This is a genomic window from Pseudomonas sp. H9, assembly GCF_004353925.1.
GTDB lineage: Bacteria > Pseudomonadota > Gammaproteobacteria > Pseudomonadales > Pseudomonadaceae > Aquipseudomonas.
This window is the reverse complement of sequence record NZ_SMOK01000021.1, coordinates 1-115,343: the sequence shown is the minus strand read 5'-3', so window position 1 is coordinate 115,343 and position 115,343 is coordinate 1. Positions and strand designations below refer to the sequence as shown.

Annotated in this window: 97 protein-coding genes and 1 tRNA gene (1 of these 98 running past the window's edge); 41 read left to right on the top strand and 57 right to left on the bottom strand. The window is 59.7% G+C overall.

Annotated elements, in window-relative coordinates; translation table 11 throughout:
* The 6 genes from E1573_RS16675 to bglX form a co-directional block, all read right to left on the bottom strand.
* Positions 1–575, bottom strand: partial view of a flavin reductase family protein gene (locus tag E1573_RS16675; protein ID WP_133215651.1) — the 5' portion only. 37 nt of this gene lie to the left of the window's left edge; 575 of the gene's 612 nt are visible here — the first part of the coding sequence; it begins with the start codon at positions 573–575; the stop codon falls past the left edge of the window.
* 113 nt (positions 576–688) lie between these two features.
* Positions 689–976, bottom strand: a complete 288-nt coding sequence (locus E1573_RS16670; protein ID WP_133215649.1) for a hypothetical protein — start codon at positions 974–976, stop codon at positions 689–691.
* Between the two features lie 246 nt (positions 977–1,222).
* Positions 1,223–2,542 (bottom strand): MFS transporter, encoded by a 1,320-nt coding sequence (locus E1573_RS16665; protein ID WP_133215647.1) that lies wholly within the window; start codon positions 2,540–2,542, stop codon positions 1,223–1,225.
* Positions 2,543–2,715: 173 nt separating this feature from the next.
* Positions 2,716–4,041 carry a sigma-54 dependent transcriptional regulator gene (locus E1573_RS16660; protein ID WP_133215645.1) on the bottom strand — a complete coding sequence of 442 codons (1,326 nt, stop codon included), beginning with the start codon at positions 4,039–4,041 and terminating at the stop codon, positions 2,716–2,718.
* Positions 4,041–5,792 (bottom strand): ATP-binding protein, encoded by a 1,752-nt coding sequence (locus E1573_RS16655; protein ID WP_133215643.1) that lies wholly within the window; start codon positions 5,790–5,792, stop codon positions 4,041–4,043. The genes E1573_RS16660 and E1573_RS16655 overlap by 1 nt, the downstream gene beginning before the upstream one ends.
* A 60-nt stretch (positions 5,793–5,852) precedes the next feature.
* On the bottom strand, positions 5,853–8,144 hold the full coding sequence (gene bglX / locus E1573_RS16650; protein WP_133215641.1) for a beta-glucosidase BglX: 2,292 nt from the start codon (positions 8,142–8,144) through the stop codon (positions 5,853–5,855).
* Positions 8,145–8,328: 184 nt separating this feature from the next.
* Here bglX and E1573_RS16645 point away from each other — a divergent pair, with 184 nt between their 5' ends.
* From E1573_RS16645 to E1573_RS16630, 4 genes are all read left to right on the top strand, one after another.
* Positions 8,329–8,931, top strand: a complete 603-nt coding sequence (locus tag E1573_RS16645; RefSeq protein WP_133215639.1) for a LemA family protein — start codon at positions 8,329–8,331, stop codon at positions 8,929–8,931.
* Positions 8,931–9,671 carry a YgcG family protein gene (locus E1573_RS16640; RefSeq protein ID WP_133215637.1) on the top strand — a complete coding sequence of 247 codons (741 nt, stop codon included), beginning with the start codon at positions 8,931–8,933 and terminating at the stop codon, positions 9,669–9,671. Before E1573_RS16645 ends, E1573_RS16640 begins: the two co-directional genes overlap by 1 nt.
* A gap of 27 nt (positions 9,672–9,698) precedes the next feature.
* Positions 9,699–10,316, top strand: coding sequence for a TPM domain-containing protein (locus tag E1573_RS16635; protein ID WP_133215635.1), 618 nt, complete (start codon positions 9,699–9,701; stop codon positions 10,314–10,316).
* Positions 10,317–10,465: 149 nt separating this feature from the next.
* Positions 10,466–11,683 (top strand): SAM-dependent methyltransferase, encoded by a 1,218-nt coding sequence (locus E1573_RS16630; protein ID WP_133215633.1) that lies wholly within the window; start codon positions 10,466–10,468, stop codon positions 11,681–11,683.
* 63 nt (positions 11,684–11,746) lie between these two features.
* Here E1573_RS16630 and E1573_RS16625 read toward each other — a convergent pair whose 3' ends face one another.
* The 5 genes from E1573_RS16625 to E1573_RS16605 all read right to left on the bottom strand — a co-directional run bounded on the left by E1573_RS16625 (position 11,747) and on the right by E1573_RS16605 (position 18,001).
* Positions 11,747–12,634, bottom strand: coding sequence for a DMT family transporter (locus E1573_RS16625; protein ID WP_133215631.1), 888 nt, complete (start codon positions 12,632–12,634; stop codon positions 11,747–11,749).
* A 102-nt stretch (positions 12,635–12,736) separates the two neighbouring features.
* The gene (locus E1573_RS16620; RefSeq protein ID WP_133215629.1) at positions 12,737–15,289 is read right to left on the bottom strand and encodes a TonB-dependent receptor; all 2,553 of its coding nucleotides are present in this window, start codon (positions 15,287–15,289) and stop codon (positions 12,737–12,739) included.
* 115 nt (positions 15,290–15,404) lie between these two features.
* Positions 15,405–16,355, bottom strand: coding sequence for a FecR domain-containing protein (locus E1573_RS16615; RefSeq protein ID WP_133215627.1), 951 nt, complete (start codon positions 16,353–16,355; stop codon positions 15,405–15,407).
* Positions 16,352–16,891 (bottom strand): RNA polymerase sigma factor, encoded by a 540-nt coding sequence (locus E1573_RS16610; RefSeq protein ID WP_133215625.1) that lies wholly within the window; start codon positions 16,889–16,891, stop codon positions 16,352–16,354. The genes E1573_RS16615 and E1573_RS16610 overlap by 4 nt, the downstream gene beginning before the upstream one ends.
* Before the next feature lie 87 nt (positions 16,892–16,978).
* A complete protein-coding gene (locus E1573_RS16605; RefSeq protein ID WP_133215623.1) occupies positions 16,979–18,001 on the bottom strand; it encodes a DUF4917 family protein in 1,023 nt (340 codons plus the stop codon).
* A 111-nt stretch (positions 18,002–18,112) separates the two neighbouring features.
* Here E1573_RS16605 and E1573_RS16600 point away from each other — a divergent pair, with 111 nt between their 5' ends.
* Both E1573_RS16600 and E1573_RS16595 read left to right on the top strand, forming a co-directional pair.
* Positions 18,113–19,186 carry a glycerophosphodiester phosphodiesterase gene (locus E1573_RS16600; protein ID WP_133215621.1) on the top strand — a complete coding sequence of 358 codons (1,074 nt, stop codon included), beginning with the start codon at positions 18,113–18,115 and terminating at the stop codon, positions 19,184–19,186.
* Between the two features lie 70 nt (positions 19,187–19,256).
* Positions 19,257–19,910 carry a LysE family translocator gene (locus E1573_RS16595; protein WP_133215619.1) on the top strand — a complete coding sequence of 218 codons (654 nt, stop codon included), beginning with the start codon at positions 19,257–19,259 and terminating at the stop codon, positions 19,908–19,910.
* A gap of 39 nt (positions 19,911–19,949) precedes the next feature.
* Here the strand turns inward: E1573_RS16595 and E1573_RS16590 are convergent, their stop codons facing one another.
* The 7 genes from E1573_RS16590 to E1573_RS16560 all read right to left on the bottom strand — a co-directional run bounded on the left by E1573_RS16590 (position 19,950) and on the right by E1573_RS16560 (position 26,240).
* A complete protein-coding gene (locus tag E1573_RS16590) occupies positions 19,950–21,647 on the bottom strand; it encodes a SulP family inorganic anion transporter (RefSeq protein WP_133215617.1) in 1,698 nt (565 codons plus the stop codon).
* Between the two features lie 110 nt (positions 21,648–21,757).
* Complete coding sequence (locus tag E1573_RS16585) at positions 21,758–22,303, bottom strand: serine acetyltransferase (protein ID WP_133215615.1); 546 nt, start codon at positions 22,301–22,303, stop codon at positions 21,758–21,760.
* A 78-nt stretch (positions 22,304–22,381) separates the two neighbouring features.
* Positions 22,382–22,455: transfer RNA gene (locus E1573_RS16580), tRNA-Gly, on the bottom strand.
* 155 nt (positions 22,456–22,610) lie between these two features.
* Positions 22,611–23,495: an alpha/beta fold hydrolase gene (locus E1573_RS16575; RefSeq protein ID WP_133215613.1), complete on the bottom strand. Its 885-nt coding sequence runs from the start codon at positions 23,493–23,495 to the stop codon at positions 22,611–22,613.
* Positions 23,496–23,815: 320 nt separating this feature from the next.
* Positions 23,816–24,508 (bottom strand): pseudouridine synthase, encoded by a 693-nt coding sequence (locus tag E1573_RS16570; RefSeq protein WP_133215611.1) that lies wholly within the window; start codon positions 24,506–24,508, stop codon positions 23,816–23,818.
* Between the two features lie 27 nt (positions 24,509–24,535).
* Positions 24,536–24,757, bottom strand: a complete 222-nt coding sequence (locus E1573_RS16565) for a cysteine-rich CWC family protein (protein ID WP_133215609.1) — start codon at positions 24,755–24,757, stop codon at positions 24,536–24,538.
* Positions 24,750–26,240 (bottom strand): sensor domain-containing diguanylate cyclase, encoded by a 1,491-nt coding sequence (locus E1573_RS16560; protein ID WP_133215607.1) that lies wholly within the window; start codon positions 26,238–26,240, stop codon positions 24,750–24,752. The genes E1573_RS16565 and E1573_RS16560 overlap by 8 nt, the downstream gene beginning before the upstream one ends.
* Positions 26,241–26,456: 216 nt before the next feature.
* On the opposite strand from E1573_RS16560, the gene E1573_RS16555 reads away from it, so the two are divergent.
* Complete coding sequence (locus tag E1573_RS16555; protein ID WP_133215605.1) at positions 26,457–26,864, top strand: hypothetical protein; 408 nt, start codon at positions 26,457–26,459, stop codon at positions 26,862–26,864.
* Positions 26,865–26,869: 5 nt separating this feature from the next.
* Here the strand turns inward: E1573_RS16555 and E1573_RS16550 are convergent, their stop codons facing one another.
* A complete protein-coding gene (locus E1573_RS16550) occupies positions 26,870–27,976 on the bottom strand; it encodes an enoyl-CoA hydratase/isomerase family protein (RefSeq protein WP_133215603.1) in 1,107 nt (368 codons plus the stop codon).
* Positions 27,977–28,103: 127 nt separating this feature from the next.
* Between E1573_RS16550 and ung the strand changes: the two genes are divergently transcribed.
* On the top strand, positions 28,104–28,796 hold the full coding sequence (ung, locus tag E1573_RS16545) for a uracil-DNA glycosylase (protein ID WP_133215601.1): 693 nt from the start codon (positions 28,104–28,106) through the stop codon (positions 28,794–28,796).
* Between the two features lie 68 nt (positions 28,797–28,864).
* Here ung and E1573_RS16540 read toward each other — a convergent pair whose 3' ends face one another.
* The 5 genes from E1573_RS16540 to E1573_RS16520 form a co-directional block, all read right to left on the bottom strand.
* Positions 28,865–29,893, bottom strand: coding sequence for an AbrB family transcriptional regulator (locus E1573_RS16540; RefSeq protein WP_133215599.1), 1,029 nt, complete (start codon positions 29,891–29,893; stop codon positions 28,865–28,867).
* Positions 29,886–31,400, bottom strand: a complete 1,515-nt coding sequence (locus E1573_RS16535) for a tripartite tricarboxylate transporter permease (protein WP_133215597.1) — start codon at positions 31,398–31,400, stop codon at positions 29,886–29,888. The genes E1573_RS16540 and E1573_RS16535 overlap by 8 nt, the downstream gene beginning before the upstream one ends.
* A gap of 1 nt (position 31,401) precedes the next feature.
* Entirely contained in the window at positions 31,402–31,860 is a 459-nt protein-coding gene (locus tag E1573_RS16530; RefSeq protein WP_133215595.1) for a tripartite tricarboxylate transporter TctB family protein, read from the bottom strand.
* Between the two features lie 100 nt (positions 31,861–31,960).
* Positions 31,961–32,941 carry a tripartite tricarboxylate transporter substrate binding protein gene (locus tag E1573_RS16525; protein WP_133215593.1) on the bottom strand — a complete coding sequence of 327 codons (981 nt, stop codon included), beginning with the start codon at positions 32,939–32,941 and terminating at the stop codon, positions 31,961–31,963.
* A 34-nt stretch (positions 32,942–32,975) separates the two neighbouring features.
* The gene (locus E1573_RS16520) at positions 32,976–34,265 is read right to left on the bottom strand and encodes an OprD family porin (protein WP_133215591.1); all 1,290 of its coding nucleotides are present in this window, start codon (positions 34,263–34,265) and stop codon (positions 32,976–32,978) included.
* Between the two features lie 202 nt (positions 34,266–34,467).
* Between E1573_RS16520 and E1573_RS16515 the strand changes: the two genes are divergently transcribed.
* Together E1573_RS16515 and E1573_RS16510 are read left to right on the top strand one after the other, a co-directional pair.
* The gene (locus E1573_RS16515) at positions 34,468–35,139 is read left to right on the top strand and encodes a response regulator (RefSeq protein ID WP_133215589.1); all 672 of its coding nucleotides are present in this window, start codon (positions 34,468–34,470) and stop codon (positions 35,137–35,139) included.
* Positions 35,132–36,511: a sensor histidine kinase gene (locus tag E1573_RS16510; protein ID WP_133215587.1), complete on the top strand. Its 1,380-nt coding sequence runs from the start codon at positions 35,132–35,134 to the stop codon at positions 36,509–36,511. Before E1573_RS16515 ends, E1573_RS16510 begins: the two co-directional genes overlap by 8 nt.
* Here E1573_RS16510 and E1573_RS16505 read toward each other — a convergent pair.
* Both E1573_RS16505 and E1573_RS16500 read right to left on the bottom strand, forming a co-directional pair.
* Positions 36,508–37,317 (bottom strand): HDOD domain-containing protein, encoded by an 810-nt coding sequence (locus E1573_RS16505; RefSeq protein WP_133215585.1) that lies wholly within the window; start codon positions 37,315–37,317, stop codon positions 36,508–36,510. The two genes, E1573_RS16510 and E1573_RS16505, sit on opposite strands and share 4 nt — an antisense overlap.
* A gap of 62 nt (positions 37,318–37,379) precedes the next feature.
* Positions 37,380–38,321, bottom strand: a complete 942-nt coding sequence (locus E1573_RS16500; RefSeq protein WP_133215583.1) for a folate-binding protein YgfZ — start codon at positions 38,319–38,321, stop codon at positions 37,380–37,382.
* 165 nt (positions 38,322–38,486) lie between these two features.
* On the opposite strand from E1573_RS16500, the gene E1573_RS16495 reads away from it, so the two are divergent.
* Both E1573_RS16495 and E1573_RS16490 read left to right on the top strand, forming a co-directional pair.
* On the top strand, positions 38,487–38,741 hold the full coding sequence (locus E1573_RS16495) for a succinate dehydrogenase assembly factor 2 (protein ID WP_133215581.1): 255 nt from the start codon (positions 38,487–38,489) through the stop codon (positions 38,739–38,741).
* On the top strand, positions 38,725–39,177 hold the full coding sequence (locus E1573_RS16490) for a protein YgfX (protein ID WP_133215579.1): 453 nt from the start codon (positions 38,725–38,727) through the stop codon (positions 39,175–39,177). Before E1573_RS16495 ends, E1573_RS16490 begins: the two co-directional genes overlap by 17 nt.
* On the opposite strand, the gene nadB is transcribed toward E1573_RS16490, so the two are convergent.
* Positions 39,146–40,762 carry an L-aspartate oxidase gene (gene nadB, locus E1573_RS16485; protein ID WP_133215578.1) on the bottom strand — a complete coding sequence of 539 codons (1,617 nt, stop codon included), beginning with the start codon at positions 40,760–40,762 and terminating at the stop codon, positions 39,146–39,148. The genes E1573_RS16490 and nadB overlap by 32 nt on opposite strands.
* 433 nt (positions 40,763–41,195) lie before the next feature.
* Here nadB and rpoE point away from each other — a divergent pair, with 433 nt between their 5' ends.
* The 10 genes from rpoE (at position 41,196) to pdxJ (ending at position 51,152) form a co-directional block, all read left to right on the top strand.
* Positions 41,196–41,777: an RNA polymerase sigma factor RpoE gene (gene rpoE, locus E1573_RS16480; protein WP_010220971.1), complete on the top strand. Its 582-nt coding sequence runs from the start codon at positions 41,196–41,198 to the stop codon at positions 41,775–41,777.
* Positions 41,778–41,808: 31 nt separating this feature from the next.
* Positions 41,809–42,399: an RseA family anti-sigma factor gene (locus E1573_RS16475; RefSeq protein WP_133215576.1), complete on the top strand. Its 591-nt coding sequence runs from the start codon at positions 41,809–41,811 to the stop codon at positions 42,397–42,399.
* A 12-nt stretch (positions 42,400–42,411) separates the two neighbouring features.
* On the top strand, positions 42,412–43,377 hold the full coding sequence (locus E1573_RS16470) for a MucB/RseB C-terminal domain-containing protein (protein WP_133215574.1): 966 nt from the start codon (positions 42,412–42,414) through the stop codon (positions 43,375–43,377).
* A gap of 221 nt (positions 43,378–43,598) precedes the next feature.
* Entirely contained in the window at positions 43,599–44,981 is a 1,383-nt protein-coding gene (locus E1573_RS16465) for a DegQ family serine endoprotease (protein WP_371925177.1), read from the top strand.
* Between the two features lie 220 nt (positions 44,982–45,201).
* On the top strand, positions 45,202–47,001 hold the full coding sequence (gene lepA, locus E1573_RS16460; RefSeq protein ID WP_133215570.1) for a translation elongation factor 4: 1,800 nt from the start codon (positions 45,202–45,204) through the stop codon (positions 46,999–47,001).
* A 5-nt stretch (positions 47,002–47,006) separates the two neighbouring features.
* On the top strand, positions 47,007–47,861 hold the full coding sequence (gene lepB / locus E1573_RS16455) for a signal peptidase I (RefSeq protein ID WP_133215568.1): 855 nt from the start codon (positions 47,007–47,009) through the stop codon (positions 47,859–47,861).
* A 177-nt stretch (positions 47,862–48,038) separates the two neighbouring features.
* Positions 48,039–48,728, top strand: a complete 690-nt coding sequence (rnc, locus tag E1573_RS16450; RefSeq protein ID WP_133215566.1) for a ribonuclease III — start codon at positions 48,039–48,041, stop codon at positions 48,726–48,728.
* On the top strand, positions 48,721–49,623 hold the full coding sequence (gene era, locus E1573_RS16445; RefSeq protein WP_133215564.1) for a GTPase Era: 903 nt from the start codon (positions 48,721–48,723) through the stop codon (positions 49,621–49,623). The genes rnc and era overlap by 8 nt, the downstream gene beginning before the upstream one ends.
* A 57-nt stretch (positions 49,624–49,680) precedes the next feature.
* Positions 49,681–50,364 (top strand): DNA repair protein RecO, encoded by a 684-nt coding sequence (recO, locus tag E1573_RS16440; RefSeq protein WP_133215562.1) that lies wholly within the window; start codon positions 49,681–49,683, stop codon positions 50,362–50,364.
* A gap of 62 nt (positions 50,365–50,426) precedes the next feature.
* Positions 50,427–51,152: a pyridoxine 5'-phosphate synthase gene (gene pdxJ / locus E1573_RS16435; protein WP_371925176.1), complete on the top strand. Its 726-nt coding sequence runs from the start codon at positions 50,427–50,429 to the stop codon at positions 51,150–51,152.
* A gap of 59 nt (positions 51,153–51,211) precedes the next feature.
* On the opposite strand, the gene E1573_RS16430 is transcribed toward pdxJ, so the two are convergent.
* Positions 51,212–52,603: a heavy metal sensor histidine kinase gene (locus E1573_RS16430; protein ID WP_133215558.1), complete on the bottom strand. Its 1,392-nt coding sequence runs from the start codon at positions 52,601–52,603 to the stop codon at positions 51,212–51,214.
* The gene (locus E1573_RS16425; RefSeq protein ID WP_133215556.1) at positions 52,600–53,274 is read right to left on the bottom strand and encodes a heavy metal response regulator transcription factor; all 675 of its coding nucleotides are present in this window, start codon (positions 53,272–53,274) and stop codon (positions 52,600–52,602) included. The genes E1573_RS16430 and E1573_RS16425 overlap by 4 nt, the downstream gene beginning before the upstream one ends.
* Before the next feature lie 204 nt (positions 53,275–53,478).
* Between E1573_RS16425 and E1573_RS16420 the strand changes: the two genes are divergently transcribed.
* The 5 genes from E1573_RS16420 (at position 53,479) to E1573_RS16400 (ending at position 60,943) form a co-directional block, all read left to right on the top strand.
* Entirely contained in the window at positions 53,479–54,732 is a 1,254-nt protein-coding gene (locus E1573_RS16420; RefSeq protein WP_133215554.1) for a TolC family protein, read from the top strand.
* 63 nt (positions 54,733–54,795) lie between these two features.
* Positions 54,796–56,034, top strand: coding sequence for an efflux RND transporter periplasmic adaptor subunit (locus E1573_RS16415; RefSeq protein WP_133215552.1), 1,239 nt, complete (start codon positions 54,796–54,798; stop codon positions 56,032–56,034).
* An 18-nt stretch (positions 56,035–56,052) separates the two neighbouring features.
* Positions 56,053–59,214 (top strand): CusA/CzcA family heavy metal efflux RND transporter, encoded by a 3,162-nt coding sequence (locus E1573_RS16410; RefSeq protein WP_133215550.1) that lies wholly within the window; start codon positions 56,053–56,055, stop codon positions 59,212–59,214.
* 101 nt (positions 59,215–59,315) lie between these two features.
* Complete coding sequence (locus tag E1573_RS16405) at positions 59,316–60,638, top strand: OprD family porin (protein ID WP_133215548.1); 1,323 nt, start codon at positions 59,316–59,318, stop codon at positions 60,636–60,638.
* 98 nt (positions 60,639–60,736) lie between these two features.
* Positions 60,737–60,943 carry a hypothetical protein gene (locus E1573_RS16400; RefSeq protein ID WP_133215546.1) on the top strand — a complete coding sequence of 69 codons (207 nt, stop codon included), beginning with the start codon at positions 60,737–60,739 and terminating at the stop codon, positions 60,941–60,943.
* Positions 60,944–61,106: 163 nt separating this feature from the next.
* Here the strand turns inward: E1573_RS16400 and cmoB are convergent, their stop codons facing one another.
* The 3 genes from cmoB to E1573_RS16385 form a co-directional block, all read right to left on the bottom strand.
* Complete coding sequence (gene cmoB, locus E1573_RS16395; protein WP_133215544.1) at positions 61,107–62,063, bottom strand: tRNA 5-methoxyuridine(34)/uridine 5-oxyacetic acid(34) synthase CmoB; 957 nt, start codon at positions 62,061–62,063, stop codon at positions 61,107–61,109.
* Positions 62,060–62,803: a carboxy-S-adenosyl-L-methionine synthase CmoA gene (cmoA, locus tag E1573_RS16390; protein WP_133215542.1), complete on the bottom strand. Its 744-nt coding sequence runs from the start codon at positions 62,801–62,803 to the stop codon at positions 62,060–62,062. The genes cmoB and cmoA overlap by 4 nt, the downstream gene beginning before the upstream one ends.
* Positions 62,804–62,887: 84 nt before the next feature.
* Positions 62,888–63,286 (bottom strand): protease inhibitor I42 family protein, encoded by a 399-nt coding sequence (locus tag E1573_RS16385; protein ID WP_133215540.1) that lies wholly within the window; start codon positions 63,284–63,286, stop codon positions 62,888–62,890.
* A gap of 122 nt (positions 63,287–63,408) precedes the next feature.
* On the opposite strand from E1573_RS16385, the gene E1573_RS16380 reads away from it, so the two are divergent.
* From E1573_RS16380 to E1573_RS16370, 3 genes are all read left to right on the top strand, one after another.
* A complete protein-coding gene (locus E1573_RS16380) occupies positions 63,409–64,572 on the top strand; it encodes an alpha-xenorhabdolysin family binary toxin subunit A (RefSeq protein ID WP_133215538.1) in 1,164 nt (387 codons plus the stop codon).
* A gap of 11 nt (positions 64,573–64,583) precedes the next feature.
* The gene (locus tag E1573_RS16375) at positions 64,584–65,594 is read left to right on the top strand and encodes an alpha-xenorhabdolysin family binary toxin subunit B (protein WP_133215536.1); all 1,011 of its coding nucleotides are present in this window, start codon (positions 64,584–64,586) and stop codon (positions 65,592–65,594) included.
* A 379-nt stretch (positions 65,595–65,973) separates the two neighbouring features.
* Positions 65,974–66,669, top strand: coding sequence for a hypothetical protein (locus E1573_RS16370; protein ID WP_133215534.1), 696 nt, complete (start codon positions 65,974–65,976; stop codon positions 66,667–66,669).
* 77 nt (positions 66,670–66,746) lie between these two features.
* On the opposite strand, the gene lon is transcribed toward E1573_RS16370, so the two are convergent.
* The 4 genes from lon to E1573_RS16350 all read right to left on the bottom strand — a co-directional run bounded on the left by lon (position 66,747) and on the right by E1573_RS16350 (position 75,429).
* Complete coding sequence (gene lon / locus E1573_RS16365; RefSeq protein WP_133215532.1) at positions 66,747–69,170, bottom strand: endopeptidase La; 2,424 nt, start codon at positions 69,168–69,170, stop codon at positions 66,747–66,749.
* Positions 69,171–69,292: 122 nt separating this feature from the next.
* On the bottom strand, positions 69,293–71,701 hold the full coding sequence (locus E1573_RS16360; protein WP_133215530.1) for a glucose/quinate/shikimate family membrane-bound PQQ-dependent dehydrogenase: 2,409 nt from the start codon (positions 71,699–71,701) through the stop codon (positions 69,293–69,295).
* Between the two features lie 30 nt (positions 71,702–71,731).
* On the bottom strand, positions 71,732–73,090 hold the full coding sequence (locus tag E1573_RS16355) for a carbohydrate porin (RefSeq protein ID WP_133215528.1): 1,359 nt from the start codon (positions 73,088–73,090) through the stop codon (positions 71,732–71,734).
* A gap of 290 nt (positions 73,091–73,380) precedes the next feature.
* The gene (locus tag E1573_RS16350; RefSeq protein ID WP_133215526.1) at positions 73,381–75,429 is read right to left on the bottom strand and encodes a TonB-dependent receptor; all 2,049 of its coding nucleotides are present in this window, start codon (positions 75,427–75,429) and stop codon (positions 73,381–73,383) included.
* A gap of 179 nt (positions 75,430–75,608) precedes the next feature.
* Here E1573_RS16350 and E1573_RS16345 point away from each other — a divergent pair, with 179 nt between their 5' ends.
* Positions 75,609–75,830, top strand: a complete 222-nt coding sequence (locus E1573_RS16345; protein WP_133215524.1) for a VF530 family DNA-binding protein — start codon at positions 75,609–75,611, stop codon at positions 75,828–75,830.
* Between the two features lie 3 nt (positions 75,831–75,833).
* The gene (locus E1573_RS16340) at positions 75,834–76,487 is read left to right on the top strand and encodes a Pr6Pr family membrane protein (RefSeq protein ID WP_133215522.1); all 654 of its coding nucleotides are present in this window, start codon (positions 75,834–75,836) and stop codon (positions 76,485–76,487) included.
* A gap of 9 nt (positions 76,488–76,496) precedes the next feature.
* Here E1573_RS16340 and E1573_RS16335 read toward each other — a convergent pair whose 3' ends face one another.
* The 3 genes from E1573_RS16335 to E1573_RS16325 form a co-directional block, all read right to left on the bottom strand.
* The gene (locus tag E1573_RS16335) at positions 76,497–77,267 is read right to left on the bottom strand and encodes a siderophore-interacting protein (protein WP_133215520.1); all 771 of its coding nucleotides are present in this window, start codon (positions 77,265–77,267) and stop codon (positions 76,497–76,499) included.
* Positions 77,264–77,833 carry a PadR family transcriptional regulator gene (locus tag E1573_RS16330; protein WP_133215518.1) on the bottom strand — a complete coding sequence of 190 codons (570 nt, stop codon included), beginning with the start codon at positions 77,831–77,833 and terminating at the stop codon, positions 77,264–77,266. Before E1573_RS16330 ends, E1573_RS16335 begins: the two co-directional genes overlap by 4 nt.
* Before the next feature lie 169 nt (positions 77,834–78,002).
* Complete coding sequence (locus E1573_RS16325) at positions 78,003–81,140, bottom strand: biosynthetic peptidoglycan transglycosylase (protein ID WP_133215516.1); 3,138 nt, start codon at positions 81,138–81,140, stop codon at positions 78,003–78,005.
* A 437-nt stretch (positions 81,141–81,577) separates the two neighbouring features.
* Here E1573_RS16325 and E1573_RS16320 point away from each other — a divergent pair, with 437 nt between their 5' ends.
* Positions 81,578–82,993 carry an amino acid permease gene (locus tag E1573_RS16320; protein WP_133215514.1) on the top strand — a complete coding sequence of 472 codons (1,416 nt, stop codon included), beginning with the start codon at positions 81,578–81,580 and terminating at the stop codon, positions 82,991–82,993.
* A gap of 63 nt (positions 82,994–83,056) precedes the next feature.
* On the opposite strand, the gene E1573_RS16315 is transcribed toward E1573_RS16320, so the two are convergent.
* From E1573_RS16315 to E1573_RS16305, 3 genes are all read right to left on the bottom strand, one after another.
* Entirely contained in the window at positions 83,057–84,181 is a 1,125-nt protein-coding gene (locus tag E1573_RS16315; RefSeq protein WP_133215512.1) for an OpgC family protein, read from the bottom strand.
* Positions 84,182–84,357: 176 nt separating this feature from the next.
* Positions 84,358–85,977, bottom strand: a complete 1,620-nt coding sequence (locus tag E1573_RS16310; protein WP_133215510.1) for an FMN-binding glutamate synthase family protein — start codon at positions 85,975–85,977, stop codon at positions 84,358–84,360.
* A gap of 147 nt (positions 85,978–86,124) precedes the next feature.
* Positions 86,125–90,402: a DEAD/DEAH box helicase gene (locus E1573_RS16305; protein ID WP_133215508.1), complete on the bottom strand. Its 4,278-nt coding sequence runs from the start codon at positions 90,400–90,402 to the stop codon at positions 86,125–86,127.
* Positions 90,403–90,589: 187 nt separating this feature from the next.
* On the opposite strand from E1573_RS16305, the gene E1573_RS16300 reads away from it, so the two are divergent.
* Both E1573_RS16300 and E1573_RS16295 read left to right on the top strand, forming a co-directional pair.
* Entirely contained in the window at positions 90,590–91,003 is a 414-nt protein-coding gene (locus tag E1573_RS16300; RefSeq protein ID WP_133215506.1) for an NUDIX domain-containing protein, read from the top strand.
* Positions 91,004–91,028: 25 nt separating this feature from the next.
* Positions 91,029–91,667 (top strand): LysE family translocator, encoded by a 639-nt coding sequence (locus E1573_RS16295; RefSeq protein ID WP_133215504.1) that lies wholly within the window; start codon positions 91,029–91,031, stop codon positions 91,665–91,667.
* Positions 91,668–91,670: 3 nt separating this feature from the next.
* Here the strand turns inward: E1573_RS16295 and metR are convergent, their stop codons facing one another.
* Positions 91,671–92,588, bottom strand: coding sequence for a transcriptional regulator MetR (gene metR, locus E1573_RS16290; RefSeq protein ID WP_133215502.1), 918 nt, complete (start codon positions 92,586–92,588; stop codon positions 91,671–91,673).
* A 108-nt stretch (positions 92,589–92,696) separates the two neighbouring features.
* Here metR and metE point away from each other — a divergent pair, with 108 nt between their 5' ends.
* Together metE and E1573_RS16280 are read left to right on the top strand one after the other, a co-directional pair.
* Positions 92,697–95,009: a 5-methyltetrahydropteroyltriglutamate--homocysteine S-methyltransferase gene (metE, locus tag E1573_RS16285; protein WP_133215500.1), complete on the top strand. Its 2,313-nt coding sequence runs from the start codon at positions 92,697–92,699 to the stop codon at positions 95,007–95,009.
* A 170-nt stretch (positions 95,010–95,179) separates the two neighbouring features.
* Positions 95,180–96,172 carry an alpha/beta fold hydrolase gene (locus E1573_RS16280; protein WP_133215498.1) on the top strand — a complete coding sequence of 331 codons (993 nt, stop codon included), beginning with the start codon at positions 95,180–95,182 and terminating at the stop codon, positions 96,170–96,172.
* An 85-nt stretch (positions 96,173–96,257) separates the two neighbouring features.
* On the opposite strand, the gene E1573_RS16275 is transcribed toward E1573_RS16280, so the two are convergent.
* From E1573_RS16275 to E1573_RS16225, 11 genes are all read right to left on the bottom strand, one after another.
* Entirely contained in the window at positions 96,258–96,584 is a 327-nt protein-coding gene (locus E1573_RS16275) for a GlpM family protein (protein WP_165957344.1), read from the bottom strand.
* Between the two features lie 33 nt (positions 96,585–96,617).
* Positions 96,618–97,943, bottom strand: a complete 1,326-nt coding sequence (locus tag E1573_RS16270; protein ID WP_133215494.1) for a sigma-54 dependent transcriptional regulator — start codon at positions 97,941–97,943, stop codon at positions 96,618–96,620.
* Complete coding sequence (locus E1573_RS16265) at positions 97,940–99,847, bottom strand: ATP-binding protein (RefSeq protein WP_133215492.1); 1,908 nt, start codon at positions 99,845–99,847, stop codon at positions 97,940–97,942. The genes E1573_RS16270 and E1573_RS16265 overlap by 4 nt, the downstream gene beginning before the upstream one ends.
* 69 nt (positions 99,848–99,916) lie before the next feature.
* Positions 99,917–100,651: an amino acid ABC transporter ATP-binding protein gene (locus E1573_RS16260; RefSeq protein ID WP_133215490.1), complete on the bottom strand. Its 735-nt coding sequence runs from the start codon at positions 100,649–100,651 to the stop codon at positions 99,917–99,919.
* The gene (locus E1573_RS16255; protein ID WP_165957343.1) at positions 100,648–101,316 is read right to left on the bottom strand and encodes an amino acid ABC transporter permease; all 669 of its coding nucleotides are present in this window, start codon (positions 101,314–101,316) and stop codon (positions 100,648–100,650) included. The genes E1573_RS16260 and E1573_RS16255 overlap by 4 nt, the downstream gene beginning before the upstream one ends.
* On the bottom strand, positions 101,313–102,059 hold the full coding sequence (locus tag E1573_RS16250) for an amino acid ABC transporter permease (protein ID WP_133215486.1): 747 nt from the start codon (positions 102,057–102,059) through the stop codon (positions 101,313–101,315). The genes E1573_RS16255 and E1573_RS16250 overlap by 4 nt, the downstream gene beginning before the upstream one ends.
* Positions 102,060–102,158: 99 nt before the next feature.
* Complete coding sequence (locus tag E1573_RS16245; RefSeq protein ID WP_133215484.1) at positions 102,159–103,091, bottom strand: glutamate/aspartate ABC transporter substrate-binding protein; 933 nt, start codon at positions 103,089–103,091, stop codon at positions 102,159–102,161.
* A gap of 346 nt (positions 103,092–103,437) precedes the next feature.
* Positions 103,438–104,964: a glycerol-3-phosphate dehydrogenase gene (glpD, locus tag E1573_RS16240; protein ID WP_133215482.1), complete on the bottom strand. Its 1,527-nt coding sequence runs from the start codon at positions 104,962–104,964 to the stop codon at positions 103,438–103,440.
* 183 nt (positions 104,965–105,147) lie between these two features.
* On the bottom strand, positions 105,148–105,903 hold the full coding sequence (locus E1573_RS16235; RefSeq protein WP_133215480.1) for a DeoR/GlpR family transcriptional regulator: 756 nt from the start codon (positions 105,901–105,903) through the stop codon (positions 105,148–105,150).
* Between the two features lie 147 nt (positions 105,904–106,050).
* Positions 106,051–107,550 (bottom strand): glycerol kinase GlpK, encoded by a 1,500-nt coding sequence (gene glpK / locus E1573_RS16230; protein WP_133215478.1) that lies wholly within the window; start codon positions 107,548–107,550, stop codon positions 106,051–106,053.
* 66 nt (positions 107,551–107,616) lie between these two features.
* Positions 107,617–108,468: an MIP/aquaporin family protein gene (locus E1573_RS16225; RefSeq protein WP_133215476.1), complete on the bottom strand. Its 852-nt coding sequence runs from the start codon at positions 108,466–108,468 to the stop codon at positions 107,617–107,619.
* Positions 108,469–108,795: 327 nt separating this feature from the next.
* Here E1573_RS16225 and ybaK point away from each other — a divergent pair, with 327 nt between their 5' ends.
* Together ybaK and E1573_RS16215 are read left to right on the top strand one after the other, a co-directional pair.
* On the top strand, positions 108,796–109,266 hold the full coding sequence (ybaK, locus tag E1573_RS16220) for a Cys-tRNA(Pro) deacylase (RefSeq protein WP_133215474.1): 471 nt from the start codon (positions 108,796–108,798) through the stop codon (positions 109,264–109,266).
* 93 nt (positions 109,267–109,359) lie between these two features.
* Complete coding sequence (locus E1573_RS16215; RefSeq protein ID WP_133215472.1) at positions 109,360–110,139, top strand: PhzF family phenazine biosynthesis protein; 780 nt, start codon at positions 109,360–109,362, stop codon at positions 110,137–110,139.
* 67 nt (positions 110,140–110,206) lie between these two features.
* Here E1573_RS16215 and E1573_RS16210 read toward each other — a convergent pair whose 3' ends face one another.
* Together E1573_RS16210 and argF are read right to left on the bottom strand one after the other, a co-directional pair.
* Complete coding sequence (locus E1573_RS16210) at positions 110,207–111,316, bottom strand: ABC transporter ATP-binding protein (protein WP_133215470.1); 1,110 nt, start codon at positions 111,314–111,316, stop codon at positions 110,207–110,209.
* Complete coding sequence (gene argF / locus E1573_RS16205; protein ID WP_133215468.1) at positions 111,313–112,233, bottom strand: ornithine carbamoyltransferase; 921 nt, start codon at positions 112,231–112,233, stop codon at positions 111,313–111,315. The genes E1573_RS16210 and argF overlap by 4 nt, the downstream gene beginning before the upstream one ends.
* A gap of 366 nt (positions 112,234–112,599) precedes the next feature.
* On the opposite strand from argF, the gene E1573_RS16200 reads away from it, so the two are divergent.
* Both E1573_RS16200 and grxD read left to right on the top strand, forming a co-directional pair.
* Positions 112,600–114,708: a molybdopterin oxidoreductase family protein gene (locus E1573_RS16200; protein ID WP_133215725.1), complete on the top strand. Its 2,109-nt coding sequence runs from the start codon at positions 112,600–112,602 to the stop codon at positions 114,706–114,708.
* A gap of 92 nt (positions 114,709–114,800) precedes the next feature.
* Positions 114,801–115,136, top strand: a complete 336-nt coding sequence (gene grxD / locus E1573_RS16195) for a Grx4 family monothiol glutaredoxin (protein ID WP_045197731.1) — start codon at positions 114,801–114,803, stop codon at positions 115,134–115,136.
* Positions 115,137–115,195: 59 nt separating this feature from the next.
* Here the strand turns inward: grxD and E1573_RS16190 are convergent.
* On the bottom strand, positions 115,196–115,343 hold a 148-nt coding region (locus E1573_RS16190; protein WP_165957342.1), incomplete at its 5' end, for an integrase core domain-containing protein.

Below are 115,343 nucleotides of genomic sequence, written 5' to 3'. Positions count from 1 at the left end.
TTACCCAATTCGAAATAGTCCGCAGGCCCACCGCCGCGCAGAATCGGCTGCGCGGCAGCGGTATCGTAGATGCCGTCCTTAAGCAGATGTTCGGCAATGTGCACTGCTACCACCTCACCCAGAATCAACCAGCTCGGTACCAGTTGCTGGTCAGCACGCTGTAGCTGAATGATCTGCGTCACCTTGCATTCAAAGGACACCGGGCTTTCCTGCACACGCGGCACCGCGATGACTTTCGACGCCACTGGCGTCAGGCCGCTCAGGGCAAATTCGTCCACCTCAGGTGAGACGGCTGCGCAGCTCTGGTTCATCGCCTCAGCCAGCGGGCGGGTGGCCAGGTTCCAGGCGAACTCGCCGGTTTGCTCGATGTTGTTCAGGCTGTCTTTACGCCCGACGCTGGAGAAACCGATGATCGGCGGAATGTAGTTGAAGGCATTGAAGAAGCTGTAAGGCGCAAGGTTCAGGCGCCCGTCGCTGTCCTGGGAGGATATCCAGCCGATAGGGCGTGGGCCGACGATGGCATTGAACGGGTCGTGAGGCAGGCCGTGGCCTTTTGCGGGTTCGTAGTAGTACATCTGCGCTGGCCTTGCGGCCTTCCCTGTGAGTAAGCGCCTAGTGTGCCAAGGCTTTGCCCGGCTGAAAACGATTAAGCCCGGCCGAGGCCGGGCTGACTGCGTCGTATCAGGGATTAGCTGATGCGATGGGCCTGAGTGCGGTCGAAACCGTCTTCGGCAAATTTGGCACCGCCGGTGCGGTCGAAGCCATCTTCAGCGAATTTGGCGCCGCCAGTGCGATCGAAACCGTCTTCAGCGAATTTGGCAGCACCGGTGCGATCGAAACCATCTTCTGCATAGGTGGCTGACTGGGTTTGTACGGCACCGAAGTTGTGGCTGTTGGTGCGGTCGAAGCCGTCTTCAGCGAAAGCGTTGGCAGCCAGTACCGAGAAGGCCAGGGTCAGGATCAGTTTGCTTTTCATGGTCGTTGCTCCGGGGTTGTGAGGGGTTGCTTGTTTCTATGGGTTTGATATTACGCCGATAAAATTGATTAAAAAGCGCAAAAAATAGCGTATAAAAATCGATTTATTAGATGTATATGAATCGCGGGGCAAGCCCGCTCCCACAGGTGTTGAGAAAGCGCCTGTGGGAGCGGGCTTGCCCCGCGATAGAAATGAAAAAGGGGCGCCCATTGCTGGACGCCCCCTTGGGGTACTTCAGGCCAAGCCTCAGTCGGTAGTGATCCGCGAATGCTTGCGGGTGTCTTTCATGAACACATACACCAGCAACGAGCAGGCAATACAGGCAGTGACGTACCAGTAGAAACCGGTTTCCATGCCGATGCTCTTGAACCACAGCGCCACGTATTCAGCGGTACCGCCGAAGATCGAAACGGTCAGCGCATACGGCAAGCCAACGCCCAACGCACGGATTTCGGTTGGGAACAGCTCAGCTTTGACCACGGCGTTGATCGAGGTGTAGCCGCTGACAATGATCAGCGCCGCCATGATCAGGAAGAACGCGCCCCACCAGGTCTGGATGGTGTGCAGGGTGGTGAGGATCGGTACGGTGCACAGGGTGCCCAAAACACCGAAGGCGATCAGGATCGGACGACGGCCAATCTTGTCAGACAGGCTGCCGATGATCGGCTGCAGGCACATGAACAGGAACAGGGTCGCCGCCGAGATGGTGGTCGAATCACTGATGCTCATACCAACGGTGTTCACCAGGTACTTCTGCATGTAGGTGGTGTAGGTATAGAAGGCCAGGGTACCGCCCATGGTCAGGCCGACCACGGTCGCCAGTTCCTTGGGATGGCGCATCAGGGTGCGCATCAGGCTTTCTTTGGACTTTTCTTTCTTGGTGAAGGAAGCGGTTTCTTCCATGCCACGACGCAGGTACAAGGCGACGACTGCGCACAGCGCGCCGATCACGAACGGTACGCGCCAGCCCCAGGCATACAGCTGCTCTGTGGTCAGGGTCTGCTGAAGGATGATCAGCACGGCCAGAGCAATGAGCTGACCGGAGATCAGGGTCACGTACTGGAAGCTGGAGAAGAAGCCGCGGCGCTCCTTGGTTGCCATCTCACTGAGGTAGGTGGCCGAGGTACCGTATTCGCCACCGACCGACAGGCCTTGCATCAAGCGGGCGATAACCAGCAGCACCGGCGCGGCAACGCCGATGGTTTCATAGCCAGGGGTCAGGGCGATGACCAGCGAGCCTGCGCACATCAGCAGTACCGAGGCCATCAGCGCAGCCTTGCGGCCTTTGCGGTCGGCGTAAATACCCATCAGCCAGCCACCGATCGGGCGCATCAAAAAGCCCACGGCGAAAATGGCGGCCGTGTTCAGCAACTGTGCAGTGGTGTCACCGGCAGGGAAAAAGGCTTTGGCGAAGTACAGCGAAAATGCGGCGTAGACATACCAGTCGTACCATTCGACCATGTTGCCGATCGAACCGCTGAAAATCGACTTGAGTCGGCTTCGGGTGGTTTTTTCCGCGGCTGGCGCAATGGCCGCCCCGGCTGGCAGGGTGGTGGAGTTATCCATCGAAGGGACCTTCATAGTTGTTTTTGTGGAGCGCGCCGAAACGCAGCCTGCCAGGGCTATAGCAGGAGCTGTGCCAGGTGCTGAAGGCCCGGTTTAGAAGGGTTTCCAGAGTTGGGTGAGCGGAAATCCGCCTACCGTCGCAATGGCGATAGGCAAAAATCCGCTTATTGGGGTCAGAGAAAGTCTTCGCGTAGCAGGCCGTGGCGCTGCATTTTCTCGTTGAGTGTGCGCCGGGGTAGTTGCAGCTCTTCCATGACCGCCTTGATTTCGCCTTTGTGTCGGTTCAAAGCAGCACGTAGGCATTGGGCTTCAAACGCTTCTTGCTGGGCAGCCAGTGATTGCCCTGGCTCAACCTGAGCAGCGCCTGGTTCACCCAGGCCCATGGCGTGACGTTCTGCAGCATTGGCCAGTTCACGAACATTGCCGGGCCAGTCGTGGCTGAGCAAGCGCCCCAGGTGCGCAGCGCTGAGCTGAGGTGCACTGCGGCCGATGCGCTCGGCTGCCTGGCGGGCAAAGTGCTCGAACAGCAAGGGAATGTCTTCGCGTCGTTCACGCAATGGCGCCAGGCGTAATTCGGCGACGTTAAGGCGGTAGGCCAGGTCTTCGCGAAAACGTCCAGCGCGCGCTTCCTCCAACAGGTCGGGCTTGGTGGCGGCAATGATGCGCAGATCGACGCTGATGCTCTGGTTGGCGCCAAGGCGTTCCAGTTTCTGTTCCTGCAACACCCGTAGCAATTTGGCTTGCTGGGCCAGGGGCATGCTTTCGATTTCATCGAGGAACACTGTGCCGCCGTTGGCGTACTCAAGTTTGCCAATGCGCTTGCCCTGGGCTCCTGTGAAGGCACCGGTTTCGTGGCCGAACAATTCGGCTTCAAACAGTGTCTCGGGAATCGCAGCGCAATTGAGCGCCACAAAGGGTTTGCCCGCCCGCGGGCCGAATTCGTGCAGGCAGCGTGCAACCTGCTCCTTGCCACTGCCGGTTTCACCCCGAATCAAGACATTGACCGGTAGGCTGGCCAAGTCCAGCACTTGTCGGCGTAACTGCTGCATGCCGTGCGACATACCCAGCAGGTTCAGTTCCAGGCGCGCCTTGAGGTCGGCCTGCTCATGCAGGCGGCGGTTTTCCAGGATCAGTTGGCGTTTCTCCAGCGCGCGGCGCAGGCTAGCCAAAAGGCTCTGCGGGCTGAAGGGCTTCTCCAGAAAATCATAGGCGCCGTTACGCATGGCTTCGACCGCCATGGGTACATCGCCGTGGCCAGTCAGCAGGATCACCGGCAGGTCGGCGTCTCGCACCTGAAGTTGCTCAAGCAATTGCAGGCCGTCCATGCCGGGCATGCGCACATCACTGAGAATTATCCCGGGGAAATGCTCAGGTAACTGACTCAGGCAGTCTTCGGCACGGCTGAACAGTTGCACGCTGAAGCCAGACAGGCTCAGCCACTGCTCGACCGCAGTGCGAATGCTGGCTTCATCGTCGACGACCATTACCGAATTGAACATCAAGGCTCCAGATCACAGGGCAGGGTAAGGCTGAAACAGGCACCGCCCGGTTGATTATCGACCGAAAGGCGCCCGCCAGCCTCATGAATGATGCCATAGGAAATCGCCAGGCCCAGCCCCAGCCCTTCACCCACGGGCTTGGTGGTAAAGAAGGGGTCGAAGACATTGGCCAAGTGTTCTTCGGCGATGCCGCCACCGCTGTCGAGCACACTCAGGCGCCATTGATCGGCCTCAGCTTCGATGCGGATTTCCAGGCGCTTGTAGCTTTTTCCGGCCATGGCATCCAGCGCGTTGCGCAGCAGGTTGATCAGCACCTGCTCCAGGCGAATGGCGTCACCACGCACCCAGGCCGGGCGCGCCAGGTACAGGGACACTTTGACCTGCTCGGCGCGAATTCGCGTATCGAGCAGTTGCAACGCCTGATCGACCACCGTGGCCAGATCCAGGCGCTCGCGTAAACCGCTGGGGCTGTTGCGCGCGAAGGTTTTCAGGTGTCCGGTGAGTGCGGCCATACGCGTGAGCATCTGCTCCAGCGGCTCCAGTGCTTGAGTTGCTTCCTCGTAACGCTGGTTGTCGAGCAGCAGACGCAAGGTAGCCAATTGCATGCGCTGGGTGGTCAGCGGCTGATTGATCTCATGGGCCAGCGCTGCCGACATCTGCCCAAGGGCTGCCAGTTTAGCCGACTGCACCAGCCCTTCCTGCGCAGTGCGCAGGTCGCGGGTACGTTCCTCGACCAGACGCTTGAGTTCTTCGCGGCTGCGCTGGCGCAAGCGTGACAGGCGCACGCGCTGGCTGATGAACAACAAGGCGAAGACCAGGCTCAGCCACACAGCGGCGGCGGTAAGGGCGGCGTTGCGCCCGTCGTCGCTGACGTGCGGCTTGCGCAGCAGGTGCAAAGTCCAGCCTTCGGCTTCCAGCGGCAAGCTTTCCCACAGGTACTCAGTATTACCTTCCGGGCCCTGAACGCGCATCAAGTGGCTGTTGTCATCGAAGCGGCTGAGTACCTGATGCTGTAACGGCACCAGCTGTTGCTTGTCGTACTGGCGGGTGACCGCCAGTTCGGCTCGATCAGCAGGGGTCAAAGGCTTGAGGTGGCGGTAGCGCCAACCGTCCTGGTTGGCGATGAAAATGATGCCGCGAGCATCGCTGACCAGCAGCACATCGCTGCCCTGGCGCCACTCGCGTTCGAGTTCCGGGAACTCCAGCTTCACCACCATGGCGCCGAGAAAACGCTTGCTCTCATCCTGCACGGCGCTGGAAAGAAAATAGCCCGGCACGCCGCTGGTCACGCCAATCGCATAGAAACGTCCGCTGCCCTGGCTTTTGGTCTGTTTGAAGTAGGGGCGAAATCCGTAGTTCGACCCCACATAGGTGCTGGGCAGGCGCCAGTTGCTCGCGGCCACTGCCAGGCCGGTGTGGTCCAGCAGTTCCAGGGTCGATGAATTGGCCGCACCATTGATGCGTTCAAGCTTACGGTTCAGGGCATCTTGAACCGGCGCGCTGACGGGGCCACTGAGGGCACTGATCAGTTCCGGATCCAGGGCCAGTACAGCGGGCAGGGCACGATAGCGTTCGATCAAGGTATGCAGCGAAGTAGCGTACAGGCCCAACTGTTGATTGGCCCGCGCCGCGTCCTCGACCATCGACTGACGCTTGGCATGGTGCATGGCCCAGCCTGCGCTAAGCAATGTGCCGGCGAGAATGAAGAAGATGATCAGCCCCAGACGCAGGGCGCGAAATGAATAAGGCATGGTGCAGATCCCGGCAGAGGGGGAAGGCCTCCTGGCCTTCCCTTGACGCTTGGCAATGGTTTACAGCAGTTCGAATCGCTGCTGCTGTACCGCCTGGGAGTCCAGCCCGACCTGGACATTGAACTCACCAGGTTCGGCCGCCCACTGCAGCTGGGTATTGTAGAACTTCAGGTCGTCTTCGCTGATCTGGAAGCGCACGGTACGTTCTTCACCGGCCTTGAGCATGACCTTCTGGAAGTTCTTCAACTCTTTGACCGGGCGGCTCATCGACGCAGCGATGTCCTGTACATACAGCTGTACCACTGTTTCGCCGTCACGCTTGCCGGTGTTTTTCACCTTGATGCTGGCTTCGAGGGTCTGGCCTTTTTTCAGGGTTTTGCTCGACAGGGTCAGCGGCGACAGGCTGAATTCGCTGTAGCTCAGGCCGTAGCCGAAGGGATACAGCGGGCCGTTCGGCTCTTCGAAGTACTGCGAGGTGTAGTTGCCAGGTTTGCCGGGGGTGAACGGACGGCCGATGCTCAGGTGGTTGTAGTACATCGGAATCTGGCCGACCGAACGCGGGAAGGTAATGGCCAGCTTGCCCGACGGGTTGTAGTCGCCAAACAGCACATCAGCAATGGCATTGCCGCCTTCGGTACCACTGAACCAGGTTTCCAGAATGGCGTCTGCCTGTTCACGCTCCCAGGTCAGCGAAAGCGGGCGACCGTTCATCAGCACCAGCACCAGTGGTTTGCCGGTCGCTTTCAGGGCTTTGATCAGTTCGCGCTGGGCTGCCGGGATTTCCAGGGTGGTACGGCTCGACGACTCGTGGGACATGCCACGGGATTCGCCAACCACCGCCACGACCACATCGGACTGCTTTGCCGCCTTGACCGCCTCATCGATCAGTACGGCGGCCGGGCGTGGGTCGTCGACGATTTCCGGGGCATCGAAGTTGAGGAAGTTCAGGTAGTCGAGAATGGCTTTGTCGTGAGTGACGTTGGAGCCTTTGGCGTAAATCACCTTGGCTTTGTCACCGAGTACCTGGCGCATGCCTTCACGTACAGTGATCGATTGGTGTGGGCGGCCGGCAGCGGCCCAACTGCCCATCATGTCGATTGGCGCATCGGCCAGCGGGCCGACCAGGGCGATGGTGCCGGACTTTTTCAACGGCAGGGTTTGTTCGCGGTTTTCCAGCAGTACCAGGCTGCGGCGTGCGACGTCGCGGGCTTCGGCACGGTGCAGGCGGTTGTCGGCATAGGTGTCGGCTGGGTCATCGCTGGCCTTGCCGATACGCCGGTATGGATCGGCGAACAGGCCCATGTCGTACTTGGCACCGAGGACTTCACGCACGGCATTGTCGATATCGGCCTGGTTGATTTCGCCGGCCTTGAGCAGGCTGGCCAGCTCTTCGCCGTACAACGAGTCGTTCATGCTCAGGTCGATGCCGGCCTTGATCGCCAGCTTTGCCGCTTCACGACCATCGCGGGCGACGCCGTGGCGCACCAGCTCGGTGATCGCCCCGTGGTCGCTGACGGTCACGCCTTTGAAGCCCCAGTCTTTGCGCAGCAGGTCGTGCATCAGCCAGGTGTTGGAGGTGGCCGGGACTCCGTTGATCGAGTTCAGCGCAACCATCACGCCACCGGCACCGGCGTCAATCGCCGCGCGGTAGGGTGGCAGGTAGTCGTTGAACATCTTCGTCGGGCTCATGTCGACGGTGTTGTAGTCGCGACCGCCTTCCACCGCACCGTACAGGGCGAAGTGTTTGACGCTGGCCATCAGGCTGGTGGCTTCTGCCGGGCTCTTGCCCTGGAACGACTCGACCATGACCTTGGAGATGCGCGACACCAGGTAGGTGTCTTCACCGAAACCTTCACTGGTGCGGCCCCAGCGTGGGTCGCGGGCGATATCGACCATCGGTGCGAAGGTCATGTCGATGCCGTCGGAGGATGCCTCCAGGGCCGAAACGCGGCCGACCTTGGCGATGGCGTCCATGTCCCAGCTCGAAGCCAGGGCCAGGCTGATAGGGAAAATCGTCCTGTGGCCGTGGATCACGTCGTAGGCGAAGAACATCGGGATCTTCAGGCGGCTACGGCCTGCAGCGTCCTGCATGGGACGGTTTTCGGCGCGGGTGATCGAGTTGAAGGTGCCGCCGATTCGGCCAGCAGCGATTTCTTTGCGAATCATTTCACGGGGCATTTCCGGGCCGATGCTGATCAGGCGCAACTGGCCGATCTTCTCATCCAGGGTCATCTGGCCCATGAGGTCGGCGATGAACGCCTGTTTGGTCTTCAACGGATCAGCAGAGGTATCGGCAAAGGCCGAGTGACTGGCCAGGCTGACGACCAGGCCCAGCAAACACAGCTTGTTCATGTAGTTCTGTTCTCAAGGCCCAAGGCAGTATTCACGGTGATACTGCCCAGCCGAAGTTGGGTAAGCGGCTATTGTTGTAGTTTGCTGGGGCATCTTTTAGCCAAATGGGCGGTCACGAGCCAGCGGCGGTGACGGATTATGCCTCAAGTTCAATGATTCACGCTGATCAAGGAGAACAACTACTATGCAGGTCATCCAGTTCAAGGGCGTAAGGCTGTGGTTGGTAATGATGTTGGGCAGCCTGCTGGCCGGTTGCGGGATCAATAACATTCCTAACTACGATGAGCAGGTCAAAGCTGCCTGGGCTCAGGTGCAGAACCAGTACCAGCGCCGCGCCGACTTGATCCCCAACCTGGTGGAAACCGTCAAAGGCTATGCCAAACAGGAGCAGGAAACCCTGACCGCGGTCATTGAAGCGCGGGCCAAGGCTACGTCGATCCAGGTCGATGCCAGCACCCTGGACGACCCGCAGAAGTTGCAGCAGTTCCAGCAGGCGCAAGCGCAACTGACCGGGGCACTGAGCCGGCTGATGGTGGTGTCCGAACGCTACCCAGACTTGAAGTCCAATCAGAATTTCCTGGCCTTGCAGTCGCAACTTGAAGGCACGGAAAACCGTATTGCCGTGGCCCGTAAGGACTTTATCGCCGCCGTTCAGCGCTACAACACTGAGATTCGCACCTTCCCTGGGCGTATCTGGCACAGCCTGATGTACAGCAGCCTGCCGGTGCGGGAGAACTTCGAGGCCACGGCCGCCGATGCCGACAAAGCCCCTGAAGTGAAATTCTGATGCGGCTGTTGCAGTGGGCGCTCCTGCTGGCGTGGTTGATGGTCACGCCACTACGGGCCGAGGTGAGCTTTCCGGCGTTGACCGGCCGGGTGGTGGATAACGCCAATTTGCTGGACGCCGGTAGTCGCACGCAACTTGAACGGATGCTCACCTCCCATGAACAGGCCAGCGGCGAGCAAGTGGTGGTGGTCACGGTGAATGATCTGCAGGGCCTGCCCATCGAAGAGTTTGGTTACCAGCTGGGGCGGTATTGGGGGATTGGCCAGAAAGGCAAGGATAACGGTGCGCTGTTGATCGTTGCGCCGCAGGCGCGCAAGCTGCGCATCGAAGTCGGCTATGGCCTGGAAGAACGCCTGACCGATGCCCAGGCTTCTGTGATCATCAATGGCATCATGACGCCCGCGTTTCGCCGCGGCGAGTTCAGCCTGGGCATTGTTCAGGGCACGGCGGCCATCTTGCAGGTGCTGGGTGGTAACCCATTGGCAGAGCCTTCCCGGGCACAGAGCGGTGGGGGAGAAGAGGGCGCGCCAGCCTGGTCTGTTGGCTTGTTTGTCCTGCTGATTATCGTGGTCTTCGCTTTACAATCCATGGGGCTGGGCGGAAGCGGGCGCGGTGGCCGCGGCGGCATGGGTGGTGGTTTCGGCGGTGGCTATGGTGGTTTTGGTGGAGGCGGTGGTGGCGGTGGCTTCAGTGGCGGTGGTGGTGGCTTCGGTGGAGGAGGTTCCTCCGGTGGCTGGTAAAACACTAATCAGGGAGAGACTCAGGGCATGACATTGCTCAGTGAATATGAACAGCGGCAAGTTGCCGAGGCCATCGCTCAGGTCGAGCGGCGCACCGATGCCGAGTTGGTTACGGTGCTTGCCACCCGCGCCGACGACTACGCCTATATTCCCTTGCTGTGGGCCAGCCTGTTGGCCCTGGTAGTGCCGGGTGCGGTGTATTACCTGGGCGGTTGGTTGAGTGTTGATGGTTTGCTCATCGCTCAATGGCTAACCTTTATCGCGTTGTGTCTGCTGTTTCGCCTGCCGGTGCTGACCACCCGCTTGATTCCGCGTACCGTTCGGCACTGGCGTGCGTCGAACCTGGCCCGGCGTCAGTTTCTGGAGCAGAACCTGCATCACACGGCAGGCAGCACCGGGATACTGATTTTTGTCAGCGAGGCTGAGCGTTATGTGGAAATTCTGGTGGATGAAGGGATTTCCCGGCGTCTGGACAATCAGGTGTGGGAGAGCATCGTCCAGCGCTTTACCGAGCAAGTACGCGAAGGCCAGACCTTGCAGGGCTTTGTCACCTGCATCGAGGCCTGCGGCGAATTGCTCAGCCAGCATGTGCCCTTGACCCACGAACGCAATGAACTGCCCAACCGCTTGGTCGTTCTGGCTTGAGCGGGGCACGCTCCTCCACGTAAAATCCTCAGCCTAATTTTCAACCTCCGGTAGGAGCGGGCTTGCCCCGCGATCGCGGTGTTTCAGTGAAATCGCAATCGCGGGGCAAGCCCGCTCCTACCGTGGTCAATCCGAGGCACCCACTCCCGATGTCCGATTCCCCCACCGCCCAGGCTGCGCCGGATGCGCGTGCGCAATTTCTGAGCCTGCTCGCCACCAGCCTGCAACAAAACGCGCTGATCAAGCTGGTGCTGGCGCGCCATGTCGGTACTGAAGAAGCCTTGCAGAAGATTATCGCCAAGCCCTTGACCGTCAAAGGTCAGGCCTGCTTGTCGTTGGTTTACCGCTACCAGACCCGCGACATCACCCGCAACCTGCCTAATGAAGAGGCATTGGCATTGATTGCCGAGCTGTTGCCGGGTTCGTTCCGCAACGCTCACCTGCTGAGCCTGAGCGACGAAGCACAGCTGGAATTCAGCAAGAAGGGCAAGCCGATGTTTCACCGCAACGCTGTGCAGCAGGCGCGCGCGGCAGCAGCGGGGGAGCATGATCGGGAGAAGAAACGCTACCTGGAACTGAGCCGTCCGTTCCTGCATGACCTGGGCGTCACCGACAAGCAGCAGGCGCTGATCCCTGCCATGTCGCGCAAGTGGAAACAGATCAACAAATTCATCGAAGTGTTTTCCCATGCCCTGAATTCGGCACCATTGGCCGCCGATCAGCCGTTGCGCGTGGCCGACTTCGGCTCAGGCAAGGGCTACCTGACCTTTGCGATCCATGATTATCTGCGTAACACCCTGCAGCGTGAGGCTCAGGTCACCGGTGTGGAGTTGCGTCCGGACATGGTCGAACTGTGCAATGCGGCTGCTGCGCGCCTGGAGCATCCGGGCTTGGTGTTCGAGTGCGGCGATGTACGCAGCGTGGTGCCCAGCGCCATTGAGGTGATGATCGCCCTGCATGCCTGCGATGTCGCCACCGATTATGCAATTCACACCGGTATTCGCTGCGGTGCGGCAATCATCATGTGTTCGCCGTGCTGCCACAAACAGATTCGCCCGCAATTACACAGCCCAGGCCTGCTCAAGCCCATGCTGCAATACGGGCTGCATCTGGGGCAACAAGCCGAGATGCTCACCGACAGCTTGCGCGCCTTGTACCTGGAGGCCTGTGGCTATGAGACCAAGGTGTTCGAGTTTATCTCGCTGGAACACACCAACAAGAACAAGATGATCCTGGCGGTGAAGCGCAAGGCGCCGGGGGATTCAACAGCGCTGCTGGAGAAGATTCAGCAGCTGAAGGCATTCTATGGGGTCAACGTGCATTGCCTGGAGACCCTGTTGCGGGCCGATGGTTTGATTCCAGCTTGAAGCGTCGCGGGGCAAGCCCGCTCCCACAGAGTGTGGGAGCGGGCTTGCCCCGCGATGAGGCCATCAGGCTTTCACAGGTGCCGGGTAGACACGGGTCTTGCGTCCCAATACCACGGTGCCAATCACCCCTGCCGCAAACAGCCAGGTGATCGATTCGACCTGCTCACCAAAGAACAACGCCGAAAAGGCGATGGTGAAGAAAATCTGCAGCAGTTGGATCTGACTGACCCGCGCAATGCCACCCAAGGCCAGCCCGGCATACCAGGCAAAGAAGCCGATGAATTGCGAGAACAGCGACACATAACCAAAGGCCCACCAGGTTTGTGCGCTGACCGGTCCTTGATGTTGCAGGGCCAGATACACCACCGGGCCGATCAATAACGGGCTGGCCAGCACCAACGCCCAGCAGATTACCTGCCATCCGCCCATTTCCCGCGCCAGTCGCCCACCTTCTGCGTAACCCAACCCGCCGACGGCAATGGCGGCGAGCATCAACAAATCACCGGCCTGAATTTGCCCGGCGCCCATGATCATTGCGTACACCAGCACCAAGGCACTGCCCGCTGCGGCGCAGGCCCAGAAGGCTTTCGACGGTCGTTCATGGGACAGCCAGGCTGCGTAGAACGCCACACACAACGGTTGCAGGCCGTTAACCAAAGCGCCGTGGGAGGCCGGTACGGTTTGCATGGCCCAGGCCGAGAACACCGGAAAGCCGAGAATCACCCCAAGGGCCACCAGGCTCAGGCCTTTGATCTGTTGCCAAGTGGGCCATTTCTCACGCCGCCAGAACAGCAACAGCGCGGCAGGGATGGCTGCGAGCAGGGCGCGACCGAGGCCGTTGAGCAATGGATGCATTTCCTGCACGACGATACGGGTCATCGGCAGGGTCAGGCTGAAAATGATGACGCCCAGAAGGCCGAGGGCCATTCCGGTGTTTTCGCGGCTGGACATAGCAAAAGCCTGTGACAGATAAGTCCAGCCATTGAGCCACAGCCCGCACGGATGATCTTGTTACAGTTGGTCGCAAGTTCATCCGTACAGTTTTCTGAGGTTTCAGAAGAAGCGGGTGATGCTCACCTTGGCATTGCGCCCTTGGCTGTAGGCAAAGTCGCCGCTGAGTTCAGCGCGGTATTCATTGTTGAACAAGTTGTCGACGGTCAGGTTGACCTCAGTACCTTTGAGGTACGGCTGCTGGGGCTTCCAGTTAGCGAACAGGCCGTGGATCTGATAATCGTCGTTGGCGTAGTGATCGTAGTAACGGTCGCCCAGCCCACTGGCAGGGCCTTCGCGGTATTTGTCGCTGGGCAGGCGGTCGGTCTTGCGCACGAACTGCGCCTGCCAGCCAACTTTCGCATCCCAGCTGGGGATCTTCACGCCCAGGGTGGTGATCCATTTCGGTGCTGGAATGTCCTTGGCCCAAACATCAGGCCCCCACGGGTTGGTGTAGGCACCTTCGTGGCGGCCGCTGATCCACGAGTAGGAAGCTGAGCCGAACAGGTAGGTGGAATCGTAGAAGCTTTCGACCTCGAAGCCCTTGATGGTGACGCTCTTGATGTTGCGGTAGTTGGACATCAAGCCACCGCCGCACGCATCGGCGATGCTCTCGCCGCTGACCAACTGTTCCGGGCAGCCAATGCCGGTGGCTTTGAAAATTTCATCGTCGATCTTGTTGCGGAACAGGGTGGTGCGGATCAGCACGTTGTCCTGCTCGGTGAACACATTCGAAAGGGTTGTGATGTTACCAGCGCGCAAGGCGGTGATGCGCTCGGGGTCGAGGTTGCGGCTGCTGGCGGTGCGGCTGCCCATGCCCTGGACTTCATATTGCTCATCAAGCACTGGTGCGCGCCAGGTTTTGCTGAAGTCGGCGAAGAAGGCTGTCTGCTCGTTGGTCTTCCAGAACACCGACAGGCGTGGCGACCAGCCGCTGTAAGTCTTTTCGCTGTAGTCATGACCCATTTGCGGGTCGTTGTAGAACGGCGCGTCGTTTTCCTTGCCCTTGTTGGCAACGTGGTCGTAGCGCAGCGACGGCGTCACGGTCACCTCACCCAAGGTGATGGCGTCCTGAATGAAATAACCCTGGCTGTCGACGCTACCAGTGGGCATGAAATTCGGCTGGTAGATGCCGTTGTTGTAGAGCGGCGTTTCGTACTTGCTGCCCGGCATCCACATTTCGGTGTCGCGCTCATGGCGACGTACCTGGAAGCCAGCAGTGAATGCGTGCTCCAGAGGGCCGGTGGCAAACAGGCTGGTGTTGCGCACATCGAGCATCTGGTCGGTGTACTCGGTATCCATCTTGCGTCCGCCGGTGGACGGCTGGAAGTACGCCGTGGCCTGGCGTTCGTCGGTTTGTTCAGTGTCTGATACCGAGTACTTCACCTGCAGGTCTACCAGTGGGTTGTTGATCGGCTGGTAGTTGTAAGTGGTCGACCACGTGGTGTCGGTAACCGTACGGTGAGCCAGTTTGCGCTTGAGGGCGCTTTCGTAGCCATATTTGTCGATGTCCCTTTGTGTCGGGGGGGACGGGTAAGAGGTAGACGAGAACGGTGTCCAGCGCTCACTTTCTGACCGAGAAAAGGAAAAGCCCAAGCTGTGTTCGTCGGTCAGGTGCAGGTTGAACTTGAACAGCGCTCCCTCCAGGTCCAGGGCGCTGTTGGGTAGGCGCTGGGGGTTGATTGGGTAGTTGTTGTCCGGATCGGGCAAGGTATCGGCCAGCTTGATGTCGCCGCCGTCACGTTTGGTCAGGTAGGCAAGGGCGTCCATACGACCATCATCGGTGCGGCCAAACAGCGCCGAACTGTAGGTCTGTTGGTGGTCGTTGCTGGCATAGCCGTACTTGAGCATGGCGCCACTGTTACGGCCTTCCTGTAGCAGGTCCGGAGCGTCTTTGGTGGTCATGTTGACGCTGCCGCCAAAGCCGCCGTTACCGGTGAAAATCGAGTGCGGGCCTTTCTCGACTTCAATGCTCTTGATCAGCTCCGGCTCGATAAAGATGGTGCCCTGCTGATAACGCTCAAATCCACTTTTGGTCGCACCGTCGACAGTCATCGGTACGTCTTCGGCGTCCCCCAGGCCCCAGATGTTGATGGTCTGGCCGCCGGGCTTGACCGAGCCGCCCATGTTCACTCCAGGCAGGGTCGAGAGGATGCTGGGAATATTGCTGGGCTGGTAACGGTCGATGTCTTCCTGGGTCAGCGTCGAGCGGCCGACGGTGCTGGGGTCGATTTGATGCCTGTCGCCGATGATGCTCACGGCACTCAACTGGATACCGTTGTCGGCGGTTGGGTCACCTTCGCGCAGGCGTACCACGTAAGTGTTGCCCATCTTGACCACGGTAAAGCGGCTGTTACGCAACAGTTGCTCAATCGCCTCCTGGGCTTCGAACGCGCCATTCAGGGCCGGGGCCTGCACACTGCGCAGCAAGGCTTCGTCGAACAGCAGTTGCACCTTGGCCTGTTGGGCCAATTGGCTCAACGACGTCGCCAGCGGTTGCGCCGGCAGGTTCAGCGCGACCGGCGCAGCCTCGGTTTGCAGGCTCAGGGCCAGGCAAGCGGCCAGCAGCGATGGACGAGCAGACAAAGGTGTGAATGGACGAAACGCGCGCAACATGAAATCCCCCAGTACGGCAACAAAGGCCAAAAAGGCCTGCAATGACTACGCAGACGGGAGGAAGACGCGGTACTGCTGAAAACCCTCATATGCGAATGAAAAATATTCTCAGGTTTTATTTGCGCTCGATCCGCAAACGGCCATCGGCCAGGCTCACGGTCTTGACCGGGAGCAGGGCGGGCAGGGCATTGAGCAAGGCGTCCGGGTCATTGACATCAAGGTTGCCGGAGACCCTGAAGCGCCCCAGGGCCGGGTCGGCAAGCACGATCTCGGCGGGGCGGTAGAGTGCGATCTCATCGATCAGGCTGCTCAGCTCACGGTCGCGAAAGGTCACGTGACCACCACGCCAGTCAGCTACTTCCTGATCTTTGAGGTGCTGAGTGTTGAGGGTGCCCCGGACCGCATCGTAGACCGCGCGCTGGCCTGCTCCGAGCAGGGCCGGTGCCGGGCCTTGTTCGGAAGTTTTCAGGGCGACCTGGCCGTGTGCAACGCTCAACACCAGTTCCTGTCGGCTGCGGCGCAGGTCGAAACCGGTGCCTACTACCCTGACTCGAGCACTGCCGGCATCGACGAGCAACGGGCGTTCTTTGTCGGCGGCAACATCGATGTAGAACTGGCCTTTGTCCAGGTGAATCAGGCGGCGCTCGCCATCGAAATCCAGACGTAGTCGGGTATGGGCATTGACACTCAGTTGACTGCCATCGGGCAATTCCAGGGTCTGCGCTTGTTCACTGTTGATCGCCACGCTGTGCTGGTAGTACTGGCTGGGCAACCCCAGGTTGCCGGCCAGCAATGCACACACCAGGGCCGCAGCAGTAGCCAGAGTCGGACGCCAGTTGCGGGGTTTGCGTGCAGGTAACGGCACTACCTGGCTGAGGCTTTTAAGTGCGCCCAGATCGTCCCAAAGCTGCTCGAACTGACTGTAGGCACGGGCGTGTTCAGGCGTCTGCATCCACAGGGCAAAGTCTTTGCGCGAGGCGCGCGAAGGGTTGTTGCGGTTATGGGTAAACCAGCGGGCGGCCTGGGCGTCGACCGAGTGTTTTTCGGTATCGGGGAGGGCGGTCATTCGGGCTGCTCCATGCCGTTGTCACTGTCCAGGCGCTGCTTGCAATGCAGCAGTGCAGCGGCAATGTGTTTTTCCACCATGCTCACCGAGATGCCCATGCGCTCACCAATCTGTGCCTGCGACAAACCTTCGAAGCGGTGCAGCATAAGGGCTTCACGGCGGCGCGGCGAGAGTTCGCCAATCACGGTCTTCAATTGTTCCAGGCGTTGCTGCTGCTGGGCGTGGTGCAGTGGGTCGGCGTTGTTATCAATAACCGCGTTTTCGTCAGGTTCTGATTGTTCATCGAGAACGGTGTGGCGTACACGCTGGCGCCGCCAGTGATCGCTGAGCAGATTGCGCGCCATCTGGAACAGAAACGCTCGCGGTTGCTCCACCCGTGCCCGGTCGCGGTACCCCAGCCATTGGGTGAACACGTCCTGGGTCATATCGGCCGCATCACTGGCATTGTCCATGCGCTTGCGCAGGAAATGCAGGATATCGGCATAAAACCCGCGGCACGTTTCCTGTGCGAGCGGGTCGGGTTTGGAGCGTTGCATGCCAGCTTTCCAGGGTAGACCGCAAAAGAAAGCCGCGAATGGTATCGATAATAATTGCTGTTTACCATGACAAAAGTGTCGCGGTATTTATCTGCGCTTACGTACCGGTGGCGGAGCTGCAACCTCCAACCCAGGCGCGCCGAGGGGATGGCTACTGGCGTCGAAGAAATACAGCGGTATGCCTGGCGTGTCCGCAAAGCGCTGGGCGTAATGCTGTTTCTGGCTGATGATCGAGGCTTCGCTCAACGGCCGGATAGCAATGGCCAGGTGTGCGGGGCGCGCCTGCTTGAGCGCCTGCAACAGGTGACGATCGCTGGCGTCCAGGTGCTGACCGAACAGGCATATTCCGCCCTGATGACGTGCCAGTTCACCCAGGCACCAGCTCAGGTAGTCAGAGCTGCGGATCACCTTGAGCTTGTCGTCGCTGCTGCTTTCGTTGACGAACAGCGGTACATCCCCCGGCGTGTTAACGGCAAAACCGTCGAGCAGTTGGCTGCCGCTGGCACTGCGCTGACGGGTACTGCCATCTTGCTGCTTGAGTAGGTGCAGGCCGCCGTGCAGGTACAGCATTCGGGTGCCTGGGTTGCGTGTGTGGCGGATATCGAAGCTGCCTTCCTCATCGAACAACGCTTGGAACGCATCCGGAGTCTGGCTGGCGGCCCAGTGGCAAAGCAGGTCGTAATTGCTTGAATACACGCTCTGGTAGCTACGCAGTTCGTGGTTAATGAGCTGCAAGGTCGATGGCGGCAGTAACCGCCATGGTATGTGCACACTGCGAACGGCGTGAATCAAGGCTTCCTTGATCGCGTAGTAGCGGTTCAGCGGTGCTGACGAACTGATAGCCAGAGCGGCGTTGATACGTACTGTGGTGTTCAAGGCGCTGAGCACCGGTTCGAACAACTCGGTGCCAAAGGATTTGAACAAGGCCTGGTCAGTCTGGTTCAAGGGTTTGTGGCGCACCCGCTGCGCTTCTTCGAACAGCGAAAAATAGGTGAACGGGCGCCACAATGCTCGGCTGGCACCATTGCCAAGCAACAGGCCGCTGCACGGATGGCTGGCGATCAGGTCAGGCCAAGCGTGGAGGTTGGCGTCGAGGTCGGTGTGGGGCATGGGTTCACTGTTCCAGGTGTGGCAGTTGATCGGCGCGACTTTAGCATGCCACTGCGTTGTCATCAGTGTCGGTGACTATGCTGGTTTGGCACGGGACCAAGAGGACATGTCATGACGATGCAAGGATTTGGCAGGTTGTGTTGTTTGCTGCTGCTGCCCCTGGCCGCGTTGGCCAAGACTGAATCGGGCCGCGAGCTGGCTGCACGCCAGGGCATTCCATATCCGGCGGTGATTGCTCATCGGGGTGCCTCGTTCGATGCGCCGGAGTCCACCGCAGCGGCCTACGTGCTGGCGCGGGAGTTGGGGGTCGATTACCTCGAACTGGATCTGCAACGCAGCAAGGACGGTGTGTTAGTGGCGGTGCACGATGACAACTTGCTGCGAACCAGTGATGTGGCCGAGCGTTTTCCACAGCGCAAGAACAGCCCGGTCAGTGCCTTCACCCTGGCTGAACTCAAGTCGCTGGATGCCGGGAGCTGGTTCAATCAGGCCTACCCTGAGCGCGCGCGTTCAGGCTTCAAAGGTTTGCAGATACTGACCTTGGACGAGGTCATGGATATTGCTGAAGGGCACCCGAATAAACGTCCGGGGTTGTACATCGAAACCAAGGTGCCGACGTTGTTCCCTGGAATCGAAGCCGACTTGAAAGCGCGCCTGCACGCGCGTGGCTGGCTCGACCAGCCGGGCAGGGTGGTGTTGCAGAGCTTTGACCGCAACAGCCTGGCCTTGCTGCACAAGGAAATGCCTCAAGTGCCGAAGGTGCTGCTGTTGTGGGTTGGCAAGGGCAGTATCGAACCGGCTTCGGCACAAAGCTTTGCCGAGTCTGGCGAAACCGACAAAGCCGCGTTCTATGCCCGCCAGCAACCCCGGAGCAAAGCTGAGTTCGAACGCTGGCTGGATTACGCCAAGGCGGCGGGCGCTATTGGTACTGGTCCGTCTGCTGCACTCACCGGTGGTGGTGCACAGAGTTATGCCGATCTGGTGCAGCCGTGGATGAATCAACTGAGCCACGACAAGGGGCTGCTGGTGCATGTGTACACGGTGGATGAGGCGGTCGATGTAGATAAGGTCATGGCGGCGGGCGTCGATGGCATATTCACTAACCGCAGTGGCCGCTTGCTAGAGTATTTTTCCCGCCCTGCGCCGATGAGCGAAGCGCAGATCCTTGATGCTCAGAGCTTTTGAATAGTTGGTCTGGCGCCGGAGTCTGCCGTAGACTTCGGCCTTCGCGCTTTGGCTCAGGATCCGACCCCCAATGACTTTTTCGCTGCTGTTTGCCGTGCTGGCTTCCGGGTTCATCTACGGCATTACTCCGGGGCCGGGTGTGCTGGCGGTGTTGGGTATCGGCGCGTCTCGCGGGCGTAAGGCCGGGGCGGGTTTTTTGTGCGGGCACCTGCTGGGGGATGTGCTGTGGTGCAGCACGGCGTTGGTGGCCATTGTCGGTGCGCGGCAGATCGGCAGTTCGGTGTTCGACATTCTCGGCCTGCTCAGCGGGCTGTACCTGTTCTGGTTGGGCCTGCGGGCCCTGCGCAGCCGCCCGGGCAATGGCAATGGCGATCAGGGGCCGGTACGCAAACCGTTCTTGCACGGCATCGTCTTTGGCTTGACCAACCCCAAGGCTTACCCGGTGGCCGTGGCGACCTTTACCGCACTGATCTCCAGCCGTGCTGAAACTTTGGAATGGTCAATGTTGCCGGCGCTGATTGCCCTGAGCTTTGTTGGCGGTTTGTTGGCTTATGTGATCCTGATCGCCATTGTGGGTGCCCGCCATGTGCGCACCCTGTATACCCGGTATGAGCTGTGGATCACCCGTGCCTGTGGGGTGATGTTCATCGGCTTTGCCATCAATGCTCTTGTGCACGCGTTGCCGGGTTTGATGCCAGTGGGAGCGGGCTTGCCCCGCGATTAAAGGCTGCTGGCCATATTGCATCGCGGGGCAAGCCCGCTTCTACGGTGCCTCCTCTTTGCGCATGCGGTTACGCCAGACGCGATAGGCGCGTATGCCGGCGCGGACTGAACCGAACAGCAGCTGCTGCTCCATTTCCCGAGCCATGCCCGAGCGCACCAGCATGCGCAGAAAGCGTCCACGAGCTCGGGCAATGGCGAAGTGAATGCCGCGTGCCTTGAGGGTTTCCCGTACTTCACGCAGCGCGGCAATGCCGCTGACATCGATGGAGGTCACCGCTTCGGCGTCGAACAACACCGCCCGTGGTTCGAGTTCCCGTTGTACAGCTTCCAGCAGGCGCATCTTGAAGTAGTCAGCATTGAAGAACAGGATCGCGTCGTCGAAGCGGTATACCACCAGACCTTTGACCGTGCGCGCATCCTTGTGCCCTTCAATATCTACCTGGCCTTCAATCCCCGGTACCCAGCCCAGAACCGCATCGGTGGGCTGGTAGATGCTGTAGAGCAGGCGCAGGATGGCCAGGGTCACGGCAATGATTATGCCCGGCAACACCCCGACCCCCAGCACCCCGACCGTGGTCAGCACACACAGCCAGAACTCAAAGCGGCTGAGCTTGTAAATCTTGCCCAGGGATTTGATGTCGATCAGACCCCAGCCTGCCATCAACAGGACTGCGCCCAATGCCGCTTGAGGAATCCAGGCCATCGGTGCGGTAAAAAACAGCAAGATCATGGCGATAACCAGCGCGGCGATGATGCCCACCAGCTGACTTTTACCACCGACCATATCGTTGACGGCGGTACGTGAATCGGCACCGCTGATGGCGAAACCTTGGGAAACACCAGCGGCAATGTTGGTGACACCCAGGGCCAGGAACTCATGGTTGGCATTGATGGCATAGCCATGACGGGCAGCAAAGCTGCGCGCGGTGAGCATGGCGCTACAGAAGCTGACGGTGGCAATACCCAAGGCATCGCGCAGCAAGCTTTTCATTTCTTCCAGGTTGGTTTTCGGCCAGGCCAGTTCTGGCATCCCAGCGGGTACCGGGCCGAGGATGGCCACGCCGTAGCGGTCCAGGCCGAACACGCCGACCACCAGTGTTGCAATCACCACGGTTACCAGAGCGGAAGGCAATCGCGGGTATTTACGCGGCAGCCAGATCAGCAATGCCAGCCCGGCCAGGCCGATGCTCAGGGTCACCCAGTGAATTTCCCCGAGGCGTTCCAGCAAGTTGATCAGGCTGAGGATGAAACCATTGCCCTCAATTTTGAAGCCCAGCACTTTGCCCAGTTGCCCGGCCAACAGGCTCAGACCGATACCGTTGAGGTAGCCGATCAGAATCGGGCGCGAGAAGAAACTGGCGATAAAGCCGGCACGGGCCACCCCGGCCGCGATCAGCATCAATCCGACCAGCATGGTCACGATCACCGACAATTGCGCCAGACGCGTGGGGTCGCCCATGGCCAACGGTGCAATGGCACCGGCAACCATGGCGCAGGTTGCCGCATCGGGCCCGACCATCAACTGCCGTGAGCTGCCCACCAGGGCATAGACCATCATCGGCAAGATACAGGCATACAGCCCGTACTGCGGCGGCAGGCCAACAATCTGAGCGTAGGCAATGGCAATCGGAATCTGAATCGCGGCAACCGATAAGCCGGCCTGCAGGTCGGCATGGAACCACTCACGGCGGTAATGCAGGAGGTTGGACAGACCAGGAAGCCAGCGGGAAAGCAGCATGAACGGGTCCTTTCGAGTGTTTCGCAACCGGGCTGATGAATGCGCAATATTCTCCATTAAAGCGCATTCGCCGATCGCGGAACGGGTGTCAGGTCAACAAGTCATGCTGATCAGCCGACGGTGCAGGATTCCCGCTTATTGTAGAAGGTGCAGCCGGAAGGGATGTCTTTGGTCACCAGGGTCATTGCACCGATGATGACGTTATCGCCGATGCTCAGGCGGTCAGCGATGATGCAGCTGTTGGCCCCGAGGCTGACGTTGTCGCCAATGTTCAACGCATAGTCTTCAAGCCCGAGGGTCTTGATGCCGATGGTGCAGTTCTGGCGAATGAAGAAGTTGCGGCCGATGTTGGCGTTTCCGGTGATCACCACGCCTGGCAGATGGGCAATGCGAAAGCCCGGCCCGATGCAGGCACCGATGTCGATGTCGACGGCGTATTTCAGGTTCAGGCGCTGTTGCATCTTGCGTGCGCGTGCAGCCCAGAAGCCGCCCTTGCTGTTCAGGTACTGGGCAAGGCGGAAGGAGAACAGAAAACGCAGCTTGTTGTCCTTGCGGGCGCGTCGAACGATATTGGAGATCAGGCCGATGCGGCTGCCCTGTTTTTTCTTGTTGGAGACCTCAAGGCGCCAACATTCAAATAGCCATTCAAGTGTCATGCAAGCAAGTGCTGGAAAAGGAAGACGGCTGTCAGGGTGGTGGCGAGCGTTTCAAGAGAGTTGAAACACTTGAAAGAGTGGAGCGGGTGAAGGGAATCGAACCCTCGTTATCAGCTTGGGAAGCTGGAGTAATGCCATTATACGACACCCGCGCTCAGGGCTGACGTTGTACCAGAAGCACTCTGCGATTTGAAGCCTTGCTGCGTAAAAAACCTCGGTCGGAGGCCAGTAGCGCGAGGTCATGCATCTTCCTTCTGCCCAGGCGGGCCGTTGATGCAGGAGGCTGCGCTACCGCCAACCGGAGTGCTCAGATCGCCAGTGCATGGTGTTCCTGGGCGTACGGGTAGCGCACGCGGGATTCCCGGACGGCGGGTTTGAGGAAACTCAGCAGGGCGTCACGAGTTTCGTCGCAGGCGGCCTTGTGTTCCATGTCGAGGAAGTGGCCGGCAGCGCGAATTTCGCTGAAGTGACTATTGCGTACATGCTGATTGAATTGCCGGGCGTCATCGATGGTGGTGTATTCATCCCACTCACCGTTGATGAACAGCACCGGAATGTCGATGACCCGGGCCGAGCGCAAGGCATTGTCCAGGTCGTGCTCAAGCACCTGGTTGATGTGAAAGTGCATTTGCGCGTATTCGTGGTTGTCCAGGGTACTGACATGCCGGTAGTTGAAGCGCTTGAACAACGACGGCAAGTGCTTGCCGATGGTGTCGTTGACCAGGTTGCCGACCTGCAGTCGGTCGCAGGCACTGAGGTACTGGCAGCCGCGCTCCAGGTAGTCGCGCATCGGCTCGTTGATCACCGGTGAGAACGAACTGACCACAGCTTTTTCGATACGCCGCGGCTTGTGCGCCAGGGCCAGCAGTGTGCAGGCACCGCCCCAGGAGAACGACATGACGTGGTCGGCGGCAAAGTGATCGATCAGTTCCAGCAGGATCTGCCCTTCGGTTTCCTTGGTCAGCAACCGTTCATGACGGTTGTGCGCCTTGGACTTTCCGGCATAGGGCTGATCGTAGAGCACGACGTTGAATTGCGGATGCAGGTTGCGCACGGTCTGGGCAAACGAGGCCGTGGTGGCCAACGAGCCATTGATCAGAATGATGGTTTTCTCAGCGGCATCTGCGCGATAGAACTCCGTGTAAACCCGATACTGACCTTGTATATCAAGCACAGCAATTTCTGGCCTCATGTCGTCGACTCCTGGCGCAAAAAGGGTGTTCGCACATGCAAGAATGCGCGTTCTTTATGACAGGTAGGCATACGCCTTGAAGAAGAAGCTGAGGGCCCTTGTCGATCCTTTCACGCCGGTCGACGGGTATTGTTCTAGGTGGGCAATCTGCCGGACCCCGGTGCTTCGAGGCACTGGTAGCCAGCAAAAAGGTGTCTTGGACTACGAGCGTGACTAGCGAGTCACATGCAGACCGACGATTGGATTCAAGCAGGCAGCGCTGTAACCCGCAAGTGCCTTTGGGGAAATTGACGAATTCTTTCCGCCCAGCGGTCGTCGCCTCAGATCGCCAGAATCTCTTCGGGATAGAGCGCGCGGTACTCACCCGGGCGTAATCCCGGGTCCAGTTGTAGCGGGCCCATGCTTTCGCGGTGCAGGCGCAGCACCTTATTGTCGAAGTGACCGAACATCCGCTTGACCTGGTGGTAACGACCTTCAACGATGCTCAAGCGGGCGCTGCGCGGGCCGAGCACGTTGAGTTCGGCGGGTAGGGTGGTGAGGTCTTCGAAGGCGAAGTAGAAGCCTTGGCGAAACTTTTCGACGTAGTGCGGTTCGATGACCTGTTCGGTTTCGACGTAGTAGATTTTCGGCAGTTTGGTCTGTGGCTGGGTCAGGCGTCGAGACCACTGGCCGTCGTTGGTCAGCAACATAAGTCCGGTGGTGTTGTAGTCCAGGCGTCCGGCGATATGCAGTTCGTGCTTGTCGGTTTCTTCGATAAGGTCCAGCACGGTGCGGTGTTCGGGGTCTTGTGTGGCGCTGACACAGCCTTGGGGTTTGTGCAGCATCAGGTAGCGCGCCGGGCGCCCGGTTTGTAGCAGTTGTTCGTCGACCTCAACGCGGCTGAATTCGCGCACCTCCAGGCGAGGGTCGCTAACGTAGAGACCATCGACGCGCACGCGCCGTTGCGCCAGCAGCACGCGTACTTGCTGACGGTTGAAGCAGGGCAGGTTGCTGAGAAATCGATCGAGACGCATACAGGTTCAGGTGCAGGGTGTTGCAGTTTAACGGTCGGCGGCAGACTTTGCCGCTTCCAGTTGTTCCAGCACCTGGGCACAGGCGGGGCACAGGCAGGCCTTGTTGCGCTGTTCGGCAGGCAAGGCTTCGATGATCTGAGGATCGATAGTGACGCTGTAGCACCAGCAGGCATGGGTTGCCGTGCGCGGGTCGGCCAGGCTGCAACGGTTGCTGGCACCGCAGGCGGGACAGCATTGGGCGTCATTCATATTCGGACCTGAGCATTTCTACACACACGCGGTTGCGCCCACTTTGCTTGGCACGGTACAGGGCATGATCGGCGCGGGCGATCAGGCTGTGCAGGGTATCCTCAGGCTGCAGGGTACTCAAGCCGATACTGGTGGTCAGTTTGATCACCGTGCCGTTGAAATTGAAGTCTTGCTGCTCGGTGAGCAAGCGCAGTTTCTCTGCCACTTCGAGGGCATGTCCACCGTCGGTGTCTTTGAGCAGCACGATAAATTCTTCACCACCCCAACGGCAGATAATATCCGCCTGGCGCAGGCAGTTTTCCAGTACACGGGCGAACTGACGCAGCACTTCGTCGCCTGCCAGATGGCCATATGTATCGTTGAGTTGTTTGAAGTGGTCGAGGTCGATCAATAAAGCGACCAGTGGTTTGGGTTCGCGCTGAGCTTCATGCAGTGCCTGGGCGGCCAGCAGGTCAAAACCGCGGCGATTGGGCAGGCCGGTGAGACTGTCACGGGTGGCAAGGGTTTCGATGTTGTCCTGATGACGCTTGACCATGGCATTGAGCAGCGACAACACCACCAGGCCGATGATGGTGCAGATCGCCAGGTTCAGGTAAAGCGACTCGCGGATGTTGTCCAGGGCACCGTCTTCACGCTTGTCGACGAACAAGTACCAGTTCAGCTCCGGCACCAGGCGCACGTTGAGAAAGTGGCTGTCGCCGTCGGCGCTCAGGTACTCATAGCTGCCGCTGGCCGGGTTTGGCATTTGCTTGAGCAGTTCGCGCAAACCATGCAAGTCGCGCAGGGACTGCCCGGTACGGGCACCATGAGCACCGCCTTTGGACCCGGTCAACACCACGTTGCCTTGCGGGTCAACAAAGTACACCTGACGCTGGTAGCGCTGCTGGTAATCATCGATCAGGCGCACCACCGCTTCGACGGTGAGGCCAATACCGGTGACGCCGATGAAATTCTGCTGATAGTCGAGCACCCGGTAGTTGATGAACACCGTCAGCTTGTCCTGGTTGGCCATGTCCAGGTCGACGTTGATTTCGTAGGGTGCAGTCATCTCTTTTACCCGGTAATACCAGGTGTCGCGTGGCTCCAGGGGGTCGATTTTCTTCAGCACGCCTTTTTGTGCCTGGTAATAGTTACTGGTGGCGTTAGAAACGAAGTAGGCGGTGTAGGCACGGTACTGGGCCATGATCTCGTTGAGGTAGCGGGAAATCTGCGTCCTGTCAGTTTCCCCGGCCATTGCCCAATCACGCAGGAACGTGTCGTGCGCCATCATCGAAGAAATAAGAATCGGCCGTACCAGGTCTTTCTGGATTTCCGAGTAGACGGTGTCGGAAGTCAGCGGTAGCTCAGTGTTGACGATGCTGTCGCGAATCGAACTGCGCGAGGCGAAATAGCTCAACAGCGATGTCGCCAGAAAGCCGCTGCCCAGCAACAACAACAAGGTCAGGATCAGCGAGCGCTGCGAAAACAGGGCGGAGCGAGGCAATATGACATTCCCTTGAAATAAGCCAATGCCGTCCATTCTAGTGGTATGGCTGGAAAATAACTGGACAAATCTCAAGGGCATTGTCCTTGTTGCAAATTATTGCAGCAAGGGCACCGGATCGACACTTCGTGGTCTTAATTGTTGTCGTTTGGCCCTTGCTGATCGATGCCGACCAGCGCCGCTGGGATGGGCAGTTCCGCGGTCCGGGAGGCCGCCATGTATCGCCGACTTTTGCTTGTTGCAGTGCTGAGTTTGCTGACCACCGCCTGTGCCCCTTATGGAGGTAACGGTTACTACCGAACAGAAGTCTATACCGCCGAACGTTATGGTTACCCTGGCTATTACCGGCCTGATTATCCCTACAACCGTGGATACTACGTGGTGCCACAACCGCGTTATTACGCGCCGCCACCGCGCTATTACTCACCGCCGCGCTATCACGCGCCATCGCATCAGTACCGTCCTGCTCCCCACTATGGCCGGCCGACTCCGCACTATTACCGTGCGGCACCGGAGCGTCACTATCAGCCCTACCCGAACCATCGCAATGATCGCTACCGCCAGGGGCCTTCGCGCCACGACCGCGACCGCGACGGCAGGCAGGAGCGCAGCTGGCATCGTTGAGTCGATCAGGCCAGGTCTGCCAACGGATGGCGCCCTTCCCAGACCTTGGCAAAGTGCGCGTTGATCACCGCCGTTGGCACTTGGGCAATGTCTGCCCAGTGCCAGCGCGGTTGTTGATCTTTGTCGATCAACCGGGCGCGCACCCCTTCGCCGAATTCCGGGTGCCTGCAACAATTGAGGCTCATGGCGTATTCCATCTGGAACACCTGCGCCAACGACAGGTGTCGGGCGCGCTGGATCTGCTGCCAGACCAGATGGGCAGTCAGCGGGCAACCTTCAAGCATGGTTTTCGCGGCTTTAGCCAGTAACGGGTCGGCATGGTTGCGCCATTGTGCAATCGCGCGCCAGGCGCACACCGGGTCGGCGACATCCAGCAGTGCGTCGATCTGCTTGCGCCGTGGTAGCCACTGCGCTTCGGGCAGTTCGCCCTGGGCTCCGTGTTGTTGTGCTTTGAGCAGGCTATTGAGTTGCAGGGCGGTCTGCTCCTGCCAGTTCAATTGCAACAGGTCATCAAGCAGTTCTTCCTGTTGGCTTTCTCCCAGGAAACGGTCGGCCAGGCCTAGTTCCAGGGCGTCGGTGGCGTTGATGGGGGCGCCGGTCAAACCAAGAAACAGGCCGAGCTTGCCCGGCAAACGAGCCAGAAACCAACTGGCGCCGACATCCGGGTACAGGCCGATGCTGATTTCCGGCATGGCCATGCGCGTGCTTGGAGTAACGATACGCACATTGGCGCCTTGCAACAGGCCCATGCCACCGCCGAGCACATGCCCATGGCCCCAGCACAGCAAGGGTTTGGGGTAGGTGTGCAAGCGGTAGTCGAGGCGATATTCATCGGCGAAGAACTGCGCTGCCAGCGGCGGCACCTGGCCGGGGTGATCGCGGCAGGCCTGGGCCAGGCTGCGCACTTCGCCACCCGCACAAAACGCCTTGGGGCCGTTGCCACGCAGCAGCACACAAACAATGTCCGGGTTGTCGGCCCATTGGGCCAGTTGCTGGTCGAGCACTTCGATCATCGGTAACGACAAGGCATTGAGGGCCTTGGCGGCATCCAGGGTGGCGATGCCGATACGGGCACCATCGACGCCGGTGAGTTCTTCGCACTGTACGGCCATGGGCGACCTCATTCGTCTGATCCGGACAAGTATGGCCGTTGTCGGCGAAACTGCCGGTCGCCGGTCGGATCGATTGACAAGCAACGGCAGCTTTCCTAGTGTCGCGCCATTGTTTACGGATGGCCCCATGACTGACGACGATCGCATCAAACTTGAACCTAGCTGGAAAGAAGCGCTGCGTGCCGAATTCGACCAGCCTTACATGCAGCAACTGCGTGAATTCCTGCGCCAGGAGTACGCCGCTGGCAAAGAGATCTACCCGCCAGGCCCGTTGATTTTCAATGCGCTCAATTCCACGCCGCTGGACAAAGTAAAGGTGGTGATTCTCGGTCAGGACCCTTATCACGGCCCAGGCCAGGCCCATGGTCTGTGCTTTTCAGTGCAGCCGGGCATCCCCACGCCGCCGTCGCTGGTGAACATCTACAAAGAATTGCAGCGTGACCTGAACATCGACATTCCCAAACATGGCTACCTGCAAAGTTGGGCCGAGCAGGGCGTGTTGTTGCTCAACACCACCATGACGGTGGAGCGCGCCAATGCTGCGTCGCATGCCAAGAAAGGCTGGGAGTTTTTCACTGATCGCATTATTCAGGTGGTCAGCGAAACTCAGCCAAATACGGTATTCCTGCTGTGGGGCGCCCATGCGCAGAGCAAGCAGAAGCTGATCGACGCCACAAAGCATTTGGTGCTCAAGTCCGTGCACCCATCACCGTTGTCTGCGTATCGTGGATTCCTCGGCTGTGGGCATTTCAGCCGCACCAACAAGTTCCTCGAACAACACGGCCTGACGCCCGTGGACTGGCGCCTGCCTGCGCTGTAACGGTGGGGGAGGGCTTGCCCCGCGATTGCGGTGTGTCAGTAAAGCCACATCGCGGGGCAAGCCCGCTCCTACTTGCCAGCAGCCCAGTGCCGGAACAACGGTTCGGCCAGAAACAGCACGAACAGCAAACGCATCACCTGCAAGGCCGTCACCAGCGGTACGGACAGTTGCAGGGTCTCGGCGGTCAGGCTCATTTCAGCGATTCCCCCAGGCATCATGCCCAGGGTCAATGAGCGTAGGTCCAGTTGGGTCAGGTGGCTCAAGACCCACGCAGCCACAGCGGCGATCAGCATGCTCAAGGCCGTGGCGACCAGGGTGCGGCCCAGAAAGGACGGTGCCCGGCGAAAGAACGCCCGGTTGAAGTGACAGCCCAGCCCGCTGCCGATCAACCATTGGCCAATCTGGCTGGCACCGTCGGGAAGCGCGATGTGCAAGTCGCCACCGACGCTGGCGATAGCGGCGACCAGCAAGGGGCCGAACAACCAGGGATTGGGCTGTTTCAAACGCTGCCACAGCCAGGCCATCAGCACGCCCAATGGGCAGATCAACGCCAGCCATGCCCAACTGACGCTGCCGTTATGGGTGATCGGCACGCCGTCACCCACCAAGTATTTGAACAGCGCTGGTACACACAGTACCACCGCCAGCACCCGCAGGCTTTGGGCGGCAGCGACCTGACTGAGTACCGCTCCGTTGCGGGCGCCGAGGTTAACCATCTCGCCGGAGCCCCCCGGCATACTGGAGAAAAACGCCGTGGCGCGGTCTTCGCCGGTGCGGCGCAGCAGCCAGATGCCGACGACACTGGACACGCTGGTGATTAGCGCACCGCAGAAAATCAGGCCGAAATTGCTCGCCACTTGCTCGACCACAGCCGGGGTGAAGTGCAGGCCTATGCCAATGCCGATAATCCATTGGCCGCATTTGCGCCCTCCGGGGATTTCACTCAGTTGCCAGGGCGTCAGGCAACGGACCAGGATGATCGCGAGCAGCGAGCCGACCATCCACGGCAACGGCCAGTTGACCTGGCTGGCGAGAAACCCGCCGGCCAGGCCAACCAGCCCTGTAGCCCAGAACAGTGACGAAGGGCGATCAGACATCGGCCAGGGCGCGACGCTGAAGGGTACGTTTACGCCAGATGCGCAGCAGCGGGAAGGTCAGCATCAGTGCTGTCAGCACCCAGACTGTCATGCTGATCGGGCTGGACCAGAGAATGTCCAGGCCGCCATTGGAGATCGACAGGGCACGGCGCAGGTTTTGCTCCATCAGGCCGCCGAGAATGAAGCCCAGCAGCAACGGCGACAGCGGGAAATCAAGCTTGCGCAGGATGTAGCCGAAGATGCCAATCGCGATCATCAGGAACAGGTCGAAGGTGGTCGCGTGCACGGCATACACACCAATGGCGGTGATGATTGCAATCACCGGTACCAGTGCCCAGTTCGGCACGGCAAGGATGCGGGTGAACAGACGCACCATCGGCACGTTCAGAATGATCAGCATGACGTTGGCGATGAACAGCGAAGCGATCAAGCCCCAGACGATGTCCGGCTGCTGCTGGAACAGCAGTGGGCCAGGGGTGATGTTGTACAGGGTCAGCGCACCAATCATTACCGCAGTCGTGCCCGAACCGGGAACGCCCAGAGTCAGCATCGGCACCAGCGCACCGCAGCATGCACCGCCAATGGCGGTTTCCGGGGCTGCCAGGCCGCGCTTGTCACCTTGACCGAACTTACCGCTGGCACCGGCCAGGCGTTTTTCTGTCATGTAGGCCACCGCACTGGCCAGGGTCGCACCTGCACCGGGCAATACGCCCATGATGAAGCCCAGCACGCCGCAACGGATGTTCACCCAGAACACCGAGGCCGCTTCCTTGAGGTTGAACAGCATGCGCCCGGTGGCTTTGACCGCTTGATGGCCGTGATGGGTTTTTTCCAGCAACAGCAGAATTTCGCTGATCGAGAACAAGCCCAGCACCAGCACCACGAACTGAATACCGTCAGCCAGGTTCACGCTGTCGCCGGTAAAGCGGTAGACGCCACTGTTGGCATCAATACCGACGCACGACAGGAACAGGCCGATCAGTGCTGCGATAAAGGTTTTCAGCGGTTTGTCACCGGCCATGCCGCCGAGGCAGACAATGGCAAACACCATCAATACGAAGTATTCCGCCGGGCCGAAGGCAATTGCCCATTTGGCCAGCAAGGGCGCGAACAACACCATGCCGCAGGTGGCGATGAAGGCGCCGATGAACGAACTCCAGGCCGACAGCGACAGGGCAACACCGGCCATGCCTTTACGGGCCATTGGGTAACCATCGAGAGTGGTCATGACGGTTGCGGCTTCGCCGGGAATGTTGAGCAGGATCGAGCTGATGCGCCCGCCGTATTCACAACCGAGATACACCGCAGACAGCAGAATCAGCGCCGACTCCGGCGGCAGGCCGAGGGCGAAGGCAATCGGGATCAGCAGCGCTACACCGTTGATCGGGCCCAGGCCCGGTAGCAGGCCCACGACCGTACCGATCAGGCTGCCAACCAGGGCCGTGGCCAAATTGTATGGGCTCAGGGCAACGCCGAAACCCTGGCCGAGATAACCAAGCGTATCCATGTCAGTTCTCCAGTACGTCGAGCAGGCCCAGGGGCAGGGGCACATCCATTACACGGTCAAACAGCCAGTACAGCGCGATGCTCATCAGCGTGATGATGACTGCGCTGGGTAGCCAACGACCGTCGTAAAGCCGCGCCATGGGGATGCCGATGAGAATGCTGCTCAGGACAAAGCCCAGCGATTCGAAGGTGCTGGCAAATACCAGCAGCAGAGCCACACAAATGCCGATCTTGATCAGCGATTCGCGGTCCAGTTCAGGTTCATCGTCCTTACGCACAATCGGCGTTGGACGGATTGCCAGATACAACAGGCCGCAGGCCATCAGGCCTATCAGCAACAGCGGAAAGGCACGTGGGCCGACCGGCTCGTAGGAGAACGCAGCCTGATAGGGCCAGGCCATGACGGCCAGCGCGGCACACACCGCCAGCAGCAACAAGGCAAAAATGCGTTGCAGGATCATTGGGGAATCCTCTTTTCGCGGGGCAAGACCGCTCCCACAGCGAGACACCGTGTCTGTAGGAGCGGGCTTGCCCCGCGATGCGGTTCTAAGGGTGTGAGGCTTACTGAATCAGCCCGAATTCCTTGGCCAGGGCCTTATAGTCAGCCACCTGTTTTTTCACGTAGCCGTCCAGTTCGTCACCGGTCATGGCAAACGGGAACAGCTCGCGCTGGTCACGCAATTTGGCGAACTCTTCCGAGGTCAGCAGCTTGTCGAACGAAGCTTTCCACCAGTTGTACTCTTCGTCGGTGACTTTCGGCCCCATGTAGAAACCACGCACTACCGGCCAGACGATGTCGTAACCCTGTTCCTTGGCGGTCGGAATGTTCTTCATTTCCGGTTCGTCCAAACGGTTTTCGGCGAACACGGCCAGCAGGCGCATGTCACCGCTCTGGATATGCGGCATGGAGTCGGAGATGTCGGTACTGCCTACCTGGATATGCCCGCCGAGCAGCGCCGTGGCAATTTCGCCACCGCCTTCAAGGGCGACATAACGCAGGTCGCGTGGGTTGATGCCGGCGGCTTTGGCGATCAGTGCGGTCTGCATCCAGTCCTGGCTGCCGACAGTGCCTCCGGAGCCAATCACTACTTTGCTCGGGTCTTTTTTCAGTGCGGCAACCAGGTCGTCGAGGGTTTTGTATGGCGAATCGCTTTTCACAGCGATGGCGCCATAGCTGGTGCCGACGGCAGCCAGCCAGCGCACAGCGTTCTCATCGAAGCGGCCAAACTTGCCTTGGGCCAGGTTGAGCAGCGAACCGCTGGACCAGGCCACCAGAGTCCCGGCATCGGCCGGGCGCTGGGCGACCACGGCGTTGTAGGCCACCGCGCCGACGCCACCGGGCATGTAGGTCACGCGCATGGGTTTGTGGAGGATTTTTTCGTTGACCAGGGCGCTTTGCACCAGCTTACAGGTCAGGTCGAAACCACCACCAGGGGAGGCGGGGGCAATACATTCAGGGCGTTTGGGTTCAGCGGCCATGGCGTGGCTGGCGAACATCAGGCAGGCAGTGGCCAGAGCAATGCGGTGCAGTGAAACGTTCATCGTCTATCTCCGTGAGCATTATTGTTGTCGGGGATTACCACAGCGCAAGGCTGTAACTCACCAGCAGCCGCACTTCATCCGCGTCGCGGGCAAAGTTCGAACGGAAGGTTGCGTTGCGCAGGCGCACGGCGACGTTTTTCAGGGCGCCACTTTGCACCACATACTTGAACTCGGTGTCGCGTTCCCACTCTTTGCCTTCACCGCCATCGGCCAGGCTGACATTATCGCCGCTGATGTAGCGGGTCATGAAGGTCAGGCCGGGAATACCCAGTTTGGCGAAGTCATAGTCGTAGCGGGCTTGCCAGGAGCGCTCGTCGGCGTCGGCGAAGTCGTTGATCTGGACGAAGTTGACCAGATACGGATCGGCGCCGTCGACGTAAGGGAAGGCCGTGTCGCCAGACAGGTGCTGGTAACCGCCGCTGAACTTGTGGCCGATGATGCTGTAGCTGAGCATGCCGTTGAGCGCGGTGTTGTCGATCTTGCCACCGCGGGCCTGACCCTGGTCGTCGCTGAACGCCATGCGCAGGTCGGCGCCGAAGGTGCCCGGCCCCCATGGTTGGCTAGCGAGCAGGCCGACGAAGTGCTGGGCGTAGACGTCATCGAGCTGGGCCCAATGGTAGCTGCCAGTGATTTTGTCGGTGAACTTGTAGTCCAGACCGGCCATGTCGAAATGATTGCCTGCAACGGTGCCGGCAAAACGGCGGTTCTTGTTGTTGAGGGCAATGTCTTCGTTGTTGGTGCTGTCACGGTCCCGGGCTTTTTCCAGGCGTCCGCCAGTGAAGGTCAGATTCTTGATTTCCCCGGACGTCAGCAACCCGCCTTCGAAGGTCTGCGGCAGGATACGACCGTCGTTCGGTTGCAGGGTTGGCAGTTCCGGGATCAGGGTGCCGACTTTCAATTCGGTGTCTGAAATTTTGACTTTTCCGGTAACGCCGAGCTTGGAGTACTCGTCGGCGGCGCGACCATCATCGTGGGTGGGCAGCAGGCCAGTACCGGTGCGGTCTGGGCTGGAGTCGAGCTTGATACCTAGCATCCCCAGGGCATCGAGGCCAAAGCCTACCGTGCCATCGGTATAACCTGACTCGAAGTTGAGCATAAACCCCTGGGCCCATTCGTCACGCTTGGATTGCTGGGCGCTGGTGCCATCGCGAAAGTCGCGGTTGAAGTACATGTTGCGGGTTTCGAAGGTCGCCTTGCTGTCATCGAAGAAGGCGGCCTGGCTCAGCGGAGCGACGCCGGCAAGGGCGAGGGCGCTGGCAACTGCGGTCTGGCGGGAAGGTAAACGGCGGGTAGGCGGATACACCTGTGGCTGCATGGACAGCATCGTTAAGTAACTCCGTTTTTGTTTTTATTAGTCGAACGTCAATGTTCAGTTTTACGGCAAGCAGAGTGAGCCGTGAGGGGATGCTAGGGGGTGAACCTTTCGCTAACCTTTCAGTGGATTTTCATTGTTACGAAGGCTTCACAGACGGCCTGTCGGCTGTACACTCCGCGCCATTGACCGCGACGCGACCGGGGAGAAAACGATGCGTGTGCTGCTCGTCGAAGACCATCTGCAGCTGGCTGAAAGCGTGGCTCAGGCGCTGAAAAGCACCGGCCTTACCGTCGATGTACTGCACGATGGTGTGGCGGCTGACCTGGCCCTGGCCAGCGAAGAATACGCCGTGGCTGTACTCGATGTGGGCCTGCCGCGTATGGACGGGTTCGAAGTGCTGGCGCGCTTGCGGGCTCGCGGCAAAACGGTACCGGTGCTGATGCTGACGGCACGCAGTGACGTTAAGGACCGTGTCCATGGTCTGAACCTGGGGGCTGATGACTACCTGGCCAAACCCTTCGAACTTACCGAGCTTGAAGCGCGGGTGAAAGCGCTGCTGCGCCGCAGTGTACTCGGCGGTGAGCGCCAACAACGCTGTGGCCCCTTGGTGTATGACCTGGACACCCGGCGCTTCACCCTCGGTGACGAGTTGATGACCTTGACCTCGCGCGAGCAAGCGGTGCTTGAGGCCTTGATTGCGCGCCCGGGGCGGGTAATGAGCAAAGAACAAGTAGCCGCCCAGGTGTTCGGACTGGATGAAGAAGCCAGTGCCGACGCCATTGAAATCTACATCCATCGGCTGCGCAAGAAACTCGATGGGCATGCTGTGGCCATCGTCACCTTTCGAGGGCTCGGCTATCTGCTAGAGCACCGCGATGCGTGACAGCGGAAGCCTGCGCGGGCGGTTGGTATGGAACCTGGCCTTGCTGCTGGTGGTGTTGATGCTCGCCAGCGGCCTGAGTGCTTACTGGAACGGCCGTGAAGCTGCGGATACTGCCTACGATCGCACCTTGCTGGCGTCGGCGCGTACCATTGCCGCCGGCTTGTCTCAGCGCGACGGCACCCTGAGTGCCGATGTGCCCTACGTGGCGCTGGATACCTTTGCCTACGACAGCGCCGGGCGCATTTACTATCAGGTCAACGATATTCACCAGCGTCTGATTTCCGGCTATGAAAACCTGCCGGCGCCACCGCCCGGCACGCCACGCACCGATGCTTACCCGGCGTTGGCGCGTTTCTACAATGCGCGCTATCTGGGGCAGGACGTACGCGTGGTCAGTCTGCTCAAACCGGTCAGTGAGCCGAATATGAACGGCATGGCCGAGATTCGCGTGGCCGAAACCGAAGAGGCGCGCGTGCGCATGGCTCGCGGCCTGATGGCCGATACTCTGCTGCGGCTCGGCATGCTGGCGCTTGGGGCGTTGATGCTGGTGTGGTTTGCGGTCAGTGCCGCATTGCGTCCGCTGGAGCGCTTGCGCAGCGCGGTAGAAGAGCGTCAGCCCGATGACCTTCGCCCCTTGCCGCTGGTCGAAGTGCAGCGCGAGTTGAGCCCGTTGGTGCGCGCCTTGAATCACTTCACCGAGCGCCTGCGCGGTCAATTCGAGCGTCAGGCACAGTTCATTGCCGAAGCCGCGCATGAACTGCGCACCCCCCTGGCGGCATTGAAAGCCAGGGTTGAACTAGGGCTGCGCTCAAACGAGCCCCAGGTCTGGCACGACACCCTGGAGTCGGCGGCGCAAGGTACCGACCGGTTGACTCATTTGGCCAACCAGCTGTTGTCGCTGGCGCGCGTGGAAAACGGAGCACGGGCTATTGCTGAAGGCGGTGCTCAGTCGCTCGACCTGAGTCAACTGACACGTGAGCTGGGCATGGCCATGGCCCCCTTGGCTTATGCGCGTGGTGTGGCGCTGGCGCTGGAGGCCGAGGTACCGGTTCATGTCCGTGGCGAGCCGACCTTACTGAATGAGCTGCTCAGTAATCTGGTGGACAACGCCTTGGCCCATACACCCAAGGGGGGCAACGTCATTTTGCGGGTCTATGGGCCCGGAGTGCTGGAAGTCGAAGACGACGGCCCGGGTATCCCTGAGCCTGAGCGCGAACGGGTGTTCGAGCGTTTTTATCGGCGCGGTGCTCAGGGTACTGGCCTGGGGTTGGCCATTGTCGGTGAAATCTGCCGTGCCCATCTGGCGCAGATCAGCCTCCACGACGGTGAACGCGGTGGCTTGAAAGTGCGGGTCAGTTTTACCGTTGACTAACGGAACATCGACCGGGCATAGAGCAATTCACTGGCCACCAATTCGGTTCCGGTCGGCAGCCCCAGGTGGCGGTACGCGGGCAGTGCCGCCAGTGGTCGGGACTTGCCCAGGGCAGGGCTCAAGGCGCGGGCAATCTGCACGATGTCGACGTAGTCGACGCGATCGCTGCCGCGGTCCAGGTCCAGCACCTGGCCGGGCAAACTCACCAATTGTTCGGGAAACTCCCAGCTGCTGAGAATTTTGTCACCCAGCGCCGGGTGGATCTGGTCGATGACATAGTTCAGGCACACCGGGTCGGAGAGCAGCTCGTTGTGTTCTTCGGCGTAAATCAGGATCGGCAGCACGCCAATCTGGTGAACCAGCCCGGCGAGGGCGCCTTGATCAGGTTTGAGTTGGGTATAGCGCAGGCAGAGTTCATAGCTGATGCCGGCCACTTCCAGGCTGGTGGCCCAGATTTCGCGCATTTTCTTTTCCACCACCTCGGAGCGGGCGTGGAAGATCTGCTCGATCACCAGGCCAACGGCCAGGTTGCAGCTGTAATTGATGCCAAGGCGGGTGACCGCGGTCTGCAGGTCGGTGACTTCGACGCTGGCGCGCAGCAGTGGGCTATTCACTACCTTGATCAGGCGGGCCGACAGGGCGGCGTCGCGGCCAATGACCTTGCTCAGGGCGCTGACGCTGATCTCGCTGTCTTCGGCGGCCTCGCGGATGCTCAGGGCGACCTCCGGCAAGGTCGGCAGTACCAGGTCATCGTTGTCGATGGCGGCCAGTAACTGGGCCTGGACCATCTCGGCCAGCTTGTTCATCGTAAATCTCTAGCGCAATTCAAGGAGAACCCCAGCCCGACAGGCGCTGGGGTAAAGCTGGCTCAGCGCTGGATCTCGCGGTCGCGGTCCAGCTCATAAGGCAACGTTAACAGCTCCAGGCGAGGGCCGTCGGCACTGCCCAGGTGCAGGTTGTTGTCTTCTACCGCGTCAGCGGTCAAAACGGCCAGCAGTTCACTGCCTTCGGCGCTGCGCGCCGCCAGCACGACTTCACCGACGGAAGAGCCATGCGTGGGCGAAAAAATCTCAGTGCCGGGTTCGGGCAAGCTGTCGCTGGCCAAGGCAACCCGGTACAGGCGACGCTTGAGTTTGCCCAGGTACTGCATGCGCGCAACGATTTCCTGGCCGGTGTAGCAGCCTTTCTTGAAGCTGACACCGCCCACGGCCTGCAGGTTGATCATTTGTGGAATGAACAGTTCGCGGGTCTGCGCCATGACCTGGCCAATACCGGCGCGGATTTGCCCGAGCAACCAGTCGTTCAGCGCCCCTTGTGGCAGTTGTTCCGCCAGTTGCGCCTGGACGTTGCCAGCCTGTTCAGCCGGTACCCATAGTTCGATGCGACCTGGCGAGACGGCAATGGCGATCAGCCTGTCATGTCGGCTGATGGCGTCAATCTGGCCCGGTACTTCAAGGCCCAGTGCTTGTAGCGCTGCTTCGCCGGCCTGCAAGCCGAAGCGAACCCAGGCATCGCTGTCATCGGTCAGCTTGGCTTTGGAGAACACTGCGTACTTCTTCAGGTCGGCCAGTTGCGCTTCGAGCAGCTCGCGGGTCATCGCCAGCAAGAAACCGTCGCCGTCTGGCAGGATGCGAAAGCTCGACTGCATACGACCTTTGACCATGCACCGAGCGCCGAGGCTGCTGGTGCTGTCGTTGAGGTAGTTAAGGTTGCAGGTCAGTTGGCCTTGCAGGAACTTGCCAGCGTCCGAGCCGCGGACGGCGAGGACGCCTTCGTGGGATAGGGTGCAGTAAAAAGCGGAATCGGCCATGGGACATCGCAGGGTAGTAAGACTGGGGCACATGATAGAGCGCTGTTGGCAAAATAGGTAGTTGAGCGCGTTCCTCTGTCATTATTTGCTCACACCTACGGACCAACGTCTCGTGTCCCTCGGGCGCTGGCTCTGTATACTGGCGGCCTATTTTAGGAGGGCTCCATGGTCGAACAAATTGAACTCAATCGGCTCTTTTGGCACAGCCGCCGCGGCATGCTCGAACTGGACGTGTTGCTGGTGCCTTTCAGTCAGGAGGTCTATTCAACCTTGAGCCAGGAAGACCGCGACCTGTACTGGCGCCTGCTGGGCTGCGAAGACCAGGACCTGTTCGGTTGGTTCATGGAGCGCAGTGAGTCCGAAGACCCTGAGCTGCAGCGTATGGTTCGCATCATCCTGGATCGTGTCCAGCCCAAGTGAGCAATTCGTGTGTCGCTGGCAAGGTTCGACAACCTTGCTGGCGGCCTACCTGGCCAGTCAGTTGCTGGCGTTGCTGGCACTGAGCCTTTTGCAGGTACCTGTGTGGCAGCAGGTGATGGGCATGACACTGTGCCTGCTGCACGCTGGCTGGGTGATTCCCCGGCGTATTCTGCTCAGCCATCCTTGTGCAGTCAGTGGTTTGCGCCGTGATCGGGATGGCTGGCAGGTGTTCAGCCGTGCCCAGGGTTGGCAGCCCGTCCAGTTACGCCCCGACAGCCTGGCCCTGCCGGGCTTGATTGTGCTGCGCTACCGCAGGCCGGGGCGTTTTTGCAGTGAAGGTTTGACGATCACCCATGACGCGCTGGAGCCGGTGCAACACCGGCGCCTGCGCGTGCGCCTGAAGTTCAGTCGGCGTAGGTGGGCGGCTGCAGAATAGTGTCGCGGGCTTCGCTGAGCATACCGGGATAGTCCAGGGTGTAATGCAAGCCCCGGCTTTCCTTGCGTTGCATGGCGCAACGAATCATCAGCTCGGCCACCTGGGCCAGGTTGCGCAGCTCGATCAGGTCGCGGCTGACCTTGTAGTTGCTGTAGAACTCATCGATTTCATCCAGCAGCAAACGCACCCGGTGCTCGGCGCGTTGCAGGCGTTTGCTGGTGCGCACGATCCCTACGTAGTCCCACATGAATCGCCGCAGTTCGTCCCAGTTGTGCGCGATGATCACGTCCTCGTCAGAATCGGTGACCTGGCTGGCATCCCAGCAGGGCAGTGCCCGTGGCATGGTCACCTGGTCCAGATTCGCTTCGATGTCGTTGGCGGCGGCGCGACCGTAGACGAAGCATTCAAGCAGTGAATTGCTGGCCATGCGGTTAGCACCGTGCAGGCCGGTGAAGCTGGTTTCGCCAATGGCGTAGAGGCCGGGTACATCGGTGTGGCCACGGTCGTCGACCATAACACCGCCGCAGGTGTAATGCGCCGCCGGTACCACCGGGATCGGCTGGCGGGTGATGTCGATGCCAAACGCCAGGCAGCGTTCATACATGGTCGGGAAGTGGCTTTTGATGAAGTCGTCAGGTTTGTGGCTGATGTCCAGATACACGCAGTCCACGCCCAGGCGCTTCATTTCATGGTCGATAGCGCGGGCCACGATGTCGCGCGGTGCCAGTTCTTCGCGCGGATCGAAACGTGGCATGAAGCGCTCGCCGTTGGGCAGGCGCAACAAGGCGCCTTCGCCACGCAAGGCTTCAGTGATCAGGAAGCTCTTGGCCTGCGGGTGATAAAGGCAGGTCGGGTGGAACTGATTGAATTCCAGGTTGGCGACCCGGCAGCCGGCACGCCAGGCCATGGCAATGCCATCGCCGCATGCGCCATCGGGATTGCTGGTGTACAGATAAACCTTGGCTGCACCACCGGTGGCAAGCACGGTGAAGCGTGCGCCGTAGGTATCGACTTCACCGGTATTGCGGTTGAGTACGTAAGCGCCCAGGCAGCGGTCACCCTCCTGACCCAGGCGTCGCTCGGTGATCAAGTCAACGGCGACCCGTTGTTCCAGCAGTTCAATATTCGTGCGTTGCCGTGCCTGGGCCAGCAACGTGGTGAAAATCGCCGCGCCAGTGGCATCGGCAGCGTGGATTATGCGTCGGTGGCTGTGGCCGCCTTCGCGGGTCAGGTGGAACTCGAAGCCGCCGTCATCGACGCTGGCGTGTTCATCACGGGTGAAGGGTACGCCTTGGTCGATCAGCCACTGGATGGCTTCACGGCTGTGCTCGACGGTGAAGCGCACGGCGTCTTCATGGCACAGGCCGCCCCCTGCATTGAGGGTGTCTTCGACGTGTGATTGAACGGTATCGGTGTCGTCCAGAACGGCAGCAACGCCGCCCTGGGCCCAATAAGTCGAACCGTTGGCAAGATCGCCCTTGCTGAGCACGGCGATGCGCAAATGACCGGGAAGGTTCAGCGCCAGGCTCAGACCAGCGGCGCCGCTGCCGATCACGAGGACATCATGTTGGAATTGTTGGCTCATGTCAGGACACTAGTATCTGAAGGGGGGGATCGGCACAATAGTCAGGCGCGTATGGCATTGTGAAACTATCGTGAATCTGGACCGGCTGCATTTATAGCAGCCTCAAGGCCCTGATTTCCAATGGCGCTTGTAGAGTCCTGGCCGCTTTCTAAGGAACTTTCCATGCTGTGTGGATATCCATAGAAGGTTGCCCGCACACGACAATGCCGTGGCGACGCATGGCAGTAGCCCATAATCAAGGTACTGTTGGCGTATTCGAGACCCGATTATCGACGCAGCCGGCCGTGACCGCGCTGCGTTTTTCGTGCGAGCCGACCAAGGGCCGCAGGAAACTTGCTTGGAGGGGAGAACTTTTGCGAAAAGCCCGAGTCTATGGTTGCAAGCCTGAACGATGCTTCTCGCAACGCTCCTTCACGTTTACTGAGGAGTGTTCATGCTAACCCAGGAAGAGGATCAGCAGCTTGTCGAGCGCGTGCAGCGTGGCGACAGGCGAGCGTTCGATCTGTTGGTGCTGAAGTATCAGCACAAGATTCTCGGGTTGATCGTGCGTTTTGTACACGACACCCATGAAGCCCAGGATGTGGCGCAGGAAGCTTTCATCAAAGCTTACCGAGCGCTTGGTAATTTTCGCGGAGACAGCGCTTTTTATACCTGGCTGTACCGCATTGCCATTAACACGGCAAAGAACTATCTGGTGTCCCGCGGTCGGCGGCCACCGGACAGCGATGTAAGTTCCGAGGATGCGGAATTTTACGACGGCGATCATGGCCTCAAGGATCTGGAGTCCCCCGAGCGTGCGTTGTTGCGAGATGAGATCGAAGGCACCGTCCATCGGACCATTCAGCAACTGCCAGAAGATTTACGTACGGCGTTAACTTTACGTGAATTCGATGGTCTGAGTTACGAGGACATTGCGAGCGTCATGCAATGTCCAGTGGGTACCGTGCGCTCCCGGATCTTCCGCGCTCGGGAGGCCATAGATAAAGCCCTGCAGCCGTTGTTGCAGGAAACCTGAGACAGCGGCGACAGCCAAGAGAGGAACCGCCATGAGTCGTGAAGCGTTGCAGGAATCGCTGTCCGCGGTAATGGATAACGAAGCGGACGAACTGGAATTACGTCGGGTGTTGAACGCCGTCGATGATGCCGAAACCCGTGCCACCTGGTCGCGCTATCAGGTTGCCCGTGCGGCCATGCACAAGGAACTGGTGCTGCCACAACTGGATATCGCCGCTGCTGTCTCTGCTGCGCTGGCTGACGAAGCCGCGCCGGTCAAGGTCAATCGTGGTCCTTGGCGGAGCCTGGGGCGTCTGGCTGTTGCGGCTTCGGTAACCGTCGCTGTACTGGCCGGTGTCCGCCTGTACAACCAGGATGAAATCAGTGGCGCTCAGCTGGCTGCGCAGCAACCTGCCCAGCAAGGCGTGATTGCACCACAAGTTCAAGGCCCCGCCGTGCTGGCAGGCTATAGTGAGAGTGCAGAACAGCCAGGCCCGATGGCCAATGGCGTGCTGCAGGGGCAATCCGGCTGGCAAGACCAGCGTCTGCCCGGCTATCTGCGCCAGCATGCTCAGGAAGCAGCCCTCAAGGGCACTGAGAGCGCATTGCCTTATGCCCGCGCGGCCAGCCTGGAAAACCGTTAAGTAAGGAGGATCATGCGCGCGCTACCTCTCATACCGCTGCTGTTGGGTGGCTGGCTGACACTGCCGGCCCTGGCTGCCAACTCTTCGCCCGAAGCGGGCGATTGGCTGAAAAAGTTGGCCCAGGCTGAACAGCAGCAGAGTTATCAGGGTACTTTCGTTTACGAGCGTAATGGCAGCTTCTCCACCCACGACATCTGGCACCGGGTCCAGGAGGGCAAGGTCAGCGAGCGCTTGTTGCAGCTCGATGGCTCAGCCCAGGAAGTCGTGCGTGTCGATGGGCGTACCCAGTGCGTAAGCGGAAACCTGGTACCGGGCGTGATGAGTTCGCCGGAGTCCACCGCGCGAGTACTTGATCCTCTTAAACTGATGAGCTGGTATGACCTTGGGATTGCTGGCAAGTCCCGGGTAGCTGATCGCCAAGCCGTCATTGTGACCCTGAGTCCGCGTGATCAGCATCGCTACGCGTTTGAATTGCATCTGGACCGTGAAACCGGCCTGCCACTCAAATCGCTGATGCTCGATGACAAGGGGCGCTTGCTGGAACGCTTCCAGTTCACCCGCCTGGATACCAAAGACGCTCCGACCGATGACGAGCTTAAAGCGGGTGAACAGTGCAAGCCTGTTGCTCAGGTCGCCACGCAAGAAGCGCAAGCGGCCACCGGTTGGCGTTCGGACTGGCTTCCGCCAGGTTTCGAACTGGTCAACAGCTCCATGCGCAAAGATCCGCAAGGTAAGGGCACCGTCAGCAGCCTGATGTACGATGATGGCCTGGCTCGCTTCTCGGTGTTCGTTGAGCTGCTCGATGGCGGTTCTGCAGCGGATATCCGCACCCAGCTGGGGCCGACGGTCGCTGTGTCCCGGCGCTTGACCACGCCTAAAGGCGAGATGATGGTCACCGTGGTTGGGGAAATTCCGATCGGTACTGCCGAACGAGTTGCCCTGTCGATGCGGTCCCAGGATGCCCAGGCGCAAAAATGAACAGTAAATACTGCGCTGGCCGGTCGAGGATTCCTTGGCTGACATGATTAGCAAGCTTTGCAGTTTGCAAAAAACTCAGAATTTTTCTATAGGTCAGTCCTTTCGGGGTCTGGCCTTTCCTGCGTCTGCAGGGCCCTACTGCTAACCACGCTCGATGTGACGGGAGCCGTATGTCAATACCACGCTTGAAAACCTACCTATCGTTGTTCGCCGCCGTGCTCATGCTCGGTCAGGTGGCCACCGCTGCCCAGGCCGAAGCCCTGCCGGACTTCACCACCCTGGTCGAGCAGGCTTCGCCTGCGGTGGTGAACATCAGTACCAAGCAGAAGTTGCCTGATCGCCGCTACGCGACGGGGCAAATGCCAGACCTCGAAGGCCTGCCGCCGATGTTCCGCGAGTTCTTTGAACGCAACATGCCGCAGCAGCCGCGTTCCCCGCGTGGTGACCGCCAGCGTGAAGCACAGTCGCTGGGTTCGGGCTTCATCATTTCCAGCGACGGTTACGTCCTGACCAACAACCACGTGGTCGCCGACGCCGACGAAATTATCGTGCGCCTGTCTGACCGCAGCGAGCTGCAAGCCAAACTGGTCGGTACCGACCCACGTACCGACGTGGCACTGCTCAAGGTCGATGGCAAGAACCTGCCGACGGTGAAGCTGGGCGACTCCGAGAAGCTCAAAGTCGGCGAGTGGGTGCTGGCCATCGGTTCGCCGTTTGGCTTTGACCATTCGGTGACCAAAGGTATCGTCAGTGCCAAGGGCCGTACCTTGCCGAACGACACCTATGTGCCATTCATCCAGACCGACGTGGCGATCAACCCCGGTAACTCCGGTGGCCCGCTGTTCAACATGAATGGCGAAGTGGTGGGTATCAACTCGCAGATCTTCACCCGTTCCGGTGGTTTCATGGGCCTGTCGTTCGCCATCCCGATCGACGTGGCGATTGATGTCTCCAACCAGTTGAAGAAAGACGGCAAGGTTAGCCGTGGCTGGCTGGGTGTGGTGATTCAGGAAGTCAACAAGGACCTGGCTGAGTCCTTCGGCCTGGACAAACCGGCCGGCGCGCTGGTAGCCCAGGTGCTGGAAGATGGCCCAGCGGCCAAAGGCGGCCTGCAGGTAGGCGACGTGATCCTGAGCATGAACGGCCAGCCGATCGTCATGTCCGCTGACTTGCCGCACCTGGTTGGCAGCCTGAAAGATGGCGCCACGGCCAAGCTGGACATCATTCGCAACGGCAAGCGTCAAAGCCTGGATGTCACCGTCGGTGCGCTGCCGGATGACGATGCTGAAATTACCGCCAGCGCTAACGGCAGTGTTGAGCGCAACAGTAATCGCCTCGGAGTTTCCGTGGCCGACCTGACGGCCGAGCAGAAGAAAACGCTGGAGCTTAAGGGCGGCGTGGTCATCAAGGAAGTGCAGGATGGTCCTGCTGCGTTGATCGGCCTGCGTCCGGGTGACGTGATCAGCCACCTGAACAATCAGGCGATCCTCTCGGCCAAGCAGTTCACTGAAATTGCCAAGGAACTGCCGAAGAACCGTTCAGTATCGATGCGCGTTCTGCGTCAGGGGCGTGCCAGCTTCATCACCTTCAAGCTGGCTGAGTAAGCCGGCTAGAGCGGAAGAGGGCGGCCCTGGTCGCCCTTTTTTGTGCCTGATCTGCGGGGCAAGCCCGCTCCCATCGGTTCGCTGGTAATTCTGTGGGAGCGGGCTTGCCCCGCGAGAGCGATAGGCGATATGGAATCTCCCATAACCTTTCAGCTTCAGGTACAATTCCCGGCTATTTTTCGGTGGGCGTCCGGCCCGCAGCCTTTTTGAGTGTTGACCCGTGAGTGATTTGAGTCATATCCGCAATTTCTCCATCATCGCCCACATTGACCATGGCAAGTCGACGCTGGCGGACCGTTTCATTCAGATGTGCGGTGGCCTGTCTGCCCGTGAAATGGAAGCCCAGGTGCTCGACTCCATGGACCTGGAGCGTGAGCGCGGTATTACCATCAAAGCCCACAGCGTCACCTTGCATTACAAGGCGCAAGACGGCAAAACCTACCAGCTGAACTTCATTGATACCCCCGGCCACGTTGACTTCACCTATGAAGTCAGCCGTTCGCTGGCGGCGTGTGAAGGTGCGTTGCTGGTGGTCGATGCCGGCCAGGGCGTCGAAGCCCAGTCGGTCGCCAACTGCTACACCGCCATCGAGCAGGGCCTTGAGGTCATGCCGGTGCTGAACAAGATGGACTTGCCCCAGGCCGATCCGGATAAGGTCAAGGAAGAAATCGAGAAGATCATCGGTATCGACGCCACCGACGCCGTAGCCTGCAGCGCCAAGAGCGGTATGGGCGTGGATGAGGTGCTCGAGCGCCTGGTCCAGACCATCCCAGCGCCTGAAGGCAATATCGACGCGCCGTTGCAGGCACTGATCATTGACTCCTGGTTCGACAATTACCTGGGTGTTGTCTCCCTGGTGCGCGTGCGTCATGGCCGCGTGAAGAAGGGCGACAAGATCCTGGTCAAGTCCACCGGCAAGATTCACCTGGTCGACAGTGTGGGTGTATTCACCCCCAAGCACACCCAGACCGCCGATCTCAAAGCCGGCGAAGTGGGCTTCATCATCGCCAGCATCAAAGACATTCACGGTGCCCCGGTCGGCGATACCCTGACCCTGAGCTCCACCCCGGAAGTTGAAGTACTGCCAGGCTTTAAACGCATTCAGCCTCAGGTATATGCCGGCCTGTTCCCGGTCAGTTCCGATGATTTCGAAGATTTTCGTGATGCATTGCAGAAACTGACCCTCAACGACTCGTCGCTGCAATACCTGCCGGAAAGCTCCGACGCCCTGGGCTTCGGCTTCCGTTGTGGCTTCCTCGGCATGCTGCACATGGAGATCATCCAGGAGCGCCTGGAGCGCGAATACGACCTGGACCTGATCACCACCGCGCCAAGCGTAATTTTCGAGGTCAAACTCAAGACCGGCGAAACCATCTATGTCGATAACCCGTCGAAGCTGCCGGATTTGTCCTCGGTAGAAGACTTCCGCGAGCCGATCGTCGCTGCCACCATTCTTGTGCCTCAGGAGCACCTGGGTAACGTCATTACCCTGTGCATCGAGAAGCGTGGCGTGCAGCGCGACATGCAGTTCCTCGGTTCGCAGGTGCAAGTGCGTTACGACCTGCCAATGAACGAAGTGGTACTGGACTTCTTCGATCGCTTGAAGTCCACCAGCCGCGGCTATGCTTCGCTGGACTACCATTTTGACCGCTACCAGTCGGCCAACCTGGTCAAGCTCGATGTACTGATCAACGGTGACAAGGTCGACGCCCTGGCGCTGATCGTGCACCGTGACAATGCGCACTACAAGGGCCGCGCATTGACCGAGAAGATGAAAGAACTGATTCCTCGGCAGATGTTCGACGTGGCAATCCAGGCCGCCATCGGCGGGCAGATTGTGGCGCGAACCACTGTCAAGGCGCTCAGAAAGAACGTACTGGCCAAATGCTACGGTGGTGACGTGAGCCGTAAGCGCAAGCTGTTGGAGAAGCAGAAGGCCGGTAAGAAACGCATGAAACAGGTCGGTAACGTGGAAATTCCACAAGAAGCCTTCCTCGCCGTGCTCAGGTTGGATAATTAGGTCCTATGTCACTAAATTTCCCGCTGTTGCTTGTCATTGCCGTTGCCGTCTGCGGTCTGCTGGCCTTGGTTGATTTGCTGTTCCTGGCGCCGCGTCGGCGTACGGCAATCGCCAACTATCAGGGCAGCGTCAGCCAGCCCGAAATAGCCGTGGTCGAGCAGTTGAACAAGGAGCCGTTGCTGGTTGAGTACGGCAAGTCGTTCTTCCCGGTATTGTTCATCGTGCTGGTGTTGCGGTCGTTTCTGGTCGAGCCTTTCCAGATCCCTTCGGGGTCGATGAAGCCGACCCTGGAAGTGGGCGACTTCATTCTGGTGAACAAGTTTTCCTATGGCATTCGTCTGCCAGTGATCGATAAAAAGGTCATTGAAGTCGGTGACCCGCAACGCGGTGATGTGATGGTGTTCCGCTATCCGAGCGACCCGAACGTCAACTACATCAAGCGTGTAGTGGGCTTGCCGGGCGATCAGATCCGCTACACCAGTGACAAGAAGCTGTTCGTCAACGGCCAACCGGTCGCCGAGCGACTGGTGGGAACCGAGCCGGGCACCCTGGGCAGCGCCGAGCTGTACAAGGAAAAGCTGGGCGAAGCAGAGCACTTGATCCGCAAGGAAATGAGCCGTTATCGCATGCCGCCTGACCAGCAATGGACAGTCCCGGCCGGCCATTACTTCATGATGGGCGACAACCGCGACAACTCCAACGACAGCCGCTACTGGGATGACCCTAATATTCCCAAGGCGCTGCATGGCATGGTCCCGGACCAGAACATCGTCGGCAAGGCCTTCGCGGTCTGGATGAGCTGGCCAGAGCCTAAGCTCAGCCACTTCCCGAACCTGTCGCGGGTCGGCCTGATTCAGTAACAACACAACGGCGCTGTCCTGGGACAGCGCCGAATGCATTTCTGGCATAGGCTGTGTTCAGAGGGTCTGTCGATCTTCTGATACGCCACCGCTGGTCAGCATGAGCTAAACAGTCTTTCAGGATGTTGATTTGAACAAAGCGTTGAATATCGACCACGAACTGCGCGTGGGTACACTGTGAGCGTTTCTTTGAGCCGCCTCGAGCGCCAGCTCGGTTACACCTTCAAGAACCAGGAGCTGATGCTGCTGGCCCTGACGCACCGCAGTTTTGCCGGGCGCAACAACGAGCGCCTAGAGTTCCTTGGCGATGCAATCCTCAACTTCGTCGCCGGTGAAGCGCTGTTCGAGCGTTTCCCTCAGGCCCGCGAAGGCCAGTTGTCGCGCTTGCGCGCGCGCTTGGTGAAGGGCGAAACCCTGGCGGTACTGGCCCGTGGTTTTGACCTGGGAGAGTATCTGCGCCTGGGCTCCGGTGAACTTAAAAGCGGTGGTTTTCGCCGTGAATCGATCCTGGCTGATGCCCTTGAGGCACTGATCGGCGCCATTTACCTGGACTCAGACATGCAGACCGCCCGCGAGCGGGTGCTGGCCTGGCTGACCGGTGAATTCGAGAGCCTGACCCTGGTCGATACCAACAAAGACCCGAAAACCCGTCTGCAGGAATTTCTGCAGTCGCGGGGCTGCGAACTGCCGCGCTATGAAGTGGTGGATATTCAAGGTGAACCCCATTGCCGGACGTTTTTCGTCGAATGTGAAGTGACCCTTTTGACTGAAAAAAGCCGAGGGCAGGGCGTGAGCCGGCGTATCGCCGAGCAAGTCGCGGCCGCTGCAGCACTGATCGCCCTGGGCGTGGAGAATGGCAATGACTGATATGAATACCACCCGCTGCGGCTACGTCGCCATTGTCGGCCGCCCGAACGTTGGCAAGTCGACCCTGCTCAACCACATCCTCGGCCAGAAGCTCGCAATCACCTCGCGCAAGCCGCAGACCACCCGCCATAACATGCTGGGGATCAAGACCGAGGGTGATATCCAGGCGATCTACGTCGATACCCCGGGTATGCACAAGAGCAACGAAAAGGCGCTCAACCGTTACATGAATAAAACAGCGTCGGCCGCCCTGAAGGACGTTGACGTGGTGATCTTCGTGGTTGATCGCACCAAGTGGACCGACGAGGACCAACTGGTACTGGAGCGTGTGCAGTACGTGCAGGGCCCGGTGATCCTGGCGATCAACAAGACCGACCGGATCGAAGAGAAGGCTGAGTTGATCCCGCACCTGCAGTGGCTGCAGGAGCAACTGCCAAACGCCGAAATCGTACCGATCTCCGCGCAGCAGGGGCATAACCTTGACGCGCTGGAAGGCCTGATCGCCAAACACCTGCCGGAAAATGATCACTTTTTCCCGGAAGATCAGATCACCGATCGCAGCAGCCGCTTCCTGGCCGCTGAACTGGTGCGCGAGAAGATCATGCGCCAGCTGGGTGCGGAGCTTCCATACCAGATCACCGTGGAAATCGAAGAGTTCAAGCAGCAGGGCAAGGTTCTGCACATCCACGCCCTGATCCTGGTTGAACGCGACGGTCAGAAGAAGATCATCATTGGCGACAAGGGCGAGCGCATCAAGCGTATCGGTTCCGAGGCGCGCAAAGACATGGAAGTGCTGTTCGACGCCAAGGTCATGCTCAACCTCTGGGTCAAGGTCAAAGGCGGCTGGTCCGATGACGAGCGCGCCCTGCGTTCGCTGGGCTACGGCGACCTCTGATCGCATCAGGCCCGGTAGCGTCCGCTGCCGGGTCGAACCTTTTCTGAAGCGCTGCCCATGGACCTGCCAATCGGTCAACCGGCCTACGTGCTGCACAGTCGGGCCTATCGTGAAACCAGCGCGCTGGTCGATTTCCTCACCCCGCAAGGGCGTCTACGCGCGGTGTTGCGCCGTGCGCGTGGCAAAGGCGGTAGCCAGGCGCGTCCGTTCGTACCGCTCGAAGTCGAATTTCGTGGCCGTGGCGAGCTCAAGACAGTCGGGCGATTGGACAGCGTCGGCGTAGCGGCCTGGCTCAATGGCGATGCCCTATTCAGCGGCCTGTACCTCAATGAATTGCTGATCCGTTTGCTACCCGCCGAAGACCCGCTCCCGCAGTTGTTCGACCATTACGCAGCGACCTTGCAGGCCTTGGCCGACGGCCGACCGCTGGAGCCGCTGTTACGGGCTTTCGAATGGCGGTTACTGGATGAGCTGGGGTATGCCTTTGCCTTGGACCAGGACATCAATGGCGAGCCTGTGGCGCTTGATGGCTTGTACCGCCTGCAGGTGGATGCAGGGCTTGAGCGTGTTTACCTGCTGCAACCCGGTTTGTTCCGAGGCGACGAGCTGGCGGCCATGGCCGAGGCCGACTGGAATGTGCCGGGAGCCTTGAGTGCCGCCAAGCGCTTGATGCGCCAGGCGTTGGCCGTTCATTTGGGCGGGCGGCCATTGGTCAGCCGGGAACTGTTTCGCAAGCGCTGAGCACGACGTATGCTGTCAGGCTCAATCTTCAGGAGAGCCTTTTCGTGACTCAAAGCAACCGCATGCTCCTAGGCGTCAACATCGACCACGTTGCGACCCTGCGCCAGGCGCGCGGCACGCGCTACCCCGATCCGGTCAAAGCCGCGCTGGATGCCGAAGAGGCTGGTGCCGATGGCATTACTGTGCACCTGCGCGAAGACCGTCGGCATATCCAGGAGCGTGATGTGCTGGTGCTCAAGGACGTGCTGCAAACGCGCATGAACTTCGAAATGGGTGTCACCGAAGAGATGATGGCGTTTGCCGAGCGCATCCGCCCGGCGCACATCTGCCTGGTTCCGGAAACCCGTCAGGAACTGACCACCGAAGGTGGCCTGGATGTGGCCGGCCAAGAAGCGCGAATCAAAGCCGCAGTTGAACGCTTGTCGCGCCTGGGTTCGGAAGTCTCGCTGTTTATCGATGCCGACGAGCGTCAGATCGAAGCTTCGCGCCGCGTTGGTGCCCCGGCGATCGAACTGCACACCGGCCGCTATGCCGACGCAGAAACCCCGACCGAGGTGGCGGAAGAACTCAAGCGCGTCGCTGATGGTGTGGCTTTTGGCCTAGCTCAGGGGCTGATCGTCAATGCCGGTCACGGTCTGCATTACCACAACGTTGAAGCCGTGGCTGCGATCAAGGGCATCAACGAGCTGAACATCGGTCACGCTCTGGTAGCGCATGCCCTGTTTGTGGGCTTCAAGTCGGCGGTGGCTGAGATGAAAGCGTTGATCGTGGCGGCTAGTCGGCATTGATCAGATCGCGGGGCAAGCCCGCTTCCACCAAGCCGGTGGGAGCGGGCTTGCCCCGCGATTCATTCCACACTCCCCGGAAACACCAAACTGAACCGCGTCAATCCCTGCAACTGGCTGCTCACCTCAACCCGCCCACCATGCAACTGCATGATCGATTTGACGATCGCCAGCCCCAGTCCGGTTCCGCCCTCAAGCCGCGAACGCCCCGATCCCGCGCGGTAAAAGCGTTCGAACAAGTACGGCAGATGCCCCGGCTCGATGCCCGGCCCACGATTTTCGACCCATACGCAGACTTCATTACCGCAGCGCTGAACGGCAATGTCGATAGGCTGCCCTTCAGGGCTGTGGCGAATGGCATTGCTCAATAGGTTCGACAGTGCCCGTTGCACCATCAGTCGATCCGCCATGATCGTGCCCCAACCGTGCAAACGCAGGTTGATGCCTTTCTGTTCGCTGGCGAATTCGAACAGCTCACTGACGCACCTGGCTTCGTCGGCCAGGTTGACTGGTTTAAGCGGCAACTGGCTCTGCGGCTGGCTGACTTGGGCGAGGAACAGCATGTCATTGATGATGCGGCTGAGCCGGGTGAGTTCCTCAATGCTGGATTCCAGCACATCCTTGTATTGCTCGACCGGGCGCTCGCGGGCCAGGGTTACCTGTGCCTTGCCCATCAGGTTGCTGATCGGGGTGCGTAGCTCATGGGCCAAATCGTCCGAGAATTGCGAGAGTTGCTGCACACCACCGTCGAGGCGGTCGAGCATGACGTTTATGCTGTTGGCCAGTTCGTACAGCTCCTGCGGCAAGCCATCCACGGGCAAGCGCAAGGCCAGTTGCTGGGCAGATACCTGCTCGGCAACCTGGCTGAACCGACGTAACGGGATCAGGCTGCGCTGTACCAGCTTCCAGGCACCAAAACCGATCAGTAACAACAGCAATGGCAGGGCCAGCAGCGTTGAACGCAGGTAGGCTTGGAGCAAGCCGTGGTCGTCGGCGCGGTTGACGGTGAGCAGTACGCGCACCTCGGTGCCATCTTGCAAGCGCAACAGCCGTGAGGCGGTCAGCAGGTGATTGCCGCTGCTGTCGCGCCACTGGCTGAAGGTTAGCTGTGCGCTGCCGGGGATCAGCATCAGTGCTTCAGCATCGAGCCCCGGGCCCAGGGTCAGCAATGCCGAATGGCGACCGGTCAGGGCGATCACGCTCAGGCTCAGGTTGTCGTGGCCCATCACCACATCCAGCAGCGGATGGGCGGAAGTTTGCAGATCTCCTGATTTGAGGTCGAGGCTCAGGCCGTGTTCGATCTGTGCCATCTTCGCTGTCAGGCTTTTTTGCGCACGGCTGTCCAGTTCATGATCCAGGGCGAACACCGCAAGGCAGGCCAGCAGCAGTACCAGGGCCGCGCCCATCAGGGTGACGCTCAGGCCCAGACGCAGGGAAAGCCGTGCCGGTTTCATTCGCGGGCCTCAAGGACATAGCCGACGCCACGCAGGGTATGAATGAGTTTGTCTTCGAATGGGTCATCGATCTTGGCCCGCAGGCGGCGGATCGACACTTCAACCACATTGGTGTCGCAATCGAAGTTCATGTCCCAGACCAGGGAAATGATCTGGGTGCGCGACAACACTTCACCACTTTGGCGCATCAACAAGTGCAGCAGGGCGAACTCCTTGGCGGTCAGGTCGATACGTTGGCCGGCGCGATAGGCCCGGTGGCGGCCAGGGTCCAGCTCAAGGTCGGCAACTTTCAAGGTGTTCGGTTGCAGAGCCTGATCGTTACGGCGCAGCAGGCTGCGGATGCGTGCCAGCAGTTCGGGGAATTCGAAAGGCTTGAGCAGGTAGTCGTCGGCCCCCAGGTCCAGGCCTTTGACCCGGTCTGAGAGGCGACCGTGGGCGGTGAGCATCATGATACGGGTGCTCGACTCGGCACGCAGGCGCTGCAGCACTGTCCAGCCATCGAGTTCAGGCAGGTTGACGTCGAGAATGATCAGGTCGTAGGCCTGTTGGCGGGCCAGGTGCAGGCCGTCGGCACCACTGTGGGCACAATCGACGATGTAGCCGTTTTCACTCAGGCCCTGTTGCAGGTAGTCGGCGGTACGAAGCTCGTCCTCGATGATCAATAAGCGCATGAAATGACTCGGTGGTAGAAAAGGCGGTGATTCTCAACCCTGAAGTCACTACAGGGTCAAGCGCTTGGCAGGCGTCGAGCGGCGGATACTAAGCCATCTTTTGCGCAGTAATGGCTGGATTACAGATTTGTAATCTTCGAGTCATCTTGAGGATAAACCCCGATAACTACAGTGCGGGCTCTTGAAAAGGCGCAGGAGCCCGCCATGTTTTGCTCTCTGGACAGGCCCGGCACAGGCCGTGGCCGTATGCTGCTGATGCTGGTATTGCTGGCCGTGCCCTCATGGGCGATGGCCCAAGGCCCTGTACTGACCCTCGACAAGGCTCTGCAAACTGCGCAGGCCAACAACCCCGAACTGGCCGCCGCGCGTTGGGGTATCGATATCGCTGAAGGTGAGCGGCGCCAGGCCGGGGTACTGCCTAACCCCGAGGTGGGCTGGGAAGTAGAAGACACCCGCAATGGCAAGGAAACCACCACGGTCAGTGTCAGCCAGATGTTCGAACTGGGCGGCAAGCGCGGCGCACGCCTGGACGTGGCCGGGCGCGGTTCGCAGCTGGCGGAACTTGAGCTTGAGCGGCAGCGCAACGCACTGCACGCCGATGTGAAGGGTGCGTTTCAGGCTGCGCTGCAGGCGCAGGAAGGTTTGCAACTGGCCGAGCAGTCTTTGCGCTTGAGTGAGCGAGCGCTGCAAGTGGTGCAGGGCCGGGTCAAGGCGGGCGTGGCCTCGCCAGTGGAGGATACGCGCGCACAGGTGCAGATGTCGGAAGTGCGTCTGGAATTGGGACGTGCACAACAGGCACTGACCGTTACCTACCAGCAGCTAGCGGCTACCACCGGGGCGCCGCTGGCTGAATTCAGCCGAGTCGATAGCGCAGGTAGCGAAGACCCTGCGTTGCCGAGCCGTACCCTGCTGCTGGAGCGGCTGGAACAAACGCCGGACATGCGCCTCGCTCGGGTACAGATCGATCAGCAAGAGGCCGAGCTGAGCCTGGCACGCACACAACGGATTCCAGATCTGACGGTCAGCGTTGGCAGCCAGTACAGCGAAACCGACCGTGAGCGTATCAACGTGGTGGGCGTGTCGTTGCCGATCCCGCTGTTCGACCGCAACCAGGGCAACATTCTGGCCGCCGCCCGCCGTGCCGATCAGGCCCGTGACCAGCGTAATGGCGCTGAATTGCGCTTGCGCAGTGAAGTGGTCCAGGCCCTGGCGCAATGGAACACCGCCAGCCAGGAAGTCCGGGACTTCGACCGTTCGATTCTGCCTTCGGCGCAAAACGCCGTCGACGCCGCCACGCGTGGTTTTGAACGCGGCAAGTTTGCCTTCCTCGATGTGCTCGATGCCCAGCGCACCCTGGTGGCCGCGCGCCTTCAGTACCTGGAGGCCCAGGCTCAGCGCAGTGAAGCGCGGGTGCGGCTTGAGCGCATTTTCGGTGACCTGAGCCTGGCCACTCGCTGAGCCGGATCGATTTCCCCCGCTTTGATTGACGCCGCGTACAGCGGTGAGTGCTAAGGAGACTGCATGAACAAGAAGTCCGCAACGCTGCTGATCGCTGCCTTGTTGCTGGGCCTGGGGCTGGGCGTGCTGCTGGCACGCCAGACCGGTCCGCAACCACAGGCAGCCGCCTCGACGTCAGCCCATGATCATGCTGACGAAGGTGATCACGACGCGCCGGAGCAAGACGAGCACGGGCACGGTAAAGCCGAGTCTGAAGCTGGGCACGAGGAAGAGGAGGGGAACATCACCCTCAGCCAGGAGCAGATAGACCTGGCCGGTATCGAGCTGGCCGCTGCGGGGCCGCGCCAGTTGCAACGCAACCTGTCGCTGCCGGGGGAAATCCGCTTCGACGAAGACCGTACCGCGCATATGGTGCCCAGAGCCGCCGGGGTGGTCGAATCGGTTGCGGTGGTACTCGGTCAGCAGGTCAAGGCCGGTGATTTGTTGGCCGTCATCGCCAGCCCACAGATTTCCGAGCAGCGCAGTGAACTGGCGGCCAGCCAGCGTCGTCTGGAGTTGGCACGTAGTACCTATCAACGGGAAAAAGATCTATGGCAAGAGGGCATTTCCGCCGAACAGGATTACCTGCAAGCCCGTCAGGCCCTACAGGAGGCCGAGATTGCCCAAGCCAATGCCCGCCAGAAAATCAGTGCCCTGAGCGGCACCACAGTGCTGGCAGGTGGCAACCGTTACGAGTTGCGCGCGCCATTTGCCGGGCAGATCGTCGAGAAGCACCTGGTGCCGGGCGAGGTGGTCAACGAGACCAGCGCTGCTTTCACCCTGTCTGACCTGTCACGGGTCTGGGCGACCTTTGGCGTGGCACCGAGGGATCTGGGCAAAGTGCGTAGCGGCATGGCCGTGAACATTGTTGCCAGCGAACTGAACGAACAGGTCGAAGGCAAAATCAGCCATGTCGGCAGCTTGCTCGGTGAGCAGTCGCGTACCGCTACTGTTCGTGTGTCCCTCGACAACCCGCAGGGTGCGTGGCGCCCAGGCCTGTTTGTGGCCGTGCAGGTGCCAAGCGAGCGCGTTGACGTGGCGCTGGCCGTACCCGACCAGGCCATTCAGAGCCTTGAAGAGCGGCCAACCGTGTTTGTACGCACCCGTGAAGGCTTTGTCGCCCAGGCGGTGGAGCTGGGGACCAGCGCCAATGGCTACGTCGAAATCCGCAAAGGCTTGCACGCCGGTCAGCAGGTAGCGGCGTCGGGCAGTTTCGTCCTCAAGTCGGAGCTGGGCAAAGCCAGCGCCGAGCACGTCCACTGACCTGCGCGAGTACCTGTCATGTTCGAACGCCTTATTCAATTTGCCATCGAGCAGCGCTGGATGGTGCTGCTGGCGGTGCTGCTGATGGCCGGGCTGGGAGTCGCCAGTTATCAGAAACTGCCGATCGATGCCGTCCCGGACATCACCAACGTCCAGGTTCAGATCAATACCCAGGCTGACGGCTTTTCGCCGCTGGAAACCGAGCAACGCATTACTTTTGCCATCGAAACGGCCATGGCCGGATTGCCGGGCCTGGAACAGACCCGTTCGTTGTCGCGCTCGGGGTTGTCGCAGGTCACGGTGATCTTCGAGGAAGGCACCGACCTGTTCTTCGCCCGCCAGCTGGTCAACGAGCGCTTGCAACAGGCCCGTGGGCAACTGCCTGAAGGTGTAGAGGCAGCGATGGGGCCGATCTCCACGGGCCTCGGGGAAATCTTCCTGTGGACTGTGGAGGCCGCCGAGGATGCGCGCAAGGAGGATGGTAGCCCGTATACGCCGACCGACCTGCGCGAGATTCAGGATTGGATCATCAAACCACAATTGCGCAACGTGCGTGGTGTGGCGGAGATCAACACCATTGGCGGCTTCGCCAAGGAATACCAGATCGCACCTGACCCCAAGCGCTTGGCCTCGTACAAGCTGACCCTGGCAGACCTGGTTACCGCCCTGGAGCGTAACAATGCCAACGTCGGCGCCGGTTATATCGAGCGCCGCGGGGAACAATTGCTGATTCGCGCGCCGGGGCAACTGGCTGGAATCGACGATATTGCCAACATCGTGCTGGCCAACATCGACGGCAGCCCGATCCGTGTGCGCCATGTCGCGGAAGTCGGCATCGGCAAAGAATTGCGCAGTGGTGCGGCGACCGAGAACGGCCGCGAAGTGGTGCTGGGTACGGTGTTCATGCTGATTGGCGAGAACAGCCGTACGGTGTCGCAGGCGGTGGCGCAGAAACTGGTGGAGATCAACCGTTCGCTGCCGCCAGGGGTCAGCGCGGTTACGGTGTATGACCGTACCAATCTGGTCGACAAGGCGATTGCCACGGTCAAGAAGAACCTGATCGAAGGCGCGATCCTGGTCATCGTGATTCTGTTCCTGTTCCTGGGCAACATCCGTGCGGCGCTGATCACCGCGATGATCATTCCGCTGTCGATGCTGTTCACCTTTACCGGCATGTTCAGCAATAAAGTCAGTGCCAACCTGATGAGCCTGGGGGCGCTGGACTTCGGCATCATTGTCGATGGTGCGGTGGTGATCGTGGAAAACGCGATTCGGCGCCTGGCGCATGCCCAACAGCATCATGGTCGACTGTTGACTCGCTCCGAGCGTTTCCATGAAGTGTTCAATGCTGCCCGTGAGGCGCGTCGGCCACTGATCTATGGGCAGTTGATCATCATGGTGGTGTACCTGCCGATCTTTGCCTTGAGTGGTGTTGAGGGCAAGATGTTCCACCCTATGGCGTTCACCGTGGTAATTGCCCTGCTCGGCGCCATGCTGTTGTCAGTGACCTTCGTGCCTGCGGCGATTGCCCTGTTTGTCACCGGCAAGGTCAAGGAAGACGAAAACCTGTTGATGCGCAGCGCCAAGCGTGGCTATGCACCGCTGCTGCGTTGGGTCATGGGCCACCGGCCACTGGCGTTCAGCCTGGCTGCGGTGATGGTGCTGTTGTCCGGGGTACTGGCCAGCCGCATGGGCAGTGAGTTCGTACCGAGCCTGAGTGAAGGAGACTTCGCCTTGCAGGCATTGCGCGTGCCGGGCACAAGTCTCAGCCAGTCGGTGGCCATGCAGCAGCAACTGGAACAAAGCGTGCTGAGCCAGGTGCCGGAGGTGGAGCGGGTGTTCGCTCGTACCGGTACCGCCGAGATCGCCTCCGACCCGATGCCGCCGAACATTTCCGACAGCTACGTGATGCTCAAACCGCAAGAGCAGTGGCCGGACCCCGATAAGTCACGTGAGCAATTGATCGCCGATATCCAGCGCGCCAGTGCGCGGGTGCCGGGCAGCAACTACGAGTTGTCGCAACCGATTCAGTTGCGGTTCAACGAGTTGATTTCCGGGGTACGTAGCGATGTCGCGGTCAAGGTGTTCGGCGATGACATGGCGCAGCTCAACCGCACCGCCGGGCAGATTGCGGCAACGCTGCAGGCGGTACCGGGGGCGTCGGAGGTCAAGGTCGAGCAGACCTCAGGCTTGCCGGTGCTGACCATTGAGGTCGACCGCGACAAGGCGGCGCGTTACGGGCTCAATGTCGGCGATGTACAGGACACCATTGCCGTAGCAGTGGGCGGGCGTCAGGCCGGTACGCTGTACCAGGGCGACCGTCGCTTCGATATGGTGGTGCGTTTGTCCGAGACCTTGCGGACCGACATCGAAGGGCTGTCGCAGTTGCTGATCCCGGTGCCCGCGGGCACTTCCAGCAATGGCCAGATCGGCTTTATCACCCTGGCCGACGTTGCCAGCCTGCAATTGGTGCAGGGGCCCAACCAGGTCAGTCGCGAGGACGGTAAGCGCCTGGTGGTAGTCAGCGCCAACGTGCGTGGTCGTGATATCGGTTCGTTTGTTGAAGAAGCCGGTGAGCGTATTGAGAGTCAAGTCAGTATCCCGGCGGGTTATTGGATTCGCTGGGGCGGGCAGTTCGAGCAACTGCAATCGGCAGCACAGCGTCTGCAGGTGGTGGTGCCGGTCGCCTTGCTGCTGGTGTTTGCCTTGCTGTTCATGATGTTCAACAACTTCAAGGACGGCCTCCTGGTGTTCACTGGTATTCCGTTTGCCTTGACCGGAGGAGTGGTGGCGCTGTGGTTGCGTGATATTCCGCTGTCGATCTCGGCTGGAGTGGGTTTTATTGCTTTGTCGGGTGTGGCGGTGCTCAACGGCCTGGTGATGATCGCTTTCATCCGTGGTCTGCGTGAGCAGGGACGGCCCTTGCGTCAGGCCATCGATGAAGGAGCACTGACCCGCCTGCGACCGGTGCTGATGACCGCGTTGGTAGCCTCGCTCGGCTTTATCCCTATGGCCCTGGCCACTGGTACTGGCGCCGAGGTGCAGCGGCCGCTGGCGACCGTGGTGATTGGCGGGATTCTGTCGTCCACCGCGTTGACCCTGTTGGTGTTGCCAGCACTGTACTACCGGGCTCACCGTAAGGAAGAAGCGCAAGAAGCCATGGAAGTGACGAAACTGTAATTTCACGCTCATCTTCGAGTTATTCAGCCCTTGTCAGGATACCCACGGCGGCCGCATCAGCGGCCGTCGTGCGTATTACGGCGAATAATCAGGAGCTAAAGATGGTGAATAAAACCACAACCTGTATAACCGGTGTGCTGGCCTTGGCCAGTTGTGCGGCCAGTAATGCCGCCACACAGCCGCAAGGCTTTATCGAAGACAGTAGTCTCACGGTGCTCAGCCGTAACTTCTACTTCAATCGCGACTATCGCAAGGGTGAGGAGTCTCCCACCGGCAAGGCCGGTTATGCCGAAGCCTGGGCCCAGGCGTTTATCGCTCGTTTCCAATCAGGTTACACCCAGGGTACTGTCGGCTTCGGCCTGGATGCCTACGCTATGTTGGCGATCCAACTCGACAGCGGTGATGGCCGCAGCGGTGGGCGCAGTTCGTTCGACATGCTGCCGGTCGATAGTGAAGGCCACACGTCGAATAACTTCAGCAAGCTGGGCGGTGCAGTCAAGGCGCGCCTTTTCGACACCGAAATCAAAGTTGGCGATGTGTTCCCCACCACACCCGTGGTGCACTTTGGTGACTCGCGTCTGCTACCGGAAAGCTTCAGCGGCTGGACCCTGGAAAACACCACGCTGGAAGGCCTGACAGTGCAGGGCGGTCGTCTGCATGCTATGAGCCAGCCGCTGTCGAGCAACAACCGCGATGGTTTCGAAACCTTCTATGCCGGCCCGGTCGATTCGCCCTGGCTGGGCTACTTTGGCGGTGACTACCAGGCCACCGATAACCTCAGCCTGAGCCTGTACAGCAGCCGCCTGAAAGATGCCTGGGATCAGTACTACGCAGGCGCCAGCTACCAGTACCCGATTTCCGAGCAGCTCAGTGCCTTCACCAGCGTTAACTATTACAAGGCCAAAGACCAGGGCAAGCAGTTGCTGGACAGCTTCGACACCGATATCTGGAGTGCCCGGGTAGGCTTCAGCTATGGCGCCCACACCCTGGCGTTGTCGCACCAGCGGAACCAGGGTGACAACGACTTCGACTACCTGCGTCAGGCCGACTCGATCTACCTCGACAACTCGATCCAGTACAGCGACTTCAACTCACCCAAGGAACGCTCCTGGATGCTGCGCTATGACCTGAACATGGCCAGCTATGGCGTGCCAGGGCTGACCTTCATGACCCGCTACGGGCGTGGCAGTGACATTGACTACTCCGATGCCAACGCGGTGTACATGCGCCGTGACGCGGCGGGTAATCCGCTGACTGATCAGAAGCGCTGGGAGAGGGATATCGAGGCGAAATACGTGGTGCAGTCGGGATCGTTCAAAGACTTGTCACTGCGTGTGCGCCAGGCCACGACACGGGCGACTGCGTTCGAATCGGATCTGGACGAGGTGCGTCTGATCGTCGAGTACCCATTGACCCTGCTGTAGGGCCTTTCTTGCAACACTGTAATGTCCGGCTCACCTTGGCGTTAGCTTGCCCTCCGTAAGATTGAACCGTACTGAAATTCAATCACGAGGTGAGCAACATGAGCCTGATCAAGTATGTGTTGATGGGCGTTCTGGCCCTTGGAAGTGGTACCGCGCTGGCTGAAGGCGGTGCCGAACGTTCGAAACAGTTCTGGGAGAAGTTTCGCCTGAGCCAGGAGCAGGTCCACGGCAAGAAGGATCAGGCAGTTGTCACCTCTGAGTCGCAGAAGCGCGGTGACGCGCAGCAGCAGGTGGCCAAAGAGTAGCTCCATTCACCTTGGTAGCTCCCCGCTCCTTTGGAAAAGGTGAATCTTGGGCGCCCAATCGGGCGCCTTTTTTTTGCGCGAAATTGGTGGGAGCGGGCTTGCCCCGCGATCGCAGTGTGTCAGTTACATCGCATCGCGGGACAAGCCCGCTCCTACCGTTGTTTTATTTGCGGGCGACCAGCACCGCGCGGCGCGGGGCCGGCAGGCCTTCAATGGTGCGACTGTGGTCAGCAGGGTCGAGGAAGTCGCTCAGTGATTGATAGCGCATCCATTCGGTACTGCGTTGTTCTTCAACGCTGGTGACACTGACATCGACGCAACGCACATCACTGAACCCGGCACGGCGTAGCCAGCGCTCCAGCGCCGGAACCGACGGCAGGAACCAGACGTTACGCATCTGCGCATAACGGTCTTCAGGGACCAGCACCTGATGCTCGTCACCCTCGACGACCAGAGTCTCCAGAACCAGTTCGCCGCCTTTTACCAGGCAGTCCTTGAGCGCCAGCAGGTGCTCAATGGGCGAGCGGCGGTGGTAGAACACCCCCATGGAAAAGACCGTGTCAAAGCCTTCAAGGTTGGCCGGCAGGTCTTCCAGGGCGAAGGGCAGGTGCCAGGCAGGCAGTTCTGGCAGGTAGCGCTGTACCGCCTGGAACTGGCAGAAGAACAGCCAGTTGGGGTCGACACCGATAACGCTGTCGGCACCGGCGCCGAGCATGCGCCACTGGTAATAGCCGTTGCCGCAGCCGACATCGAGAATGCGCTTGCCTTTGAGGTTCAGGTGCGGGGCGACCCGCGACCATTTCCAGTCTGAGCGCCATTCGGTATCGACGTGCACGCCAAACAAATCGAACGGACCCTTGCGCCAGGGCGATAAGCCCATCAGCGCTTGGCGCATGCGTTCGCGAGTGTCCTGGTCGCAATCGCAGTCAAGGTTCAGGCCGTTGACCAGATCGACCTGGCTCGGTACCAAGGCGGGCAGTGCATCCAGGGCATTCTGCCAGCGCTCCAGGTCGCCGTGACCTTTCTCCAGTTTGGCGTCGAGTTGCGCTTGCAGGCCTTGCGACCATTGCGCCAGGGGAGTACCCGCCAGACGGCGGACCAGCGGAGAAAGATCAATCATGGCAGGGCAATCAACGAGGCAAAGTTAAGGCATTGGAACCAAGGGACGACTTTGGAGAAACCGGCGGCCAGCAGGCGCTCGCGATGCTCTTCCAGGCTGTCGGGTTTCATCACGTTTTCAATGGCACTGCGCTTCTGGGCAATTTCCAGTTCGCTGTAGCCATTGGCGCGTTTGAAGGCAACATGCAGGTCAGTCAGCAGGGCGTGTTCTTCCGGGTCGTCGAAGCGCAGCTTTTCCGACAGGATCAGTGCTCCGCCGGGCAGCAGAGAGGCGCGAATGCGAGTGAGCAGTTGCAGGCGCTGCTCGGGGGCAATGAACTGCAAGGTGAAGTTCATGGCCACTACCGAAGCCGGCTGAAAGTCCAGGGCGAGAATATCGCCCTCGATCACGTCGACCGGCAACAGCTCCTGGAACATCGAGTCCTGGGCAGTGAGGTATTGTCGGCAGCGCTCGACCATGGCTGCCGAGTTGTCGACGGCAATCACCCGGCAACCGTCGCTGCGTACATGGCGGCGCAGGGCCTGGGTCACAGCGCCCAGCGAGCTGCCCAGGTCATACAACGCGGTGTTCGGTTGCGCAAATTGCGCGGCCAGCACGCCGAGGTTCTCGACAATGGTCGGGTAACCGGGCACCGAGCGTTTGATCATGTCCGGGAACACCCGCACCACGTCTTCGTTGAAGGCGAAGTCGGGCACCTGGCCAAGCGGCTGGGCGAATAGGCGGTCGGGTTCTTTGCTCACGGGGCGATCCAGGCGTTGGGCGTTAAAAGGCGGGCATTTTAGCCAAACTGGCTGGCAGATGCATGGCCTGGCTGACCAGTGCCTTTACTTCACGCTGATCGCGCAGTCGAAGGTTTGCACCGGGCGCACTTCCGGGGCCCAGGGCTGCTGGTATACCAGCAGCAAATGCCCTTCACCGGCTGCCTGAGCCTGAAAGCGCCATACCGACTGCCCGGCGCTGCCTACTACGCCGGCATCTTCCGGATGGCTGTAAACCTCCGGGCCCAGGCTGCGCAGAATGCCTGTCGCGGGGTTTTGTATCAGCCAGCGATAGCCGGTGCTGGGGTTGCTGGGCAGGGTCAGGGTGAGGTTCTGACCTGTTTCCAGGCGGATGGGGCACTGGCTTACCTGCTCCAAGTCCACGTTTTCGTGTCGGCCTGGAGTTTGTGAACACGCCGCTAGGAAGGGAAGCCCAAGAGCCAGCAACTTGAAGTTGATATTCATCGACAATCCAGTCATTCGGCGCTGGCGTTGGCTTTCAGGAAAGCCTGCCCTCTGTAGGGTAATACGCAGCGCTACTAGTTTATGAGTCCCAGGCCGGTTTGGCCAATCAGAGGGATGCGGACATGAACGAAGTACAAAACGATTTTGACACATTGCAGCAGGAGGCTGAAATCCTGCCGAAAAACCTTATTCAGGCGATGGCGGAACGCGATGGGCCGGAAGAAGGGGGCTTGACCCTGACGCGCGAGCATATTGTTACCCTGAGTGAATATGCCAATTATACCTTCACTCTTCCCACTACCCACGACACTGTAGTGCGCTGGTTGGGTTATTCCACTATTGCTAGCCAAGATCTAATGCCTGGCCAGATGCTCGGTCTGAATAAGGATCTTCGGGCGCACGGAAGTAAGTGGAAGGATCTGGCAGACAACAGTAAAAGGCTGGGCTTTGAACTGGCCGCTAATGCTAATGGGATCAATACTACCGGCAGCGAAATAATTGAGATCCTGGAAAAAACCAAGGCGTTGGGAAAGAAAAACGAGGCTTGGGAGACAATTACTTTCGACCACCCCGTCGTCCTCAATGCAACCGATAAAGGCAGTGTTTTGGACCTTGTTGATTACATGACAGTGTTGCGTGAAGACGTAGACCGTTTTGCCAAACGTGTGAATGAGGTTGGCGAAGAAACTGAAAAGTTTCGTAGTGAGGCAACCACGGTACTGATTCCAGCGGTGTTAAGTAAGTCCAGGGCTATTAAAGATCTCAATACCGGTGAGCAGATCAAGGAAATGCGTGAAGACCTAGCTGAGATCGATAAAAGGATAAAACAGCTTGAGGCCGAGTACGACCAATATGTAAAAGCAGCGCTTAGTGGTTTGGCAGCAGGCCCATTGGGCGCTGTTATCACCGGCTCAATTTACGGGAGCAAGGCAGAGAAAGTCCGTAAGGAACGTAACAAACTTCAAAAAGAGCGCGGTGCGTTAAGCCAGAAACTGAAAGCTGCCGTTAAGTTAGAAGGCCTGGTGGAAGAGTTGGGAACGCAGATGGGGCAGACGGAGACACGGCTTCGTGATGTTGTGACCGCTGCGAGTCACCTGCATTCTGCCTGGCTGAAGATTGGTACTTATATTGATGCATCGATTGAGCAGCTAAAGCGCATTGAAAATAATCAGCAGCTTTATAAATTTGCGATTTTTTTCAAGCGGTTTATTGGTCAGTGGAAAGAGATTGAAAAGTTTGCTCAGCACATGAATCGCGTTTTTGATGATGCTGCTTCTGCTAAATAAAGGATTATGGTATGAATGATAATGTTATTGCAATGGATTCGGCTCTAAAAGCTCCCGACATGAGCAAGGTTTCTGCGGCAGTGTCTGCGTATTCAAAAGTTTGGGAGAGTCGTACCTTTGATTTTCTTCCACTGTTGCATACGTCGATTGAGCGACACTATAAAGGTTTTGTTAAATTTGGTGGGGAGCTGGCAAGAAATGCTGAAGAGATCTCTGCTTCAATAAACTCAGAGAATGTAGCTGAATTGCTCAAAGAGTTTCAGGACGCAGGTTCAGACGCAGACGAGCAAGCATTTTATCTGGAAGAAATCCAGCGTGGTGCCAAAGCTATCAGTAGCAAACTTGGTAAGTTGGTGGGTGGGGTGGACGCTGCGACCAAATCGATTGCCAGTCTCCCTGTATATGATGTTGAGCGTGATCGTGCAAGTTACATCGAGACTCAACAGCGTTTGGTCAAGGCTTTGCAAGAGCTCAATGAAGCAATGGCCAGTAAGCAGAAGGAAATTGCAGAACTGGACAAAGCTATCGCCGTTTTCGAGGAGAACGGTATTGAGAAGCTATTTGAAGGCAAGCTGCCGACCACTGAGCAAGTCCAGGGAATGGTGGCGCAAGGTTCTACCACTGCCGGTGCCGCCGTTGCCGTTGAACAAGCACTAGAGGCACTGAATAAGTTGCTGGGAGGTATTCAGGAAGGCATGCGTTATTCGCAACTTCAAGAACGACGTCGTGAATTTCAATCGCAAGCTCAGGAGCTGCTCGTCGAGCAACGTGAGCAACAAAAAAAGGAGAAACAAGTAAGCAGTTATATCGAATCACTTTCGGTGCACGCATCGCTGGTTGAAAAGCGTTCGGAGTGGTTGTCGCAGAAAAAACAGATTCATGCTCAACTGCAAATCGAACTCAACAAACTGTCGGGCATGAGTCTGAAAGGTGCGGAACAGGCGCAGGTGTTGAGCAAACAGTTAGTGGCGTTGGCCACCTATGTTAATCATATTGTTAACAAAAGTCGCGAAGCCTTCTGATGAAGGCCGGGTGTCAGTTGGAAAAGCTGACACCCGGCAAGGTTGATGCGAGTAAGGCGAAATAGAGGCTTCAAGTTATGGGTGGTCGATGAGTACAGAATTGGATTTAGAATGGCAAAGTCAGTCTTCGCAGTTACCTGAATCGCTCACGGGCATAATGGACTCAAGTCTGGATACGGGGGCCATGAGCCTGTCGGAAGCACACCTCAGGAAGATTATTGACTATGTACGTTATGTGAGGGCATTGCCGAGTACGCAGTCTCATCTAAAACAGTGGTTCAGCCAAGGAAGAGCAGAAGTTTAAGCCGCGGTCACGCTAGGTATCTTTTCAGCTGATCCTGACCTTGAGTGTGGCGCTATTCTGGATTTTTTTTACAGCTTGAAGGAGCATGCCGCTGACTGGGACGTGTTATTTGCCAAGAATTTTCAGTTGGCGAATCGGTTGGTTACGTGTTCAGGACGTATCAATAGCATAGGAGCGGCGATTCTGGAGAGTTGTGATAAAACCAAAGCGTTGGGTAGCCGACGTGAGGCTTGGGATACACTAGGGTTTGATGAATCTATCGCACTCGAGCCGGAAGATAGAGAAATCGTTTCCTCGCTTCCAAAATATGTTAGCGCTATTAAGAAAGCAGTGCATGAATATGCTGAGCAGGTTGAGCGAGTGCATAAGGATTGCACTCAATTTCGTGATGAAGTGCAGATGTACCACATCCCTGCGATCGTAAAAAAGGTCAAGGCGGTCGAAAGAGTTAAATCGCCAACGACCAAAGATTTAAGCCCGTCCACGATGGCGAAGGTGCGGGTACAGGCTCGCCTCTCGGAAATGCAGGATCAGCTTCAGTCTCTGGAAGACTTACTCCGGGAAGTGCTGACGGCCTCATCACACTTTGACTCCGCTTGGAAAAGCTTTGATGTTTATATTGACACGTCGCAAGAAAAGCTGAGCCAGATCACCACTGCCCAACAACTGGCGCGATTTGCGATTTACTTTGGCCAGTTTTTGGGCCTTTGGGGCACTATCGAACAAAGCGCTTTGCAAATGAAAGATAAACTGTACGCGCTCAATTATTAGCAGCAGGGCACGGCTAATTCGTTGCAGATCGTCCTGAATGCAGGCCTCCCAAGCCTGCATTCAGGGCCAAGGCCATGTTAGTTGAACAGTACTTTTGCCACATCACTGAAGCGCTTGGCGAAATGCACGCTCAGGCCCTCTTTGAGGTAGTCAGGCAATTCTTCGAAGTCGCCACGATTGGCTTCCGGCAGGATCAATTCGAAGATTTTTTGCCGGCGTGCCGCAATCACCTTTTCACGCACCCCGCCAATGGGCAGCACTTGCCCGGTAAGTGTCAACTCGCCGGTCATCGCCACACCTTTTTTCGGCGCCTGGTCGCGGGCCAGCGATAGCAGTGCACTGGCCATGGTAACCCCTGCGCTTGGGCCATCTTTGGGGGTGGCACCTTCGGGCACGTGCAGGTGGATAAAGGCTTCGTTGAAGAACGTCGGATCACCACCGTACTTTTTGAGGTTGGCACTGACATAGCTGTAGGCGATTTCTGCCGACTCTTTCATCACATCGCCCAGCTGCCCGGTCAGTTTGAAACCGCGGTTCAGGGTGTGGATGCGTGTCGCTTCGATCGGCAGAGTTGCACCGCCCATGCTGGTCCAGGCGAGGCCAGTGATGACGCCTTTGCCCGACAGCACCTGCTCGCTACGGAACACCGGCATGCCCAGCGAAACTTCCAGATCTTTGGTGCCAATCTTGATTTTCGCATCGGGGTTTTCCAACAGTTGCATCACGGCCTTGCGCACCAGTTTGCCCAGCTGCTTTTCCAGTTGGCGCACGCCTGCCTCACGCGCATAGCCCTCGATCACAGTGCGCAGCGCACCATCAGTGATGCTCAGGCTGGACTTGGCCACACCGGCTTTCTCCAGCTGCTTTGGCCACAGGTGGCGTTTGGCGATAGCGAGCTTTTCTTCGGTGATGTAGCCCGACAGGCGAATTACTTCCATGCGGTCGAGCAATGGCCCGGGGATCGAGTCGAGGGTGTTGGCGGTGCATACGAACAGCACTTTGGACAGGTCCAGACGCAGGTCCAGGTAGTGGTCAAGGAAATCAACGTTCTGCTCAGGGTCAAGGGTTTCCAGCAAAGCCGAGGCCGGATCGCCCTGATAGCTCTGACCCATTTTGTCGATCTCGTCGAGCATGATCACCGGGTTCATCACCTCGACGTCTTTCAGTGCCTGCACCAGCTTGCCGGGTTGGGCGCCGATGTAGGTGCGCCGATGGCCTTTGATTTCGGCTTCATCGCGCATGCCGCCAACACTGAAACGATAGAACGGTCGGCCCAGGGACTGAGCGATCGACTTGCCGATACTGGTTTTGCCGACACCGGGCGGGCCGACCAACAGGACGATGGAGCCGCTGATTTCGCCTTTCCAGGCGCCGATGGCGAGGAATTCGAGGATCCGGTCCTTGATGTCGTCGAGCCCGGCATGGTGCTGGTCGAGCACCTTGCGTGCGTGCTTGAGGTCGAGCTTGTCCTTGCCGTACACACCCCAGGGCAGGGCGGTGGCCCAGTCCAGGTAATTGCGGGTGACGGCGTACTCCGGCGAGCCGGTCTCGAGGATCGCCAGCTTGCCCATTTCTTCGTCGATGCGTTTTTTCGTTGCGGGCGGTAGGGTTTTGCCCTCGAGGCGCTGTTCGAACTGTTCCAGGTCGGCACTGCGGTCGTCTTTGGTCAACCCCAGCTCCTGCTGGATAACCTTGAGCTGTTCCTTGAGGAAAAACTCGCGCTGATGTTCACCGATCTGGCGGTTCACTTCGGCGGAAATTTCATTTTGCAAGTGCGCAACTTCAACCTCTTTGCGCAGCATCGGCAGGACTTTCTCCATACGCTTGAGCATAGGGACGCAGTCGAGCACTTCTTGCAACTGGTTTCCGGTGGCCGAGGTCAGCGCCGCAGCAAAGTCGGTCAGCGGCGACGGGTCGTTGGGGCTGAAGCGGTTGAGGTAGTTCTTCAGTTCTTCGCTGTACAGCGGATTGAGCGGCAGCAGCTCCTTGATCGCATTGATCAGGGCCATGCCATAGGCCTTGACCTCATCGGTTGGCTCGCTCGGCTGATGCGGGTATTCGACTTCCACCAGGTACGGTGGGCGATGGTGCTTGAGCCAGGTACGGATGCGTACGCGGGTCAGGCCCTGGGCGACGAACTGCAGTTTGCCGTTTTCGCGGCTGGCGTGGTGAACCTTGACCAGGGTGCCGTATAGCGGCAGGGCCGAGGTGTCGAAATGTCGGTGGTCTTCGGGTGGGGTGTCCATGAAGAACAGCGCCAGGGAGTGGTGCGGGGTCTTGGCAACCAGGTCCAGGGTTTCGGCCCAGGGCTCTTCGTTGACGATGACCGGCAGCACTTGCGCGGGGAAGAACGGACGGTTGTGAATCGGGATAACGTACACCTTGTCCGGCAGTTGCTGGCCGGGCAGGGCGAGGTGATGGCCGGTGTGTCGGGACGCTTCAGGGTGCTCGACTTCGGCGTGGTCGTCGGGATGTTCGGGTAGATCCTGCTGATCGCTCATGGGGCACCTGTGCAAATGACTATGGTGCTTAGATGGGGGCTTAAGCTTTCAGCTTCAAGCTACAAGCCGCAAGTGGGAGTTGCGGCACTTGCAGCTTGAAGCTTCTAGCTCGCAGCTAAAGCCTATTCAGCCAATTTGTAAGCGATTACGTAATCACCCATTTTGGTCCCCAGTGAACCATGTCCACCGGCCGTTACCAGAACGTACTGTTTACCGTCCTTGCCGGTGTAGGTCATCGGCGTGGCCTGGCCACCCGCTGGCAGACGCGACTTCCACAGCTCTTTGCCGGTGTTGCTGTCATAGGCGCGCAGGTACTGGTCCAGGGTGCCGCTGAGGAAGCCCAGGCCGCCGGCGGTGACGATCGAGCCGCCCATGCTGGGCACGCCAATCGGCAGGCCGATCGGGATCGGCGAGCTGTCGCGGCTGGTGCCGTTCTTGTGCTTCCACACCACCTGGTTTGTGGTCAGGTCGATACCGGCAACGTAGCCCCAGGCTGGCGCCTGGCAAGGTACGCCCAGCGGCGACATGAACGGGTGCATGATCACCGCGTACGGTGCACCGGTGTTGGGCTGTACGCCGCTGGTTTCACTCTCGCGTTTGCTGCCGGCGGCAACTTGCTCACGTGGCACCATTTTCGACACGAAGGCCATGTAGTTTGGTGAGGTGAACAGCAGTTGTCGCACTGGGTCGACCGAGACGCTGCCCCAGTTGAAGACACCAACGTTACCCGGGTACACCAGGCTGCCCTGGATTGACGGCGGGGTGTATTGGCCTTCGTAGCGCAGCTCGCGGAACTGGATGCGGCAGAGCATCTGGTCGAACGGGCTGGCGCCCCACATGGCTTGTTCGGTCAGGTCCGGGCCGAGCAGGTTGAGGTCGGAGCGGGCTTGGGTCGGGGCGGTATGGTCGCCTTCGACCGCACCCTGCGGCGCCGGGATTTCGCGGATCGGCACGATCGGGGTGCCGTCACGACGGTCGAGCACGTACAGGCTGCCCTGTTTGGTCGGGGCGATCAGCGCCGGTTTGACGCCATCGGCGGTTTTCAGGTCCAGCAGGGTTGGCTGGCTGCCGACATCCATGTCCCACAGGTCGTGGTGGGTGAACTGGTAGTTCCAGCGTACTTTGCCGTTGGTCAGGTCGAGGGCGACTATGCCTGCGCTGAACTTCTCGGCGCCAGGGGTGCGGTCGGCGCCCCACTGGTCCGGGGTCTGGTTACCCAATGGCAGGAAGACCATGCCGAGCTTTTCATCGACACTGGCCAGCGACCACATGTTGGCCGAGTTGCGGCTGTAGGTTTTGCCCGGTGCCAGTGGTGCGGTGTCGTCTGGGTTGTTGCTGTCCCAGTTCCATACCAAGCGGCCATCGTGAACGTCGTAGGCGCGGATCACCCCAGATGGCTCGTTGGTTGACTCGTTGTCGGTGACATGGCCGCCGATAATCACCAGTTCGCGGGTAATCGCTGCAGGCGAAGTGGAGTAATAACCGCCAGGGGTGAACGGACCGATACCGGTGGTCAGGTCGATCACACCTTGGTTGCCGAAACCTTCACAAACCTTGCCGGTGTCGGCGTTCAGGGCAATCAGGCGCGCATCGGCGGTGGGCAGGTAGAGACGACGCGGGCAGGCACGAGCGACGGCTTGACCTGCGTCGGAAATTTTCGGCGTTGGGCTGCCGTCAACGCTGAGGTAGTTGTTCTCGTCGTAGTACGAGACACCCCGACAGGTCATGTGGGCAAAGCCCTTGAAGCCGGTCGGGCTCTTGATCTGAGGGTCGAAGCGCCAGATCTCGGTGCCGGTGTCCGGGTCCAGGGCCAGCACCTTGCTGTGGGCGGTGCAGGCATAGAGCATGCCGTTGACCTTGAGCGGGGTGTTCTGGTTGGTCAGCTCGACCGGGTCGTTGTCGGTTGGCAGGTCACCGGTTCGAATTCGCCAGGCTTCCTGCAGCTTGTGCACATTGTCAGGGGTGATCTGGCGCAGCGGCGAGTAGCGGTCGCCGAATTCGGTACGGCCATAAGCCTGCCATTCACCGTCGGGCATTTGCGGGGCGGTGCTGCTCAGCCCGGCGCTGTCGCGACCCAGTTTGCCTTTGATTTCACCCGGGTGAGTGAACTGGCTGGCCACGGCGGTGGCCCCCGACAGCACTACGGCCAGGCTTAGCAGCGCAGGGTTGATTTTCGTCGGGTTGCCCAGCAGCGGGCGACGCGCCCAAGGCAGCAACAAGACCACGCCCAGGGCGAACCACAGGGCCAGGCGTGGCACCAGTTGCCACCAGTCCAGGCCGACTTCCCACAGGGCCCACAGGGTGCTGCCCAGCAATACCAGGCCATACAGGCCCAGGCCGTGGCGGTGCAGGGCAATCAGGAGGATGCCGGACAGAGCGAAGCCGATCCCGGCAATCAGGTAATACCACGAGCCGCCGAGCTGGCTCAACTTGATGCCGCCGGCCAGTAGGGCCAAGCCCATCAGCAGCAACAGCACGCCGATCAGGCGCGGCAGCCAGCGGGTTCTACTCAAGGCACCTTCTGTGCTCATCGTGTGTTCTCCGTTAGATAAAAAGGGTGATTAAAAACTGCTTTGAAGCTTGATCCCGCCGATCAGCGCGTCGTCGACCTGGCTCACGCCACCGGGGTGGCGGATGTACTGCAGGTTCGGGCGCACGGTCAGCCAGTCGGCCAGGTGAATGCCGTAGTACAGCTCGGCGCTGTACTCGGTGTCCTGGATCGGACGGAACAGGGGATCGTTGTAGTCGCTGACGCCGTTGGCCTGGTTAAGCGCGTCGGCGTTCTTGCGATAGGCAGGGTTGACGTGCACGCGGGCCAGGGCGAAACCAATATCGTCCTTGGCGCGGGCGTCGAAAGGCCCCTTGTACACCACACCTGCCGAAACGTAGTTGTCGATGGCATTGGTCTTCTTGTCGTGCAACGTGGCGTTGGCGAACACACTCAGGCCACGGGAGTGATCAGAAGCCTGCGACGTAAGCTGCTGCTGGGCACCGAGCCAGAAGCCATGCTTGCTCGAACTGCTGCGATAAGCCTGGCCGGACAGCGCTGCCGGTTGGTCGTTGCTGTCTTTGTAGACGTCAGTTGCCTTGGCATTACTGTAGTAGTAACCGGCGCGATATTCCCCTTTCAGGCCATTGAACGTCGGGCTCCACACCAGTTCGACTGGCATAACCGCGCCCTGGGTGCCGCTGCCGCTGAGCTTGAAACCGTTGTTACGGTCGAGGTTCGAGGGGTTTTGCTCGAAGGCGCCGATCTGCGCGTACAGCTCAGGCGTGAGGTTGTATTTGACCCGCAGGGCCCATTGGCTGACCGGCCAGTTGTACCAGATGTCACCGGCCCAGTTACCCACTTGAGAGCCGCAGAACGCCAGGTTCTGAAAGTCGCAGGGGAAGCTATTGAAGTCTTCGCCTTGACCGAAGCGACCGAATTTCACATCGAGGGCGCCGTCGAAGTACTTCTGCTTGATCCACAGTTGGGTGAGACGCCAGGTCTGGCCGCGGCCCCAGACCTCCTGGGCCGAGGTGAAACCACCGACCCGCGGGTCGTTGATCCGGTCGTTGCTGATGTTGTCACCGTGGCGCTGGGTGACGGTCAACTGGAATTCGGTGTCGTGCCAGCCAAGGATCTTCTGCAAATCCAGGTGCGTGCCGAGCGCGAACTGACCGCTGTAGCGCGCTGTTGTGTCGTCGTCATAGCCGCCGTGCAAGTTGGCGCCCATCTCGCCGGTGTAACCGAGGGTGAAGTCGTAGCCACGCTCGGCCAGCTCCGTACGTGTGCCGCCCCAGTCGCCGAGCATCCATGGTGAGTCGCTGGAAAACGGTGCAGCGGCTTGGGCACAGGGTGCGAGGCTGGTAATGGCCAGCACCGACAACAGCGTTCGGGTGGCGGGGAACAGGCGGGAGCGTTGGATCTGAGGCATGAGATAGCGCTATCTTTTAATTTTTGAACAAACGGCACGTGCGCCAGATCCTGGGGATCTTCGGCGATTAGGCTCTATAGGGATTGACTGAAGCGGTTCAGCTTGCGGCGCAGAGGATATAGGTGAATTTGTAATAAAAAAAGACAATTCAATAAGAGGGATCGTTGCTGGATCGGTAACAGTCCGCTGTTTTTGCAGCGATGGTGGGAGCGGGCTTGCCCCGCGATTACGGTCTGTCAGGTAGATCGCGATCGCGGGGCAAGCCCGCTCCCACCGGAGGGTTGTGATGATCAGAACGTGGTGCGCAGGCCTACTTCGACGCTACGGCCCGGTGCCGGGGCGATGTCGCGCAGAATGGAGCTGGCATAGCGGACGGTCTGGTCGGTGAGGTTCTCACCGCGGACAAAGGCCAGCCATTGGCTCTGGCCGATGTCGAAGCGATAACCCAGGCTGGCGCCGAGTGTGGTGTAACCATCGGTGCTGGTTTCGTTGTCGGGTTTGTGGTGTTGGTCGCTGGCATGTTGTACGTCGAACCGTGCCTGCCAGCGTTCCCGTTCCCACAACAGGCCGCTGTTCAGGCGCAGCGGGGCAATGCGTGGCAGGTCTTCGCCGCTGTCCAGATTTTTCGCACGGGTGTAGTCGCCGGAGAGTTCCAGGGCAAAACTGCCCCATTGGTTCTGTACCAGTTGCCAGCGGTCTTGGGCCTCGATGCCATAGAAGCGCGCCCGCACACCCTTGTACAGGTACTCGGGTACCTCGCTGCCGTGGTCATGGTCATGATCGTGGTCTTCGTCTCCGTGGTCGTGCTCATGCCCTTCACGCATGTTGCCACTGGCCAACAGGCCGATGTAGTTGCGGAAATGGCTGTAGAACACACCGATGCTGCCTTTATGCACGCCGTTGTCGAAGCGCAGGGCCAGATCACTGGAAATGGCTTTTTCTTTGCTCAGGTTCGGATCGCCGACTTCATAGGTACCGGTGGCGACATGCGCGCCGTTGGCATACAACTCATAGAAGGTCGGCGCGCGTTCGGTGTAGCCCAAGGTCGCAGCCAGCGACCAGACTGGGGTCAAGGTGTAGACGGCGCCAGACGACAGGCTGGCTGCGGTGAAACTACTGCTGCTGTCGGCGTGGGCAAAGCGTTCGCTGCCCTGGCTGTCGGGGTCGATTCGGGTGTGCTCCAGACGCCCACCCAGGCTCAGATTGAGGCGGTCACTGGCTTGCCATTGTTCGAGCATAAACAGCGCCAGGCTGTCGGTATCGGTTTGCGGAACAAACGCTTCTTCACCCAGGGCGGAAAATTCGTTGCGGCTGACTTGTGCGCCAATCATGCCTTCCACGGGGCCCCAGGGCTGATGGCGCGCTTCAACCCGTGCTTCATAGCCCTTGTTCTTGAAAGTGGTATGCACTTCGCCGCCTTCCAGTTCACGGTGCTGGTAATCGGTGTAGCCGACATCGAATTTCAGTGCGCTGAAGGGGCCATCGAGGTCGCGCAACTCTGAGGCGAAGCCATAGTGGTCCTGTTGCATGTCCAGGCGCACACCTGGTTCGGCTACCGAGCCGTAATTGCTGTCGTAGCGGCTGTAGGACAGGCCGCTGTAGCCGTGTTCCCAATGGTAGGAACCGCCGATAGCGCCACCGTCCTGGCGACCATCACTATTTTCCAGCTTATGGCGGCTGCCTGGTTCATCGGCGTCGCGCACCTTGGAACTGCGGGCGTAGCCTGGGATACGCAGGTCGTTGAATTGCCGGCTGTTGGCGTCCAGGTGCAGGGCAAAGCGGCCATTGCCTGCTTCCAGTTTGCCGGCACTGCTGCGGGTGGTGTCGGCGCCGCCGTAACGTAGCTCCCCGGCGCCATGGATGCCTTCAACCGGGGAGGTGGGAATGCGGTTATCGAAGCTGTTGACCACACCACCAATGGCGTTGCCGCCATACAGCAAGGCTGCCGGGCCGCGGACAATTTCAATGCGCTCAACGGTGGCTGGGTCCAGCGGTACGGCGTGATCGTAAGACAGTGACGAGGCGTCCAGCGCGCCCACGCCGTTGCGCAGAATGCGAATGCGGTCACCGTCCAGCCCGCGGATGACCGGGCGGCTGGCACCGGGGCCGAACCAGGTCGAGGCCACGCCAGGCTGGTTGTTCAGGGTCTGACCGAGGCTGCCTTTTTGTTGCAAGGTCAGATCGTCACCTTCAAGCACGGTGGTAGCGGAGGCCAGTTCGCTGTTGCCCAGCGGGTTGGCGGTGATGACTTGAGGCTCCAGTTCTACGGCCTGGCTCAGTGGTGAGGTGAGGCAGAGGGCGGCGGCGAGGGGGGTGTGGCGGAGGGGCAAGCGGCGCATGGGGGTCCTTGGTAGCGTTATATTTACGTTACAATATAACATTGCCTGGCCTTTTGGTAGGAGCGGGCTTGCCCCGCGATAGCGCTCTTCCTCGCACACCGCTATCGCAGGGCAAGCCTGCTCCCACCGCACTAGAATGTTTGTTAAGGTGCGCACCTTTGATTCGCTGGAGCACAGGCATGTCTACCGCCAACCCCAATCCGCTGCATGGCGTGACCCTGGAGCAGATCCTCACCGCCCTGGTGGCGCACTACCAATGGGAAGGTCTGGCTGAACGTATCGACATCCGTTGCTTCAAGAGCGATCCGAGCATCAAGTCGAGCCTGACGTTCTTGCGCCGCACGCCGTGGGCGCGGGAGAAGGTCGAGCGTCTGTACCTGAAGTTGCAGCGCGGGCGCTGATTCATGCCCCGGCGCGAGGTCGTGATCGGCCTGGCCGCCTGCCTGGGCTGGAGCGCCCTGGCGATTCAGCTCTATTTGGTACTACTGGCGCGTTGGCACGAGCAGGCCAGCCTGATTGGCGGCCTGATCAATTTCTTCAGCTACTTCACCGTGCTGAGCAACACCCTGGTTGCTGTGGTGTTGACTCAAGCGGTGTTCGGTAGACCGTCGGCAGCACGGCGCTGGTTTCTTTCCCCGGCGGTCAGCTCAGGTGTTACCGTCAGCATTGCCTTTGTCGCTCTGGCGTATAGCCTGCTGTTACGCCACATGTGGCAACCGCAAGGCTGGCAGTGGCTGGCTGATGAGCTGTTGCACGACGTCATGCCGCTGTTGTTCGTGGGCTATTGGTGGTGTTGCGTCGAGAAAGGCAGTTTGCGGCTCAAGCATCTAATGGCCTGGCTGCTGTATCCGGCGGGGTACTTCGCTTTTGCGTTGTGGCGCGGGCAGTCGATAGGGGTCTATCCCTATCCGTTCATCGACGTCGCCGAACTCGGGTATACGCAAGTGTTGGTCAATGCGCTGGCGATGATGCTCGGCTTTATCGCCATTGGCGTACTGGTGCTTTGCCTCGATCACTGGCAGGGCGGGCGCCTGGCCAAAGCCAGGACGCAACCCTGAGGGTACCGATTACTCGTCGTCGTGTGGATCGAGACGCCAATAGGCGGCTGCTTTGATTTGGTCTTCCTTCACCCCTTTTTCGTCGATCAGCAGGCGTTTGGTGGCTCGGGTCAGGGCTTTTTCCAGGGCTACCCAGGCGTAGAGCTGGCCTTCAGGCAAGGTCAGGCCCTTTACCACCTCCAGCAGGTTCTGCTGGTGTCGCTGCACCCAGACCACCTCCAGTTCGGCGAGGCTTTTCAGCGGCTGCTGCTCCTTGGCATCTTCGATCTCGATGACCGCCAATACCTTGCGCGTGGCGGGCAGTTCTTCCAAGCGCCGGGCAATGGCCGGAATCGCGGTCTCATCACCGATCAGCACATAGCTGTCGAAAATATCCGGTACCACCATCGAACTACGTGGGCCGGCTATGTTGAGGACCTGGCCGACTTCAGCCTGGGCTGCCCAGGTCGAAGCAGGGCCGTCTCCGTGCAGGACGAAGTCGATATCCAGCTCACCGGCGGCCAGGTCGATACGCCGCGGGGTGTATTCGCGCATGGTCGGGCGCACGCCGTCGCGGCTGAAGTCGAGATTCTCCAGCGCCGTTTGCTCTTCGGGTGAACAGGCGAACAGCAGTTTGACGTGATCGTCGCTCCCAAGGCTGGTAAAGCCCTGCAGTTGTGGCCCGCCGAGGGTGATACGGCGCATGCGCGGAGTCAGCTCGGTGACCCGCAGTACGTCCAGGCGACGATGTTTAATCTCATGGTTGACGCGATGAATCGCGTCGCTTTCGCTGACACTCATTCGGAGGTCTCCGTAGTGGTCGCAGAAGGCCCTGCGACGATGGCTTTGGCCGTGTTGTTGAGCAATGTACGCACCCGCTCGATTTCGGCCGGATTCCAGCGGCCACTGTGCATTTGCAGGGCATGCCGCAGGTTATGCACCGCTTCATGGATTTCCTGGGGGCGGTCGTGCCCGCATAGCGAGCGCTTGCTGACTTCAATACGCATGCGCACGCCATCCAGGGCGATGGCTTGTTCGGCCAGCGATTCAAGCCCGGCGGCGGTGGCGCTGTAGAGCTTCTTGCTACCGTGGACCTGGCCGACGATCAGCTCGCTTTCTTCCAGAAAGGTCAGGGTCGGGTAGATCACCCCAGGGCTTGGGCTGTAGTGGCCGCCGAACAGGCTTTCGATCTGGCGGATCAGGTCATAGCCGTGGCAGGGCTGCTCGGCCAGCATCGAGAGCAGCAGCAGTTTCAGATCGCCGGGAGCGAAAACCCGTGGGCCACGGTCGCCACGTTCACGGCTGTGACGGCGTTCGAAACCGTCATGGCGTTCGCCATGGTCACGGTGGGAATGATGTTCACGCATGGAAGGCTCCGGTTGCGTTAGATGTATCTTTAGATATTACTCAAGATATATCTTAAGACAAGAGTGAGACTGAGAATAATTCTCATAATAGTCATTCAGGGGACGAACGGCGCTTCAGACAAAGCAACGCTCAAGCGCTTGAAGTGCGCTTGGGCGTTGCTTTAAAGGGCTACTTTTGCGCCATTTGTTGTGGCGTTTTGCACAAGGTGTGGCTACCCGGCTGCAGGTAGGGCGTGAGGATCGGCGCCATGCCTTTGAGTACCTGTACCGGCAGAGCCGAGGTGAATTTGAACGATTCGGCGGCGCGGCCCGGCACAAAGGCGGTGAGGGTGCCAAAGTGGTTGTCGCCGATGAAGAACACAAAGGTCGCGGTGCGGTTGATTGCCTTCGAGCCCAGCAAGCGGCCACCGGCACCCCAGCTTTCGATGCGGTTATCGCCGGTGCCGGTTTTGCCACCCAAGACCATGGGTGTACCGTCATTGAGTTTGAAGCTACCAGACACGCGCCGCGCGGTACCGGCATCGACCACCTGCGAAAGGGCGCCGCGCAGGGCGCGGGCCACTTCTACCGAGAGCACCCGCTGACCCAGATCGGGGTCGCCTGCCAGGCGCGTTTCATACGGAGTGTCAGCAGCAAAGTGCAAGGTATCGATGCGCAACGTCGGCAGGCGAATACCATCGTTTTGAATAATGCCGATCAACTCGGCCAGGGCTGCCGGGCGATCACCCGAGCTGCCGATGGCAGTAGCCAGCGAAGGCACCAAGTGGTCGAACGGGTAGCCAACACGTTTCCAGCGCTGATGGATGTCGAGGAAGGCTTCGATTTCCACCAAGGTACGAATGCGGCTGTCGCGAGCGCCTTTGTGCCGGCTCTTGAACAGCCAGCTGTACACTTCCTGGCGCTCGAACTGGCTGGCTTGCGCGGCCTCAGGAAAGCTGGCGTTGGGGTTGTTCAGCAGATAGCCCAACAGCCACAGATCCAAAGGATGGACCTTGGCAACGAAGCCCTGATCGGGTAAATCGAACTTGCCGGGGCCGTAGGCGTAGTACAGGTCATCCAGGCGTTGGTCGGTGACCGAGTCCTGTTTGGTCGGTTTACGTTTGGTGTCCTCCAGGTCTTTTTTCATGTGTGCCCGAACGAAGGCATTGAAGGTGGCCTGGTCGGCTTCGGGGAACAGGTAGCGATGGACCGCAGCCAGTCGGATAGGCGTGACGCGCAAGCTGTCGAGGAACGTGTCCAGGCGTTGTTGCGAGGTTTTGCGCTGGTACTTTTTCCAGAACCGGCGCAGGTAGTCTGTGCCTTCTTTGTCAGCGAAACGCGCCAGGTATTCCTGACGTCGCGGCTCGGCATCGTCCTTGAGCAGTTTTACGCTGCTGCCCGGGGTTTGATAGGTGCTGTAGCGCACCAGGTCGCGCATCAGGCGAATGAAGGGCAGGTTGATCGATTCGCGCAGGGCATCCTTGAGGGTGGGAATGCGATTGTTGTCTTCCTTGCGAAAGTTATTGAACACATGCATGCCGCCACCGGTGAAGAAGGCTTCGTAGGGGCTGGCTGAATACTTGCGATTGAGCGCGGCATCGAGCATGTCGGTGATGTTGCGGTCTTTGTTCTGGATCAGGTAATCCAGGGCCCAGCGAGTAATGAAGTCCAGTTCGGCAACTTCGACGTTCTTCAGGTCGGCGGCAGGGGTGTTGGCGTACTTGTCATGCAGCTCGGAGATGATTTCCAGGTAGCTGGTCAACACCCGCAGTTTGGCGGTAGAGCCCAGTTCCAGCTTGCTACCTTCGTTGATGTCGAACGGTTGGTCGGTGCTGTCGGTCTGCACCCGCACCCGTGAGCCGTTGGCGGTACGTTCAAGCAGGGTAAAGCTGTAGCGCACCTGGGTGGTGCTGGTGGGGGTCAGCAAGCGTTCGCCGAACAGCCCGACTTTTTCGGCAACCGCTGGGTCGGCGAGGTCTTTGAGGTATTGGCTGACCTGGCCTTGCAGGTCGGATTGCAAGGTACTGGTGGCCGACAAATCGAGACGGTCGAGGTCGTACAGTGGCCTGGCCAGCGCCAGGGATAACCGGCTGCGGGCCACGCTGATGCCTTTGTTGGTGACAATGGGCTGGATGGTCGGTTGCGCCACCCAATCGCGATAGATCGCTTTGCTGGCCAGGGCCGCGTCCGCCAATGGGCGGTCGACGATATTGCTTGCGGCCAGAATGCGGATATGGCTGTCGGTCAGCTCGGCCAGTTCGTTGCGCCCTTTGGACAGAAAGTGCGAAGGGCGGCGCTGGGCAATCATCAGCGACAGTACCTGACGCAAGGCGAGGCCGCGTGCGGCCATGCTTGCAGGGTCCGTTTCGGTCGAGGCCAGCGCCTGATTGACCTGAGCGAAGTCGGCGCCATACCAGACCCGCAAGCCTTCAGCCATGCCGTGGACTTCACCATGCCCCGGTACTGCCGACAGCGGCACGCTGTTGAGGTAGTCGCGCACGATGCGCTGGCGTGCTTCGATGGTTTGTGGGCCGCCCTGGTACGCGCGCACGCTGGCGGAAATCATCTGGCGGATTTTTTCGCTGCCGGAAACGGTCAGGCCGTCGGGAGAGTGACGGTATTTTTCCAGCTGGGTGGCCAGGGTACTGCCTCCGGCGGACTGACCGGGCAGGGCCAGGTATTTGGCGATCTGACTGTAAGCCGCTTTGGCGAAGCGCGGCCAATCGACTGCCGGGTTGGCGTTGGGGTCGTTGGGGTCCAGCAGGCCGCGGTTTTCAATGAACAACAGGCTGTTGACGATCACCGGTGGGATGGAGTCGAAGTCCGGGTACAGGTACTGCGGGTAGTGGTACTGATAGAGCACATCGCCTTTGCAGTCGGTGATCGAAAGACCCGACTGGATCTTCTCTTTGTAGGGCACGAAGAAACCGTGCTCGGTGTAGTCCATCAAAGCCGGGGAGAAGTGCACCTGCTCGCTTATCACGTAGTCGCGTTTGAGAAGGCGCGGCAGAAATTCACCCAGCGCACTGTAGCCCAGACGCTTGTCGAAGGGCCCGTCTCCCGGGTAGATGATCGCGTCGCTGGGGCCGGGTTGTAGCGAGTAGGTCAAGGTCGAGGCGAGTTGGCTCAGCTCGCGGGATTGCAGGCGAGAAGTTTGCATTTCATTGGCAACGGCAAAGCCCAGTGCGATCAGGGCGAGCAGCAACACCAGCCAGACCAGCCGCCACCACAGATGACGTTGGCGGGGGCTTTTCGGCAATGGCGATTCTTCAAGGGATTCAGAGGGAGTTTCCTTACTCGTTGGTTCCGATTGCCACAATGCGCCCATAGTGTTTTGCCCGGCTACGTATTTTCGTCTTGCTTGCCTGAAGCTTAGACGGTGAGCGCATTTGGTGAAAAATTTGTAAGCCCTGTAAGGCTATTCCTAGAAATGCGCGCGATGTGCTCCTTTGGTGGAAGGTTGTAAAGCCCTGTTTTGGTGCTATGTTAGCCGCCCTGTTGGCCACCCTGGAGAAAAAACAGGAATTGCTCGTCGTAATTTCGGCTTACTTCCAGAGTTCTCTCTAAACATCCTGCTCTTTATAGTGAAATGCCCTACAGGGGCCTTTCTATACTGCTCGCCCCTTTCGCACTGCCTGCGCCCTCAGCGCGGGCAGGCGGGTCTGCCCACAAGGTGGTACCCGGCAAGGCAGCGCATTCGCCTATCGGCGGTGCCAGGCCTGCACGATCGGTTTATATCCAATAACAAAATGAGGTTGTATTTCTATGCCAGTCGGCAACCATCCTTCTCACGGTGAGACCGCTCAAGGCGGCCCACTCAAGCGAGAACTCGGCGAGCGACATATTCGCCTGATGGCGCTGGGCGCCTGTATCGGCGTCGGCCTGTTCCTGGGCTCGGCCAAAGCCATCGAAATGGCCGGCCCGGCAATCATGCTGTCTTACATCATCGGTGGCCTGGCGATCCTGGTGATCATGCGCGCCCTGGGTGAAATGGCCGTACACAATCCGGTCGCAGGCTCCTTCAGCCGTTACGCACAAGACTACCTCGGCCCGCTGGCGGGCTTTCTGACCGGTTGGAACTACTGGTTCCTGTGGCTGGTGACCTGCGTTGCAGAGATCACTGCCGTGGCCATCTACATGGGCATCTGGTTCCCTGATGTGCCGCGCTGGATCTGGGCCCTGGCGGCTTTGGGCAGCATGGGCGCGATCAACCTGATCGCGGTCAAGGCCTTTGGTGAGTTCGAGTTCTGGTTCGCCCTGATCAAGATCGTCACCATCATTGCCATGGTTCTGGGTGGCATCGGCATCATTGCCTTCGGTTTTGGTAACGATGGCGTGGCAATGGGTATCTCCAACCTGTGGAGCAACGGCGGTTTCATGCCCAACGGCGTGACCGGCGTACTGATGTCGCTGCAGATGGTGATGTTCGCTTACCTGGGCGTAGAAATGATCGGCCTTACCGCCGGTGAAGCGCGCAACCCGCAGAAAACCATTCCTCAGGCCATCGGCTCGGTGTTCTGGCGCATTCTGCTGTTCTATGTCGGTGCGTTGTTCGTGATCCTGTCGATCTACCCGTGGAACGAGATTGGCAGCCAAGGCAGCCCGTTCGTGATGACCTTTGAGCGTCTGGGCATCAAGACGGCCGCCGGGATCATCAACTTCGTGGTAATCACCGCTGCGTTGTCGTCGTGCAACGGCGGTATTTTCAGCACCGGGCGCATGCTCTACAGCCTGGCGCAGAATGGTCAGGCCCCGGCCACTTTCGCTCGCACTTCAAGCAACGGCGTACCGCGTAATGCCTTGCTGCTGTCCATCGCCGCTTTGCTGCTGGGCGTGCTGGCCAACTATTTGGTGCCGGAGAAAGTGTTCGTCTGGGTGACCGCGATTGCCACCTTCGGGGCGATCTGGACCTGGGTGATGATCTTGCTGGCGCAACTGAAGTTCCGTGCCGGCCTGAGCGCTGCTGAACGGGCTGCACTGAAATACCGTATGTGGCTGTGGCCGCTGAGTTCCTACCTGGCGTTGGCGTTTCTGATCCTGGTGGTGGGCCTGATGGCTTACTTCGAGGAGACTCGCGTCGCGCTGTACATTGGCCCGGCGTTCCTGGTCATGCTGACGGTGCTGTACCACGTGTTCAAACTGGCGCCGAAAGCTGACAACGTGCAGCTGGCGCGTACCTAAAAGCCATCGCGGGGCAAGCCCGCTCCCACAAAACCAGTGGGAGCGGGCTTGCCCCGCGATCGATCATACCGTCGGCACCTGCACCGGTTTGTTCAAGCGTTTGTTCAGGTCCAACCAGGCCGCCAGCAACACCATCAACCCCACCCCCGCCAGTGCAGTGATCAACTGCATCGACCAATGTTCGTCTGCCAGCGCGTTACCCATGTCGGCCAGCGGCGCGAGCAGTACGCCAAAACAGAACACTTCCAGCGAATAGCGGCCCATCCGGCAACTCTGTTGTGCCAGCCAGCCCTGCAGCCAGGCGCCTTGCGGCAGTAATTTTGCCGTGCAGTAGGCCAGGGCAAGGAAGTGCAGCAGGCGTGCAGGTGACAGGTTGGTCTTGCTGATTGGATACAGCCACTCGGCCAGTTGCCGGGGCATGAATGCATCGTGAATGGCAGGCCAGCGCCAGGACAATGCGATGGCTGCGCACACCAGTAAGTAACTTGCAGCAGCGATAAACAGTGGCTGCTTCCAGGCCGGGCGCACGTCGACAGGTTGCGGGCGTTGGCTATGAATGGCCGCAGCGCCGCCAAGAATGAACAGCAACTGCCAGGCCAGTGGATTGAAGAACCACACGCCACCTTCCTGGGCCGCCAGGTTCCATTGGAACATGGGCGCCAGCAAGTACAGCGCTGCAGACAACCCTACCACCAGCTCGACTTTGCGCAGCATCGCTGGCAGTACCAGCGGTAAGCCGAGCAGCAGCAGGATGTACAGCGGCAAGGGGTCCATCAAGTTCGGTTTGAAGCGCAGCAGCAGCTCATCCACCAGCGCCTGCTGTGGGTTGCTCAGGAAGTAATAGAGGCCCATTTCCTGAATCATGTCGCGGGTCTGGACATGGTTGTTGGCGACAAAAACGATGCCCATCAACAGCACCAGCAGGAAGATGTGCACCACGTACAACACCCAGGCCCGGCGCAGAATACGCACGCAGGCCACCAGCCAGCCATCGCGCAGGGCAATCTTGCCGTAGGCCAGCACGGCTGCGTAACCGGCCAGGAACACGAAAATTTCCGCCGCGTCGCTGAAGCCGAAGTTGCGCACGGTCAGGTTAGCCAGTGGGTTGCCAGGTATGTGATCCCAGAAGATGAAGATCAGCGCCAGTCCGCGAAAGAAGTCGATGCGATGGTCGCGACCGTTGTTCATGATCAGAGCCTTGGCGAGGGTGTTTCAATAGAGGATAGGCGCCCGCAGGCAGGGGTTCCGTGCCGATGGCTCAAGCCGATCGGCGGCGGGAGGGTTACAAAGTTTGTCGGCGAATGCAAAGTGAGGGTATTTCCGAATGTCTCTACCTCACCTTGCCTATCGCCTGCGCGGTCAACTCAGGCCGCCACCTCACTGTTCGGCTCGAAGCTGTCGGCCCGCGCTAGTTGCCACATACGTGAGTAGAACTCACCGCTGATGTCACCGCTGAGCAGTTCACCCGGTTTGAGGAACACATGCATTTGCGAGAACAGTTTGATTTCGGTGGCCGATACCCGGCGTACCAAGTGCTTGGCTTCCAGTTGCGAAGGATGGTCGAGGCCAGCCGCGGCCAGCATTTCCGCTAGCGCCTTGAGGGTGCTGTGATGGAAGTTGAACACCCGCTGCGCTTTGTCGGGTACTACCAGCGCACGTTGGCGCAGGGCGTCCTGGGTGGCGACGCCGGTGGGGCATTTGTTGGTGTGACAACTCTGAGACTGGATGCAGCCGATGGCGAACATGAAGCCGCGTGCCGAGTTGGCCCAGTCGGCGCCGATGGCCAACACACTGGCGATGTCGAAGGCACTGACGATCTTGCCGCTGGCGCCGAGTTTGATCTTATCGCGCAGGTTCAGGCCGACCAGGGTGTTGTGCACGAACAACAAGCCTTCGCGCAGCGGCACACCGATATGGTCGGTGAACTCCACAGGCGCGGCGCCAGTGCCGCCTTCTTTGCCATCAATGACGATAAAGTCCGGCAAGATGCCGGTTTCCAACATCGCCTTGGCAATGCCCATGAATTCCCAAGGGTGGCCCAGGCAGAACTTGAAGCCCACCGGTTTGCCGCCTGACAGTTCACGCAGTTGGGCAATGAACTGCATCATTTCAATCGGCGTGGAAAAGGCGCTGTGACGTGAAGGCGAGATGCAGTCTTCACCCATCATCACACCACGGGTCTCGGCGATTTCACGGGTGACTTTGTGCTTGGGCAGGATGCCGCCATGGCCAGGCTTGGCGCCCTGGCTCATCTTGATTTCGATCATGCGCACCTGCGGGCTGCGTGCCTGTTCGGCGAAACGCTCAGGGTCGAAGCGCCCGTCGGCGGTACGGCAGCCGAAGTAGCCGCTGCCCAGTTCCCAGGTCAGGTCGCCGCCATGTTCGCGGTGATAGGGGCTGATGCTGCCTTCACCGGTGTCGTGGGCGAAATTGCCCAGCTTGGCGCCTTGGTTCAGGGCGCGGATGGCATTGGCGCTGAGTGAGCCAAAGCTCATGGCCGATATGTTGAAGACCGAGGCCGAATAAGGCTGGGTGCATTGCGGGCCGCCAACGATCACCCGAAAGCTCGACGGATCGCTCAATGGCGCAGGCCGCATCGAGTGGCCGATAAATTCGAAACCAGACTGATAGACATCGATCAGGGTGCCGAAGGGTTTATCGGAGGCTTCGTTCTTGGCCCGGGCGTACACCAGCGAGCGCTGGGCGCGGGAGAACGGCAGGGCATCGCTGTCGGCTTCGAGCAGGTACTGGCGGATTTCCGGGCGGATTCCTTCTACCAGGTAACGGATGTTGCCCAGGATCGGGTAGTTGCGCCGCACCGCATGGCGGCTTTGCAGCAGATCGAATAGCCCGATCAGGCTTAGCACGGCAGTGGTCAGGGTGAACGGCCACAGCCATTCATGGTGCAGGAAAGGCAGGCTCGCCAAGGTGAACAATACACAGGCGGCGAAGAAGGCATAGCGGCTGAGAAGTGACAGGCTCATACGGGTTCCTTGCGATGGCACGGTCAGGCTCAGGGCCTGGACAATCTTCGACCATAGCCCGGTTGGCGGCGCCAGCGCCAGCTTGTAAACATGAAGGTTTACGCCGTTTTTTCGGAGTGAAAATCATTCGCGCGGTGGTCGTCAGTGCTAACGCCCTGTTTCACGGATCAAGCGATCACGCAGTGTGTTGTGCTGCGCGTCTTCCACCTTGATGAGGAAATCAGGGGTACCGGCGATCAGCGTGGCGCAGGGCAGGCCATCTCGATACAGAAGGCGATTGCCGCTCAGCGCTGGTACCTTATTGCCCGGCAGCAGGGTGCCAACCAGATTCAACGGATCGCTGGCGCTGATGGCAATCAGGTTGCCGTCCAATGGCCGCCGACGCACTTCACGCATCAGCGCAATCGCTTCGGGCAAGGCAAATTGCTCACCCGCCAAGCCGCTGATAAAGCGCCCTCCACGGATTTCGCCGCGGGCTTCCAGGCGATGATAACAACGTAGCAATTCGCGCCAGCTCGGCAGCCAGTCGGCCTCACGTTCCAGCAAGCGCCAGCAGATCACACCGTAGCGGCGCAGTAAGGTGCGCGCGATGTGTTCCAGGCTGTCATTTTGGTAATCAGGTGCTGATGGCTTGCGTAGCAAGGCCCATCGGCCGGCGTCCTGCATGCCACCGAACAACGGGCCACGCCCGCGACGATGGCTGCGCTGCTGACGTTTGCTGGCGGGAGTGATCAGCGCCCGCAGGCCGGCGAAACTGTCGGCGCTGACCAAACCGGCGGCGACCAGTTCCTGCAAGGCGATTTCCAGTTCACTGGGCAGCAGGTGGGCATCGCTGACCAGTTCGTCGAAAAACAGCGCACCGTGCTCATTCAGTGCGGCATGCACCCGTTGTGCCCGCTGGCTCAAGTCGTCACTGTCCAGTGCAGGGCCGAGCGCGCGCCACAGGTTCAAACGCGCGCGTGGCAGTATCACCAGCGGGGTGCTGCGCAGGGTGTTGCTGGCGGCACCGGGGGCCAGGCGAGCCCAGACATGCCGACCCGCACGACAGCTTTCATCCAGCCACAGCGGGCTGTAGTCCTTCAGACGTGCTGGCAGCAAATCCGCCTCCCAGGCCGCCGCCGCAGCTGGGTAGCCCTCGAACTGCGCCAACACTTCACTGAGCGCCGCCGGGCCTTGCAACTGAGTGGCTGGCGAGAGGTGTTGCCAGTCGAACAGGTAACGCATGAAGTCCTGCAGGCTGACCGGCTCGATCTCCCGTCTCAGGCGTTTGACGGTGTAGCGATGGATGCGAGCCAGCAAGTGCCGCTCGCACCATTGCAACTGCTGCTCGCCTGTGCGGAAGTGGCCGCGCATGACATAGCCTTCCGCCTCTAATTGCAGCAGCGCCTGTTCGACAGCCCGAGCAGGCAAATGTAAGGGCTCGACCAACTGCGCCAGGGTCAGCGGCCCGAATCCGCTCAGGCGAGCACGCACCACCTCCACCAGCGCCACCTCGCTGTCGATGGCCTGATCGAAACCGGGCAGAGCTGCACACTCCGCGGTCATTCGCCCTTGGGGGAACAGCGCGCGTAGCAGCATCAAGCGTTCGCGGGCCAGCCATAGGAGGTCAGTCGCGTCCACCTGCATGCAACAAGCCCGGCCTGCCTGCTGAAGCTCTTCCAGCCATTGCTGCCAGCCGGGATTGGCCGCCGCTTCCTGTTGAGTGATGCAGGCCAGGCTCATCAAGGCCTCGTGCATTTCGTCGCCGCGTGTGGGGGTTGGCCAGGCTTCCAGCGCCACGGCGTCAATGGCCTCGGGGTCCAGGGCGCCGAGGTCATCGCTGCTCTGCGCGTCACTCCAGCGTCGGCTTTGCACAGCTTGAGTGCGGCGTTCTTCCAGTGGCGCATCGTCGAGGAAGGTGTAGGGCCGGGCATTGAGGATCGCTGAGGCGAGGGGCGACGGTGCCGGCAGGTCACGGCTGATCAGGGTGATCTGACCGCGTTCGATTCGCCGCAGCAGCTTCAGCCAGCCTTCACAATCCATGGCCTGGTGCAGGCAGTCGTCGAGGGTCTGCTCGATCAGGGGGTGATCCGGAATCTGGCGTTCGCCGACAATGTTTTCCAGGCAGGCGATCTGGTCAGGGAACACCGCCGCAATCAAGTCCTCGCTTTTCATCCGTTGGATCTGCGGCGCGACTTTGCGCCCGCCGACAAAGCGCGGTAACGCCAAAGCAACACCAGCGTTCCAGCGCCAACGCACGGCAAACAACGGCGCATCCAACAGGGCTTGCACCAGCACGGATTCAGCGCTGTTGCTGGACAGGTAGCGCCACACCTCGTCCAAGGCAAAGCTATGGCTGGTGGACAACGACAGCACAATAGCGTCTTCGCTGGCGGCCGCCTGCAGCTCGAAGTTGAAGGTGCGACAGAAGCGTTTGCGCAAGGCCAGACCCCAGGCGCGATTAATCCGGCTGCCAAACGGGCTGTGGATGATCAGTTGAGTGCCGCCAGACTCATCGAAGAAACGCTCCATGATCAGGGTGTCTTGCGAGGGCAGGGCACCCAGTACCTGGCGGGTGTGGCGCAGATAATCGAGCAACTGTTCTGCACTGTCCGGGGCCAGGCCAAGTGTTTCCTGTAACCAGCCGAGTACGTCTGACGACGCCTTCAGGCGCTGGTCAATCTCGCCCTGCAAACGGGCGACCGCGAATGACAACTCATCACTGCGTCCGGGGGCTTCACCCAGCCAGAACGGAATGCTCGGCGGCAACCCCTTGGCATCTTCGACGCGTACCTTGCCGCTTTCCACGCGCAAGATACGGTACGAGGTATTGCCGAGCTGGAAGATATCGCCGGCAATGCTTTCGACGGCAAAGTCTTCATTGACGCTGCCAATGTTCAGGCCTTGGGGTTCAAGCAACACCGTGTAGTCGGCGTTATCGGGGATGGTGCCGCCGCTGGTCAACGCGGTCAGTTGGCTGCCGCGGCGCCCGCGCAGGCTGCTGGTGACGGCATCGCGATGCAAGTAGGCGCTGCGGACACCCTGGCGGCCGTTGAATCCTTCGGCGAGCATGCGCAGCAACGCCTGGTAATGCCCAGGGTCCAGATCAGTGTACGGGGTGGCCTGGCGCAGACAGTCGAACAGCGCTTGTTCCTGCCAGGGCTGACAGCTGACTTCGGCAACGATCTGCTGAGCCAGTACATCCAGCGGCGCATTGGGGATGTGTAGCAGGTCCAGTTCGCCACGGCGTACACAGTCGAGCAACGCTGCGCATTCAATCAGGTCGTCGCGCGACAGGGCAAACAACCGCCCTTTGGGCGTACCATCGACCTGATGCCCGGCACGCCCGACCCGCTGCAGGAAGGCAGCAATGGAGCCGGGTGAACCGATCTGGCAAACCAGGTCGACTTCACCGATGTCGATCCCAAGTTCCAGTGAAGCGGTGGCCACCAGTACCTGCAGCGCCCCATTCTTCAGGCGCTGCTCGGCGTCCAGACGGTGCTCCTTGGCCAGGCTGCCGTGATGGGCGGCTACGGCCTGAGTGCCCAGGCGTTCGCTCAAATGACGCGTCAAGCGTTCGGCCAGGCGTCGTGTGTTGACGAACACCAGGGTCGTGCGGTGTTCCCGGGCCAGGGCTGCGAGGCGGTCATACACCAGATCCCAGACATCGGTTGCCATCACCGCGCCGAGCGGTACTGGCGGTACTTCCAGGGCAAGGTCACGCGTGCGGGCATGGCCGATATCGACAATGGCACAGGCCCGGCCGTGGCCTACCAGAAACTCCGCCACCCGTTGTACCGGCCGTTGCGTGGCCGACAGCCCGATCCGTCGCAACGGCCTCGCGCATAGGGCCTGCAGGCGCTCAAGGCTCAGCGCCAGATGGCTGCCGCGCTTGTTGCCCGCCAGGGCGTGGATCTCATCGACGATCACCGTGTGCACATTGGCAAGGCCCTGGCGTCCGGAGTCGGAGCCGAGCAGTACATACAGCGATTCAGGCGTGGTCACCAGAATATGCGGCGCCTGACGGCGCATGGCGTTGCGTTCCTTTTGCGGGGTATCGCCGCTGCGCACCGCCGTGCGGATGGCCAGTGGTTCATGGCCCTGTTCGACCAGGGCTTGATTGATACCTGCCAGCGGTGCTTGCAGGTTGATCTGAATGTCGTTGGACAGTGCTTTGAGGGGCGAGACGTAAACCACTTGAGTCTGGTCGGGTAATTGCCCGTCGGCCAGGCCCTGTTCAAACAGCTCGTCCAGAATGGCCAGGAAGGCGGTCAAGGTTTTACCAGAGCCGGTGGGTGCTGCTACCAACAACGATTGCCCGGCACGAATCAGCGGCCAAGCTTGTGCCTGAGCGGCGGTGACGCTCGGGAAACGGCGCTGGAACCAAGTGCGCACGGCAGGGTGGAAGGCGTCCAGTTCCGGGTGGTTCAGGGCGGGCAGGTTCATGGCCTGTTTATGCGGCCAATATCCCAGGGTTGCAAGCGACGTTCGTCAGGCAACGGTAGGAGCGGGCTTGCCCCGCGATGCGGTTTAACAGACAAACCGCAATCGCGGGGCAAGCCCGTTTCTACTGGGGTTGTTTGACCATTCTCTACATGTGATCCTAACGCGCTTTCTCAGCGACGAGTTCCTCATGCGTAAAACCATCCACATCGCTGCCGCGTTGCTGCTCGATCCCCAGGGTCGGACCCTGCTGGTACGCAAACGCGGCACTAAGGCCTTCATGCAACCAGGCGGCAAGATCGAAGCGGGTGAGCCACCGGTCGCCGCCTTGGCCCGCGAACTGTTCGAAGAGCTTGGCTTACAGATCGAGGCAGAAGACGCCCACTACCTCGGTCAATTCAGCGCCCCGGCGGCGAATGAGCCAGGCTTTGAAGTGCGGGCCGAGCTGTTTCAGGTGCACACGGCGATGCCTGTCGAGCCTGCCGCTGAAATCGAAGAAGTGGTGTGGGTCTCGGCCCGCAAACCCTTGACGCTGGAACTGGCGCCACTGACGCAAGACCTGATTCTGCCGCTGTACCGACGCTTGCCTCGCCAACCCGCCTGACCTTTTTTAGTGCAAAGGAATGCCTATGATCCCCGTTCATGAATGGCTGCTGTTCACCGGTGCCGCGTTGTTGATGGTCCTGACTCCGGGGCCGAACATGATCTACCTGATATCACGTTCAATCTGCCAGGGGCGCATGGCCGGGATCACCTCGCTGGTCGGTGTGGTGGCAGGCTTTCTGGTGCACATGACCGCAGCTGCAGTCGGGCTGACGGCATTGTTCATGGCCATACCACTGGGCTACGACCTGCTCAAATGGGCAGGTGCCGGCTACCTGTTATGGATGGCCTGGCAAGCGGTCAAGCCGGGGGCGCGGTCGCCGTTTGAACCCCGTGAGTTAACCCCGGATTCGCCGAGCAAACTGGTGATGATGGGTTTTTTGACCAGCTTGCTGAACCCTAAGGTGGCGATGTTCTACCTGTCGATCCTGCCGCAGTTCATTGCTCCGGAACACGGCTCAGTGCTGGCGCAGAGCCTGTTGCTGGGGCTGACCCAGATCACCGTGAGCTTCTCGGTGAACCTGATGATCGCAATGTTCGCCGCCGGGCTGTCGGCCTGGTTCGTGCGCTACCCACTGTGGCTGATGGTGCAGCGCTATGTGATGGGGTTCGTCCTGGCAGGCCTGGCGCTGCGTCTGGTTCAGGAGCAGCGCAAACTCGTCTGAGCCTCAGCGTACGGCACTGACACCGTCAAGAGTGGAGAACGAGGTGTCCTTGGCGGTCAGCAGGAAGTCACGCATGTACGGCGCATCGAGCATGTCGGTGCGCACGGCCGCATACAGGGTGGCGAACAAACCTTTCTCGCCCAGGCGCTTGCCCTTCACATAGCCACGTGAGCTGTACTCATGCAGGGCCCAGTGGGGCATGCCGCAGACGCCCCGACCGCTGGCCACCAACTGCATCATCATCACCGTCAGCTCAGCGGTACGCACCTGTGCTGGCTCGACATCGGCGGGCTCCAGAAAGCGGGTGAAGATATCCAGGCGGTCACGCTCTACCGGGTAGGTGATCAGCGTTTCGTTGATCAGGTCGTCCGGCACGATAAAGGGCTTGCTGGCCAAGGGATGCTGGTTGGCGACCGCCAACATGGCTTCATAGGTGAACAACGGAACATAGGTCAGCCCGGCCAGTTCCAGCGGGTCGGACGTAACCACCAGATCGAGGTCGCCACGGGCCAGGGCCGGCAGAGGGGCAAAGGCAAAGCCCGAGGCCAGGTCCAGTTCGACTTCAGGCCAGGCATCGCGGAACTGGTCGATGGTGGGCATCAACCACTGGAAGCAGCTGTGGCATTCGATGGCCATGTGCAGACGCCCGGCGGTACCACCGGCCAGGCGGGCAATGTCGCGTTCGGCGCCACGCAGCAAGGGCAGGGTGGCATCGGCCAGTTGCAGCAGGCGCAAACCGGCACTGGTGAAGCGAATCGGCTTGGTTTTGCGCATGAACAGTTGCATCCCCAGGCGCTCTTCCAGTTCTTTGAACTGATGGGACAGCGCTGATTGGGTCAGGTGCAGGCGTTCAGCAGCCTCGACCAGGCTGTCGGCTTCACGCAGCGCGTGCAAGGTTTTGAGGTGGCGAATTTCCAGCACCGACTACTCCATGAAACTTTTTTGAGATGAACACGAATTTATTGAGTTTGTCTCATGTTGCCCTGCCTGTCGACAATAGCGCCATCTTTTATAGGGAGCACGATTGTCATGGCACTGGCCCACAACCTTGGTTTTCCGCGCATCGGCGCTGACCGCGAGCTGAAAAAAGCGCAAGAAGCCTACTGGAAAGGCGATATCGACCAGGCCGGTTTGCAGGCGGTGGGGCGTGAGTTGCGTGCGCGTCACTGGCAGGTGCAAAAGGACGCAGGTATTCAATTGCTGCCGGTCGGTGACTTTGCCTGGTACGACCAGGTGTTGAGCCATTCGTTGGCCTTCGGTGCCATCCCTGAGCGTTTCGCCAATACCTTGGGCGACAACGGCCTGCCAACCCTTGATACCTTGTTCGCCATGGCCCGCGGCGCGACCAGCAGTTGCTGCGGTGGTGAGCATGGCCAGGCGCAATACGCGCAAGAGCTCACCAAGTGGTTTGATACCAACTATCACTACCTGGTACCGGAATTCACCGCTGACCAGCGCTTTCTGCTGAGCTGGGAGCAGTTGTTTGAAGAAGTCGCCGAAGCCCAGGCCCTGGGCCACGCGGTCAAACCGGTATTGATCGGGCCATTGACCTACCTGTGGCTCGGCAAAACCAAAGGTGCGGAATTCGACAAGCTCGACCTTCTGGAGCGCCTCCTGCCGGTTTACGGCGAAATCCTCAGCCGTCTGGCGCGTCAGGGCGTTGAGTGGGTGCAGATCGATGAGCCGATTCTCGGTCTGGACCTGCCGCAAGCCTGGAAGAATGCCTTCGAGCGTGCCTACCACATCCTTCAGTATTCGCCGTTGAAGAAGCTGGTGGCGACCTACTTCAGTGCCTTGGAAGACAACCTCGGCCTGGCTGTCGGCCTACCGGTGGACGGACTGCACATCGACGTCGTCCGTGCCCCGGAGCAATTGCCAGCGGTGCTCGACCGTCTGCCCACCTACAAGGTGCTGTCGTTGGGGGTGGTCAACGGTCGTAACGTCTGGCGCTGCGACCTGGAACAGGCGCTGGAGCAACTGCAGCAAGCCAAGCAGCGCTTCGGCGCTAACCTTTGGGTTGCCGGCTCCTGCTCGCTGCTGCACAGCCCGGTAGACCTGGCACGTGAAGACAAACTCGATGCTGAACTGAAAAGCTGGCTGGCGTTCGCCGTGCAGAAGTGCGAAGAAATCGCTCTGCTGTCCAAAGCCCTGGACAGCGCCCATTTGCCCGCTGTGCAAAACGCACTGGCCGCCAGCCGCGCCGTTCAGCTCAGCCGTGCACAGTCGCCGCGTATCCACAAGCCTGAAGTACAAGCGCGATTGGCCGCAGTCAGCGCTGCCGACCGTCAACGTCAGTCTGCTTTTGCTGAACGTATCGAAGCCCAGCGTCAGCGCTTGCAACTACCGGCGTTCCCGACCACGACCATTGGTTCGTTCCCGCAGACCTCCGCGATTCGCCTGGCTCGTCAGGCATACAAGCAGGGCAAGCTCTCGGCCAACGACTACACCGACGCGATGCACAGTGAGATTCGTCAGGCCGTGAAGGTGCAGGAGCGCCTGGGGCTGGATGTGCTGGTGCACGGCGAGGCCGAGCGCAACGACATGGTCGAGTACTTTGCCGAGCAGCTGGATGGCTACATCTTTACCCGATTCGGCTGGGTGCAGAGCTACGGTTCGCGCTGCGTTAAACCTGCGATCATCTACGGTGACCTAAGCCGCTCGCAACCGATGACCGTGGCCTGGATCGAGTACGCCCAGCGCCAGACCAACAAGATCATGAAAGGCATGCTGACAGGGCCGGTGACCATGCTGATGTGGTCGTTCCCGCGCGAGGACTTGTCGCGCAAGGCTCAGGCCGAGCAACTGGCACTGGCCATTCGCGATGAAGTCCAAGACCTGGAAGCAGCCGGTATCAAGATCGTGCAGATCGATGAAGCCGCGTTCCGTGAAGGCTTGCCGCTGCGCCGCGCGCAATGGCAAGCGTATCTGGACTGGGCGGTGGAAGCTTTCCGCCTGTGTTCCAGTGGCGTACGTGATGAAACGCAGATTCATACCCACATGTGTTACAGCGAGTTCAACGATGTGATCGAAGCCATTGCGGCCATGGATGCCGACGTGATCACCATCGAAACCTCGCGTTCGGATATGCAGCTGCTGGAGGCTTTCAAAGCCTTCGACTATCCCAACGATATTGGCCCGGGTGTGTACGACATTCACTCGCCGCGGGTGCCGGACACTGCCGAGATGGTCAAGTTAATGAACAAGGCGGCCCTGCGTATCCCGGCCGAGCGTTTGTGGGTCAATCCCGACTGCGGCCTGAAGACCCGGGCCTGGCCGGAAACTGAAGCAGCGTTGGTGAATATGGTGGCGGCTGCCCGGCAGTTGCGTAGTCAGCTGGCCTGAAGCAGTCACGGGGCAAGCCCGCTCCTGCAATGTCCGTAGGAGCGGGCTTGCCCCGCGAAAATGCCCATTCAGCGGCTGTCATCAAACGGTCACGGTTTTGTGGCAGCGCGCCCGCATGAAAGTCATCAGACTCCCGCTCTACTGGGGATTTGCATTCTGGTGTTTCTTTCATGCGGGCATTTTTGTTTTTTATGGCGCTGATCGGCGCTTTACCTTCTTTTGCTGCACCACGTTGTGACGTCAATGTGGCGACCGAGTATGCCGACCTGGCGCAGCTGAGCGTGGCCTATCAGAGTGTTGGTCGTGACTCGGATCCGGTGTTGTTGCTGGTCATGGGTTTGGGCGGGCAGTTGATCCACTGGCCGGACGAGGTAGTAGCCGCCTTGTGCCAGCAAGGATTTCGGGTGATTCGCTACGACAACCGTGATGTTGGCCTGACCCGTTGGAAACAGGCACCAGCCAGTGCCAACCTTACCTATCAACTGTTGCGCTACAAGCTTGGGCTGTCAGTCACTGCGCCTTATCACCTCACCGACATGGCTGAAGACGGCCTGGAGTTGATGGACACGTTAGGTGTGCAGCGTTTTCATGTAGTGGGTGTGAGCATGGGGGGAATGATTGCTCAGCACTTGGCTGCAATGGCGCCGGAGCGGATCGAGAGCCTGACGTTGATCATGTCCAGCTCCGGCGCTCAAGGCTTGCCGGCACCCAGCCCGGCCTTGGTGCAGTTGCTGGCACAGCGCGAGGCGCCGAACCGCGAAATAGCGATTGAGCAGCAAGCTGACCTGCTCGCCGCGTTGGGTAGCCCACAGGTCCAGGATGATCGCCAGGCGCTGTTGGAACAGGCGGCGCAATCCTATGACAGAGCCTTCAACCCTGAAGGAGGCAAGCGCCAGATCATGGCCATTCTGGCTGAGCCGAGCCGGGTGGAGCTGCTCAACAACCTGCGACTGCCAACACTGGTGGTACATGGCACCGCCGATCCGCTGCTACCGGTGATGCATGGCGTGCACCTGGCCGCGCATATCCAGGGCAGTCAATTGAAGTTGATTCCGGGCCTGGCCCACCGCTTTCAGGAGCAGTTCAAAGTGCCGCTACTGGCGGCGGTGCTGCCGTACCTGAAAACCCAGCGGCTGGCCGATGCCCATCTGGCAGTGTATTAACACGCGCGGTAGGAGCGGGCTTGCCCCGCGATTGCGATTTCACTGATAAACCGCAATCGCGGGGCAAGCCCGCTCCTACCGAGGTTCAGTGCAGCCGCACCCACACACTCACCAGCACCGTGGCCGCCGCCAGCCAGGCTACCGCCGCCAAGGCTAACGACAGCTCCAGGCGCATACGGTCGACCAGCACATACAGTGCTGCCAGGTAAACGAAGTAGGGGATGATCGACCACATGCCGAAGAGAATCGTGGTTTTCAGATCGTCCAGTGAACGGCCCTTGCCAACGATATAGTGGGCAATCAGCGCAAAGGTCGGAAACAGCGGGACCAGCCCGGCGATGTAGTAATTGCGAGTTTTTGCCAGGGCGGCCAGGATCACCACCACGGCTGCGCCCAGGCAGGCTTTGAGTATCAGGTCCACAGGTTTTCTCGATGCATCGGCCGGTCAGCCCAGGCCATATTTTTTGACTTTGTCGAACAGGGTGGTCTTGGCCATGCCCAGTTCCTGGCTGGCCTGGCTGAGGTTGCCGCCGGTACGTTGCAGGGCATCGCTGAGCAGGTTGCGCTCAAATGCTTCAACCGCTTCGGAAAACCCCAGACCCTGGCTGGCGCTGGCGCCTGCTTTCTTGAACGCAGGCAAGCCCAAGGCGAAACGCTCGGCAACGTTGCGCAGTTCCCGTACGTTGCCCGGCCAGTCATGAGCCATCAGGCGCGACAGCGTCTGACTGTCGAGTTGCGGGATCTCGCGATCAAAACGCAATGATGACAACTGCAGGAAGTGTTCGAACAGTTGCAGGATATCTTCACGGCGTTCGCGTAGCGGTGGTAGCTCCAGCGTCACCACGTTGAGGCGGTAATACAAGTCACTGCGAAACTGGCCGCTCTGGCCCAAGGCGTCGAGGTCGGACTTGGTGGCAGCGATCACCCGGCAATCGACTGGAATGCTCTGGTTCGAACCCAGGCGTTCAAGGGTCCGTTCCTGCAGCACGCGCAGCAGTTTGATTTGCAGGTTGATTGGCATGCTTTCGACTTCGTCGAGGAACAACGTGCCGCCGTTGGCATGCTCGATCTTGCCGATGCGTCGCTTTCCAGCACCAGTAAAGGCGTTGGCCTCGTGGCCGAAAATCTCGCTTTCGAACAAGTTCTCTGGCAGGCCGCCGCAGTTGAGGGCTACGAAGGGCTGGCCCTGACGGCGGCTGAAATCGTGCAGGCAGCGAGCAACCAGCTCTTTACCGGTGCCGGTTTCGCCTTCGATCAGAACGTTGGCCGAAGTGTCGGCGACGTTGGCGATCAGGTCACGCAGGTTTTGCATGGCCGGCGAGCGGCCAATGATGCGACCCTCCAGGGTGCTTTGCTCGGCCAGCTGGCGGCGCAGGGCAAAGACCTCGCGCGAAAGCCCGCGTTGCTCCAGGGCTCGGCGCACAACTTCGACCAAACGTTCCGGGGCGAAGGGCTTTTCCATGAAGTCGTAGGCGCCATTGCGCATCGCGCCAACGGCCATGTCGATGTCGCCGTGACCTGTGATCAGCACCACGGGCAGGCTGTTGTCACGGGCCTTGAGGCGGCTCAGCAGTTCCAGACCATCGATGCCGGGCAGGCGAATGTCGCTGACCACAATCCCGGCGAAATCATCACCGATGCGCTGCAGGGCTTCTTCGGCGCTGCCGACACCTTCGCAGGCAATGTCTTCCAGCGCCAGAGCCTGCTGGCAGCCGAGCAACACATGCGGGTCGTCTTCGACGATCAGGACAGTAAGGGGCGCTTGGTTCATAGGCACTCGGCAGATTCTCTAGGGGCATTGACCAGCGGCAGAGTGAGGACGAACGCCGTGCCGCCGCTGGCGGGGTGTTCGACATTCAGGCTGCCCTTGGCTGCAGCGGCGAGGCTGGCTGACAGGGTCAGGCCCAGACCCAGGCCGTGCTCTCCCGGCTTGGTGGTGAAGAAAGGTTCGAACAGGTGCTTGCGTGCTTCGTCATCGATGCCGTGGCCGTTGTCACGCACTCGCAAGCGGTATTTATCGCCTTGCAGTTCGCCTTCGAGCCAGAGTTCGGGCAGCGGCTGTGCTGCCATGGCGTCGAGGGCGTTGCCGATCAGGTTGACCAGGATCTGCTCCAGACGGGTTTGATCGATTGCCAGTTGTTGATCATCGAACTGGTGGTTCAGCTTCAGGTGACAGCTGGCGATGCGCGTCCCCAGTACTTGCAGGCTGGCCTCGACCGCCTTGCTCAACGAGGCCTGGCCGCTGTCTTCACCACGTCGGGCAAACGAACGCAGGCTGGCGGTGATACGCCCCATGCGGTCGATCAGGTCGTTCATGGTGAGCAGGTTGGCAGTGGCAGTTTCAAGAGCGCCACGTTCAAGAAAGCGTACGGTATTGCCCGACAGTGTACGCAACGCGGCCAATGGTTGGTTCAACTCATGGGCAATGCTGGTCGACATCTGACCGATGGCCGCAAGTTTTCCGGCCTGAACCAGCTCGTCCTGAGCTTGACGCAGGGTCTGCTCGGCTTGTCGGCGCTCACGGATCTGGCCTTTGAGACGGTCATTGCTGGCGCGCAAGTCTGCGGTGCGCTCGGTGATCTTGCGCTCCAACTGGCTGTTGGCTTCTTCCAGGGCTTCACGGGCGGCCAGGCGTGTAGCGATGACTTTGCGTCGTTCGTTCCAGGCAATTAGCACAATTGCCAGTAACGCGAAGGCAAACGCGACCAGTACGCCCTGGATGATCGACTCACGGCGCAGGTCCTGCAGCGGCGTCAACAGGGTGAAATGCCAGGGCGTGTCGCTCAGACGGCGGGTCTGGGCCAGGTAAGCAACCTCAAGGCGGCCATCGCCGAGTTCCGCATTGGCCGGAAAACTCAGCTTTTCGACGCCATCGGCGATTTTTTCCCGCGACAAGGGTTGCAGCTCATTGAGCGGCCACCAGTAGTACTGCAGGCTGCGGGCCAGGCGCTCTTTGATTTCCGGGGTTAGCGGGCGTACCGACTTGAGCCGCCGGGCCGGATCGCTGGAGAGAATGATGATGCCGTTTTCGTCACTGACGAAGGCTTCCAGACGCGCCCGCTGCCAGCGTTCTTCCATGTTTTCCAGGCGTACTTTGATCACCGCTACACCAATGATCTTGCCGTGTTCTTCCAGGCCGTGGGCCAAGTAGTAACCAGGCTCGCCAGTGGTGCTGCCGATGCCATAGAAGCGCCCAGGTTGGCCGCGCACGGCGTGCTGGAAATAGGCACGGAATGATAGGTCTTCGCCGAGGAAGCTGTCGACGTCGCGCCAATTGCTGGTGGCCTGGACGCGGCCGGTGGTGTCGAGCACGAAGATCGCCCGGCTGCGGCTGCGCCGGTTCAGGCCTTCGAGGTATTCGTTGACCGTTTGGCGATGTTCGCCATCGGGTTCGGTCAGCAAGCTGGACACGCTGTTTTCCAGCTCCAGCAGGCTGGGCAGGTAGGTGTACTTACTGATTTCGCTTTCAACGCCGCGTGCGTGCAGCTCAAGCTGACGTTCACCAGACTCGCTCAAGGTGCGAATGCCGTTGTGCTCGCTGATCATGAAAGCAGCCACACCCAGGCCGATCATTAACAGAATGATCAAAGGGGGAATCAGCAACTGGCGAATCAAACGGGGTTTCACGGCAAGAGCAGGCTTGGCTGGGCGAAAGAGCGTGGGATCGCATTTCATCACAGTGGCCTTTGTACGACCAGCACCCAATGCCCGGCGGACGCCGGACAGTGGCTGCTGATCATCACCTCAGTGTTGCAGGATTTTGCTGAGGAAGTGCTGGGTACGCTCGTGGCGTGCGCTTGGGTCGCCGAAGAACTCTTCCTTCTGGCAGTCTTCAATGATTTTGCCCTGATCCATGAAAATGACCCGGTTGGCAACCTTGCGGGCAAAGCCCATTTCGTGGGTTACACACATCATGGTCATGCCTTCGTGGGCCAGCTCCACCATCACGTCCAGTACTTCATTGACCATTTCCGGGTCCAGCGCCGAGGTCGGTTCGTCGAACAGCATGACGATTGGGTCCATCGACAGGGCACGGGCAATCGCCACACGTTGCTGCTGGCCACCGGAGAGTTGCCCCGGGTGCTTTTTGGCGTGAGCGCTGAGGCCTACGCGGTCGAGCAGGGCCAGGCCCTTTTTGGTCGCTTCCGCTTCGCTGCGGCCCAGCACTTTACGCTGAGCGATGGTCAGGTTTTCGGTAATGCTCAGGTGTGGGAACAGTTCAAAATGCTGGAACACCATGCCCACCCGCGAACGCAGCTTGGGCAGGTTGGTCTTGGGGTCGGCAATCGAGGTGCCGTCAACGACAATGTCACCCTTCTGAAAAGGTTCCAGGGCGTTGACGCACTTGATCAGGGTCGATTTGCCCGAGCCGGACGGGCCGCAGACCACAACCACTTCACCTTTCTTGACCTCGGTGTTGCAGTCGGTCAGAACCTGGAAGTCGCCGTACCACTTGTTGACGTTCTTGATGGAAATCATACGGTTATCCTTTTCTGCAGACGCTTGACCAGCCAGGAAGCGGAGAAGCTGACGAGGAAGTACACGACGCCGGCGAAAATCAGGAACTCGTTGGAGCGTCCGATGATGTCGCCGCTGGCGCGTGCGGAGTTGAGGAAGTCCACCAGGCCGACGGTGTAGACCAGCGAGGTGTCCTGGAACAGGATGATGCTCTGCTGCAGCAGCAGCGGGGTCATCTTGCGAAACGCCTGCGGCAGGATGATCAGGCGCATGGTTTGCCCGTAGGTCATGCCCAGCGCTTGTGCTGCACCCATCTGGCCTTTGGAAATCGACTGCACGCCAGCGCGGACGATTTCGCAGAAGTACGCTGCCTCAAACATCATGAACGCCACGACGCAGGAGGTGAAGGCACCGACCGGGGTATCTTCGCCGGTGATCCAGCGCAGGATGAACGGCACTGCCAGGTAGAACCAAGTGATCACCAACAGCAGCGGGATGGAGCGGAAGTAGTTGACGTAAACGCCGGCGAAGTTCGACAGCAGCTTGCTCGACGACAGGCGCATCAGTGCCAGGATGGTGCCCAGCACAATACCGCCGACAACCCCCATGACCATCAATTGCAGGGTCATCAGCATGCCGTTCCACAGGCTCGGCAGGGCGGGAATGATTCCACTGAAGTCCATTATTTGCCCCCCACGGAGATCAGGCCGGGTACCGCAACTTTCTTCTCGACCATGCGCATCAGCAGCATCAGGCCCATGTTCAGGGTGAAGTAGATCAGGGTCGCCAGGGTGAAGGCTTCAAACAGGTTGGCCGAGAACTCGGCGGTCTGTTTGGTTTGAGCCAGCAGTTCCATCAGGCCGATCAGCGAGGCCACCGAAGAGTTCTTGAACACGTTCAGGAATTCCGAGGTCAGTGGCGGAATGATGATCCGGTAGGCTTGCGGCAGCAGTACGTTCCAGTAGATCTGCGGCAGGCTGAAACCCATGGCGCGGGCGGCCGATTCCTGGCCACGCGGCAGTGCCTGGATACCGGTACGCACTTGTTCGCAGACCCGTGCGGCAGTGAACAGGCCCAGGCAGATGACCACGCTGATCAGTGCTGAGGTGGTTGGGTTGAGGTCTTGCTTGAACCATTCCTGCAGGCCTTCAGGCAGCAGGTCGGGTACCAGGAAGTACCAGATGAACAGCTGCACCAGCAGCGGTACGTTACGAAACAGTTCCACATAAGCTGTGGCGATACCCGATACCAGGCGGTTCGGCACCGTACGCATGACGCCGAGCACCGAGCCCAGCAGCAATGCAATGATCCAGGCCGCAATGGCAATGGCGATGGTCCAGCCCAGGCCGGTGATGTACCAGTCAAGGTAGATCTCGTTGCCGATGCCGGTGGACTTGAAGAAAACGCCCCAGTCCCAGTTGTAATTCATCGGGATTTCCCCTCAGATCAGTTGTTTCACGGGCACCTTCGAGCATCCGAGGGCGCACAACGCCCTCGGATGAAAGGTTAGACACTAACTAGCTGGGGATCAGGACTTCTTTTCGTCTGCAGCTTTGTCGGTAGGAGTGGCGATCAGCGCCTTGAGCTCGTCGCTCATTGGGAAGTTCAGGTTCAGACCCTTTGGCGGTACAGGTTGCATGAACCACTTGTCGTAGATCTTGTTGATCTCGCCCGACTTGTAGAGGTCGACGATGGCCTTGTCGACAGCGGCCTTGAACGCTGGGTCGTCCTTGCGGACCATGCAGCCGTAAATTTCGTAGGACTGTGGCGTACCGACAATTGCCCAGCCTTTTGGATCCTTGGCCTTGGCCATTTCACCCGCCAGCAGCGCGTCGTCCATCATGAAGGCCACGGCGCGGCCAGACTCGAGCATCTGGAACGACTCACCGTGGTCTTTGGCGGAGATGACGTTCATCTTCATCTGTTTGTCGGCGTTCATCGCCTTGAGGATACGCTCGGACGTGGTGCCTGCGGTGGTCACTACGTTCTTGCCTGCCAGGTCAGCGAAGTCCTTGTACTTGGCGTTTTCAGGCTTGCCGTCTTGGGCTTTGGTCAACAGACGGGTACCGACTTCGAAGATACCGACCGAGAAGGCCACTTGCTGCTGGCGCTCGACGTTGTTGGTGGTCGAACCACACTCAACGTCAACGGTACCGTTTTGTACCAGCGGGATACGGGTCTGGGAGGTGACCAGATTGTATTTGACGTTCAGGTCTGGCTTGTTCAGATCCTTTTTCAGGGCCTCGACGATTGCCAGTTGGATGTCATGGGAGTAACCGACGGGTTTACCCGAAGCGTCGGCGATGTAAGAGAACGGGATAGAAGCGTCGCGGTGCCCCAGGGTAATGGTGCCCGAGTCGTTGATTTTCTTCAGGGTGCCGGTCAGCTCTGCGGCGACAACTGGCGAACTGATCAAAGCGGCCGCGATGGCTGCGCCCAACAGGTGGGGAACGATACGCATCAAAATTTCCTCGACGTTGTTTTTTTTATGGAGCCGTTGGCGGGCTCTTTCGTTCAGCGAACACTGCAGTGAAGCGGTTTGCGCATTCGGGTACTGAGTGTAGAGCATGACTCATGCCAAGCCCTGACATTGATCATAAAGCCTTGAAAAATCGGGCGATTAAACTTTTCTGACGCTTGAGTAACAGCGGGATTCGTCCGGATGGCCGAATGCGAGGAAGTGTAGTATTCGGAAATCCGAATGCCGCCTGTAGGAATAGGCTTGCTGTGGGAGCGGGCTTGCCCCGCGATGCGGTGTGTCTGATAAACCGCATCGCGGGGCAAGCCCGCTCCTACCGAGAGTGGTGTCAGGCCGCCCGGTTCAGTTCCAGGCGCTGCAGGTAGTCACGCAGGGCCTGTTGCTCGACTGCGGTAGTGAACAAGCCGAGCTTGCTGCGACGCCAAAGAATGTCGTCAGCGCTAAAGGCCCACTCTTCGCTGCACAGGTAATCCACCTCGCGGGTGAACAACCCGCCGCCGATGGCGTCACCCAGATCTGCCGGGCCTTGTACGCCTTCAAGCAAGCGCCAGACGCGGCTACCGTAGGTGAGGGCCCAGCGCTTGGCGATCTCTGCAGGCAGCCAGTCGCATTTGGCCAGAATGGCATCCGTCAGTGCTTGCGGCGTGGTCATGTTTTCGCCCCCCGGCAGTGGTGCATTGGCAGTCCAGCTGTTGCGCATCTGGGTGAAGAAGGGGGCGAGTTCAGACATGGCCGACTCAGCCAGTTTGCGGTAAGTGGTCAGCTTGCCACCGAACACCGACAGCAAGGGTGCTTCACCGCTATTGGCCGACAGTGCCAGGGTGTAATCACGGGTGACTGCTGAAGGGTTATCCGATTCGTCGTTACACAGCGGGCGTACGCCTGCATAGGTGTGCAGGATATCGGCGCGGCTGAGCTGATGGTTGAAATGCGCATTGACCACGTTGAGCAGGTAATCGGTTTCGGCCTCAGTGATCGCTACCTTGGCCGGGTCGCCGGTGTACTCACGGTCAGTGGTGCCGATCAGGGTGAAGCGCTCCAGGTACGGAATGGCGAAGACAATGCGCTGGTCTTCGTTCTGCAGGATGTAGGCGTGCTCGCCGTCATACAGTTTCGGCACGATCAGGTGGCTGCCTTGAATCAGGCGAATGCCGTAGGGCGCGTCGAGTTTGAGGTCATCCTCAATGAATTTGGCTACCCATGGGCCGGCGGCGTTGACCAGGGCGCGGGCGCGGATCGACTGCTGGCTGCCGTCAGTATATTCCAGCAGCACATCCCAGACACCATCGACCCGTTGTGCACGTACACAACGGGTACGGGTACGGATATCCGCGCCGTTCTCGCGGGCGGCCATGGCATTGAGCACCACCAGGCGCGCGTCATCAACAGCGCAATCGGCGTATTCGAAACCGCGGGTAATGCTGGCCTTGAGCGGGTTGCCTGGGCCGAAGCGCAAGCTGCGCGAGGCGCCGAGCTTTTCGCGTTTGCCCAGATGATCGTAAAGGAACAGGCCGGCGCGGATCATCCAGGCCGGGCGCAGGTGAGGGCGATGTGGCAAAACGAAACGCATCGGCTTGACGATGTGCGGGGCCTTGGCCAAAAGCACTTCACGCTCGGCCAGTGCCTCGCGCACCAGGCGGAACTCGTAGTGTTCCAGGTAGCGCAGGCCGCCGTGAATCAGCTTGCTGCTGGCTGAAGAAGTGTGGCTGGCCAGGTCGTCTTTTTCGCAGAGGAACACCGACAGGCCACGCCCAGCCGCGTCGGCAGCGATGCCCACGCCATTGATACCACCGCCGATGATGGCGAGGTCATAGAGATCGGCAAGGGGGGGCGATGACAAGCTGGATTGCGGCACGGGCGGCTTCCTCAACTACTTTCTAATATCGAATTTGAACATCAATGTTCATTTTCGAAAATATTAGCGCAACAGAATGCTGCCTGCCAGTCGCTTTCCATAGAAAATACTGATCAGATGATAATTAAATGAAAAATAATGAACATTTTCGCTGCCACCCTTGCGGTGGCAGCTGAATGCGCCTCAGACCACTTCGAGGCGAATCTTGTACTGACTGAGTAATTGGCTGAGGGCGGGTACGGGTGCCTGGTCGGTCACCAGGCAATCGATCAGGCTGATCGAGCCCAGGCGCACCATGGCGTTGCGCCCGAACTTGCTGGAGTCGGCGGCGAGGATCACCTGGCGCGCATTGGCGATGATCGCCTGGGAGACTCGCACTTCCTGATAATCGAAATCGAGCAGGCTGCCGTCTTCGTCGATGCCGCTGATACCGACCAGGGCAAAGTCGACCTTGAACTGGTTGATGAAATCGACGCTGGCCTGGCCAACCACACCACCATCACGACGCACATTGCCACCGGCCAACAGCACTTCGAAGTCATCCTTGGCGCTGAGGATCGAGGCCACGTGCAAGTTGTTGGTGATGATCTTCAAGTGGTTGTGGTTGAGCAGAGCGCGGGCGATGGATTCGGTGGTGGTGCCGATATTGATGAACAGCGAGGCGTGATCGGGAATCTGCGCGGCGATGGCTTCGGCGATGCGCTGTTTTTCGTCGCGCATCTGATCGGCGCGCATGGCATACGCGGTGTTCTCGATGCTGGAGTCGTAGGCGGCGCCACCGTGATAGCGGCGCAGCAGATTCACTTCGGCCAGCTGGTTGATGTCGCGGCGAATGGTTTGCGGGGTGACAACAAATAACTGCGCCATTTCATCGATACTGACGTAGCCGCGTTCACGGACCAGTTCGAGGATTTGTTGTTGGCGAGGGGGCAGGTTCATGGGCGGTCCTTTGGGGCTGCCGGGCAAATTGCGCCATGATGCCGGAGGAATTGCCTGACAGCCAGCCGAGTGAAGCGATCGCGGGGCAAGCCCGCTCCCACAGGGGTGCTGTAATCCTGGTGGGAGCGGGCTTGCCCCGCGAAAATCTTACTCTTCGTGCGGCTCCCAATCGCGGGTGCGATCAACCGCCTTCAACCAACCAGCATAGAGCGTCTCTTTCTGGGCTTCATCCAACTGCGGGCTGAACTCGCGCTCGATGATTGCCTTGCCGCGCAGTTCATCCAGACCGCTCCAGAAACCGCACGCCAGGCCCGCCAGGTAAGCTGCGCCCAACGCGGTGGTCTCGCGCATTTGCGGACGTTCTACGCAGGTGCCGAGGATGTCGGCCTGGAACTGCATGAGGAAGTTGTTAGCGACCGCGCCACCGTCAACGCGCAGTTCGCTCAGGCGCTGGCCGCAATCCTGCTGCATGGCATCGAGCACGTCGCGGGTCTGATAGGCAATGGATTCCAGCGCCGCGCGGATGATGTGATCGACCTTGACCCCACGGGTCAGGCCAAACAACGCACCACGGGCGTACGGGTCCCAGTAGGGGGCGCCGAGGCCAGTGAATGCCGGTACCAGGTACACGCCGTTGCTGTCTTTTACCTTGGTTGCGAAATACTCGGTGTCGTGGGCGTCATTGACGATTTTCAGTTCGTCACGCAGCCATTGCACGGTAGAACCACCGTTGAATACCGCGCCTTCCAGCGCATAAGCGACTTCGCCGCGTGGGCCACAGGCGATAGTGGTAAGCAGGCCGTGAGAAGATTTGACGGCCTTGTCACCGGTGTTCATCAGCAAGAAGCAGCCAGTGCCATAGGTGTTTTTGGCCTGGCCGGGCTCCACGCACATCTGGCCGAACAGCGCCGCTTGCTGATCGCCAGCGATACCGGCGATGGCGATACCGCTTTTGGTGTGACCATACACTTCTGACGAGCTGCGAACTTGCGGCAGCATCTGCCGTGGAATGTTCAGCACCTCAAGCATCTTCTCATCCCACTCTAGGGTGTGGATGTTGAAGAGCATGGTGCGTGATGCGTTGGTGTAGTCGGTGACATGCACCTTGCCGCCGGAGAATTTCCAGATCAGCCAGCTGTCGACCGTGCCAAACAGCAGGTCGCCACGTTCGGCGCGCTCGCGAGCACCTTCGACGTTGTCGAGAATCCACTTGAGCTTGGTGCCGGAGAAGTAGGGGTCGGTGACCAGGCCGGTGGTTTCGCGGATGTAGTCCTGGAGGCCATCGCGCTTGAGCTGCTCGCAGATCTCGGTGCTGCGACGGCACTGCCAGACGATGGCGTTGTACACCGGGCGGCCGGTTTCTTTGTCCCAGACTACTGTGGTTTCACGTTGGTTGGTGATGCCAATGGCTGCCACCTGGTCGTGGCTCAGGCCGGCCTGTGCCAGGGCTTCTACCATGGTCGCGCTTTGGGTTGCGAAGATTTCCATGGGGTCGTGCTCGACCCAGCCGGCTTGTGGGTAATGCTGTGCGAATTCGCGCTGCGAGGTGCCTACCACGTTGGCATCGCGGTCGAAAATGATAGCCCGTGAACTGGTCGTGCCCTGGTCCAGGGCAATGATGTAGTTCTTGTTCTGGGTGTCTGTCATGTCGTTGGCCTTGCACTCAATTGGGTAGTTATCAGGGCAGGGCGAGCTTGGCTCGCCGAACGGGCGTCAGGACGCCTGGGTCTTGCCCTGAGGATTGGCATCGGTCTGGGTGTGCTCGCTCTCGGCAACCGGCAGGTTGCGGGCAATCACACCGCGGTACAGGGCGGCACCAAGGCTCGCCCCTATGATCGGCGCAAAAATGGGAATCAGGAAATACGGAATGTCACGGCCGCCGGTAAAAGCGATTTCACCCCAGCCGGCGAGGAAGGCCATCAACTTGGGCCCCAGGTCACGCGCCGGGTTCATGGCAAAGCCAGTCAGCGGGCCCATGGCGCTGCCAATCACGGCGATCAGCAGGCCGATCAGCAGCGGGGCCATGGCGCCGCGAGGCAAGCCGTTGTTGTCGTCGGTCAGGGCCATGATTACTGCCATCAGCACAGCGGTGATGATCACCTCTACCAGGAATGCCTGACCCGTGGACAGGGCAGGGTGCGGGTAGGTGGAAAATACCGAGGCCAGCTCAAGGCTGGCCTGGCTGCCGCGAATCATCTCGTGTGCTTGTTCGTAATCGAAGAACAGGTTGCTGTACAGCGTGTAGACCAGCGCGGCGCCGCAGAATGCCCCGGCGATCTGGGCCACGATGTAGAACGGTAGTTTGTGCTTCTCGAATCCGGCGAATAACCACAGGGCAATACTGACGGCCGGATTCAGATGCGCGCCGGAAACTCCGGCGGTCAGGTAGATCGCCATGCTCACGCCGACGCCCCAGATAATGCTGATTTCCCACAAGCCGAAGCTGGCGCCCGCGACTTTGAGCGCGGCTACGCAGCCGGTGCCGAAGAATATCAACAGGGCGGTGCCGAGAAATTCGGCCATGCATTGGCTGGACAGGGTTGGCTGTCGTAGAGCTGTCGTCATTCGTTACCTCGGTTTTTGTTGTTGTGAGGCGCAGTGAGCGCTCGACAAAAGCCCGACAGAAATCCCCATTTCGGTCGGGCGGGCTGCAAAAATGCACCTTAATAGAGCATCTGCGTATTCAGATTCGAAAAAATATAGACAAGAAACGCTTATGTCAAAGGTCGAAAGTGAACGGAGGTCCACATTCTGACTATTGGCCGGGGCTATGGTAATCCATAGACGCAAACGGTTGCGTGTAATGCGGAGCCGGGCATCGGTGGTTGGGCTAATGGATTTGGCCTACAGTAGCGAACGAAAAAGTACCGATACCCTCGCATGGAGTCCTGCATGACCCCCGCCCTGGATTTGCTGAAGAAAGTTCGCGCTGAACATCGCATCCACAGTTATGAACACGACCCCAAGGCGGCGTCGTACGGGCTAGAAGCGGCTGAAAAGCTCGATCTTGAGCCGGTGCGGGTGTTCAAGACACTGCTCGCCAGCAGCGAGAAGGGTGAGTTGCTGGTCGCAGTGGTACCGGTAATCGGTAGTCTGGATCTGAAGGGTCTCGCCCACGCGGCCGGCGTGAAGAAGTGCGAAATGGCGGACCCGGCCGCAGCGCAACGCTCAACCGGTTACCTGCTGGGTGGCATCAGTCCGCTGGGGCAAAAGAAGCGTTTGCGCACCTTTATCGACCAGTCTGCTCAAAATTTTGAAACCATTTTTGTGAGCGCTGGCCGTCGAGGCCTGGAAGTGGAACTGGCAGCAGCGGTGCTGGCTGAACACACCCAGGCCACATTTGCCCCGATTGCCCGCGACTGACATCTGTATGCTCAAAATCCTGCGACTCTGTCTCTATTAGCCGAGGCTCTGTAACGGGCATGCTCACGGTCCAAAAACAGAGAGAGTCGCCGCATGCAGCTGGAATTTCATCAGGTCGATGCGTTTAGTGAACGTCCCTTTGCCGGCAACCCGGCCATGGTCTACCGCCTTGATCGCTGGCTCAGTGAAGAGCTGATGCAGCAGATCGCCGCTGAACACAATCTGGCGGAAACAGCTTTCGTGGTGCCCGACGGTGAGCAGTGGCAAATCCGCTGGTTCACCCCCACCACGGAAGTGCCCTTGTGTGGCCACGCGACCCTGGCCAGTGCTCATGTGCTGTTTGAGGTTTACAACGTGCCAGGTGAGCGCTTGGCGTTCCAGAGCAAGTCCGGCCCCTTGAGCGTCAGTCGTGAAGACGGGCGCTTATTGCTGGATTTCCCCCGTATTGACCCGCAGCCGCTACGCGAGCAGCTGCCTGTAGCGCAAGCGTTGGGCTGCCCGGTGGTGGAAGTGTTGCAGACCAAGGAATTGCTGGTGGTGCTGGAGTCGGAGCAAGCAGTGCGCGATTGCGTGCCGAACATGGCGGAAGTGGCGCAATTGCCCGGCCTGGGCGTGATTGTCACTGCACGAGGCGAAACGCACGACTTTGTCTCACGCTACTTTGCACCGGGGATTGGCATTCCAGAGGATCCGGTGACCGGATCAACCCACTGCTGCCTGATTCCCTATTGGGCTGGGCGTCTGGATAAAACAGAACTCCGTGCTTTCCAGTGTTCGAGTCGGGGTGGCGAGCTGTTCTGTCGCCTGGAAGGGGAGCGGGTGAAGATCGGCGGTTATGCCCGGCGGGTGGCGAGCGGTACGCTGCACCTGTAAACAATCGCGGGGCAAGCCCGCTCCCACAAGTGTCTGTGGGAGCGGGCTTGCCCCGCGATCATTGCAATCAAACTGCCGAGCTATATCGGCGAACACCGTTCTCCGGCACTGGCAATTGCGCTGCAACACTGCCTGGCACCGCAAACAGCACCAGATGATCGGCAGCCACTTCAACCCCAACCTCAGCCCCGACCTGATGGTCGATATGGCTCGGGAAGATCGCTTCGAGCTGGCTACCGGTCGGCAATTGCAAGCGATAGAGCGTCGATGCGCCCAGGAAGCTCTTGCCGGTGATCAGCGCTTTGAGAGCACTGTGCGGTGCATGAATGATGTCATCCGGACGCAACAGCACATCGACCGCGCTGCCAGGGGTAAAGCTATAGGCGCGGTTGCCGCGTAGTTCGCCCAGCTCGGTTTGTACCGACTCCGGGCTGGTCAGCTGGCCGCGAATAAAATAGCCCTGGCCAATAAAGCTGGCAACGAACGGGGTGAGGGGCTCGTGATAGAGGTTGTAGGGGGTGTCCCACTGCTCCAGGCGACCTTCCTTGAAAACGCCCACATGATCACTCACCGCGAAGGCTTCTTCCTGGTCGTGTGTAACCAGAATGGCGCTGGTACCACGGCTCTTGAGGATATCGCGCACCTCATGGCTGAGGCGTCGGCGCAGTTCCACATCGAGGTTGGAGAACGGCTCGTCGAGCAGCAGCAACTGTGGTTCGGGGGCCAGGGCTCGGGCCAGGGCCACGCGTTGTTGCTGGCCGCCGGAGAGTTCGTGCGGGTAGCGTTTGCCGAGCCCGCCAAGCTTCACCAACTCCAGCATTTCGTTCACAACCTGTTGCTGTTGTGGGTGCTTGCCAATTCCGAAAGCGATGTTTTCGGCAACGGTCAAGTGCGGGAACAATGCATAGTCTTGAAACACCATGCCGATCCTGCGCTTCTCCGGGGCAAGGGTGAACCCTGCCTTGGAGATGACTTCGCCCGCCAGTTGAATCTCGCCTTCGTGCACCGGTTCAAAGCCGGCGATGGCACGAAGGGTGGTGGTCTTGCCGCAACCCGAGGAGCCCAACAGGCAGCCGATGTCGCCGGCGTTGAGGTGCAGGTTGAGGTTCTGGACGATGCGTTGCTCGCCATAGCCGCAGGCGAGGTTGCGCAGGTTAAGCAGTAAAGGTTGACTCATGCGTGGTGGTAGGCCGGTTCAACAAGAAATTCGAGAAGCGCCTTCTGTGCATGCAAACGGTTTTCAGCTTGGTCCCAGGCGACCGAGCGTGGGTCGTCGAGCAGGTCCAGGCTGATCTCCTCGCCACGGTGGGCGGGCAGGCAGTGCATGAACAGGGCATCGGGTGCTGCCAGGTCGAGCAGTTCGCGGGTTACCTGGTAAGGCGCGAACAATGCCAGACGCCGTGCAGTTTCCTCCTCCTGGCCCATGGAAGTCCAGACATCGGTGCTCACCAGGTGCGCGCCCTGCACAGCATCCTTGGGTTCGCGGAAGATTTGTACACGGTCACCGGCATTGGCCAGGAACTGCGGGCTGGGCTCATATTCGGCCGGGCAGGCAATGCGCAGTTGGAAGTCGAACTGGATCGCCGCTTCTATATAGCTGTTGCACATGTTGTTGCCATCACCGATCCAGGCCACGGTTTTGCCCTGGATTGAGCCGCGATGCTCAAGGAAGGTTTGCATGTCGGCCAGCAACTGGCACGGGTGCAGGTCGTCCGACAGGCCGTTGATCACCGGGACGCGGGAGTTGGCGGCAAACTCGGTGAGGGTGTTGTGGGCGAAGGTACGGATCATCACCGCATCGAGCATGCGCGACATAACAATCGCGCAGTCACCAATCGGCTCACCGCGGCCCAGCTGAGTGTCGCGCGGGGACAGGAAAATCGCCTGGCCGCCGAGCTGAATCATGCCGGCTTCGAACGACAGCCGGGTACGGGTCGAGGATTTTTCGAAGATCATCCCCAGTACGCGGTTTTTCAGGGGTTCGAACAGTACGCCGCGGTTACGCAGGTCCTTCAGCTCGATGCCTCGACGGATCACACTCAGCAGTTCGTCGGGTGTGAAATCCATCAGGGAGAGAAAGTGCCTAGCGCTCATGTTTGACTACCTTTTTGCAACAGACCGCAGATCAACAATGCCGGTTTTCAGAAACAACGGAAGTGACCTGCGGCGAAAGCCGCACGGGGCGACGAAATAAGGGAAGACGCAATACTATAATTAAATGTCGCGTCATACCAAGTGGGGCGTTCACTGTCTGCGGGGCGGGCAGTGGCGTAACCCATTGGCGGGCTGATTTTTTTGTTTGCTGCACAAGGGTTTTACACTGCCCGCTCGGGGCTTTGCAAACACTGGAGCGAATCGTTGCGCCTGATAGGGCGAGATTCACCGCGTAAAACTCGCTGGCCGTGATGCCCGCGCAGGCCCATAGTCAGTGGGATCAGCAGACACCCGAAAGAGGTGGTCATTAACAAGATTTTGCATCACCGTGCCTGTCATCTGTGCGAAGCCATTTGTGGCTTGACCATCGAAACCACCCAGGCACCAGGTGCGGCGCCACAGATCAGTTCGATCAAGGGCGACCCTCAAGACAGTTTCAGCCGTGGTCACATCTGCCCCAAGGCCGTTGCACTGCAAGATATCCAGAATGATCCTGACCGCTTGCGTGCGCCGCACAAACGGGTCGGCAACCAGTGGCAGGCGATCGGTTGGGACGAAGCCTTCGAACTGGCGGCGCGCAAGCTCTGGGCCATCCAGCAGGCCCATGGGCAGAACGCCGTGGCGGTTTATCAAGGCAATCCCAGCGTGCACAACTACGGGTTGATGACCCACAGCAACTACTTTCTCGGCCTGCTTAAAACTCGTAATCGGTTTTCCGCCACGTCGGTTGACCAACTGCCCCAGCACCTGACCAGCTACCTGATGTATGGCCATGGTTTGCTGTTGCCGATTCCAGACATCGATCACACCGATTTCATGCTGATCCTCGGCGCCAACCCCTTGGCGTCCAATGGCAGCATCATGACCGTGCCCGATGTCGAGAAGCGCCTCAAGGCCATTCAGGCCAGGGGCGGCAAGCTGGTGGTGGTCGATCCGCGGCGTAGCGAAACTGCCGCCATGGCGGACCAGCATGTCTTTGTCCGCCCGGGCGGCGATGCCGCGCTGCTGTGCGGCCTGCTCAACACCTTGTTTGATGAAGGCCTTACGCGTACCTCGGCCTTGCCGGTCGATGGCCTTGACGAGGTACGTACGGCCATTGCGTCGTTCACCGCTGAGGCAATGGCGCCACTGTGTGGCGTGGAGGCATTGGTCATCCGGCAGTTGGCGCGAGACTTCGCGGCCGCCGACAAAGCGGTGTGCTATGGCCGTATGGGCGTTTCTACCCAAGCGTTCGGCACGCTTTGCCACTGGCTGGTGCAAGTGATCAACCTGGTGAGTGGAAACCTTGACCGGGTGGGAGGCGCTTTGTGTACCGAGCCGGCTGTGGACCTGGTCGCAAGCACTTCAGGTGGCCATTTCAATGCGTGGCAAAGCCGGGTATCCGGCTTGCCGGAGTACGGCGGCGAGCTGCCGGTGGCAGCGCTGGCCGAAGAAATGCTCTGTGAGGGGGAAGGGCAGGTGCGTGCACTGGTGACTGTGGCCGGCAACCCGGTTTTGTCGACGCCCAACGGGCGCCAGCTGGAGCGGGCACTGGAAGGGCTGGAGTTCATGCTGAGCATCGACCTCTACATCAATGAAACCACGCGCTATGCAGACCTGATCCTGCCGTCCACTTCGGCGTTGGAGAACGATCACTACGACACCACCTTCAACCTGCTGGCCGTACGCAATGTCAGCCGATTCAATCGAGCGATTCTGCCCAAGCCACAAGGTGCCCTGCATGACTGGGAAATCTTCGTGGGCCTGGCCAAAGCGTTCGCCGCACTGAGCGACAAGCCGTTGAAACCCACCTTGGCGCCCGCGCAGATGATCGATATCGGCTTGCGCCAGGGGCGTTACGGGGCGCAGTCACCATTCAATCTGTCGATAGAGACGCTGGTGCAGCATCCCCACGGCGTTGACTTGGGGCCGTTACAGCCCAATCTGGCCGCGCGTCTGAAGACGGCTAATCAGCGTATCCAGGCAGCACCCGCAGTGATCCTTGATGACTTGCAGCGTTTTGCTGCCCAGCAACCAGTCGGGGATGAGCAACTGCTGCTGATCGGGCGCCGACATGTGCGTAGCAATAATTCCTGGATGCATAACTATCACCGTTTGGTGAAGGGCAAGCCACGGCATCAGTTACTGATGCACCCGGATGATCTTAACGGGCGGCAATTGCAGGATGGCCAGCGGGTCAGGGTCAGTTCGCGGGTTGGCAGCATTGAAGTGGAAGTGCAGGCCTGCAGCGACATGATGCCGGGCGTTGTCAGTCTGCCCCATGGCTTCGGCCATGCCCGGGCGGGTGTGCGCATGGAGATCGCCAGCAATCAGCCGGGTGCCAGTGCCAATGACTTGACCGACGAGCGCTACCGGGATGCCGTGTCGGGCAACGCCGCGCTTAACGGAGTGCCGGTGCACGTGGTTGCCGCCTGATATCGGCAAGGCCGAGCACCGCGCTCGGCTTTCCGATACAATGCGTCACCGTGCCGACAACCAGGTCGGAAAGTTCAGCCGCGAGGTGCTTCATGGATATCATCGAAACAATCAAAGAGCAGATTGCCAACAACACCATTCTGCTTTACATGAAAGGCTCGCCGAATGCCCCGCAGTGCGGTTTTTCGGCCAAGGCGGCGCAAGCCGTAATGGGTTGTGGCGAGAAATTCGCTTACGTGGATATCCTGCAAAATCCGGAAATCCGTGCCAACCTGCCAAAGTATGCCAACTGGCCGACCTTCCCACAGCTGTGGGTTGCTGGTGAGTTGGTTGGCGGTTCTGACATCATGGCTGAAATGTTTGCCAACGGCGAACTGCAGACCCTGATCAAGGACGCTGCAGCCAAGGCTGAGGCTGCCAAAGCCTGACACAGGTTTGTGTCTAGTCCTGAAATAGGTTTACACCTGTTCAGGTAGGCCGATAGGCCTCAAAACGCCCGATGCACAGCATCGGGCGTTTTGTTTTTCAGGGCCATATGGGGCCGTTCTGTGTTGTATATCTGCACTGCCTCGTCAACCATCTGCCTTGCTTGCTCAAGATCTTCAGGGCTGCTCAACAGCAGCTCCATCTTGAGG

Excerpts from the sequence above, each read along its gene's own strand:
- E1573_RS16500 (WP_133215583.1), bottom strand. The coding sequence starts at position 38,321 with ATGGCCGATTCCGCTTTTTACTGCACCCTATCCCACGAAGGCGTCCTC.
- E1573_RS16260 (WP_133215490.1), bottom strand. The coding sequence starts at position 100,651 with ATGATTTCCATCAAGAACGTCAACAAGTGGTACGGCGACTTCCAGGTT.
- E1573_RS16270 (WP_133215494.1), bottom strand. The coding sequence starts at position 97,943 with ATGAACCAAGCGCCCCTTACTGTCCTGATCGTCGAAGACGACCCGCAT.
- E1573_RS16530 (WP_133215595.1), bottom strand. The coding sequence starts at position 31,860 with ATGATCCTGCAACGCATTTTTGCCTTGTTGCTGCTGGCGGTGTGTGCC.
- ung (WP_133215601.1), top strand. The coding sequence starts at position 28,104 with ATGACTGACGACGATCGCATCAAACTTGAACCTAGCTGGAAAGAAGCG.
- E1573_RS16215 (WP_133215472.1), top strand. The coding sequence starts at position 109,360 with ATGCAGCTGGAATTTCATCAGGTCGATGCGTTTAGTGAACGTCCCTTT.
- E1573_RS16565 (WP_133215609.1), bottom strand. The coding sequence starts at position 24,757 with ATGAATGACGCCCAATGCTGTCCCGCCTGCGGTGCCAGCAACCGTTGC.
- E1573_RS16475 (WP_133215576.1), top strand. The coding sequence starts at position 41,809 with ATGAGTCGTGAAGCGTTGCAGGAATCGCTGTCCGCGGTAATGGATAAC.
- E1573_RS16245 (WP_133215484.1), bottom strand. The coding sequence starts at position 103,091 with ATGCGTATCGTTCCCCACCTGTTGGGCGCAGCCATCGCGGCCGCTTTG.
- E1573_RS16655 (WP_133215643.1), bottom strand. The coding sequence starts at position 5,792 with ATGCCTTATTCATTTCGCGCCCTGCGTCTGGGGCTGATCATCTTCTTC.
- E1573_RS16225 (WP_133215476.1), bottom strand. The coding sequence starts at position 108,468 with ATGACGACAGCTCTACGACAGCCAACCCTGTCCAGCCAATGCATGGCC.
- E1573_RS16600 (WP_133215621.1), top strand. The coding sequence starts at position 18,113 with ATGACGATGCAAGGATTTGGCAGGTTGTGTTGTTTGCTGCTGCTGCCC.
- E1573_RS16420 (WP_133215554.1), top strand. The coding sequence starts at position 53,479 with ATGTTTTGCTCTCTGGACAGGCCCGGCACAGGCCGTGGCCGTATGCTG.
- E1573_RS16630 (WP_133215633.1), top strand. The coding sequence starts at position 10,466 with ATGTCCGATTCCCCCACCGCCCAGGCTGCGCCGGATGCGCGTGCGCAA.
- E1573_RS16295 (WP_133215504.1), top strand. The coding sequence starts at position 91,029 with ATGATCCCCGTTCATGAATGGCTGCTGTTCACCGGTGCCGCGTTGTTG.
- E1573_RS16640 (WP_133215637.1), top strand. The coding sequence starts at position 8,931 with ATGCGGCTGTTGCAGTGGGCGCTCCTGCTGGCGTGGTTGATGGTCACG.
- E1573_RS16515 (WP_133215589.1), top strand. The coding sequence starts at position 34,468 with ATGCGTGTGCTGCTCGTCGAAGACCATCTGCAGCTGGCTGAAAGCGTG.
- E1573_RS16210 (WP_133215470.1), bottom strand. The coding sequence starts at position 111,316 with ATGAGTCAACCTTTACTGCTTAACCTGCGCAACCTCGCCTGCGGCTAT.
- E1573_RS16540 (WP_133215599.1), bottom strand. The coding sequence starts at position 29,893 with ATGTCTGATCGCCCTTCGTCACTGTTCTGGGCTACAGGGCTGGTTGGC.
- E1573_RS16410 (WP_133215550.1), top strand. The coding sequence starts at position 56,053 with ATGTTCGAACGCCTTATTCAATTTGCCATCGAGCAGCGCTGGATGGTG.
- E1573_RS16360 (WP_133215530.1), bottom strand. The coding sequence starts at position 71,701 with ATGAGCACAGAAGGTGCCTTGAGTAGAACCCGCTGGCTGCCGCGCCTG.
- E1573_RS16525 (WP_133215593.1), bottom strand. The coding sequence starts at position 32,941 with ATGAACGTTTCACTGCACCGCATTGCTCTGGCCACTGCCTGCCTGATG.
- E1573_RS16235 (WP_133215480.1), bottom strand. The coding sequence starts at position 105,903 with ATGAACCTGCCCCCTCGCCAACAACAAATCCTCGAACTGGTCCGTGAA.
- E1573_RS16415 (WP_133215552.1), top strand. The coding sequence starts at position 54,796 with ATGAACAAGAAGTCCGCAACGCTGCTGATCGCTGCCTTGTTGCTGGGC.
- ybaK (WP_133215474.1), top strand. The coding sequence starts at position 108,796 with ATGACCCCCGCCCTGGATTTGCTGAAGAAAGTTCGCGCTGAACATCGC.
- E1573_RS16465 (WP_371925177.1), top strand. The coding sequence starts at position 43,599 with ATGCTCGGTCAGGTGGCCACCGCTGCCCAGGCCGAAGCCCTGCCGGAC.
- E1573_RS16595 (WP_133215619.1), top strand. The coding sequence starts at position 19,257 with ATGACTTTTTCGCTGCTGTTTGCCGTGCTGGCTTCCGGGTTCATCTAC.
- glpK (WP_133215478.1), bottom strand. The coding sequence starts at position 107,550 with ATGACAGACACCCAGAACAAGAACTACATCATTGCCCTGGACCAGGGC.
- recO (WP_133215562.1), top strand. The coding sequence starts at position 49,681 with ATGGACCTGCCAATCGGTCAACCGGCCTACGTGCTGCACAGTCGGGCC.
- E1573_RS16495 (WP_133215581.1), top strand. The coding sequence starts at position 38,487 with ATGGTCGAACAAATTGAACTCAATCGGCTCTTTTGGCACAGCCGCCGC.
- E1573_RS16345 (WP_133215524.1), top strand. The coding sequence starts at position 75,609 with ATGTCTACCGCCAACCCCAATCCGCTGCATGGCGTGACCCTGGAGCAG.
- pdxJ (WP_371925176.1), top strand. The coding sequence starts at position 50,427 with ATGCTCCTAGGCGTCAACATCGACCACGTTGCGACCCTGCGCCAGGCG.
- E1573_RS16325 (WP_133215516.1), bottom strand. The coding sequence starts at position 81,140 with ATGGGCGCATTGTGGCAATCGGAACCAACGAGTAAGGAAACTCCCTCT.
- E1573_RS16570 (WP_133215611.1), bottom strand. The coding sequence starts at position 24,508 with ATGCGTCTCGATCGATTTCTCAGCAACCTGCCCTGCTTCAACCGTCAG.
- E1573_RS16380 (WP_133215538.1), top strand. The coding sequence starts at position 63,409 with ATGAACGAAGTACAAAACGATTTTGACACATTGCAGCAGGAGGCTGAA.
- E1573_RS16320 (WP_133215514.1), top strand. The coding sequence starts at position 81,578 with ATGCCAGTCGGCAACCATCCTTCTCACGGTGAGACCGCTCAAGGCGGC.
- E1573_RS16520 (WP_133215591.1), bottom strand. The coding sequence starts at position 34,265 with ATGCTGTCCATGCAGCCACAGGTGTATCCGCCTACCCGCCGTTTACCT.
- E1573_RS16660 (WP_133215645.1), bottom strand. The coding sequence starts at position 4,041 with ATGTTCAATTCGGTAATGGTCGTCGACGATGAAGCCAGCATTCGCACT.
- E1573_RS16535 (WP_133215597.1), bottom strand. The coding sequence starts at position 31,400 with ATGGATACGCTTGGTTATCTCGGCCAGGGTTTCGGCGTTGCCCTGAGC.
- E1573_RS16615 (WP_133215627.1), bottom strand. The coding sequence starts at position 16,355 with ATGACCGCCCTCCCCGATACCGAAAAACACTCGGTCGACGCCCAGGCC.
- E1573_RS16470 (WP_133215574.1), top strand. The coding sequence starts at position 42,412 with ATGCGCGCGCTACCTCTCATACCGCTGCTGTTGGGTGGCTGGCTGACA.
- era (WP_133215564.1), top strand. The coding sequence starts at position 48,721 with ATGACTGATATGAATACCACCCGCTGCGGCTACGTCGCCATTGTCGGC.
- E1573_RS16510 (WP_133215587.1), top strand. The coding sequence starts at position 35,132 with ATGCGTGACAGCGGAAGCCTGCGCGGGCGGTTGGTATGGAACCTGGCC.
- E1573_RS16605 (WP_133215623.1), bottom strand. The coding sequence starts at position 18,001 with ATGCCCCACACCGACCTCGACGCCAACCTCCACGCTTGGCCTGACCTG.
- bglX (WP_133215641.1), bottom strand. The coding sequence starts at position 8,144 with ATGAACAAGCTGTGTTTGCTGGGCCTGGTCGTCAGCCTGGCCAGTCAC.
- grxD (WP_045197731.1), top strand. The coding sequence starts at position 114,801 with ATGGATATCATCGAAACAATCAAAGAGCAGATTGCCAACAACACCATT.
- lon (WP_133215532.1), bottom strand. The coding sequence starts at position 69,170 with ATGAGCGATCAGCAGGATCTACCCGAACATCCCGACGACCACGCCGAA.
- E1573_RS16620 (WP_133215629.1), bottom strand. The coding sequence starts at position 15,289 with ATGTTGCGCGCGTTTCGTCCATTCACACCTTTGTCTGCTCGTCCATCG.
- E1573_RS16305 (WP_133215508.1), bottom strand. The coding sequence starts at position 90,402 with ATGAACCTGCCCGCCCTGAACCACCCGGAACTGGACGCCTTCCACCCT.
- E1573_RS16505 (WP_133215585.1), bottom strand. The coding sequence starts at position 37,317 with ATGAACAAGCTGGCCGAGATGGTCCAGGCCCAGTTACTGGCCGCCATC.
- E1573_RS16265 (WP_133215492.1), bottom strand. The coding sequence starts at position 99,847 with ATGAAATGCGATCCCACGCTCTTTCGCCCAGCCAAGCCTGCTCTTGCC.
- E1573_RS16375 (WP_133215536.1), top strand. The coding sequence starts at position 64,584 with ATGAATGATAATGTTATTGCAATGGATTCGGCTCTAAAAGCTCCCGAC.
- E1573_RS16330 (WP_133215518.1), bottom strand. The coding sequence starts at position 77,833 with ATGCGTGAACATCATTCCCACCGTGACCATGGCGAACGCCATGACGGT.
- argF (WP_133215468.1), bottom strand. The coding sequence starts at position 112,233 with ATGAGCGCTAGGCACTTTCTCTCCCTGATGGATTTCACACCCGACGAA.
- E1573_RS16590 (WP_133215617.1), bottom strand. The coding sequence starts at position 21,647 with ATGCTGCTTTCCCGCTGGCTTCCTGGTCTGTCCAACCTCCTGCATTAC.
- cmoB (WP_133215544.1), bottom strand. The coding sequence starts at position 62,063 with ATGATTGATCTTTCTCCGCTGGTCCGCCGTCTGGCGGGTACTCCCCTG.
- metE (WP_133215500.1), top strand. The coding sequence starts at position 92,697 with ATGGCACTGGCCCACAACCTTGGTTTTCCGCGCATCGGCGCTGACCGC.
- lepB (WP_133215568.1), top strand. The coding sequence starts at position 47,007 with ATGTCACTAAATTTCCCGCTGTTGCTTGTCATTGCCGTTGCCGTCTGC.
- E1573_RS16550 (WP_133215603.1), bottom strand. The coding sequence starts at position 27,976 with ATGGCCGTACAGTGCGAAGAACTCACCGGCGTCGATGGTGCCCGTATC.
- E1573_RS16300 (WP_133215506.1), top strand. The coding sequence starts at position 90,590 with ATGCGTAAAACCATCCACATCGCTGCCGCGTTGCTGCTCGATCCCCAG.
- E1573_RS16610 (WP_133215625.1), bottom strand. The coding sequence starts at position 16,891 with ATGCAACGCTCCAAACCCGACCCGCTCGCACAGGAAACGTGCCGCGGG.
- E1573_RS16665 (WP_133215647.1), bottom strand. The coding sequence starts at position 2,542 with ATGGATAACTCCACCACCCTGCCAGCCGGGGCGGCCATTGCGCCAGCC.
- E1573_RS16310 (WP_133215510.1), bottom strand. The coding sequence starts at position 85,977 with ATGAGCCTGTCACTTCTCAGCCGCTATGCCTTCTTCGCCGCCTGTGTA.
- E1573_RS16335 (WP_133215520.1), bottom strand. The coding sequence starts at position 77,267 with ATGAGTGTCAGCGAAAGCGACGCGATTCATCGCGTCAACCATGAGATT.
- E1573_RS16385 (WP_133215540.1), bottom strand. The coding sequence starts at position 63,286 with ATGAATATCAACTTCAAGTTGCTGGCTCTTGGGCTTCCCTTCCTAGCG.
- E1573_RS16250 (WP_133215486.1), bottom strand. The coding sequence starts at position 102,059 with ATGAATTACAACTGGGACTGGGGCGTTTTCTTCAAGTCCACCGGCATC.
- nadB (WP_133215578.1), bottom strand. The coding sequence starts at position 40,762 with ATGAGCCAACAATTCCAACATGATGTCCTCGTGATCGGCAGCGGCGCC.
- E1573_RS16670 (WP_133215649.1), bottom strand. The coding sequence starts at position 976 with ATGAAAAGCAAACTGATCCTGACCCTGGCCTTCTCGGTACTGGCTGCC.
- E1573_RS16575 (WP_133215613.1), bottom strand. The coding sequence starts at position 23,495 with ATGAGGCCAGAAATTGCTGTGCTTGATATACAAGGTCAGTATCGGGTT.
- E1573_RS16625 (WP_133215631.1), bottom strand. The coding sequence starts at position 12,634 with ATGTCCAGCCGCGAAAACACCGGAATGGCCCTCGGCCTTCTGGGCGTC.
- E1573_RS16400 (WP_133215546.1), top strand. The coding sequence starts at position 60,737 with ATGAGCCTGATCAAGTATGTGTTGATGGGCGTTCTGGCCCTTGGAAGT.
- E1573_RS16425 (WP_133215556.1), bottom strand. The coding sequence starts at position 53,274 with ATGCGCTTATTGATCATCGAGGACGAGCTTCGTACCGCCGACTACCTG.
- E1573_RS16430 (WP_133215558.1), bottom strand. The coding sequence starts at position 52,603 with ATGAAACCGGCACGGCTTTCCCTGCGTCTGGGCCTGAGCGTCACCCTG.
- E1573_RS16315 (WP_133215512.1), bottom strand. The coding sequence starts at position 84,181 with ATGAACAACGGTCGCGACCATCGCATCGACTTCTTTCGCGGACTGGCG.
- E1573_RS16340 (WP_133215522.1), top strand. The coding sequence starts at position 75,834 with ATGCCCCGGCGCGAGGTCGTGATCGGCCTGGCCGCCTGCCTGGGCTGG.
- E1573_RS16555 (WP_133215605.1), top strand. The coding sequence starts at position 26,457 with ATGTATCGCCGACTTTTGCTTGTTGCAGTGCTGAGTTTGCTGACCACC.
- E1573_RS16355 (WP_133215528.1), bottom strand. The coding sequence starts at position 73,090 with ATGCCTCAGATCCAACGCTCCCGCCTGTTCCCCGCCACCCGAACGCTG.
- rpoE (WP_010220971.1), top strand. The coding sequence starts at position 41,196 with ATGCTAACCCAGGAAGAGGATCAGCAGCTTGTCGAGCGCGTGCAGCGT.
- E1573_RS16350 (WP_133215526.1), bottom strand. The coding sequence starts at position 75,429 with ATGCGCCGCTTGCCCCTCCGCCACACCCCCCTCGCCGCCGCCCTCTGC.
- E1573_RS16635 (WP_133215635.1), top strand. The coding sequence starts at position 9,699 with ATGACATTGCTCAGTGAATATGAACAGCGGCAAGTTGCCGAGGCCATC.
- E1573_RS16280 (WP_133215498.1), top strand. The coding sequence starts at position 95,180 with ATGCGGGCATTTTTGTTTTTTATGGCGCTGATCGGCGCTTTACCTTCT.
- E1573_RS16585 (WP_133215615.1), bottom strand. The coding sequence starts at position 22,303 with ATGACACTTGAATGGCTATTTGAATGTTGGCGCCTTGAGGTCTCCAAC.
- E1573_RS16645 (WP_133215639.1), top strand. The coding sequence starts at position 8,329 with ATGCAGGTCATCCAGTTCAAGGGCGTAAGGCTGTGGTTGGTAATGATG.
- E1573_RS16405 (WP_133215548.1), top strand. The coding sequence starts at position 59,316 with ATGGTGAATAAAACCACAACCTGTATAACCGGTGTGCTGGCCTTGGCC.